Here is a 115,343-nt window from a genome sequence, read left to right on the forward strand (position 1 = left end):
TGTTTCAAACGATGAGCTACAACATCAAACTGTAACACACCGACTGCACCTAAAATTAATTGGTTACTGTTTAAGGGACGGAATACCTGAGTGGCTCCCTCTTCAGATAATTCAATCAACCCTTTTAATAAAGCTTTACTCTTTAATGGATCCTTCAAGCGCACCAATCGAAACAACTCGGGAGCAAAATTGGGTATCCCGGTAAATTTTAATTGCTCTCCTTGAGTAAAAGTATCTCCAATGCGAATTGTTCCATGATTATGTAATCCAATAATATCACCTGGTAAAGCAATTTCTGTGTGGGAACGATCACCAGCCATAAAGGTTAAGGCATTAGAAATTTGCACTTCTTTTCCAATTCGCAGATGATTCATTTTCATCCCTTTGCGGTAGGCTCCTGAACAAATACGTAAAAATGCAATCCGGTCTCTATGCTTCGGATCCATATTAGCCTGAATTTTGAACACAAACCCAGTAAAATTCTCTTCATCTGCGGATACAGTTCGCTCTTGAGCTGTCCGAGGTTGTGGTCCTGGAGCATAACGAACATAATCATCCAGTAACTCTTTAATACCAAAATTATTAATTGCCGAACCAAAATAAACTGGCGTCATTTTACCCGCTAAATAATCATCCAAATTGAACTCATGTGAAGCTCCCTTAACTAACTCAATTTCGTCGCGTAATTCCTGGGCACTATCCCCTAATAGTTCATCCAATTGTGGGTTATCCAATCCCTTAATTTGCATTGCATCTTGTTTTTGTGCGTTCTTACCGGGTTGATATAAATAAACTGTATCATCATACCGATGATAAATGCCTTTAAACCGCTTTCCCATACCCACTGGCCAGGTAACTGGCGCACATTGAATACCTAAAACGGACTCCACTTCATCAAGCAAATCAATAGGATCCCGCCCCTCGCGATCCAGTTTATTAATAAAGGTCATAATTGGAGTATCACGCAGACGACATACTTCCATTAATTTAACGGTACGTTCCTCTACCCCTTTAGCCACATCAATAACCATTAGTGCTGAGTCCACTGCGGTTAAGGTTCTGTAGGTATCTTCAGAAAAATCCTCATGCCCTGGAGTATCTAACAAATTCATGACATGCTGATTATGAACAAACTGCATCACCGAGGTTGTTATAGAAATTCCCCGTTCCTTTTCCATTTCCATCCAATCGGAAGTCGCATGTCGATCGGCTTTTCGTCCTTTAACAGTTCCTGCCAATTGAATTGCACCTCCGAACAAAAGTAATTTCTCGGTGACAGTGGTTTTACCGGCGTCAGGGTGAGAGATAATTGCGAAGGTTCGTCGTGTATTAAAATCCTGATAAAAATCGGACATGAAGCTCTCTAAATAAATATAAAGTTATCGTATGAGTGAATTTTAAGACATTCCCGAACAAATACAAGACGAAGGCCTTTTTTATCAGAGAAACGACTGATAAAAATGGGATTGAAATAGTCTTTGTCTCTCAAAAACGTTATCATTAAAATAAATTATAAATCATCCCTCTACACTGAATCCGCATCGTATAGGAGAAACTACACATCATGAAACGTTGCACTTGGGTTGGAATTAATAAGCCTCATTACGAACAGTATCATGATACAGAATGGGGAATTCCTGTACATCAAGATCAAAAGCACTTTGAAATGCTCTTACTTGAAGGAGCGCAAGCAGGGTTAAGTTGGGAAACCATTCTTAAACGTCGTGAGGCCTACCGCAAGGCATTCAAACAATTTGATCCCAATTCTGTGGCAAAAATGACCGATGATGAATTAAATAACCTGCTGACTGATTCAGGAATTATTCGTAATCGCCTCAAGGTATTCTCGGCGCGCAAGAATGCCTTAGCATTTCTTAAAATTGCACAGGAATTTGGATCTTTCGACAAGTACGTCTGGGGATTTGTGGGTGGAAAACCTAAAATAAATTATCCTAAAACACTACAAGAAGTTCCTGCGAGTACATCAGAATCAGATACTTTAGCTAAAGATTTGAAAAAAAGAGGGATGAGCTTTGTCGGATCAACGATCATGTACGCTTATATGCAAGCAGTAGGTATGGTCGATGATCATTTAGTGGATTGCTTTTGCAAGACTCGATCATCAAGTGCTTAATCCGGGTTCACAGCACTAAGCAGGCAACAACTCTTCATAAAAATGGTCATTCAGTTGTAGCCTAAGTGAAGACCAGCATTAACCCAAAATTTCAAACCTTGGCGGAGTAACTATTCATTAGAAGCCTCATCCCTACTATGAAACAGGTTCTTGCTTTTTAAGTTCTGTATAAAAATCCTGTGCCTTTTGTTCAATATATTTTTTACAACCTGTCCGATCAACAAAAGGATTATTTTTTCCTTTTTGCAGTAATGTATATTTATTCTTCAGATCAAACATTCCAGCATGGGATCCGAGAAAAATATCACAACGCAGTGATTCTAATACCTTTATGGAATGCTTATAATCCTGAGCTATATGAGGATAAGTTACATTATCAACCAATTTATAACCAGGATTAACGCCTATACTCCCTATAATAACAGCCTGATATTGCTTTCCATGATCCTTAAGTTTGACTGTCCAAGTGGTACAGCCTTTAGTATGTCCCGGTGTCCAATGAGCAGTTAAAACGGTTCCTCCTAATTCCACCCGCTCCCCGTCATGAAGTACCTTATCCACAGTACTCTGAGGAAAATGGGTACTGGAATCATTTGCATAATGAAAATCAGATTTACCACCAGATAGGATCGAAGAAACATCCTCGTCCATAACCATATATTTTGCTTTCGTTTGTTGCTTAATCAATTCACTGCCCGCAGCATGATCAAAATGAGCATGACTAATGAGCAGAATTTTCGTATCACTGAATTTAAAACCTAGTTTTTCTATACTGGCCTTAATCATGGGGACATTAGCCTCAAGATCACTATTGATCAAAATATTCCCCCTAGGAGTGACAATCAAGTAACTCGCAAGATCATCAGTGCCTACATAATACAAATTTCCAGCAATCTGGAATGGGGGAAAAGGATTTGGCATCGGATAGGCAAAGCTTGAATGGTTTAATACCATCGTCAATGCAGACAAACATAATACTTTTTTCATGACAAAATCCTAAGAAGACTCAGCAAATGGGCTAGTAAGATAATACTTCATCACGAAGAAATAGGATACAAATTGTTTAAATTACCCAAGGAAAATTAGTCTGTTCCTATCTCTCCCTGCTTGCGGAAAGATGTATACTTTTGGTGGTTCAACATGATGTTCTATTTTGAGTGTTTGAGGTAGTTTTCCTAATTATCTATTTTTTTATCGCTGCAACCCACATCCATATCGCGAAAATACCCGTAATCAATAATGCAATAATACTGCCGTAAATCCCTGTATTTTCATTTATTTCTTCGTAGTATTATTTTATACTTATAGATTAAACTAACTCTAAAAAGTTTAAATAAAATCCAATATATAGGTAACAGAGTATGATCATTCATAGTGAATTTAAGCCGCTTTGGTGGCTTACCAATAATCATGGACAAACTCTGTATCGAACATTAACTCAACGAACAAATACACCCGTTGACTCTCATGAACGACTGGAACTACCTGATGGTGATTTTATTGATTTGGCTTGGAAAACTAATGGATTAGGCAACGATACTCCATTGATAATTCTTCTTCATGGATTAGGTGGAAATATCAATTCGGCTTATGTTTCGACATTATTTGACGCATTCAATAAATCAGGTTATCGAGCAGTTTTAATGAATTTCCGGGGGGCAAGTGGTGAACCAAATCGTCTACCTCGCGTTTATTATGGAGGAGATACCGATGATTTGGCTTATTTTCTTAACATACTAAACCTCAGAGAACCCACAACCAAAAAGGCGGTAGTAGGTATTTCATTAGGCGGCAATATACTCCTCAAATGGTTAGGAGAAATCGGCTCTCAATCTTTGATTGATGCGGCTGTTGCAGTTTCTGTACCGTTTCAATTAGATAATGTGGTTCAAAAGATAAACCAAGGATTTTCTCGTGTATATCAAAAAAATCTGTTAGAAAAATTACGTATTGTTTTTCTACAGAAATTGGATGTCGTTAACTCCCAATTATCACTTTCCAAACAAAAATTGTATTCTATAAAAACCTTATATGAATTTGACGAACAAATAACTGCTCCATTACATGGATTTGTTAATGCCCAGGAATATTATCAAAAATCGAGTTCGAGACAATATTTAGCTCAAATCGCGACACCTACCCTAATTATTCATGCATTGGATGATCCGTTTATGACACCGGACGTTCTGCCCACTGTCGATGAATTATCCCCAGATATCCTTTTAGAATTAAGTCGGCATGGGGGACATGTAGGATTTATTGCTGAGAAAAAGCAATTTTGGTTGGAGCAGCGCATCCCTAATTTTTTAAAGGATTATTTGCTAACCTCCCAACGGACCGCAACTCTCCCAATTAGTTAATATCTTACTTACTTTAAAAATGGGATCTCGGTCAAAACACGGACGAAATAATAACATTGAGCTTAGATAGGCTTCCAAGTTATAGAACTTAGGAACCTCAATCGTACCATAAATAAATGTGCCGGCTTGGCGCTGCAACTGAGCTAGGCTAAATTTAAACGAGCCAAAAGATTTGAGCTCATTCCCATTACTATGGATTTTCGAAACGAAGAAAGTAAAACACCTCTGGTAGTGGGTAAACCTGATGATATCGGTCCTTTAGCTGTTTTCCTCTCTGCAAGCGGTTCAGACTTCATAACAGGTTCAATTATTCCCATTGATGGAGGATATTCGGTTTCCGATCGTGCAATTTGGTCTTAACCTATTCATTTTAACTTTCGGAACAGGCTTAGATTACTTTAAAAAAGAGACCAGTGTTTTTTTGAAGGAATTAAGCACTGCTAATTTTCCTATATTAACTATCTGTTGCGTTACTTTCCCAGTCAAATGTTTTCGTGCAACGCTCCAACCTATAAAAAATGCAGAAATGAGCATCATCCAGGTTGCTAAATGATAACGAGTAACCTCATTGTCTTTAAAATAGCTTTGATGTTCCCTCACCCTGCTTTTTTGGGATTGAAGTATATTATTCACCAAGTGAATTTGTGCCATTAGCTGCTTTCTCGAGTTTTTCATGTTCCACGCTCTTTTGCGAAAAATATTCTCTTGTCTTTGGAAAGCTCATGCTTTTTAAGTTAAAGGATAAGTACTTGAGTAATCCCAGTAATAATCCTCCATTGAGCAAAAGCACAAACAAAATAGAGATCAGGATACGATGTGAAATCAAAAGGACCCAATATCCTGAAACCCAGAACACCAGATACCCAATAAATACCATCGCTGTTAACCAAATTGTAATTAACCCAACGAACAGCATGCATATATTCAACAATAATGGAAAAACGCTTAACCCTGCTAGCTGCGCTTCAAGACGAAATAAGGAGTAAACCGTTTTAAAAACAGCTATTTTTGCAGTGATAAGTGCTTCTAAATGTTTTAATGCATCCATTATTTTTTCATTAATCGAGATAATAAAAAGCCTATTCCTCCAGCAATTAAAACAGAGGCTAGTGGGTTATGATGTATCTTCCTCACTAACTTATCAGAATACTCCTTTACATTCTCTTCAACTTCATTCACCTTGTGCACCCCTTCCTCATACAACTCATTTACTTTTCTTTTTCCTTCGTTTAATAATTGGCTGGCAGCTGCTTCAAGATGATCTTTAGGAGTATATCCTCTGTTTTCACCGGAATTGTTCATGTTTATACCCTCCTTAGTAACAACACTTCATAAAATGTAACGAAAATAATATATTAAATATAGTTAGTGGATGAAATAAATCAATAAATCTACCCCTATTTATTAAGACTTATTTTCTAAAGTTTTCAGAAAAGTATTTTTTATCAACATGTTAATTAATTGTTCATGAAAATATCATATTGACCGCATTTAAAAATAATGTACAATAAATCTCCATCAATAATAATGATAAGAATATGATTTCCTTAGACCTTCTCAAAGATTTAGAGCTATTAGAAGAAACTGCCAAAGTTTATATTCAGGGTAAAACACATTATCTGCTCGAACCGAAAACTTTTAATTTTTCGTTGCTTAAAAATGTCCAATGTTCAATTCAATCCTTACCTTTAGATAAAGACAAAATAGAAGTGATGGAGCGTTATCGAAATGTCTTTACACAACTCGCTAATTTTCATCCTAAATTAGTGTACTTGTACGATTTTAATACTGAAATCATGATGTATAAATACTTGTATCAGCAACTCGATTCGCTACAACAACAAGCATCAATATTGTACAAAAATTATTTTGAAGTGAATAAACCAACCTTTGATTGGCAAGGATTAATGGAACTCCACCACCAAATTTCTAAAGTGCAAAATACTTCAGATAGAATACAACTTATGCGGGCATTTGAAGACGGGGTTTTAACGACAATTTCACAGGTAAGGCCTAAGACCTATTCTGAACTAACGTTCCACCCTGAATTAGAAGAGACACAAAAAGATTCCTCCGCTCATCTTAAAACTCGATAGTGAATTATATAGAACTCATAAAAGAGTTCTATATTCCTGCTCCAGATACCACACCCCGCCAAAAAACACATCAAGATATAATAAATAAATTATCCGCTTGAGGATCATAATTAATAAACTATATTTTATTTAAGCAATATTGATTGACATGGAAATAAGGAGAGGAATATGTTGAATCTTGATAAAGAAACAATTGGTGATCTTCTTTATAAAACCCGACAATTTCAGGCCAAGGAGGATGTTAGCTTTCCGGAAGTCACCGATGAAATGGATTCGCTCTATGTATTAGCAGATTATCAAGACGATCCAGTTTATCAAGAAATTACAGAATTCGTTGATAATTTACGACCCGATCAACAGGCAACCCTAGTTGCATTAATGTATTTAGGTCGAGGAGATTACACTCAGGAGGAATGGGAGGATGCCTTAAATTTCGCCCAAGAGGAAGTAACCGATCATACTGGGGAATACTTATTATCGAGACCAATGGTCGCGGATGATATTGAACGAGGCTTAAACATCCTGGGTATTTCATATCAGGAATAGCGTGGCCAATTGATCTAGAACGTCTAGAGTAGTTGGAACTGTTCCCTAAAACGTTCATTTCAAATTTGAGTTTAGAAATAAGTATAAGAACATACGATTGACATTTAACAATCCTGAGCAATAATCATAATTTCACTGGGCTTTTTTTTGTATATTTATTAGGGATGATAAATGAGCTTTGATAAGCAATACCAACAAAAATTACATTCCCCAGATGATGCTGTCATGCTGATTCCCCCCACCGCAGTAATTTCTATGGGGATGCGTGTTGCTACTCCTCCAGCTCTTTGTCATGCTCTTGCTGCCCGTGCAAGAGCTGGTGATGTACAGGAAGTGAAAGTTTATTATCTTCGCTGTGGCCCTGTTGCTCTACAGACAATTTTTCAAGAAGATTTACTCCATATTATTAGGCCTTACACCTCAATGATGTCACAAGGAGAGGTTGAATTAGCGGAGCGTGGGTATAATTTAGGAAAGAAGTATATCAATTTTGTTCCCATAAGTTTTAGTCATTATCCAGATACCATTAAGTCCATCACCAAATTGGATGCTTTTATTGTCACCGTGGCTCCGATGGATAAATTTGGCTTTTTCAATTTAGGCCCTAATGGTGATTACGCAATTGAACTGGCACGTTATGCGGATAAATTAATTGTTGAAGTAAACGACAATATGCCCAGAACAGCAGGCTCCACTTTAATTCATGTGAATGAAGTCGATGCCATAGTTGAAAATACCGTTGACTTGCTCGAAGGCCCATCTAAACCTGCAAGTGAATTGGATCGTCAAATTGGTCAGCACATCACCAACCTAATCCCTGATGGTGCAACCATTCAGATGGGGATAGGAGGAGTGCCAAATGCAGTATGTGAACAACTCGCTCATCATAAAAATCTAGGGATTCATACAGAAGTAATGACCGATGGATTAATTGATCTCATCAAAAAAGGGGTGGTTACCAATTCACATAAAACATTACACCCTTATGTCAATGTGTTTACTTTTGCGATTGGCGATAAACAATTATATGAGTTTATTAATAATAATCCCTCCATGTTTTGTCTTCCAGTTTCCTATGTTAATGAACCCAGTGTGATTGCGAAAAACAAACTCATGACCTCCGTCAATGCTTTTATTGAAATTGATTTTAGTGGGCAAGTGAATGCAGAGTTCATTGGTCATCAATTTTCTGGTCCCGGTGGGCAATTGGATTTTATTCGTGGCGTTCATTATTCAGAAGGAGGAAAAACAATCATTGCCAGTAGCTCTACAGCCAGGAAGGAAACTTTATCCCGCATTGTGCCTCGACTTTCTTCAATTGCCACCGATACCCGACTTGATATTGATTATGTGGTTACTGAATACGGAGTCGCACAATTGAAAGGACGCTCCACTACAGAAAGAACCCATCAATTAATTAAAATTGCTCATCCAAAATTTCGCGAACAATTAGAGCTTCAAGCGAAACAACAAGGATTTATTTAAAATGGACTTATCATTTTGCCCTGCCCTGTTATTTACCCCGGGTAATAAACCAGAACTTTTTGCAAAAGCACTGACTTCAGGAGCAAATGGCTTTATATTGGAATTGGAAGATGGCGTTCCAGCTGACGAAAAAGACGCCGCTCGCAATCATGTCATTCAGTTTTTGCGAACCAAACATCCTGAGCTACCCATAATTGTTCGCATTAATCATATAACCACGGACGCAGGCTTGCCTGATTTAATCGCGTTCAAACAGGAACCTATTTATTACGATGCCGTTTTATATCCTAAAACAGAAAGTGCGGAAGAGTTAAACATTATTTATAAAGTACTTAATTTGGGAGCACGTAATATTAAACTTTTCGCATTAATTGAAACGGCCAAAGGATTGCTGAACTTAAATTCAATAGTTACTGATTCCCCAGTGAGCGGCCTGGTCTTTGGTGCAGCAGATTATGCCGTTGATGTAGGCTGTGGTATGAACTGGGATGTTCTATTATACGCGCGTCAGCAGCTCATACAGGCGGCCGCACTGACCCATATTCCCGCCCTTGATTCCCCTTTTTTCGATTTTACGAACGAAGAACAATTAATTTCCGAAGTAATACGAGTTAAGGAACTTGGTTTTAAAGGAAAACTAGCCATTCATCCCAATCAAATCACCCCCATAAAACAAAATTTTGCACCGCATGGAAACGAGATTGAACGCGCAAAAAAAATTGTTGCACTGTTCGAACAATCTGGAGGGAAAGCCTGTCAATATGAAGGTCAAATGATTGATGTCCCTATCTACAAACAGGCCCAAGAACTGCTCAAACTATCAGAACATTTAAAAAGGGAATGAATATGTCTCAGCAAAGTTATACATCTGTTGGAGCCAATCGGTTGCGCGAGGATTTTGGCTTTTATTTTGAAGATTTTGAAGTAGGACAAATTATTGAACACCGACCGGGTAGGACCATCACTCAAAATGATAACATTTGGTTCACCTTACTGACGATGAATACCGCTCAACTGCACTTTGATGCTCATTATGCTGAACAAACGGAATGGAAAAAACCTTTGGTGAATAGCACGTTTACACTTGCGATTATCACAGGGATGACAGTTAATACGATTTCTAAAAAAGTGGTAGCTAATTTGGAATGGGATAAGGTCAAATTACTAAAGCCAGTATTTGAAGGAGATACAATTTATGCAGAAAGTGAAATAAAAGCAAAACGTGAATCAAAATCAAGACCCAACCAAGGAATAGTTACAGTAGAAACAAGAGGAATTAATCAACATAAAGAACTATTTATGTCTTTTGAACGAACTGTCTTGGTCTATAAGAAAGGTAGAGCACCGGAGTATACAATTTGACTATTAACTTTTTGGGCAGAATTAATTTATGAATATCCAAACTATTGTTGAAGAACAGAGGGCTTTTGCTGCTGGCGGACAGGCTAAAGAGATTAATTTTCGTAAACAGCAACTTCAGAAATTAAAAACCATTCTTAAGCAAAATGAGCAACTCCTCTATGAAGCGCTTTATGCAGATATAAAAAAATCTAAATTTGAAACCTATTTAACTGAGCTTGCCATGATATATCATGAGCTTGATCAAGCAATTAAATGGGTACATAAATGGGCTAAGCCTAGACCCAAAAGAACAGAATTGATGGTTCAACCGGCAAAAAGTTTCATATTACCCGAACCTTATGGTACCACCCTAATTATTGGCGCCTGGAATTACCCTTATCAATTAACATTAATCCCATTAATCTCGGCTATGGCCGCAGGTAACACCAGCATTATCAAACCCAGTGAATTACCCCAAAATACCTCCTCCGCTTTGGCAAAAATAATAAATCAAAATTTTGATCGAGCTTATCTTTTTGTTGCTGAAGGCGGCGCTGAAATAACCCAAGAGCTTCTTAGTTTTCGTTTTGATAAACTCTTTTTTACTGGTAGTAGCACTGTAGGGAAAATTGTGGCTAAAGCGGCAGCGGAACATTTAACTCCTCTCACCCTAGAATTAGGTGGAAAAAGCCCTTGTTTTGTTTTTGCAGATGCAGATCTTAAAATCTCAGCCAAGCGAATTGTCTGGGGTAAATTCTTAAATGCTGGACAAACTTGTATCGCTCCTGATTATCTTTTAGTTGAACAATCAATTTATCAGCCGTTACTGGAAGAACTTAAAACCCAAATCACCGAAGTTATTGGTCCCAATCCTCTTGAAAGTGAAAGCTATGTACGGATTATCGACAAAAAAAATGTACAGCGTTTAAAAAAACTCATTGATCCCCAAAAAATATTCGTTGGCGGCCAAGTCATTGAAGCAGAAAAATATATTGAACCTACAATTCTGAAGGATGTACATTTTGCTGATGAAGTGATGAAAGAAGAAATTTTTGGGCCGATCTTACCTGTTATTCCTTTTACCGATCTGCAATCTGTTTTGCATGAAATAAAAATGCGTCCCCATCCATTATCACTTTATATTTTCGGAAAGAACTCCGATCTACAAACCCAAATTTTACGCGATGTTTCATTTGGAGGCGGTTGTATTAATGATGTGATTATGCATGTTTGTAACTCTCAGCTTCCTTTTGGTGGCGTTGGAGAAAGTGGCATGGGAAGTTACCATGGCGAAGCAGGCTTTAAAACGTTTAGTCATTTCAAAAGTATTTTGAAAAGACCTTTTTGGTTTGAGCTTCCTTTTAAATACAAACCCTATAACCAAGTGAAACTTAAGATAATTCGGGCACTTTTTGGATAAATAATGCCACGAATCTCTTGAGCAAAGGATTTGTATTGATAGAAAATCCATCCCTTGATTTGAAGTCATTACGATATGTTTTAGCAAAACCTTCTATGGAGTAGGTTTATCGAATAGTTTTTTTCCTTCAAGACGTTGGGCTCGTTTAGCAATTGCTTCTTGTAACTCCAGAAAAAAAGGAGACGGTCCTAGAAAATGGTTCGTTTCAGATTCATGTTTCTTTCCCCACGACGCATCTAATTCGGATTTAATATTTAACTGAAGGTCCAACATTGAATCTAAAGCATGAGTTTTTTGCTGGTAAGAGATTAAAAGTGTTTTACATACTTTCGCAAAACAAAGATTTTCTTGCAAAATTAATGCCGAAGTACTAAGAAAACCAATTATTCGCTCGTCTTTGTGATTTTTTTGATGCTGAACTACTAGAAATGAAAATTCTTTTAATAAAGCATAAATAAAGGAATAATCCCTATCTTCCTTCCCTTCTAACCTATATCCATCCACTAAATTTTGTAATAGTATAATGCATTCTTTACTAACTGGCATTCCTTGCTCCAAGTAAATATACACTTCTTAATTAAAAACTCTGATAGTTAATTTAGCAAGAAAAAAATAGTAATACTTTTATAATCCTTATCTTGTATGTGGCCGATATTGGATCTATAACTTTAAGAATGAAAAGAGAACAGCTTATGTCAGAAAAGAAAACTAAAGTTAAAACCAGTTATACCAAGGAGTCTCCTACTTTTCCCGTTGAAGCCAATTCTTCTATTCTTGCAAGTATATTTAAAGGATTACCAGGAAGTATTTATTGGAAAGATAAAAATGGAGTCTACTTGGGTTGTAATGACAACATGTTGGAAATGACTGGGATGAAGTCCATCATTGGGAAAACAGACTTCGAAATGCCATGGGCGGCTTCAGCAGAAACCATTCGTAATAATGATTTAAAAGTGATGTCACTTAATACTTCCTTAGAGTTGGAAGAAGCTGGAACCATAGCAAACGGACAACAAGTTGTGGTTTTAACCAGAAAAACTCCTCTCCGAGACGAAAAAGGTAATGTTATCGGTATTGTAGGGGTTTCCTTAAATATAACCAAACGTAAAAAACAGGAAGCCGATCTTCGTTCAAGCCAAGAAAAAACACAATCCACCTTGGAAAACATTCTTGCCCACATGCCAGGCCATGTTTATTGGAAAGACAAAAATGGAGTGTATTTAGGTTGCAACAACCGACAGGCTCAGAATTTAGGATTTCAATTTGGTTATGAAATTGTCGGAAAAACTGATTTTGATTTACCTTGGGGTGAGAATCAAGCGGAATTATTTCGCCAAAATGATCTTCATATCATGGAGACCGGTGAAACTGAAATCATTGAAGAAAAAGCCCAAATTGATGGGAAAAAAGCCATTGTCTTAAGTCATAAATCACCGATGCGCAATAAAAAAGGGGAAATTACAGGAGTTTTAGGTATTTCAATTAATATCACCGACAGGAAAAAAATTGAAGCGGAACTCAACATTGCTAAAGAGAAAGCTGAAGCAGCGAGTCTTGCAAAAACAGAGTTTCTCGAAAATATGCGTCACGACATACGTACCCCCCTTACTGGCATTGTGGGATTTGCAGATCTCATCAAATACGAAGCCCAAAGCTCTCGAATTAAAGAATATGCAGATAATCTAGTCGCATCAAGCCATGCGCTACTTGATTTTATGGACGATGTCCTTGAAGCAATTCATGTAAGTTCTGGCGAAGTCCCCAAAGTGAGGAAAAAATTTGTCCTACAAAAAGTAGCTCAGCACGTTATTGATCTTAACAAAGCCAAAGCATCTGCAAAGCACTTAGATTTATCGCTGGATTTTGATCCAAATATTCCTAATTATCTCATCGGGGATCCCGTTCGAATTCATAGAATTCTTCTGGAATTGATTGCTAATTCACTAAATTTTACCGACTCAGGTTTTGTAACGCTAACAGCTCAATTAGCAAAACAAGAAAACCGTGAGGTCGTCATTAAATTCATTGTTGAAGATAGCGGTATCGGCATTCCCAAGGACAAACAACAGGAAATTTTTCTACAATTTAAACGTTTAACGCCTTCCTACAAAGGAATTTATAAAGGGGCTGGTCTAGGGCTTGCTGTAATCAAACAATTTATTGATGAATTAGATGGAGAAATATACGTTGAAAGTACGGTTGCAAAAGGCACTTCATTTACTTGCGTCATTCCCTTAAAAACTGCACTTCTTGAGGATGAAACAGGTATCGATAAAGATTACATTGATACAACCATCCCAAGATTGGAGCAAAATATTACCCCCACCAATAAACATTCTGCTCCATTGCCAACCCCATTTAAACACCGTATCTTACTGGTTGAAGACAATACCATTGCACAAACCATTGCCAAAGAAATGCTCCATCAGTGTGATTGTCAGGTCGATGTAGCAGCTGATGGGCAATCGGCCTTACAGCTTTGGAAGAAAAATAAGTATGATTTAATTTTTATGGATATTGGTTTGCCCGACATGGATGGATATCAAGTAACTCATCATATTCGAGTACAAGAAATCGCTAAAAATCATCATACCCCCATCATTGCATTAACAGCTCATATCGGTGAAGAAAACAAACAGCGATGCATTGAATCAGGTATAAACGCTGTCCTCAGCAAACCACTCACCCAAAAGAATTGTTTTGATATTTTGAACTCATTTATTCCCTCTATAGAAAAAGCAAATTCTCCCGAACATGGTCTTTTTGATTTACCAACAAAAGAAGAACAATTTTTTCAGCTCGCTGATTTTCCCCTACTTGATGTTGAAGAAGGAATTAAAACTACTGGCACAGAAGCCACACTTTGCGGAATGCTTAACCTTATGTTAAGTCACTCTTTTGTTGAAGATGTGGTCTTGCTAAAAAGAGCACATGAGCAAGCTGACTGGGAAAAAATCCAAAAACTTGCTCATAAAATAAAAGGCGGGGTAGTATATGTGGGCGCCATTCGTTTAAAAATGGCCTGCCAATATTTCGAGTACTATTGGAAATCAGGTCAACGCACTTTATTAGAACAGTTATATCAGCAAATCCTGCGCGTCATTGAGGAAACAACCTCTGAAATTAGAAAATGGATAAAAACAAAAGCACCCTATTAATCAATCTAGCATAGGGGTAGTGCAGCGGAACTCGAATTGAAAGGTGAATAATCACTTAATCGCGGGTTCCCCTGCCAGAGTTAAACAATTTGGATGAACTTAAAAACTCCCAATTACCGACTCACTCTCTGAAACAACCTCGTGAACCAATTTCAGATTCTCTACAGGTGTTTTTACAGGATATTTTTTAAAGCGAAGTGCAACAGGCCTTAAGTAGTTTGGATAATAAGGTTTTATTAAATACTCATAAGTGGCAGCCATCGCCTTATTTCTGCCACTGGGATACACTTCGAAATCATAAGCTTTTTCAGTCCACAAACACATTACCGAACACTCCTCAATCAAATAATCAAGACAGAGATTAAAGGCTCGTTCATGGTCGACCTCTGCAGCAGAAAATCGGCTCAAGTACCGGGTTAAAAATTCATCGATATTAGCATTAATTGCATTATGAAATGATGCATTGGAATTATATTCCTTTTGCACACGGAGATGATGTTCAATATAATTTTGACTGTTATACCAATCATCCCAGCGCATAATTTCAAAAGGAATGGTTAATTCATTATAAGCCCTTTCATTTCGTTTCAACCAATCGTCCCCTTCTTTTACAGCTAACTGATATAACTCCTCAGGATCAGAATGATTCATAATACCAATTGTGTGACGTTGAACACTATCATCAACAAGAATGGTACATTGTTTAAAAGAGGCGTTAATTAATTTAATAACTGCTGCAAATTTTTCGCTCTCATGAATTGCTTGTCCAACGCTAATTGGCATAAGACAAGAAGATTGAGGAAATAGCTTTCGCTCTTCTGCTGGATTTTCTCTAAAGGAGGCCTTTACAATCCTGTTATCAATTAAGCTCATGCTTTTAAACCTCCTTTTGAATTGCTTATTACTACTTTCTGCATAAAAATAAACCATATTTTATTAGATAAAAATCATTTTGTCTATTAGTTAATCACTTGCCAGCATCAATTACATAATAATTACTTAATGTTAATATTGTATAATTTGTGTAATATATGTAAATATAAATCCTAACAGCGAGTATAAAATGTCTTATAGAATAGATAATTCTGGTGGTGGTAACTGCGGATTTTATGCTTTTGCTATAGGTTTAATCAATACCATTAAAAACGAGCACGCCATCCACCAAACAAGCGCAACATACAACAGATGGAAAGAAGAAGGTCTTAGTAACGTAAACTTGCAGGACATTCTGGATGTTGATTTAAATCAATTATATCACTCCCCTAGAAATTATAAAAATGCACTCTTGTTTGAATTACAAACGTCGTTAAGAAACATCGTCTTTAATATATATAAAAACGAGCTGATTAATAGGAAAAAAGGAGAGGACGTTTTACAAGATGGACGAGCAAGAATTGAAGCGACCCCCGTTTACGATAAATTTAGAGAATTGGTTCACTTTTATTTAGATAATCAGGATTCACTCGCTGAAATAAGTCAGTTTAATGAATTAGCTTTATCCCCTGAAGTTCTTTCCTTAGCAGAAAAAACCGCTCAAACATTACGTGTTAAACTTGAAAATCCATCTTCTGATAAACCCGATATGATCGAACTACAGCATCTTCGAGATGTAGTATTGCGGGATGTGCTTTCTGAAGATAAAGTAAATCCTGATTCTGTGATTCTAAAAGGAGTAGAAAAAATTAAGGAATCAGGAAGATGGGCCACACATGATGATTTAAAAGAAATAGCAGCGCATCTTGATGTGAACCTTCACGTGGTAGGTAAAGAAAATGGGGCCTCTAGACCTCTTCTACCTACTATTACCCTAAATAATGAAGATAATGCCCATTGGACCACCAGCGTTGAACAATTAACTCCCTCCACCGCTAAATCCTCTAAAGAAGGGTATGTGGAAAAAGAAGAATATGTGGAAAAATCACCTGTCTCCAAGAAAGATGAAAGACCTTTTTCAGAAAAAGAAGAACAAGTAATAAACGCAACTGTAAGTGCTCAAGGGGAACAAGATAAAGTTAACCTCTATCGAGAAAATATAACTCAACTTATTCAAACTGCATCCAGTTTAGGTTTGTTTTCTCAAGTTAAAAATAAAATTGATCTTGATAAAATTGATAAAGCAGAGGCTCTTAAAAACGAACAGGGTGAACAAGTAGAATCCGATGAGGCTTTTGCCGAACGTTTACAAGAAGCAGAGTTAAGACGAGTTTTGGGATAAGAATCCCAAAACTGTCACCATACAAAAAATCTCACCCACCCACTTGTCCTATTCTTCCATTTTAACTATTTTATAAAAATTACCTATTCATTAAGGTATATTATAATGAGCAGCATTCAACGTTTTATTAAAGCACAGCAAGGCCAAGGTAGGAATATTTCATTTCAGCAAGCGTACGCTGAACTTGAAGCCGGAAGGAAAAAAAGCCACTGGATATGGTATATCTTTCCCCAATTGAAACAGCTTGGCTTCAGTCCAATAGCACAACATTTTGGTATTTCTGATTTGAAAGAAGCCTGTGATTATTTACAAAATGAATTACTTTTTCGTAATTATCATGCAATTGCTCAGTTGGTAGAACAACAATTAAAAAAACAGATTCCAATTGTATTCCTGATGCAGGGAGAGATTGACACCCTGAAACTAGTCTCCAGTATCACCCTATTTCGAGAAGCGGCTTCTTTTCTGTCACGACAAGAAAATACCTCTCAGAACTTTGATGACCTAATAAGTTGTTGTGACCAGATTCTAAATGAAACCTCAAAACAAGGTTATATTGCCTGTAAGCGGACGCTTAGTTTTGTGCAGGATCAAAAAAACCACCATCATTAGGAGTTTTTACATTTGTGAAAACAAACCAAATTTAATGAAACGATTAGCGTGCTAGTTTTTTCCTAAAACAATTTTCAAACTTGAGAACGGTGAACTCTTTTTGTTGTATCTCCTTGCTCAATTTTACTGTGTTGTAATAAAGACACTATAATATGATTAAAAGGTTCTTCCAATTAGTTCAGGACCAATACTTTCTCATTTGGAGGTATAGAACTAAATGGAGGATTTCTTTAAATATTTAACATACTCTTTTATGGATGGCTTGATTTGATACCTTATATACAGCGTAGTTCTTACTTAAAATTACCTCCTAATTTTTATGAAGTGATTGAGCCCACACCCATTATAGATCCTTATTTAATCAAATTTAATCAAGAGTTAGCTTCTTATCTTTGTGCTCCCCATTCCCCTTCGTTTAGGGAATCAGACATAGTCCCTTTTTATGCCGGAAATGTGGTTCCTCCACATCTTGAAACTATTGCATTAGCCTACGCGGGACATCAGTTTGGATACTACGTTCCTCTTTTAGGTGATGGTCGTGCCGTATTACTTGGTGAAATACGCAGCCAAGATGGAACTCTATGGGATATTCAACTCAAAGGTTCTGGAAAAACAATGTTTTCGCGTACTGGTGATGGCAGAGCGCCACTTTCTGCTGTGTTAAGAGAATATCTAATCAGTGAGGCAATGCATGGCTTAAATATTCCAACCACTCGTTGCTTGGCTGCAATTGCAAGCAAAGAACAAATTTATCGACAAAACGGTCCAGTACCATTAGGTGTTTTAACCCGAGTAGCTTCAAGTAGCTTACGAGTGGGCTCTTTCGAATATGCTGCAGCTCAAAAAGACGATCAGTTACTTAGAGCTTTGGCTAACTATGCTCTTGAAAGACACTACCCTGAACTTTTACCCAGTGCGAACCCTTATCTTGAATTATTTAAAAAAGTTGTTGATCGACAAGCACATCTTATTGCGGAATGGATGGGAGTAGGCTTTATTCATGGAGTCATGAATACGGATAATATGACCATATCGGGAGAAACGATAGATTATGGTCCCTGTGCTTTCATGGACGAATTTGATTTTGGTACGGTATACAGTTCTATTGATGTTATGGGACGTTATGCTTATGGAAATCAAGCAGCCATCGCAAAATGGAATTTAGCACAATTGAGTCTGGCTTTACTTCCGCTATTTAAAGACGAGAGGGATCTGCAACCCATGCAAGAAGCGCTTCACTCATTTACAGAGCGGTTCTCTAAATATTGGAATAAAAAAGTAAGAGAGAAATTAGGACTCTTTGATGAGAATATTCAACCGGTTGAGCTTATCAAAACCTTCTTCGAATTATTACAACAACATAAACCAGATTTTACAAATATTTTTCGTCTCCTGAGTAAAGCCCTCGACTCTGAGCGCTCTCAACTCGATGTAATCAATGCATTAGGAAATCAACCCAGCAGCAAACAGTGGGTTTCTGATTGGGTGAATTGTATTAAACAACAAAAAATTGGGATCAACGAAATACAAAATAAAATGAACCGGGTAAATCCTGCTTATATTCCCAGAAACCATTTAGTTGAAAACGCAATTCGAGATTTCATTGAGCAAAACGACAACACCTCAATGGATAGTCTTTTAACGGTCTTAAAAAATCCTTATCATCAACAAAAAGACACAGAACATTTACAATGTTTGCCCTTGCCTCATGAGCGAGTCTACCAAACATTCTGTGGCACTTAGCTTAGCAGCACAGCGTAATCCCGGATTTAGCCATTCGACTTACCACAAAAACAGGGTTTTGTGCTGCCCGGGTTACACAAAAATAAAATTAAAGTATTTTTTGATAAAGAACTTCTTTTAATAAAGCGCCATCCTCATAAAATTCTGCTAATTTAGTGGAGGTTGTTGCTTCAAAACCTAAAGCATCATAGAATTTTCGTGCTTGAATATTGTCTTCAAATACCCAGAGCAATATTTTTTTGTATCCCTGATTTGCAAGTTCAGAAATTGCTGCGAGGCATAATTGGGTACCCAATCCTCTCCGCCAGTACTCAGGATTCAAATAAATTGCACTGATTTCTCCCATCGTATCATCAGCACTAAAATCACGAAAAGGACAAATACTCGCAAAACCAACAATTTGGTTATGAACTTCCATGACTAATACTTTAACTTCCTGTTCTATCAAATCATGCCACTGCTGAGTTCGCTCTTTTAGGGACAGATTTTGTAATATAATTTCGGGAATAAAATCTCGATACATTTTTTGCCAGGAACAGATATGAATTTGTGCTATAGCCTCGGCATCATCTAATGTCGCTGTTCGGATATTGGGCATTACATTTTTAGTCATAATAAAAACCTTAAAGACGCAATTAATTTCTATTTGCAGATAAATTATTCACGTTTTTTAAAATTCAACTTTAGATAATCTAATATGTAATATGCTATGTTAGAATGGAAAAATTGTCACTAAAAAGGATTTAGCTATGGATAAAATCAAAAAGAAAAAACAAATAATCATTGGGGCTTTTGCCTTATTTTTTTCGTCAATAGTCACTGCAGAAACAGTCACTAGCGATGTGGCTACCACAAATGGAGCTTCAGTAGGAAAAATCGTGTTTGAAGATGGCAAATATGGATTACTTATTACCCCTCAACTGACCGGACTTCCTGCGGGTATTCATGGTTTTCACATCCATCAACATCCTGATTGTGGTGACCACGCTAAAAATGCAGGTTCTCATTTGGACCCAATGAACACCCAAAAACATCTTGGTCCATTTAACCAAGGTCATTTAGGTGATTTACCGGTATTAATGGTTGATAGCAATGGAGTCGCTAATGTGCCAATGTTAGCACCTCGCTTAACTACCAAAGACATCAAAGGACACTCCATCATGGTTCACGCGGGCGGAGATAATTACAGCGATAATCCTCCTTTAGGAGGTGGTGGTGATCGTATTGCATGTGGAAAAATCCCTTCATAGCAAGAAAAGAGTTTATCCGGATTCAGATATAATCTCATCCGGATTTCCATATTTGTGAATTTTTTATTTAAAGTATTTTCTTTCTTATTATTAATTGGCATGATACGCCCCAAAATAATAATAAGGGAAATGTGATGTCTAGTTTTTTTTCAAAAATTGAATCAACCTGGCGAGGATACTCTAGCCTGAGAGCTAAATATGCTAATTTAATTCCTATACCGGAACCCTCCTATTTTCGTCCTATTCATGACATATCTACTTTTACTGACTTACTTGTCCGTCCTATTCACAGCCCACTTTGGTTAGGTGTGAATGCGTTATTGCTCTTTTTGAAAAGTTTTATTTATTTAGCCGCTACTGCATTATTACTAATACCTGCTTTATTATTAGCAGTTTTTGCACCCCGATCCCAAATAAGTGCGGGTGCTTGTTCCTCATTTAAAGCAAGCGCAGCACATACAATTGTAGATGCAACCATGGGTGTTATTGCAACATGCGCCGCACTCGCTTCTATTGTTTTTAATCCAATATATTTACTTACTCGATGTCTAAGCACTGTGGTTGAACACTTAAATGAAGTGACGGAATCCTGTTGTGGACTAACTATTGCGCGATTTAATTAATTAGTAAATTTAATTCAAAACATGAAGCGAAATCTGAGTCAAATTGAGTGCAGCTCCTTTTCGCTTCACCTATAGAATTATTAATCGGATCGACTGTATTTACCAATTAATTCAGTTTGTTCAATGATATGATTTTGCATGGCGGTCTCTATTTCTTTTTTTGTAGCATGTTCTCCCAGAGTCAATGAGGTATCTAGAGCATAGAGTTTGAAGGAATACCGATGAGTACCTTTTGGGGGACAAGGTCCACCATAGCCTGTTTTACCCCAACTATTTTGTGCACTTATTGCGTTCGAAGGTATACCAGTTTCCAATTTAAGCTCATGACAATCAGGAGGTACATTAAATAATATCCAGTGTACCCATAAACCCATTGGCGCGTCTGGATCATCCATGATTAAAACAAAAGATTGAGTATTTTTAGGTATATCGCTCCACACCAAGGGTGGTGAATGATCGGTACCATCACAAGTATATTCTCTGGGAATAAACTCATTATGAACAAATGCAGGGCTTTCAAGTATCATTACACACTCCTTGTAATGGAACATTTAATTGCAATTTAGACTATTTTTGAACAAAAATACAGGAGTGTGATAGGGAGTCATTAAACTAGATCGTTAATTTTCCTCTTAAAATCTGCCAAAACATGACGAAATCACCCATCAGGCTATATAAGGGATAATGAAATGTCGCGGGTTTATTTTTTTCATAAACAAAATGCCCAATCCAGGCAAATCCATAGCCAGCTATAAGCATCAAAATGAGCCAATAACCATGCCCAGTATAAAGAAAAAAAATAAAACTTAAACAAGCTAGAAGAGTGCCCAAAGCATGCAAGCGCCGACACATGAGTGTTTGATGCTCATTGAGATAAAATAAATAGAACTCATCAAAGTTTTTAAATTTCTTATACTTTTTCATACAAATTAAGAAAGTTCTGTTAATTTTTTAAATTATAGTTTAAAAGCGCATTTCAATGTTATTATTAAAATAAGGATGGTTTTTTATTAATCAACGTGGTGACTTATATAGAATGAATGAGATCAATGTAGAACAATTAAAAAATCTACTGGATGAAGCAACAAAAAGTATTAAATCCTCAGAACGTCTTCTTGATGAATTAAAGAATGCACCTATAGAAGAAGATTCTTCTATGGAAGATACAATTTGTTCCATCCAATTAGTTCTACAATATCGTTTAAGTAATCAAGATACTCTGGCTTTACTTTTAAGCATTGATCAAAACTTACTTTATCTCTTGGATATTCAGCCGCGAAATTCATCTAAAATGAATATGGATCGTCTAGCCTATGCTTTGGGAAATGAAGACTTAAAACAAGTCATTCATGTGCTTACGTCACTCGTTAATTCTCTACTAAGAATTACCCACCGTTATCAAAAAGATCACTTAAATTTTGAATTAAAAGCACATCAAGGTAGACACATCAAGCAAAACACATTCATTAAAGGAATGCAAAAACTGATTTTCCAACACGATCATTTTTTAAACTTGATGCGTAAACTAGCAGAAAATGTGACCCTCCTTTTAGAGTATCAATCCGTAGGACCACTTTTTGATCATATAGCCGCGCTCAGAGGTCCCATATCCCAATTTTATCAAGCCACATTACATGGTCTTGGGGTAGCGAAAGAGCTTTATGAAAAGATTAATAAGAACGAGTTGTTGAATCAAAAAGTGGAGATTCTCTTAAAACAAGCTGAAGAAGTGCTCAATATTATGCCTTCAATTTATAAACCGCACCCTCATTATACTTTGACCCCTCCAAGTAATACCTTGACTCAACCAAGCAGCACACTAACGCTACCAAGAGCACCATCGCCTGAGCAATTAGAACAGCGTGCCGCAGCCAAACGATTAAGACCTTTTTTCAATTAGAGATGAGGTCTCGTAGCCGAAAACGCAACGCTCACCTGAGAGCCCAGGTTCGCTCCGCTTCACCCAGGCTACAAGTTTACGTCGACATCGTCGCGTGAATGATTATAAATAACAACCAATGCCATCATAACCAATTACATGACATGACTTATAAGCGCTTTGCTCAAGTCGATAACGTACGGAACCATAATTGGCAATAATGGTGCCATTTTTAGTTTGCTCTACCTGAGGTTTTCGATAGTCCTCTGAACGCTCACAGGCAGCATGCTCTTGTATCCAAATTCCCCCTTTTGAAACAATACGCGCATTACTTGGGCTCAGTCTGTTATTTCCACAATTTTTAATGACCAAATGCTCTATTTTGGGGGCAGAAAAAATTAGATCATAACCAGCTGCCGCCGCTTTTACTGCGTTTTCAGCATCCAAAATGCCATGCCCACAAGGTTTTTTACCCACACAAGATTTATTCGCATCATTACTGACTCCAAAATCATGTGTTGTTGAATACAATAATTGTTCTACTTGTTCTGGACTAAGTACTTTCTCACTTGCAGCAAAAATTAATCCGGCAACTCCGGCAACATGAGGGGTTGCCATACTAGTACCTTGATAAAAATCGAAGCCCGAGCCATTATATCCACCTCCAGGGTTCACTGTGGATAAAATTCCTCCCCAAATGCCATAACGCTTGTCTCCTCCTGGAGCAGCTAAAGTAACACTTGGACCATAGTTTGAAAAATAGGATCTAAGGCCTTCAGGTCCTGTAGAAGCTACTTTAATGGTTCCATTACAAATCGCGGGTGCATTAAAATGCTCCCAAACGTTGTCATTTCCTGCTGCGACAGCCAATACCGCACCTTTTTTGCGTGCAAAAAAGACTGCTTCTTGTAATGCTTGATCACAATAGTCTATTTCATCTTTAGGACCTCTATCGACTCCAAAACTCATGTTCAATATCTTTGCTGGATGAATGTTTGGTGGTATTCCAGGGACGTCGCCACCTACAGCCCAATATATGGCATTAATGACGTAGCTTTCATAAAACATTCCATTAGCTGCAGGAATTTTTAAAGGAAGGATTTTTAAATCCTCACCCATCCCACTCATCACACTGCCATAACCAGCAATCGTCCCAGCAACATGAGTGCCATGGTACGAGCGGGTTTCATCAACCAAATTATTATTATTTCCTGCAAAATTCCAACCCCATAAATTACCTGAACTATCTTTTACTAGGTTATTTATTAAACTGTCATTTAAAGCAATTCCCGTATCTAAGACTGCAACTACTATGGGCTTTTTGGAAAGACCCGTGGTGTACGCCCAAGCACCATCTCTAAATCCAGGCTTTGACTCCAACATAATTCCTGCGGGTCGAGAAAATTCATCCCACTGACTTTCATGAGATAATATATCACCGGCACCTAAAATCTCAGGATCCGGAACCGGTTTAAAATAACTTACTCTATCTTTAACTGCATATAAAACTTGAGGATTGTTGCGCAAACGTTCTAAAACCAAGGACGTAGGATCTTCATTATCGTTTTGAACCAAAGTACTGTTTGTTGAGTCTAAAATTAGTAAAAAGGCCCCATTGGCCATAGGATTCAATTCTTTAACCGGTAATTGGGTTATCTGTTTTATTTGTGTTTTTAAAGATGAAACACTTGTCATTTGTTCTTTATATTTGATTATTACTCGCACTGTATCTTCACCCGAGGCGGCAAAAATACCTTGTGTAATAATTAAAAGACCTAAACCTAAAATCCCTGATTTAAACATGCAACAATCTCCTTATAAAAATACATCGAAATTCAGTATGCTATAAGAAAAAAAGCAAAACAAGATGAACCATATCCCAAAATTTTACGCTAATGTTCTTAATGTATTAAGCTTAAAATAGATTTTGAAATTCTTAATGCACTTTATATACTGCATTCATCCCTTCGTTTATTTTAAAAAATGTTTATGAACTTACGAAATCTATTTTATAACATGGCCATTCAATGCATACGAAAAGTGCAATCCTTACTTGGAATCATAACCATGGGGCCACGCGCTATTATTCTAAATCAGGAAAATCAAGTTCTGTTGGTAAAACACACTTATGAACCCTATTGGTTTCTTCCAGGTGGCGGGGTAAAAAAAGGTGAAACGGTAAAAGAAGCCTTAATACGGGAATTAAAAGAAGAGGTTGGAATAATCCCAACTGAAGAACCGAAATTATTTGGGATTTATTTTCATATCTACATGGGAGTCCATGACTATCCGATTGTTTTTATTATTAAATATTTTAATTCTATAAAAACTCATTCTTACGAAATTGAACAAATGGCTTGGTTCGATTACCATAATTTGCCTGAATTGGTGAGTCCGGGAACAAAGCGTAGACTGGATGAATATTTTGCTCAAAACGCTCAATCAGACAGATGGTGAATTGTTGCACACACTGTATGATTGAGAAAAATTAGACTCGCAGTCTGGGTAAAGGCGCAAGGCGTAGCCCCGGGAAGAAATTAAGAAAAACCCGGGGTCACTCTGCTACGCAGCCACAAATCAATAGCGATATTGCTCTGGCTTATAAGGACCATTGATTTCCACGCCTAAATAATCTGCTTGTTCTTTCGTGAGTGGGGTTAATTTTGCTCCGATTCTCTCCAAATGCAAGCGAGCTACTTTTTCATCCAATAACTTGGGAAGAACATAAACTTGTCGATCATATTGAGCAGCATTTTTAAATAATTCGATTTGCGCCAAAATTTGGTTGGAAAAAGATGCTGACATCACGAAACTTGGATGCCCTGTAGCACATCCTAGATTGACCAATCGTCCCTCAGCTAAAAGGATTAATCGCTTACCATCTGGGAATATAATGTGGTCCACTTGGGGCTTTATATTCTCCCATTGATATTTCTTTAAGCTATGCACATCGATTTCAGAATCAAAATGACCAATATTGCATAAAATAGCCTGATTTCGCATACGTTTCATGTGATCGTGAGTCACTACATGGTAATTACCCGTGGCGGTCACAACGATATCTACCTGTTCAGCAACATCATCCAGAGTTACTACCCGATATCCTTCCATTGCAGCTTGCAGCGCGCAAATGGGATCAATTTCTGCAATTAGAACATTTGCACCTTGACCTCGTAATGCTTGCGCACATCCCTTCCCTACATCTCCATAACCTAAAATTAAAGCGACCTTTCCAGCTATCATTACATCGGTCGCACGTTTTATTCCATCAAGCAAGGACTCACGACAACCGTACATATTATCAAATTTGGATTTAGTTACTGAATCATTCACATTAATCGCTGGGATTTTTAAATCACCCTTTCTAGCCATTTCATATAACCGTGCAACGCCTGTAGTTGTTTCTTCAGAAACCCCTTTAATTCCTGTTAATAGTTCTGGGAATTTTTGGTGAACCATTTGTGTCAAATCGCCACCATCATCAAGCAACAAATTAGGCGACCAATCATTGGGTCCAATGAGAGTTTGCTCCACGCACCACCAATATTCTTCTTCAGTTTCACCTTTCCAGGCAAATACTGGAATACCCTTTGCGGCAATAGCTGCAGCAGCATGGTCTTGGGTAGAAAATATATTACATGAAGACCAACGAACTTCGGCGCCTAACGCAATCAGCGTTTCGATCAGCACTGCAGTTTGTATTGTCATATGCAAACAACCTGCAACCCGAGCACCCTTTAATGGCTTGGTTGCAGCAAACTCTTCACGCAAAGCCATTAATCCTGGCATTTCAGTCTCGGCAATCGCAATTTCTTTGCGTCCCCACGAAGCCAGTGACATATCAGCTACTTTATAATCTTTCGTCATATTGCTCCCTGCCTCTACCTTATTGACTAGTTCCATTAGCTCTCCTTATAAAGCTTTGCTTAGCTCCGTCACCTTGTCCAAACGTTCCCAAGGAAAATTCTCACGCCCATAATGGCCATAAGTTGCGGTTTGCTTGTAGATAGGACGAAGCAAATCATGATATTCGATAATACCTTGTGGTGTTAAATCAAAATGAGAGTGAATTAATTCAATAATTTCATTATCTGATAAACGACCGGTACCGAATGTTTCAACAAAAATTGACGTGGGTTCTGCAACCCCAATCGCGTAAGAAATTTGTAGCTCACATTTATCAGCCAATCCAGCCGCTACAATATTTTTTGCCACATGCCGTGCTGCATAAGCGGCAGAACGATCCACTTTAGAGGGATCCTTACCTGAAAAACATCCTCCGCCATGTCGCGCCATACCACCATAAGTATCGACGATAATTTTACGACCAGTTAATCCACAGTCCCCTAACGGGCCACCAATAACAAAACGACCTGTTGGATTAATGAAATAACGTGTTTTATGAGTCAACCATTCGCTGGGTAATGTAGTTTTAATAATTTCTTCACGCACCGCTTCAACTAAATCATTATATCCAATTTCAGTTGCGTGCTGTGTTGAAAAAACAACGGTATCCACTTCAACGGGTATACCACTTTCATATTTTAGGGTTATTTGACATTTAGCATCGGGTCGCAACCAGGGTAATGCTCCTGATTTACGCAAATGAGCCTGTTTTTCCATCAAACGATGTGCATAAGCAATTGGAGCAGGCATGTACACATCGGTTTCACGGCTGGCATAACCAAACATTAAACCTTGATCTCCGGCACCCAGCATTTTTGTTTCTTTATTGTCTACGCCCTGTGCAATATCAGGGGATTGCTTACCTATGGCAGAAAGTACTGCACAAGACTCCCAATCAAAACCCATTTGTGAGCTGTTATAACCTATATCTTTAACGACTTGTCGCGTTACGGCTTCCACATCAACCCATGCTTTAGTAGTAATTTCACCACCAACTAACACCATACCTGTTTTAACGAAGACCTCGCAAGCAACACGGGCAGCAGGATCTTGGGTTAAAATAGCATCTAAAATTGCATCTGAAATCTGATCTGCTATTTTGTCAGGATGTCCTTCAGAAACTGATTCAGAAGTAAAAACGTGACTTTCATTCATTAGTTAATCCTCTAATTATATGTGTATATCCTATTTCATCAATCGTATAAATTCATTAAATATTATTTCTATATCGTGAGGTCCAGGGCTTGCTTCTGGGTGTCCCTGAAAGCCCAATGCTGGCTTTTCCTTATGTCTAATGCCTTGAAGGGTATTATCAAATAATGAACGGTGCGTGATGGAAAGACAGTCAGGTAAGCTCTCTTCATCCACTGCAAAACCATGGTTTTGACTGGTTATAAAAACACGTTTTTTCCCTTCCGTTTCAATGACAGGATGATTGGCGCCGTGGTGGCCAAATTTCATTTTTTTGGTTACTCCGCCACAAGCTAAAGCCAAAATTTGAAAACCCAGGCAAATCCCGAATAAAGGAATATTATGCTTTAAAAACTCTTGGGTGGCGCGGATTGCATAATCACATGCCTGTGGATCCCCAGGACCATTTGATAAAAATACACCATCAGGATTCATAGCCAAAACTTCTGCAGCGGAAGTTTTGGCTGGGACTAAAGTTAGATGACACCCTTTATCATGTAAAATACGCAAGATATTGTGCTTTACTCCAAAATCATAAGCAACTACATGAAATTTTTGGGGCTGAGAGTCTGTCCCCCACTCACCTTGACCTTCATGCCACCGTTCTATAGTTTTTCTTGAAACCTCTAGCGCCAAATCCACACCCTGCAATCCAGAGAAAGATTTTGCTTTCGCTAAAACCGCTTCAGGGTTCTCTACATCGGTACTGATGCAAGCTCCCACGGCACCGTGTTCTCGTAAACGCAAGGTCAAATCTCGAGTATCAATTCCAGCAATTGCAACCACACCATTTTTTTTGAGCCAATCTGTGAGCGATTGTTCCGCGCGATAATTACTATGAATTATTGAAGAATTCCGAAGAACCAAGCCTGCAGCCCAAACTTTATTTGACTCCATGTCTTCATGCGTACATCCAGTATTCCCCACATGTGCGGTAGTCAAAGTAATGATTTGCCGTGCATAAGAAGGGTCAGTGAGCATTTCCTGATAACCCGTCATAGATGTATTAAAAACCAACTCTCCGACACAATCGCCTGTTGCCCCTACCGAAATACCTTCATAAACAGTTCCATCGGCTAATACTAAAATTGCTGGTTGGTTCATCATGGTTCTACTCTATTAGTCTGGTTGTCAATGTGCCTCCAGTAGCCTGAGTGAAGCGAACCGTAACCCGGAAGTTTTCTACACCTAACCCGGGTTACAATGTCTCCTTTTGATATGGAGTCATAACGATTACAAATCCCTTAGTCATCAAGCTCAAAAAATGCACATTTAGATAAATGTGAGCATTGTAACTTACTTAGCTTAAAATTTCATGTCTTCAAAGAATTTTTTCACACCTGCAAACCAGGAATTTGAGCGTGGAGAGTGTTTTCCCTTGGCATTTTCCAGTGATTCTTGGAATTTAGTTAATAATTCTTTTTGTTCTCGTGATAAATTCACAGGAGTTTCTACAACTACTTTACATAATAAATCACCCTGCCCATGACCACGAACCGATTTCATTCCCTTACCTCTCAAACGAAACACTTTTCCGGTTTGCGTTTCTTCAGGGATCTTTAAAGTAACCCGACCTTCAAGGGTTGGTACTTCTATGGAACCACCCATTGCAGCGATTATAAAACTTATAGGTACCTCACAATGTAAATCATTTTCATGACGTTCAAATATAGTATGTTTTTTTACGTTGATTTGTACATATAGATCACCTGGGCCACCACCATGCGTTCCGGCCTCCCCTTCTCCACTTAATCGAACCCGATCACCATTATCTACACCAGCGGGAATTTTAACGGTTAGTTTTTTACTTTCACGGACCCGGCCTTGGCCATGACAATCTTGGCAAGGATCTGAAATAATTTTTCCTTCACCATGACAACTAGGGCAAGTTTGTTGAATAGAGAAAAAACCTTGTTGAATTCTAACTTGTCCTATTCCATTACAGGTTTCACACGTTTTAGGTTGGGTTCCTTTTTTAGCGCCACTACCGCTACAGGTAGAACACGCCCCATGTCTAGGAACGGTAATTTGCACTTCTTTACCCTGGGCAGCTTCTTCGAGTGTTAACTGCACATTAAATTGCAAATCAGCACCTCGTTGCCCACGAGATTGTCGTCCGGTACCTCGTCCGCCCGAAAAGATATTTTCAAAAATATCTTCAAAGACATCACCAAAACCTCCAAAACCCCCAAAACCTTGACCACCTCGCATGGAAGGATCAACGCCTGCATGTCCAAATTGATCATAGGCGGCCCGTTTTTGCGGATCTGAGAGAATACTGTAAGCGTATTGAATTTCTTTAAATTTTTCTTCTGCAGCAGAATCACCAGCATTGCGATCTGGGTGATACTTCATTGCCAACTTGCGATATGCTTTTTTAATTTCGGCATCACTTGCAGTTCGACTTACTTCTAAAAGTTCATAATAATCCCGCTGTTCCATAACTACTCACAATATTTAAAAATTAACAATAGGCAATTTGGCCTGAGTGCAGCAAAGCGAAACCTGGGATTAATAGATTCTTTTATATCCAGAAATCCCGGGTTTCGCTTTGCTGCACCCAGGCTAATTGCACCTAGGCTATTAAGTCAACGATACTATCAATTATTTCTTATCGTCTTTAACCTCTTCGAACTCAGCATCCACAACTCCTTCATCAGTTTTAGCTGACTCTTGAGTTTGCGCTTGCTCTTGCTGAGGAGCCTCAGCTTGTCCTGGTTGTCCTTCGGATGCCTTTTTAGCATAAACTCGTTCCGCCATTTTAGAAGAAGCATCGTTTAACACTTTTAATTTCTCTTCGATTTGTGCTTTGTCAGTGCCCTGAATCGCTTCTTTTAATTCAGCAATTGCTGTTTCTATACCTTTCTTCTCATCTTCAGCAAGTTCAGTAGCCAAATCTTTCATTGATTTTTCACAGCTATGAATCAAGCTGTCCGCCTGATTACGTAACTCTGCCATTTCCTTAAACTTCTTATCTTCTTCTGCGTGCGATTTGGCATCTTTTATCATTGCCTCGACTTCTTCGTCACTCAATCCACTAGATGCTTTAATAACGATGGATTGTGCCTTACCCGTAGCTTTATCTTTAGCGGAAACATTCAAAATACCGTTCGCATCGATATCAAAAGTGACTTCAATTTGTGGTACACCACGTGGAGCCGGAGGAATATCACCTAAATCGAATCGACCTAAAGATTTATTCGCTGAGGCTTGCTCTCTTTCACCTTGGAGTACATGCACAGTAACTGCTGTTTGATTATCATCCGCTGTAGAGAACACTTGATTGGCTTTAGTTGGAATTGTGGTATTTTTCTCAATGAGTTTTGTCATCACGCCACCCATAGTTTCAATACCTAAAGACAATGGAGTTACGTCAAGCAACAGAATATCTTTTACCTCACCAGATAAAACTGCGGCTTGAATAGCAGCACCTACAGCAACGGCTTCATCGGGGTTAACGTCTTTACGTGGTTCTTTACCAAAAAACTCTTCTACTGTTTTTTGTACTAAAGGCATACGTGTTTGACCACCAACTAAAATGACTTCGTTAATTTGTGATACAGTCAATCCAGCATCTTTCAATGCGATTTTGCAGGGCTCTACTGTTCGCTCGACCAGTTTTTCAACCAAAGACTCCAGTTTAGCCCGAGTTAATTTAATATTTAGATGTTTTGGTCCAGAAGCATCCGCTGTAATATAAGGCAGGTTAACATCTGTTTGTTGTGCTGAAGAAAGTTCAATTTTTGCTTTTTCAGCAGCATCTTTCAATCGTTGTAAGGCCAATGGATCACTGTGTAAATCAATACCTGTATCTTTTTTGAATTCAGAAGCCAGGTACTCAATCAATGCCAAGTCAAAGTCTTCACCACCCAAGAACGTATCGCCATTTGTTGCCAGCACTTCGAACTGATGTTCTCCATCCACTTCTGCAATTTCAATGATCGAGATATCAAACGTACCGCCACCCAAGTCATATACAGCAATGATTGAATCACCTCGTTTTTTATCCATACCATAAGCAAGAGCTGCAGCGGTAGGCTCGTTTATAATACGTTTTACTTCAAGACCCGCAATACGGCCTGCATCTTTAGTTGCCTGGCGTTGAGAATCATTGAAATAAGCAGGTACTGTAATCACCGCTTCTTTCACTTCTTCACCAAGGTAATCTTCTGCAGTCTTTTTCATTTTACGTAATACTTCAGCAGAAACTTGTGGTGGGGCTTTATCCTGAGTTTTAACACGGACCCAAGCATCTCCATTGTCTGCTTTAATAATCTTGTAAGGAACCATTTTGATATCTTTTTGAACAACTGCATCATCAAAACGACGACCGATCAATCGTTTAATTGCAAATAAAGTATTATCGGGATTAGTTACTGCCTGACGTTTTGCAGCTTGTCCAACCAATACCTCACCATCATCAGTAAAAGCGACAATCGAAGGCGTTGTGCGGTGACCTTCACTGTTTTCAATTACTTTAGGTTTATCACCTTCCATTACGGCAACACATGAGTTGGTGGTACCTAAGTCTATTCCAATAATTTTAGCCATTCTATTCTTGCTCCAAAGTAGTAGTTTTCTAATGCAATGATTCTTATATGGGGCATAACCTGCCTATTTCAACCCACAGAACTCACATTTTTATTTTTTTGACACGACCACACGAGCTGGTCTAATCACTCGTTCACTTAGTTTGTATCCTTTTTGGAATACTGCTAACACGGTATTGGGTTCAGCATCAGGTACCGCTTGCATCGACATCGCTTCATGAATCTGTGGGTCAAAAGGCATACCCATGGGATCAATTTGCTGAACTTCAAATTTTTTCAATACATCCAAAAACAGTTTCAGAGTTAATTCTAAGCCTTCGCGCATTGCTGTATCTTCTGCTTTATCAGCGAGTAACAAAGCTTGTTCTAGACTATCAATTACCGGTAATAAATCAGTAATTATCTTCTCAACACCATAGCGATGAGCATTACTTATTTCACGCTCTGCACGACGACGAACATTTTCCAACTCAGCTTGAGCACGAACTGCTTTCTCCCAATTTTCATGAGATTGCTGTTCCGCAAGAGTCAGCTTTTCACTCAACTCTATGTAACTTGGATGAGCTAAAGAGGGCTCTGAGTGTTCTATTTCTTCAGGTAAGTCGACAGCCTCTTCCGCGTTTTCAACGTGTTTTGATTCATGTTCTTCTTTAAATTGATGCCAATTTTTATCTTGTTTCTTACTCATGCAATCCTCTCCAACGGCTTAGCTATTTTGAAAACCAGAGATGGGGGCACCTAATAAGATTTCAAGGGTTGATTAAATTTTTATTCCAGCAAATTCATGCAAATCACTGCAATAAAATTAAAAAAGTATTTTCAACAACACCACTAAATTTACTAATAAATAACTAGGTACTAATAAAGTGTGCTGCTGATTAAGCCCTAATTCCGCCACCAAAAGCTTTTCAATAATGCATTGATTTTATTACTCTACCCCAAAGTGTAATTTAATAATTCATTAAGGTTAAATAATGTACAATTATAACATCAAGTATTGAATTTAATTTGGACTGAGTTCCAGCTGTATCAAGGAAACCAAAATGCCAAAAAATCATAAAAATTCCAAAAAAAAACCTGAGTATATTGCACAGGATCAAACGATTGTTTCATTAAAGTCTAAAGATGAACTCTTAACAAAACAAGAAAAAGAAGCACTTAATCAAATTTATAATGAATCCGTAATGAGGCTGGAACGAACTCTATACTTATTAACTCAACTCCAAGATTATTTAAATAACTGTGATCAAGGGATTAAACATCAGAAAAATATAAATATTAAACAGATGTTCATTGATGATAATGCCCCTCCTAAAGTTTTACATGCCTTAAGAATGTTAAAAAGACATTTTTATGTTCCCATTACTGGGGGGCATTCTATAAATAATATTCTTGATAACATCGAATCAATTAAAAACAACCTACTCAAAACTTATAAAGGATTAAACAGGCAATTAAACATCTCTCTTGAAATCATGGATCACAAGCCCTTGCAGCATGAAATCGCGGCACTCGAAGAAAAGACTTATGTGCTGGTAAGAGCAAATGCTCAATGGTATTTATTTTATTTTGAAAATACGAAAGATAACCCGGTAGAACACAATATTGATGAGCTAATTCCTCAAATTAACACGCAATCAACGGTTGAAGGCGCAAAGCTGAATTATCATTTATTACTTAGAGACTTAATGCTTTATCATGCCAAAAATGTGGAATCTAAGCCTAATAAGGTGTATATCAGCAATATCAGACAGTCTTTATTAAATAATCCTAAGAATACGGTCGTTGGATATGTTTTTGGTCATGAGGTAAAGAGTAATTTGGGAGAGGTATTGTTCGTAAGAGACTATTTTGGTCCAATCCATATTGATTATCGAATGCTTACAAATCATCCTGCCAAGGCTTTAGCAACATTGCTCCATGAGTCTTCACATCGATATGGTTTTGTCAATGATAGAGGATACTACCATGGAAAAAAACCAGTAAAAAACAGTACTGAAGAACGCCCTTATCCGGACGATTTTCGATTGTTACCCAGAACGACTCAAACAGAATGTTCTAGAGTTACAGCAAGGGCAATTAATAATGCAGATACCTACTCTTTTTTTGTATTAGATAATACTGACTCTCATGAGCTATATGACAGAGATAATTTACCAGATTGGTATGATACCAAAAAAGAAATTACTTTACCTGAAGAGAAAAAGCCCTTTTTTTCTAAGAGCTCTTTGATAAAATTCTCCATCTTTGCCGTAGGTACTCTCTTTTTGGGCGGCGTCGCGTACGCGAAACGAGATACAATAGGGTCTATGGTGAAGGATACAATGGAAAGTCTTAGTGATTTTACTCCGAACAAAAGTTAGTAATGACTTCAAGCACCTCATGGCAACTGAGGTTGTCAGGTGCTTTGCTCATTATAAGCAAGCATACCCCTTCTTCTATTTGCCCCCCTCAAAGCCCCCTAAAGTTTTTATGCATATAGAGAAGATGTATAAAAGCTTTATCATTTAAGGCCCGGTTCGCTTGCAGTATGTGTTCATTTATTCCATACTTAGACTCAAAAAAGTTACATAGGTTTTTTTATGCAAAAATGGTCGCCTACGTCTTGGCTCCAGTATTCGTATTTACAAGCTGCTACTTATTCTGACGAAGAACAGTTAAATAAAATTGTAAAACAACTGAGCCTTTTACCTCCGCTGGTTACCAGTAGTGAAGTAAAGAATCTAAAAAAAGAAATTGCACGTGCTGGACGTGGTGAAGCCTTTATCCTTCAAGGTGGCGACTGCGCTGAGTCATTTAATGATTGTCGTTCAGAAATTATTAGCAATAAATTAAAAATCATCCTCCAAATGAGTTTGATTTTATTACATGGCTTACGCAAGCCCATTATTCGTGTGGGTCGGATTGCTGGGCAGTATGCAAAACCCCGATCTTCCGATTATGAAACACTACAAGGTGTTACTTTACCAAGCTATCGAGGAGATCTGGTTAACTCCCCTGAATTTACCCAGGAAGCACGCGAACCCAATCCTAAACTATTATTACAAGCCTACAACTGCTCCGCAATCACTTTAAATTTCATTCGTAGTCTGCTCGACAGTGGTTTTGCGAGCCTTAATCATCCTCAGCAATGGGATTTGGGCTTTGTTGAACATTCCAAACAAAAAGATGAGTATCAAACTCTGGTTAAATCAATTGCTGATACCTTGGACTTTTTAGATACTATAGGTGGAATACAATCCAGTAATTTAGCTAAAGTAGATTTTTACACCTCTCATGAAGCATTGCATTTGCATTATGAACAAGCCTTGACTCGTCAAATGGAAGATGGCTTATGGTATAACCTCTCTACTCACCTACCCTGGATTGGTATGCGCACTGCACAAGCTGACAGTGCACATTTGGAGTTTTTACGAGGTGTCGAAAATCCCATCGGCATCAAAATTGGCCCCGGTGCTACTCCCGAATGGTTAGAAGAAGTATTGAATCGTGCAAATCCTCAGCGTGAAGAAGGACGACTTTTATTGTTCACTCGATTAGGAGCGCGGCACATAGATAAACTGCTTCCTCCGCTTATTGAAGCGGTGCGGAAAACAAAAATTCCAGTGACCTGGTCTTGTGATCCTATGCATGGAAATACAGAAACCACAGTGGATGGCATTAAGACTCGTCACTTCGATAACATTCTTTTAGAACTCAAACAAGCTTTGGAAATTCACCGCAATATGGGTAGTTATTTGGGTGGTGTTCATTTTGAACTTACTGGTGATAACGTTACGGAATGTATTGGTGGTGCTCGCGGATTATCCGCAGATGATCTGAAAAAAGCCTATCATAGTCTGGTTGATCCTCGACTCAACTATGAACAGTCAATAGAAATGGCCATTCAATTGAGTAGACAGTTTAGAAATGAATGACGTTAAACTCCCTCAAGTAATACATCAAGATCTAGAGATGAACGTTTGCCAAGGTCCTTCGCATGTTCTGAGAGAAAGGCGTCAGCAGCTTGGCGTCCTTCATCACGTAGCATAAGCAAAAAATCCCATTCAGCATTGAGTTTGGAGGAATAACCCAGCTCAAGCATAATATCGCTGCTTACTCGATGTATCCGCATACCTGCCCATTTTGCTCCTTCAGAATCGCCTGAATGGGCAAGCTGCCGCAGTAAAGCAATCATGCGAAGCTCCTTAAGTAATACCGCATTAAAAGAAACTTCATTCAAACGGTTAAGAATACTTCTCGCCGACTGGGGAATATCTGGCCGGCTGACAGGATTAATTTGCACTAAAATTGTATCCTTTGATTTACATTCACGAACCAGCGGTGTAATTGTGGGGTTCCCTGAGTATCCTCCATCCCAGTAGTGCTCTCCATTGATCTCCACCGCTTTAAACAGAGTGGGCAGGCATGCGGATGCAAGAAGAACATTGGGAGTGATTTCTTCATTGCGAAATACTCTTCCCCTGCCCGTACTCACATTGGTTGCAGTAATAAACAATTTGATTGGACTACTTGACAATTTTTTAAAATCAATAGTTTTCACTAAAATAGTGTGGAGTGGATTCATTCCGAACGGATCGAGATCATAGGGTGAAAACAATCGTGACAAGATATCCATGCTGATAAAAAAAGGGGAATAATCCAGCGACCACTGGCCCAATATAATATCAAGAGGACTGCGTTGTAAAGGACTAAAACGTGCCGCTTCCGAGACATTCCTCCAGAACAACTCGAGCATATCGCGTGCTCCCTCAGAACCACCTTTGGTGTAGCCATCAGCTAGGACTGCTGCATTCATAGCTCCAGCAGATGTTCCTGATATACCATCGATTCGCAGATTTCTTTCTTCTAATAAACGGTCCAACACGCCCCATGTAAAAGCTCCATGAGCACCCCCACCTTGTAGCGCTAAGTCAATAAGAACATCATGAGTAATTTTATGAGAGTGCGCCATGGTGTGTAGCATCCGTTTTATTGATTCGATAGAGAAGCATCCATACTGTTAACATAGAGGGTAAGTTACTAAAATTCAAATCCCAGAGAATTATAAAACTAAGTTTTGCCATAAGTTCAAACACTTAACTTGCTTTTTTCAAGTATCGTGCAAAAATCGGCGCCTAATTAATTCATTATGAAAAATAAGAGGCCGAATTGATAACTAATCAAGACTCAAATTTACAAGCTCAGTCCCCTACAACGCTTAACGAAGAACACCTATTAAAAATCGAAAATTTGTTACAAAAAATTGTAACAATTGGTAAAGAAAGCCACAGTGTTCATGAATGGCTCAACATGCAAGATAATTCTATGCGTGCCGGCTTTCAAGCGGCAGCGATCGCTGCGTTCATAGAAGATCAACTGTTTTTTTTAGAGCATTTAAATCAATATCTTGCTTTTCTAAAAAAATACATAGAATTTAACAAAGCCCAGGAAGAACTTTTTGATACAAAGGATGAGCTCCAGAAATTTCTAAAAGAAAAATATCAACCCCAAGCAGATAAAGCACTTCAACATGCATTTTCGACTCTTAATGAAATTTGGACAGAATGTATTAATGAACATGGTAGCTTACATCTAAATATATCATTATCTAGTGTTTGGAAAGCACATTCAGGATTTGAAAGTGCGGCAAAAGAAGGCAAGAAACTCATTGAGCAAATTTCCGCTGAACTGCAATTACTAAATCATTTAAAGGCAAAGAAGCGCTTAATCGACATGCCTAAAATCTACCTCGATTCCCTAAAGCATTCAGAAACAACTCCAAATAAATTAATGATAGATACGATAAACAATGCCAATCTGATTTTAACTAGAATTCTCCCTGGTCTCCTCGGAGATGAGGGGATTCAGCAAGCCAGGACTGGAGAGAAGGCGTTCAATAACGCTGTACTGAAATGGGAGAAGGTAAACTCGCTAACCCCTCCTGAGCCCTGGGGGCCAAGGCAAGCACTTTTAGCGAAGAAAATGCAAAATGTTGGTAAAATAATTTGTGATTGGACCGAAGAAAAGGCAGGCAAACAAAAAAAATCACAAGCCAGCAGTTCTGTTGATCCGCTATTATCGCCTCGATATCAAAATCATCCTAAAATATTAGAAGAATTTGAGGGTAACTCGTTATTAACCTCATCATTTGGTACTAAAGCCAACGAATCCTTGCCCAATAAATCAAAGAAAAGAAAATCATTAAATCTTAATTTTTTAGGTTCACCAAGACATCAGGATAAATCCAAACAATTAAAGGAGTATGAGAACACTTCCTCATCATCCCATGATCCCGACACAAAATCTGCTTCGCTGCAAATTCGTCCTTCCTTTTCTCTTTTTTCGCTGTTTTCTCATAAGTCGGAAAGCCCTTTCCCGTCTCAGGAAGAGTTAAAATGCGCGGATCAACTAAAAAAATTGACCCTGCCCCCTAACCAGTCCGATATAGTTTTATATCAACAACTTATTGAAAAAGTGCATGCTCTTAAAGACAAACGATATCAAAAACTAAAACAGGCAGTAGAAGAAGAATACTCTATTTCGTTCCATAAGGAGCCTAGTGTTCTGATGGATGTGTCAGAAGATTGTGTACCGTCGAGTTTAAGTCGATGTATGACACAATAAATTATATGTTTGCTTTATCCCAGTAATCTGCTGGGATGATTAATTTGAGAAACCTATGATTAGATACAAGACTTAATATTCATCTAATAAAATGATGGTAATATTTAACCCCATTTCAACCAATATGTGATCAATTACGTAGGGTTAAAACAGTACACGTTTTAAATTTTCATGAATTTTAGATAATGAAGAAGCTCTTTGATACAACAATAGTTGTCGCTTTATAGATACAATGTTTTTGTCATCAAACTAGCAATATAATTTGACAGTATGATAGAAAGTTAGGAACGTTTAAGACTATGACTTATTGTGATAATCAGTTTGGTATGAATATGTCAAAAATTTTTACAAGGAATAAAAGATGCACTTTTTTTTAAATAATTCTACACAGCTATCAGACGAAGCAACCTCTTCCAAAAGCTCTACCTTTTTACCGAAGGCTTTTCGCGCAGCATTGGAACATATGAAATCAGAAGAATTATTATCAAAATATTTGCAAAAGCAAGCTAAACTCCATCCGGAAGAATATCATGAAGCGATTCAAGCCTATGTGTTAGAAAAATTAACCGATCGGACGGGGCTAATGCGTCATGTAAGTTTTTTTGACCCTGATAATACTTCTACATTAAGCTTCCTTAATGTCGTACAGGGATTTAGGGATTTAGGATTTAGTGCCTTCTCTGCTTTTGGAATGACTTGCCTTGTCATGGGCGGAGGAGTCATGGGTACCCAAAAATTAAATCCTCCTGTTGAAGAAGTTCATAAATTGCAACATCCTCTATTTCATACTGCGGCATTTAATCAAAATCAATCTAAATTAAATCAAGCACATGATAAACTAGTAGAACGCTTAGTCGATCAAATTATGATGGGTCGCGATGAGATTGAGAAACAAGATATTTTAGCTTTTGCTGATGAAGTAGAAAAACGACATCCCGTAGCTGGCCCAAGCAAAATAGGCCAATCGATATTGAAACAACTTCAGATCTTAGCCTTCACTAATTTGCAAGATATATGTGGTGGTAAACTCACCAAGAAAGATTTAATGGATCTCTATCGAGGCACACTTTTTTATGCAATCGCCGAACCAGACACCGTTGCTCATAGAGTAATGGCCATGCGTTAAGAAATACAGTAGTGTAGCAACTCTTGAATTAAAATTTAAGATCGTTGCTACACATATTGATAGCTGCACCAAGCTATTACCCTTAGGATAGATAGGCTACGTAGTTTAGCTTAAATTCTGACTACTTATAGCCTGAGTTCACCGAAAACCCAAGCTACAATTGATCTCAATTTTGATGATAGTAAGGGCTAAACTCATGAACTGCATCAATCATCGCCGCAACATGTTCAGGTGGTACGTCAGGAGTAATACCATGTCCAAGATTAAACACATGTCCTGAACCTGCCCCAAAAGATGCCAATACTTTCTTTACCTCTTCCCGAATACATTGTTGCGAAGTCAACAACACACTGGGATCAAGATTGCCTTGTAATGAGACTTGGTTACCTACTCTCCGACGCGCCTCCCCCAAATCACAGGTCCAGTCAACTCCCAAAGCATCACAACGTGTAATGAGCATTTTTTCCAACCATTGCCCACCGCCTTTAGTAAACAAAATAACGGGGATATCAGGGTAATGTGTTTTAATTTGGTGCACGATATACTGCATATAGCTCAAGGAAAACTTTTGATAATTCTCGGGTGTTAAAATCCCCCCCCAGGTATCAAAAAGCATGATTGAATTTACACCAGCCTTGATTTGTTCAATCAGATAATTTGCTACGGAAACTGCTAACTTATGCAGCAACATATGGGCCGCTTCATTTTCGGTGTAAATCAAACGCAAAATACGTTTAAAGTCTCTGCTGCTTTTACCTTCAACCATGTAACACGCCAAAGTCCATGGACTGCCTGCAAAACCAATTAAAGGAAGCTCTTTTGGCATTTCTCGACGGATTAGCTGTACCGCATCCATAACATAAGCTAATGAATCGGTTTCTGGGATTTGTAAATTAACAATCGCCTGGAGGTCGTGCAAAGGTCGCTGAAAGCAAGGCCCTTCTCCTTCGGAAAAATACAACCCTAATCCCATTGCATCTGGAATGGTCAAAATATCAGAAAATAAAATAGCAGCATCTAAAGCATATCGACGTAAAGGTTGTAATGTAACCTCACACGCTAGCTCTGGATTTTTACACAGACTTAAAAAATCACCCGCAAGTTCTCTGGTCTTTCGATATTCAGGTAAATAACGCCCCGCTTGACGCATCATCCATACGGGAGTTCGTTCTACAGGTTGTCGTCTTAAAGCACGAAGAAACAAAGATTGATCCAGATCATACATCATATTATCCCAGCATCATCAAATACATTAATGCTAACATATTTATGCAATATCCACTCTCAGTAATACAAGAATTGTTTCTAATTGACTATGAAACAAGATTAGAAACATAATCTGCCTCTATTTTACGATTACAGGGTTTATTATGGGATCAATAAAAAGTTCTTCACAGTCGATAGGAGTAGGATACCCTAAAAACACAGGTAGATTAAAACTTGTGCAGGGAAACTCTACAAAATGTCCCCATAAAATAGCTTTAATGGGCGACTCCACTTTAGATAATGGATATTGGGTCAATAAAAGAAAACCTTATGATCAAAAAAACCAAACCGTAACGCATCAAACTGCAGTCGCTCTCGCCCAAAACGATTCGACAAACTCTTATGAAATAGGTAATTTTGCCGTTGATGGCGCGACCACACAAGATCTACTGACTTATTGTCCCTTAGATAAAGTATTACCCAAAGATAAAGATCATAATGGCTCTTATGTACATCAGCTAAATGCAGTTAAAGAATGGAAGGCTGAGGTTGCAGTCCTAAGCGTTGGGGGTAATAACTATCGAGAAGCTCTAGCAAATACCTTGTTGAAAGAAATGAATTACCCTCAACTCCTCTTAAGAGTTACGCCTGATCATGCAAAACCTGCTATTACCTTAGCATTTAATGAAGTAAAAGCTAAGATACTGAGTGATTATAAAAAAATTATTGATGAGTTAATTGAGAATAATCCTCAACTCAGTCGTATTGTTCTTTTATCCCAATATTATCCCTCGATTACCCAATTAACTCCTTATTTTATTTATACTGGATTTTCTCATTTAGCACGAGCAGAAGGAAAAGGCCGTCCTCCTTTTACTGTGGTGGAAGAAACCATGAATGAACTCTATCGAGAAATCCTTGCCTATGTAGCTACTAAAGAAAAAGAAATTGTTTTTGTGGATACGACTTCTTCGTTAAATCCTTTGGGTGGAAAGCATACGTTACAAATTGAACCTAATGAGCAAGGATCAGTGATTATGGGACGATTGATTGCTAGTGCAGTGGAATATAATTTTCCTGCCGAACAAGTGCACAACTCCATTACCAGAATTTACCTGGACGCTGATGAAAAGCAAATTCATTCACAAATTTTAAAGAAAGCGGATATAGAGCATTTCAGTGTCAAAAAAATTGGCCAATTTATTAGCGAAAGCCGTTATCGTCATTTAGGTCTATTATTTTCCCCCTCATCCAGCTTGGCTGAGCGTTTTGAAAGCGCTTATCATGCGATTACAGGCAAACAATTTGATGATGAATATACCGGTTTTCCTGCTTTAGGCTTATTAGACCTGACCTTATTGCCCGCCATCGCTACTTACTTATGGCGTGTTGCATTGAATGAAAACGTTCACACTTCGTTTCGCGTATTGGCAGGTAGTGTCGCTGGACCTATTTTATTAAGTAAAACGATTCTTGGCTTATCTTTGACCTTAGGACTTGCGCTACCCATACTAGGATACGATACAGCAGCAAGTCTTCTTTCGAATACATGCACTACGACTCCAAATGAAGAAGATGAGCATTCTGAAACTGAGTTAAAGGTATAGAAATAAGGGTAGAATTACCCTGAAAAAGAGTTCCCGGGTTACTTCATACAGCGAAACCCGGGATGAGACAATTTCAAGATCCAGGTTCATTAACTTAAACCCCTCTATACATACGGTTAACTATTTAGATAAAATCACGATAAAATTACTCTTGATAGGCAGAAAAAACGTTGGATACCTTAAATATCAAAGCTCTTAATGTAAGTACTAAAATTGGCGTTTACGCATGGGAACAACGTATTAATCAACAACTAAAGATTGATATTAGTATTGATATGGATTTCAGTGCATGCAGGGAAGATTTGACCAAGACTATAGATTATCAAGCAGTTTGTGAGAGTGTAACCCACTATGTTGAGTCAAAATCTTTTCAACTGATTGAAACCGTTGCTAATGAAGTTGCAGATTTAATCAAAAAGGAATTTCTCGTCACTCAAATTACTGTGGGAATTAGTAAACCTCATGCAATCAAGAATGCTGAAAACATTCAGGTAATAGTTCGTCGTTGAGTAATCCTAAAATGAACAATTAAACCTGAGTATATGCTAATGGAGTGCTTATCCACCACTGGTAACCATACCATTCAGACGTTCATTTTTTGCCAAAATCATTTGAGCCTTTTGCGCAAGTGCACGATTTGAATAGGGACCAACTACCACTCGGAACCAATTACCTTTTGTAGCATGACTAACAGGAATAATATATACACTAAAACCTTTAAGTATCAATGTTCCTTTCATTTGTTCTGCATCTCGGCGCGCTTTAAAAGAAGCTACTTGAACTAAATATTTTCCTTTATCTAAAGTAGCCGGTTTCGCTACCGGTATCGTGTTAGCAGCAACGGGTAATCTCGCAACATTTGGTTTTGTTGTTGCAGCTCCAGTGGGAACACTGACCGTTGTCTTAACCGCTGAATTAGCAGCAATTGGCGTGGTTGCGGCAGCAACGGTTGCTGCAGTAGCATTTGCAGCGGATTGGAGGGAAGCAGCAGAGTTAGCATTGGGTTGTGAATTTGGAACTTTTTCATTGGCCAATAACGTGTAAAACTCAAATTTTGGTTTAGGAGGAATCGCGGCATGTTGTGCCGCAGGTTGTTTAGTAGATTCCCTTTTTATTTCATTATGGGCTAAAACTTGGGAATTAACCCACTTGGTTACAGTTTCTATATCCAAAAAAGAAGCGGTTAAATACCCAAATAAAAAAGTCAACGTTATCACTAAAAACTGATGCGGTGCAGCACCACGCGACCGTGAAGAACGCCTATTTCCATATTCTTTTGCCATCACATACTCTCTGGAGCGGATACGCCCAATAATTCCAAACCATTTTTTAATATTTGACGTACTGCCTCTAACAGACAAAGGCGAGCACATCGTAATTGCTCTTGCTCACACAACAGCGGAACAGCATTATAATAGCTATGCAAGCCGTTGGCTACTTCGCGTAAATAATAGGCCACCTGGTGAGGTTCACAATGAGCAGCTGCTAATTCCACAATTTCTGGATATCGACTGATTAAAGAAATCAAATGAGTTTCATGAGATTGCTCCAATAAGTCAATATGTTTTAGACCAATTGCCTTGTCCCACAACAAACCTCGTTCCTTTAATTGTCTCAATACAGAACATATCCTTGCGTGTGCATACTGAATATAATAAATGGGGTTATCACTTGATTCTGATTTTGCCAAGTCCAAATCAAAATCCATATGTTGTTCTGACTTACGTGCTACATAAAAGAAACGTGCAGCATCGTTTCCTACCTCATTACGAAGTTCTCTTAAAGTAACAAAAGAACCACTTCGCGTAGACATTTGTACTCGCTCAGAACCACGATATAAAATGGCAAATTGCACGAGCAATACATCCAGTGCGCTTTCATCATGTCCCAATGCTTTAACCACAGCGCGCAATCGAGTGATATAGCCATGATGATCCGCACCAAAAATATCAATTACCCGATCATAACCCCTATCATATTTATTCCAATGATAGGCAACATCCGAAGCAAAATAAGTAGTATGGCCATTGGCACGTACCAGTACTCGATCTTTTTCGTCACCAAAATCAGTCGCTCTAAACCAAAGGGCCCCTTCTTTTTCAAAGGTATGACCACTATTCTTAAGAGCCTGAATCCCTTTTTGGATCGAACCATCTTCAAACAAGGACTGTTCTGAGAACCAGCTATCGTATTTCACACCAAAATCAGCTAGATCATCTTTGATATCATCAAGCACTGTATTTAATGCATGTTGATGAAATAGGGTAAAAACCTCGATGCTCAAAAGTTGTTTTGCACGCATGACTAAAGCATCGATATAAATTTCTTTGTCTCCGCCATGAGGTTCATCAAGAGGTAACCCTTCAACTACACTACTCCATGGATGTACATATTCTTTACCATGTTCTGCCCAAAATTCCTGAGCTATTTCGGAAACATACTGACCTTTATAAGCATTAGCAGGAATAACTACTGGTTCTCCAGCAAGTTCGAGATAACGTAACCATACACTGGCAGCAAGAATATTCATTTGCCTGCCAGCGTCATTCACATAATATTCTAAAGTTACATCATAGCCTGCAGCCTTTAGAACATTACCTAAAGTAGCTCCAAAGGCAGCACCACGTCCATGCCCTACATGTAAAGGGCCTGTTGGATTAGCAGAAACAAACTCGATCAAAACTTTTTGATTTTGACCAATAGTACTCCGCCCAAAAAGCTCGCCTTGTTCCAGTATTTCAGCAATAACTTGAGAGCGAGAACTACTGCGGATGAAGAAATTAATAAAGCCTGCCCCAGCGATTTCCACTTTGTCCACGGAAGGATCAGCCGGTATCGCTTGAACTAAAAGTTCGGCTATTTTACGCGGTGCCTGACGACACGGTTTAGCTAAAACCAAGGCCAAATTACTGGCATAATCACCATGAGCAGAATCTTTTGAGCGATCTACCTTAATATCAACATCCAAATCAGTAGGAACCTCGCCTGACTTTTGTAATGATATTAAAGCGTGTTTTAAAAGCTGCTCTACAGTATGTTTCATGCGACTTAGTTTTCCATCAAAAAATGATACTATTATGCGCTTTTTTGTACCATATGAAAAGGTTTTATATACCTTATGCAACACAATTTGCTCTCTTATTAAAAAACAGCAAATTGTTCCTATATGAACTATGAGTTACACTTAAATACTCACTCTTTTCAACATCATTAATACTGTGTTATCAAACTCGTGTGAATCATTAAACGGTATCGGACCAACACTTGCAGCAAAACTTGCAAAATGTGGTATCCATTCTGTTTGTGATTTACTGTTCCACTTACCTTATCGTTACCAAGATAGAACCCGAATAACACCCATCCAGGATTTACGCGCTAATGAGTGGAGCGTGATTGCAGGGCGAGTATGTAAAACGGAAATTAAAACCGGCAAACGTGCCATGCTGCATTGTTATGTGGAAGACAAAACCGGAATAATAAAACTGCAGTTTTTTCATTTTAATAAAACTCAAATCAATAATCTAAAGAACAGCACAATAATTCATGCCTTTGGAGAAGTTCGTGAGTTCAGCAATATCCTAACCATGACTCATCCGGAGTATCAGTTGCTCGATGATGAAAACGAATGTCAAGTGAATGAAACACTCACACCAATTTATCCAAGTACCCAAGGCTTAAGCCAATCAAGACTTAGACAGTTGGTCAATGTCGCCATAAATAGTTGCAAAAACGAGCTTCAACAATTGGAATGGATGAGTGAGACACAATTACAGGAAAATGGCTTTTTTCCTTTAGGAGAGGCAATTCAGCTTTTACACAATCCACCCCCAGATATCTCGGTGCAATCTCTAGAAGAAGGCCATCATCCAGCGCTAAAACGATTAATTTTTGATGAATTGTTAGCGCAGCGCCTAAGTCTGCAATTCGCCCGAGAAGCACGGAACATCTTACATGCTGTTGCCCTGCCTATAGACCAAAATTTGAATCAACGTTTTCTAGAGTCTCTCCCATTTACACTCACGAACGCGCAGCATAGAGTTGCCCAAGAGATTAGCCAGGATCTAACCCAAAATAAACCCATGTTACGCTTAGTACAAGGCGATGTGGGTGCAGGAAAAACCATCATTGCTGCCCTTGCAGCATTACAAGCTATTGCTAATGGACAACAAGTGGCTTTTATGGCTCCAACAGATCTTCTTAGCGAGCAACACGCGAATAATTTGATCCGTTGGCTAGAGCCTTTGGGAATAAAAATTTTAAGACTTAGTGGAAAAATGAAACTCAGTGAACGTCGTACAGCCTTTGCTGCGTTAGCTGATCATAGTTGTCAGCTAATTATTGGCACGCATGCGTTATTTCAAGAGGCAGTGCACTTTGCACGTTTAGGTCTAGTAATTATTGATGAACAACATCGATTTGGAGTGGAACAAAGATTGCTTTTGCAGCAAAAAGGGCAACAGGAACATCTCATTCCTCATCAATTATTAATGACAGCCACTCCTATTCCAAGAACACTTTCAATGACCCACTTTGCCCATTTGGATATTTCAATTATCGATGAATTACCCCCAGGACGTATGCCGATTTCTACCGCTGTATTAAGTCAGAACAAAAGAGAAGCAGTCATTGAACGATTAGAAGTAGCGATAGCCAGTGGTCGACAAATTTATTGGGTATGTACCCTTATTGAAGAATCTGAAAAATTACAATGTATGGCGGCAACTCAAACCGCCCACGCCTTACAAGAACAACTCCCTGGAGCACGGGTGGGCCTTGTACATGGGCGAATGAAAGCTTTAGAAAAAGAAGCAACCATGGCCGCATTTAAAGAGGGTGAAATTAATTTACTGGTTGCTACCACAGTAATTGAAGTTGGAGTAGATGTCCCAAATGCCAGTCTTATGATAATTGAAAATGCAGAACGTTTGGGTTTATCGCAACTGCATCAATTACGTGGCCGAGTAGGTAGAGGAAGTACCCAATCTCATTGTATTTTGCTTTACCAAGCACCCCTATCACAACAAGGTGCTGAGCGATTAAAAATAATGCGAGCAACTAATGATGGATTTATTATTGCGGAAAAAGATATGGAGCTAAGAGGAGCAGGTGAAGTCCTTGGAACTCGGCAAACTGGTTATCGACAATTTAAAATTGCGGATATCCAAAGGGATCGCAATGTACTTCCACTTTTGCCCACTATAGCAAAAACACTTTTAGAGGAGTCACCCCAAACTGCCCGCAACATTACCCAACGCTGGTTAGGAAATTTTGAGCAATTTTTGCAGGGGTAAAATATTTTTAGAAAAATATAAGTCAAGACTGTTTTTTATTTTTTTCTTTGTTAAGATAGCGGAGCTAATCCTCTTATTTTTCCAAAACACATATTTGTGGATAACTCTCTCACAATATGGTTTGATAAAAATCCAAATTCCCCGTATTTCCTCAAAAAATCCTTATCCCCTAAGACTTATTGCTTATTTGATTTTTCTAATGCCTGAAATCTTTTATCCACAAAATCTGTGGATAATGCTGTGAACATCATGTAAAACCCCATATAAAATCAGCTTGGTTTGCACTTGCTTCAGAACTTTCCAAAGTGCTCCTCGGTGCTTAGGTAAAAATCATCCTCATTTCTTTATCAAGTTTGAATAATGAATAAATTTTAATCAAATCCACGCATTTCTTAAAGTTAAAAATTTTTTAAAAAAAATACTCAAGTCAAGACTGTTTTTTATTTATTTCTTTGTTAAGATATCCAAGACAATTCTTCCACCCCACAAAACAAAACCTGTGGATAACTTACCTCTTCATTTCATTCGGTAAAAAGCGCTAACCTCTCCATATTTTTTGAAAACCCTTATTGGATAAGGCTTATTACTTATTTAGCTATTTTATTTTCTAAATTCATTTATCCACAAAATCTGTGGATAATCCTGTGTACATGATGTAAAACACCTTATAAAATCAGCTTCATTTGCAGTTGCTTCAGAACTCTCCAAAGTGCTCTCCGAAAAAAATTAGGTTTAAAACTCGATTTTTTTATTTTTTTCATTACCAAGAACAGAGGGATTTTAACCAATCTAAGGGCATTCCTTAAGGTCAAGATTTTTTAAAAAAAAATACTCAAGTCAAGACTGTTTTTTATTTTTTTCTTTGTTAAGATATCCAAGGAAAAATTCTTACCCCTAAAAACACATCTGTGGATAACATCTTTCTTCATAGCGCCAAATAAAAAACCAGACTTATTTCTCTCTTCAAGAAATTATTATTCTATAAGGCTTATTCAACATTGGTTCATTATTCCACTAAAAACCATTTATCCACAAAATCTGTGGATAATCCTGTGAATAGGATGCATAACATCATGTGAAATCAATTTATTTAGGTGCACCTCCCCTTACCCAGACTACTCCGGCTCACTTCATTGAGTATAAGTTTTAATATAAAAAAATTCATAACCATGTTTAAATAGACCAATAACAAATAATCAAAATTGAATCTTTAATTTGAATAAAAAAAAATCCCATTTCATTTTTAATTAGGTAACATTAACTTCAAAATACATATGGCTCATAACGATAGATATTTACAGGCAAAAAAAGTAACGCTTTTGGGAGCTATTTCAAATGCTCTACTTGGCCTCATTAAACTTATTGGGGGATATTTTTTTCACTCTCATGCACTGGTAGCAGATGGGGTTCATTCTTTGTCTGATCTCATAACAGACGCAATGGTTTTGTTTGCTTCCAAATATGGCAGTCTTGATGCGGATGCCAGTCATCCTTATGGCCATCAACGTATTGAAACAGCTGCGACTTTGTTGTTATCTCTCTTACTTATTTTCGCAGGTATTGGCATTGCATGGGATTCAATATATGACTTACTCCACTCCCATTTCATCACCCCCACCTGGTTTACCCTGCCAATAATTAGCATTTCAATCCTAAGCAATGAAATTTTGTTCCACTATACCCTGTATATAGGAAGATGCATTAATTCCAAATTAATTACAGCAAATGCCTGGCATCATCGCTCAGATGCAGCATCCTCGCTGGTTGTCTTAGTAGGCTTGGTTGGAAGTATTGCCGGTTTTAGTTATCTTGATGCCGTAGCAGCAATTATAGTCGGTCTTATGATTGTAAAAATGGGTTGGGATTATGCTTGGAATAGTGTAAAGGAACTAGTAGATACCGCAGTCAGTCCCGAGTTATTGGCACGCATTGAAGAAGTAATTCAAAATGTGGATGGAGTTGAAAAAATCCATCAATTAAGAACTCGATCTATGGGAGAAGATGTATTAATTGATGTACATATTTTAGTTTCACCTAAAATTTCCGTTTCTGAAGGACATTACATAGCCCAACACGTCCACCATGCACTTGCAGACCAAATAGAAAGCGTCAAAGATGTAATTGTGCATGTTGATCCCGAAGATGATGAGCAATGCTGTCCCTCTATGCATTTACCGAACAGAAAAGTATTGCACGAATTATTACTGAATGAAGTCCATGATTTCCCTCAAATTCAATTTTGGAATTTACATTATCTGGATGGCAAAATTGGGATAGATATAGTGTGCGATGATACTTTCAGCCAGTGGCAAGAATTACATAAGCGAATAATTCGGGCATTAAAACTGCAATCCGATATTGTAGAAGTTCGTTTATTTAGCTTGCATGAGGCCATGCATCCCCACTAAACTACGGGATTTAATTAAGTCTAGTTGTTTCTAGGTAAACTATGACCTGGGTGAAGCAGCGAAATCCGGGGTTTAAAAAACTTATTTAAGTCCATAAAATTCCCGAGTCTCACTTCAATTCACCTAAGGTGTAGTGCGACTGGATCACTATTTAAACTATAAAATTCTAGAATAAAGAATAGGATAAACAATGGTATCACCTACCAGCTTAAAGATTTTTTTTGCATGTTCCATTTTTATAGTCATATTAATTGCTGGCTGGTATCCGTTTAGAAAACGAATTAAAGACGATCAGCATATTGATTTTCCTGTGGGAGAAACTTTAGCTACTGGAGTTTTTTTAGGGGCTGGATTGTTGCATATGCTTCCCGATGCGAATTCATTATTTCAAAAAATGGGATATAACTACCCTTTTGCTTACATCATTACCGGTGCCGTATTTCTAATTTTTCTCTGGTTTGAACATTTGGGTAAAGAACTTTATCATCATCATAATACAAAACATCCTGCCTTTGCCCTCTTAGCCTGGGGGATGCTATCTGTTCATTCAATTATGTTGGGCGCAGCATTAGGGTTATCACATTATAACTCCATGATCATTATGATCTTTCTTGCAATAATTACCCATAAATGGGCAGAAAGTTTTGCTGTTGCAGTGCAATTGAATAAAAGTTCTATGAGTATGAATACTAGCCTTGTCTTTTTCATCTTATTCAGCTTGATGACTCCGCTGGGTATTTATTTAGGTTGGTACTTTGGTCATGGAGTAGAAACCGATTCCTTATTTGACCCAATTTTACTTGCTGCTTCAGCAGGGACATTTCTCTATCTAGGAACCTTACATGGCTTAGAACGCTGTGTTATGGTAGAGCGTTGTTGTAATCTTAAAGATTTCAGTTTCGTGATTATAGGCTTCTCACTTATGGCGTTGGTGGCGATTTATGTCTAAATTATTACAACAGAAACCGATTATCCTCGCCTCCAGCTCTCCAATAAGATTAAAATTGATGCAATCTCTTGGTATTGAATTTTCTGTGATTCCTTCTCACTGTGATGAAGATGCAATCAAAGTTTCCTGTCACTCAGAAAGCGCACTGGGTTTAGGGTATGCGCTTGCAGCAAGTAAAGCATTGGCTGTAAGCCAGCAATTCCCGGAACATTATGTTATTGGCGCAGACCAACTTTGTTTGATTGGTAAAACTCTGCTGAACAAACCGTTGGATCATCCTACTGCTATAGACCATTTGCGTTTATTAAGCGGCAAGGAACATCTGCAAATTTCCTGTCTTTGCATTGCAAAAAATAATGAACTCCTATGGCAACATCATGAAACAGCGCATTTAACAATGCATCATTTAAGTGAAAAAACAATTGAAGCTTATTTGCAAAGTGAAAAGCCTTATCATAGTTGTGGGGGCTATCAGTATGAAAGCCAAGGTAAATGGTTATTTAAAGAAGTCCAGGGCACTGAAGATACCATTTTAGGTTTACCTTTACTCCCTTTATCCAACGCACTAATGAAAGTGGGTGCAGTTAGTTTCTAATTATATTTTCCTGCATTTCGTTACATTCAGCCCAAACTTCATCCAAAAAAAATATAAAAATCATAAGCTTAACGAATTATTGTATTTATTAAGATCATTTTGTTATGATTCTTTATCACTTGCTATGGAATTGAGAATAATGGAAGGAAAAATTGAAAATCCTGTTACGCAGGCACCTGCATTAAGTTTGTTTGAATTTAAAATGCAATTCACAAACTATATGAAAGAGTGTGCAATTTTTAAAATAAATGCTGAGAGAAACATTGCCGAGTTAGAGTTAAGAAATGAATATGATGCTCTAATAGGTCTGTATGAAAAGATGATGGGGGTTGTGAAAAACCAAGTCATAGTTTATGAAGAGAAATTGCAAGCTGCTGAAGCCTACATACACAGCACGTGGGAATTGAATCCACGGATTACTAACGAAATTGTCAGGCAAAAAAAATATATAGAGAAGTTACAGTTACAATTGGTTCAAATCAAATCTTTAAAATTTTTATTTTCTTTGGATTCAAGTGGACTTATTGAGGAAGCATTAAAAAATACATCCTCAGCTTTACTCATTATTCAAACTCCGAAACTGATTGCACAAATCCCTAACCATCTATTACCCGATATGACGTGCCAAGACCCAGAGCTCATTAAGCCCCTAGCCCATGTTTTAGCGAGCCGTGAGTATACGTTTGAGCTATCTAATCTTTTTACACGACTCAAACAGCAGGCGCAAAATGAGGTTGATAACGCCTTTATTGTCGAAAAAGAAAATTCTGCGATCCGCGATTTATTAGTTAAAATTAATAAATATCTTGATAAAAAAATAGATCAAGCCCTAAACCAAAATTCGCCTCCATGGGCGCTCGGATATTTTGGCTCACGTCATAAAATAAATAGAAACGATAAAAAGGTACCTGTTCCACAAGGGATCTATGAATTAAAAACTCATTTAGAGCAACTCAACCAATTCTCTCCCAGTGAAATCTTGGCAAAGATGCAAAATACACTGCAGATCAAAAACCAAGACAAGCAGGATGAATCCTTGCTTCAACAATTTAAACGACTTATTAGCTATCTTTTGGGATACTGCCAATCACCAGAAACCTCAGCCGAATATGAATACTTGGATCAAGTCACAGCAGGAAAACTATCTATCTCTTGACAAATTAAGTACAGATCAAAACAATACTTCAATTGAAAAAGCAGACTTCACTGCATTCAGATTGAAAAAAATTTTAATCGTAATCAGGACTCAACATGCAAATTACTAAAATACAAGCCCGTGAAATTCTAGATTCTCGGGGTAACCCTACTGTTGAAGCAGATGTTATTTTAAAAAATGGAACCCAAGGAAGAGCTAGTGTTCCATCCGGAGCATCCACAGGAAGTCGCGAAGCCTGTGAACTCCGGGATCAGGACCCCAAACGCTATAATGGTAAGGGCGTGCAACACGCTGTAGCTTATGTTAATCATGAAATCAACCAAGCCTTACATCTTTTTTCCATTGAAGATCAAAATGCTTTGGATCATAAACTATGTCAGTTAGACGGTACAGAGAATAAATCACGTCTTGGAGCCAATGCCATTCTCGCAGTTTCTCTTGCAGCTGCAAGAGCGCGAGCAAATGAGCATAAGTTGCCTTTGTATGCTGCTTTAAACCAAGGTGAAAAAATGTGCATGCCCGTGCCTATGATGAATATCTTAAATGGTGGTGCGCATGCGGATAATAATGTTGATATTCAAGAATTCATGATTATGCCTGTGGGTGCTGCAGATTTCCCGACTGCCTTAAGAATGGGTACGGAAATTTTTCATGAATTAAAATCTGTTTTAAAAAAACAAGGTTTAAATACCGCTGTGGGAGATGAAGGAGGTTTCGCACCCAATATAAAATCGAACCGTCAAGCACTAGATCTACTTTGTGAAGCAATTGAAAAAGCAGGATTTAAATTAGGTGATGAGATCGTACTTGCTTTGGATGTCGCTGCCTCCGAACTATATGACCAGGGCATGTATCATATTACTTCTGAAAATCAAAAATTTACCTCCATGCAACTTATTGATTATTATGCTAATCTCGTTGCTAATTATCCTATAGTAAGTATTGAAGATGGCCTGGATGAAAAGGATTGGAGCGGATGGAGTCATTTGACCGCCCAATTGGGTGGAACAATTCAATTGGTAGGTGATGATGTATTTGTGACTAATCCAAAAATTTTACAAGAAGGTATCACTCAAAAAGTGGCCAACGCCATCCTCATTAAAGTAAACCAAATCGGAACCTTGAGTGAAACGCGACAAACCATTCAGTTAGCCCACCAAAATGGCTATCGTTGTGTGATGTCACATCGTTCAGGTGAAACCGAAGATACCTTTATTGCAGATCTTGCCGTTGCTACAGGATGTGGTCAAATTAAAACAGGATCCTTATGCCGCACCGATCGGGTTGCAAAATACAATCAACTGTTACGCATTAATGAAATTGCCGCATTACCTTATGCAGGAAAATCCATATTAAAAAGATAGATTTTTCCATTTTAACTTGTAGCCTGGGCGAAAGCCGTAACCCGGGCTAGCATTTCTTCTGGACCTCAGGTTCCGCTCCCGCGGCTTCAAAACACTAATCTTCCGAAAAATGAATATTTGTGTTGTATTTGGTGCGATTAAGACAAAAACTGCTTCGAAATACTTTAATATTTGCTTCATTAGCAAATACTTTGCGTGCAAACTCGTTATAGTGAGTCATATCCGCAACATGAATTATTAATAAATAATCAGTCTCTCCTGAAACAAAATAGCATTGTTTAACCTCTTCTTGTTCCGCCATCTTACGTTCAAAATGTGCCAACAAATCCTCTCTTTGCTTTTCTAAGGTAATGTTTGCAAAGACTATAAGCCCACGTCCTGCTTTAAAAGGATCGACCAAAGAAACGTCCTTTACAATGATGCCCTCATCACGTAATCGTTTCACACGACGAAAACATGGAGGAGCAGAAATTCCTACCTTTTCAGCAAGCGCCAGATTGGTAATTTGGTTATCTTTTTGCAGTAAATTTAAAATCTTGCGATCAATTTTATCCAAATGGACTTTTTCAACCTTATTTTCTGAAATTTTTTCCGCATTTTTTTTCATATATTACCCATAATCTAAAATTTCACATTATAAATTGAAATAAAATATCATGAAATAAAAAATTTATTTATTTTTATTTCGTGTTACATTTTAATTCCGATAAAAGATCTAAAAGGAAACAATTATGATAAGAAACGCGCAGATTGATGAAATTGATAACTTAAATAAACTCATTGAGAATTCTGCACGTCGGTTGAGCCAAGAAGACTATTCAGAAAAGGAAATTGAAGGAGCAATTCATTTTATTTTTGGAATAGATAAAGAGCTTATCCAAGATCAAACCTATTACGTCATAGAAGATGAAGGAACTGTAGTTGCCTGTGGTGGATGGAGTAAACGCAGTACCTTATTCGGTGGTGATCAATGTAACGCACGAGTAGAAGGTTTTTTAAACCCACAAACAGATTATGCCAAGATCAGGGCTTTCTTTGTGCATCCAAACTACGCTCGGCAAGGTTTGGGAACAATGCTTTTGGAATATTGTGAACGGCAAGCCTTGGTTCATGGATTCTCAAAAACGGAAATGATGGCAACCTTACCTGGCGTAAAACTATATCAGGTTTGTGGCTATCAAATTATTGGATCAGAATATTTTTCCCTCCCTGATGGAAACAAGTTTAAAATGGTAAAAATGATAAAACACTTATAATTAAACATTTTAAAAGGAGAGGTTGAGTGCGGTGAACTATACGAAGTATAGTGGTTTCGCTTCACTGTACTTATCCTCACTCTAATGCTAGTTATTTTTTTTTAGAATGATAATCTGGGATTTCTTTAGGATATCGGCCTTTTATTGTTTTAAAAAAATCAAGAATCATAGGGAAGTCTTTATCAATATTACCCGAGGGTTGGAACTTTTTATGAATTCGAAGTTCTTTTGTTGAATAATCTGGACCTACCATAACTATCGGCAACCCTGCTTGGCATGCGATATGGTAAAACCCCTCTTTCCAGCGGGTTACTGCACTACGCGTACCCTCAGGAGTAATCGCAAGCTTAAACTCATCACGGGAACGAAATATTTCTACTACTTCCTCTACAGTCTTATTTTTTTTAGAACGGTCTACCGGGGCTCCACCCAAGAACTTCAACAACACACCTAAAGGAAAAAAGAACAATTGATCTTTTGCCAAAAAGTTAATTTTAACACCCAAGGAAAAACGGGCAAACAACCCCACGGCAAAATCCCAATTACTGGTGTGAGGAGCAACGACGACCAAATACTTTTTATCTTCTGGTAATTCGCCGACAACTTTCCATCCAAATAGTTTTAAAATAAAACGACCGAATTTTTTCATAATCAAAATCAATAATTATTTCTTTTTAGTATATACAAATTATCATGTTGATACACCTCTATCTCACCTAGGAATCTAGCCCATTAATCCAACAATGATAAAAAACCAATAATCCACACCACGATGTAATTATTTATACTAAAATGATACATATAGGTGGAGCTATGGAGTGCCAAATGAAAAAACAAGATCCTGCACTTGAATTTTCCAACCCGCGTTTACTGGCAAGTGTTTATTATGGATTACTCTCTGTTGTCGGAACGATTCTCATCAATGCTTTTCTCACAACAATTGGTTATGTTGAGCTTGTACCTCTATTTAAAGCCATTATCCTGGGAATGATTGTAGCTTCTATCACTGGAGCTATATTTGGAGAACGAATCATCCATTGCCCTGAACCTTATAAACTCAAAACATTTATGTTAGGTTTTATCATGGTTCTACTTTCACTACCTTTCTTTGATCTGGGTATATTGCTTTTTATGGACACAACAGAAAACCAGGCATTGAGAGTGAATAATGTTAGCGATTTTCTATATGCGTATTGTGTGATCCTTGCTTACAGCTATATTCTTTTTGGATTCTTACTCGCCATTGCATCGGGATTAGCCTCAATCTATTTACGCGGCCGATTTGTCCAGCATGTTTTGTATACGGATAAGAGGGAAAGTCATCGCTTACCTCGATATGTAAAGGCAAGAAAAAAAACCAAATCTAAATCAGCACCGAAAACTCGTACTTTGCAGCGCAAAAAAACTTAAGTAAAATCTTCTTTTTACTTTGCTTGTCATCGCATTCTTGCCTGAGGGAAAGTTCAAACCTAACCAGGGATCCTATCTGAGATTCCTGGGGTTCACTTTCGTGCCACCTAGGCTTTAAAGCACCCTGAATATAATTGATTTTGGACTTTTATGCCTACATGTACTTTCACTGATAAAGAGCATCTTTTTCTTCGATTAGCTCAAAACAACACTGTTCTCACCCCAAATAATCGACTCAGTGAAGCGATACTTCAACAGTATTTCGCCCAATCTAAAAAACAAACTGTTAAAAAACCACGATGCATGCCTTATAGGGTTGCGCTCGTTAAGGTCTATGAACAGCTCAACTGTATCAATCCCAATAGTTCTCATCCCACTTTGTTGAACAACACTCAATGCCAGTATTTATGGCGAAAAATAATTCAGTCTGAATCTGATATAACCTATAGCGAGGGTCTGCTCGAGTCCATAATGAGTGCTTGGGAACGTTGCCAACTCTGGCAAATTAGCATGGAAGATCCGACTTTTTACTACACTACGCAAACCCAACAATTTCAAAAGTGGTGGCAATTATTTGATAAGCAATTAAAAGAACTCCATTTAATTACTGAATATCACTTAATCCCTTATTTACTCAATGCTAATAGTTCTTTTTTTTCCCAAGATATGGTTTGGGTATGTTTTGATGATTTTACTCCTCAGCAAATACTTCTGCAGGAACATCTTGATAAAAAGGGATTTAGGCAATACCAATATGATTTGGAAGAAAAATTATCCACTACTGCAGTATTTGCGGCGAAAGACAGCAAAGAAGAATATCAACAGCTTATGTCCTGGCTTCATTTAAAAATACAAGAAGGAAACCAACGCATCGGAGTCGTGGTACCCAATCTAGAGCGAGAATCTCCTTCACTACAAAGAATGTTGACGCACCATTTTGAACCTACATCCTTTAACATCTCTTTAGGACAATCTCTAAGCGATTTCCCTTTAGTCGCCCATGCTTTATGCTGGCTTAGATTGGATGCCCATCTAAGTTCACATCAAGCAAACTTGCTTCTTCAATCACCTTATTTAGGTGGCTCTAAAGAAGAATTCATCGCACGCTCTGAGTACTTACAAGAGGGTGGATTATTAGCAAATCATTCGCTCCCTTTAAGTAGTTTGATAAAGGACCTGCATCGAAGCTCCCCACATCTTGCTGATTTATTAGACAATCTTACTCCTTATCCTCCTGAAGCTCCGGTTGAGGAATGGATAAACCTATTTCAAAAACGTCTAAATACTTTGGGATTTCCAGGTGAATATACCCTTAGCTCGGAAAATTATCAGTGTTTAAATCGTTTTATTGCTGTTTTTGATGAACTGAGACAATTTGCTTTACTCAAATCAAGTTTCACACAATCAGAGGCGTTAGAGGCAGTACGGCATCTCACGGACAACACCATTTTTCAGGCACAAAAAACCAATGCCCCCATTCAAATTTCTGGTCTTCTGGAGGCTTCTGGGTGTGAGTTTGATAGTTTATGGATCATGGGATTAACCGATCAATGTTTGCCTCAAAAAGTTCAATTATCCGCATTTATTCCACCGCCGTTACAACGTCAATTATGCATGCCTCATAGCTTGCCTGCTCGTGAATTACAGTTTGCTCATCAGATCGTGCAACGATTACAAAGAAGTGCCGACTCTATAGTATTTAGCTATGCTCAGTTAGAGGCGGATACCCCCAATTTACCTTGTTCATTAATTACTCATTTCCCTAAATTTGAACCTCTATCAAAATCTTCTGAGATAAAATTATCTGAATTAATAACTCTAGAAGACCACTTTAACATCCCTGTATTACCCGAAGAGAAAATTCATGGAGGGACAGCAATTCTATCAAATCAAGCCAAATGTCCTTTTAAAGCATTTGCTGAACACCGCCTGCGTGCTAAAACCTTTTTACAAACAAGAGATGGTTTAGACCATAAAGAACGCGGCCAAATCATTCATAAGGTAATGGAGCTGTTATGGCAAAAATTGGAGAGCCAATTTAAACTGAGTCATTTGAGCGACGAGCTGTTGGAACAGCAGATTGATGAAGCCATTCGCGGGGCTTTAGCCTTATTAAATAACCAGTATGGTGACTCCACGAATCAAATCAGGGAGATAGAATACACCCGTTTAAAACGTTTGGTCCACGCCTGCCTTGAATGGGAAAAAAAGCGTGCTCCTTTTACAGTCGCAGCTCTTGAACAATCTTATGAAATTAATTTAGCTGGCATTGATTTTCAAGTGCGTGTTGATCGCTTAGATCAAATTGAGGACAAGAAATGGGTTATTGACTATAAAAGCACTCTACCAATCAGTAAACCCTGGAATGAAGAACGACCTAAAGAATCACAATTATTGGTGTATGCATTGCTTGATGAGCAAATTAATACGCTGTTGCTCTTACAATTGAAAACAGGGAAAATTAGCTGCTATGGTTTTAGCGAAGAACAACAAAGTATAAGCGGAATAACCTCTTTAAAGAAAGATGAAACATGGACGGAATATAGGAATATCTGGCAAAAACAACTCACTGATTTAGCACAAGAATTTCAAGAAGGTCACTGCGCGCCGCAACCCTCTCATTTAACTATTTGTCAACAATGTGATTTTCAGAGTTTATGTCGTTTTCAAGTAGAAGAATAAATATTCAATTTTGACTTCGACATAAAAATAATCTTATTTTGATGTCGCAGTTTTGTTAATTATGTTATAAGACTTTTTAACCCATTCAAACACAATTGAAGTGGTTTTAATCCCCATGGTTTCCCTATTATTAATAATAACAACGAGATGAATCATGCCTTTTAATCATACGAAATTAGAACGACGTTTAAAAGCTTGTAACAAAAAATTACGCGCTCTGTTTGCTGATGTTGAAGATGTAAAATTACAACACCAAGTAAATGCAGTAAACGATTATTATAACCTTTCTTATACCAGAGCAACTTCTGCGCAAAGGGTTGAAGAAATTGCTGCCAGCTATGAATCATTTGTAGATAGCTTAACCAATGTAAAGAATGGAAAACTGAATCCCAAAGAAGCAGCAGAACAAGTTGGAAGTGCTTGTGAGGCCAGAAAAATTGGTGTTTTATTACATAATCTTGCTAAAGCATGCGAATTTATGTTTTATGCAGCAACAGCTTTTTCGCTGTATGCAGGTATTTTCGGTATCGCTCTACCCGTACTCATTGTCCAACCAGTTTTAGGTGTTGCCGTCGGAATAACCATTGTAGGAGCAATGTTGGGAGCAATATACAAAGCCGGTAATTGCCTCACAGAATTTAGATCATTAAGTCGTCATGATACTGAATACACGCATGAGATAAGTTTGGTTTCATTCTTTAAACCAAAGCATCAAGAAAAAGCACTTTACCCCACTGAAAAGGAGGAGTTAGATACTTCTTGTTGTTTTAGTGCAGTATCCAACTAAATTCCGTCGTTTATATTCTATAGAGTAGCCTGGGGGTAATGCAAAATGAAGTTTCGCTTTTTGCTGACCCAGGCTAAATTTTTTATAACACTTGCTACAATTGCGAAATTTAACCAGATGTTTAATAATGATAAAATCACGGGACAAAGGAGTGAACATGTCACTCAAATTAGCTAACGTACGAATTCTATATAGTAGTTTACTTGCATGTTTACTGACTAGCTGCTTTCATCCTCCGTATAATAATTTCAAGCCAGTGCACCCCATGCCGAGGAGAGTTGCTACTGGAGCTGTTGTAGGGACTGCAGTGGGCGCAGCTACAACAGGAACTGTAGCCGGCGCCTTAGTAGGTACTGTAGCCGGAGGCACGCTGGGCGCTGCCGTAGGACTTTACAAAGCCAGTAGAGGCAGCATTATTAAAGAATTAAATAAAGAAAATATCGAGTATGTACAATATGGGGATACGATTACCTTAATTGTCCCTGTTGATAAATATTTTATGTTTGGAAGTCCTCGCCTCAATGAGATTTGTTATCCAGGTTTGGAAAACATTATTAGATTATTAAAATTTTATCCAAACAGTCCTGTTTATGTTGCAGGATTCACGGACAATGTAGGTACACGTCACCATAAAAAACTACTATCCCAAGCTCAAGCTGAAACCATGCTTACCTTTTTATGGGCTAATAACATTCCTGCCCAACTTCTTAAAGCAGAGGGTTATGGGGATAAAAATGATGTAGGTGACAATAAATTAATACATGGTAGTGCATTTAATCGTCGCATTGAAATTCAGTGGTTCAATAATTACGGTACTAAGACTTGTGCAACATGTCCAATTCCAGTACCATCGCCCGTAGTATATTCAATGAAGTAAAGGCGAATAATGCAGTCAAGATTTATTGGTGGAATTCTTTTAATTGTTGGTACCTCTATAGGCGGAGGAATGCTCGCCTTACCCGTTGCCAATGCAGCAACGGGTTTTTGGCAGTCTTCGATTGTCCTGTTCCTTTGCTGGATATTTATGACCTTAGGAGCATTTTTCATTCTTGAAGCAAACCTTTATTTACCTCGCGGGAAACATATGGTTTCCATGGCACAAGCCACTTTGGGTAATTATGGCTTGCTTGCTGCCTGGATAAGCTATCTTTTCTTACTCTATACCCTACTCTCAGCATATATTTCAGGGGGAGCTGATGTATTAAACAGTCTTCTTTTTAAAATAGGATTGCACCTTGCTGATTGGCAAGCAAGTTTGTTGTTCACCCTTCTTTTTGGACTAGTTGTTTACGGTGGAATTCGTTATGTGGACTATGTCAACCGCGGCTTGATGTTTGGTAAATTGGCTGTTTATTTCTTGCTAGTATTATTTATTGCACCACATATTGAATTAGAACATTTACGTCATGGGAACATCCAATATATTGGAGGTGCCATTATGATTTTAATTACCTCTTTCGGATTTGCCATCATTGTTCCCAACCTAAGAGATTATTTTGATGATGATGTAAAACAATTGAAAAAAGTTATTTTTATTGGTTCGTTAATTCCTCTCTTTTGTTATTTGGCTTGGGATGCTGTAATTATAGGCGCACTTCCCTCTGAAGGAAGTCAAAATCTTGAGAGTTTAATGCATAATCCACACACTACCAGTGCTTTAGCAAGCCTACTCTCGAATAAAGTACAAAATACCATGATCAGTGCTTTATTTAATTTCTTCACATCTATTTGTATGCTAACTGCATTCCTAGGCGTATCCCTTTGCTTGTACAGTTTTCTTGCAGATGGATTAAAGTTACGTGAGCGAGGAAATCATGGCATCGGGTTATTTTTACTCACATTTGCCCCTCCATTACTTATCGTTGTTTATTATCCTGGCGCGTATATTCATGCATTAAGTTACGCCGGTATCTTTTGTATCATTCTCCTACTACTTTTACCTGCATTAATGTGTTATTTTGGCAGAAAAAGTCATCGTTCTGTTTTTATCGTTCCAGGGGGTAAATGGACCCAGGGTGCTGTAATTGTTGTTTCTATCGGATTATTGATACACGAACTTTTGAATTTACTGTAAATAATCAGAATAGATCCTCATCACTCAGGATTTTAGCATGACAGGGATTATGTGATACATTGACTAAAATTGAATAACAAAGTATCATATTGAATTATTTTTAAACAATTTTGGATTATATCTCATGATCAATTCAAAACTAGTAGGTGGAATATTACTTATAGTAGGAACTTCTATAGGTGGTGGGATGCTTGCCCTACCTGTTTCTACAGCAGAAGTGGGATTTAGCAATTCAATTTTTTTCCTATTTTTTTGCTGGTTGATCATGACAGCAGGCGCATTATTAATCTTGGAAGTCAATTTAAGACTTCCAGCAGGAAGCAATATGATTTCCATGGCTAAATCTACATTGGGTTTACCCGGTCAAATCATCGCATGGATCACCTATCTATTTTTGCTTTACACTCTACTCTCAGCTTATATTTCAGGGGGTAGTGATGTATTCAATAGTTTATTACATAAGCTGAATATCGACTTACCTAATAGTGTCACTGCAATTCTGTTTACACTTTTATTTAGTTTAATCGTTTATAAAGGTATTCGCTCAGTAGACTATGTCAATCGCGGTTTAATGTTTGGTAAGCTGGGTATTTATGTTTTATTAATCGCGATAATTAGCCCCCATGCATCAACTTTAGGTTTAACGGATGGTTCGGCACGTGCCTTCACTGGCACTTTAATGATCTTAATTACTTCCTTTGGTTACGCCTCAATAATACCCAGTTTACGCGACTATTTTGGGGACGATATACGAAGCCTAAAACGTGTCATCTTATTAGGTTCACTTATTCCTCTTGCCTGTTATATTGTTTGGGATGCAGTCATTATGGGGGTTGTTTCTCGTGAAGGAGAAAATGGCTTACTGGCGCTAATGAATTCAGAACATGCGACAAGCGGGTTAACCGAAGCTTTAAGCCAATCGGTGCAAAATCAATGGATAAGTGGATTCTTTGGCTTTTTTACTTCCATCTGTATGCTTACTGCATTTTTAGGAGTTTCATTGGGGTTATTTGACTTTTTGGCAGATGGATTAAAACTGAAAAAATCCGGTAACCAAGGAAAATATACTTTAGCTTTAACATTCCTTCCTCCTCTGGCAGTAGTCTTATTAAATCCAGGTATCTATCTACACGCTCTAAGTTATGCGGGTATTTGTTGCGTTATTTTATTATTGTTATTGCCTGCAATCATGGCATGGCGCGGACGCAAATCTTGCTTAGTTACCACAGAAACTCATTTAGTACCCGGGGGTAATTCCAGTTTAGCTTTAATTGGTTTCATTGCAATGGGTTTACTTATCATTGCGATTATGAGCTAAATGACATATGCGTAAATTGTTTTCCTTACTTGATCAAGGCAATAAATTATAGGAAAAAAATACAACCTAAATTCTAGAGCCTCCTTATTTCCCAAGTCAACGCGTTAAATACGGCAATAAAAAGGAATTAATCTATGAAATTCGGATATACCATTATTTATGTTAATGATGTAAAAGCTTCTCTGGCCTTTTTTTCTGAGGCGTTTAATATTAAAACACGTTTCTTTCATGAGGCCGGCTATGGTGAACTCGAAACTGGGCAAACAACTCTAGCTTTTGCATCGCATAATTTAGGAGCCTACAATCTTCCAAATGGCTATATAGCAGCTGATTCATCCAGCCAACCTTTGGGCATGGAAATTGTTTTAGTTACTGACTCAGTTCCGCTCGCACATGAGCATGCTGTCGCAGCGGGCGCTAAAACAATTCAAGAACCCATGCAAAAACCCTGGGGACAACTTGTGTCTTATCTTCGTTGTCCAGATGGAACTTTAGTTGAGTTATGCTCACCATTGTCTTAAAGTCATCGTTGAATGAATTTCATAGAGTCGCATCGAGGAAACTTCCTTGCACAGTCCTGTTTCGCAGTACTACACTTGGCATGCTTTTCTATTCTTTTTACTAAGTTAACGTTAAGGGTCTATAATTGAAATGAATATCTCATTCATGAAAAATGCAAGGAGGTTATCATGTTAGGTTGGGCCCTCACATTTTTTATTATCGCAATCATTGCAGGACTCTTTGGATTCGGAGGCATTGCAGTTGCAGCAGCAGGAATTGCGAAAATATTATTCTTTTTGTTTCTGGTTATCTTTGTCGTATTCCTGGTGATGGGGTTACTTGCTCGTCGACCTCCTCCATAATAACTCATAGTTAACCCGGGTAACGCGAACCGAAGCCCGGGGATTTCCCAACCTGGTCAGAAGCTGCTTTCAATTAATTAAAAAGTTTAATTTGAATTTCTTGCGTGGAACTTTTCCAAGCTCTTTTCATGATTTCCGTATTAAAAGAAATCCCAAAATCCCCATTTCTGTTAAGAGCTATGATTCCCATTTCTCCATTTAACTTTTTATTTCGTTCATGAATTACGTAATCACATGCCTCTTGTAATGACATATTAAACTCCATCATCATGGATATGGTATGCCCCACCATCTTTCTAATTAAATATTCACCTTCGCCAGTTCCTGAGACTGCGCAGGTGCTATTGTTGGCATAACATCCTGCGCCAATTACACAACTATCACCAATTCGCCCTGGAAGACAATTGCTAACTCCACCGGTTGATGTTCCAGCTGCAAGATTGGCTTGCCGATCTAAAGCCACAGCACCTACAGTTCCTTTCATTTTCTTTTTATGAATTTCTTCCCTTGTTTCTGTTTGTTTAAGCTTCTGGTAAATCTCATACTGATGTGGGGTGATAAAAAAAGACTCCTCTTCAAGTTCCATACCATATTTATTAGCTAATTCTAAAGCACCATACCCAGAAAGAAAGACATGCCGGGTATTCTCCATCACTATTCGAGCAAGGCGAATCGGATTTTTTACCGTACGAACCATTGACACTGCACCAGCGTCAAGATCATAACCATTCATAATGGAAGCATCCATCTCTACTTCGCCTAGACAGTTTAATGCGGATCCTCTTCCTGCATTAAACAGGGGGTTATCTTCAAGAAAAGCAACCGCCTCTTCAACTGCATCTAAAGCAGAGCCATTTTTTTCAAGCACTGCATAACCCGTTTCCGTTGCTTTAGCTAAACCCTCTGCAAATTCCTTTTGATGTTCTTGCAAAAAAGCATAATTTTCACTAGCACCACCATGTACTGCGATTGCAATTTTGTTCATAAGGCTTATTCCGTCACTTTGATTGTTTACTTACAGGGATTGCAGGATTTGCCAGCGTGCGATCAGCAATTGAAAATTGGCATCCTTTAACCAGAAGATGGACTATCAGATTTTCAACAAATACGGGCTCTCCTTCTTCAACCTCTGTAATATTCGTTTGATCAATATTTCTTCCATCAATGATAACCACCATGCCTGAACCATAACATTCAGCATTGGATCCATTTCGAATTACCAGGGCAGTATCTTCGCCTAGACCAATACCTAATTGTTCTGGGTTCATAATAATGGCATGCGCAAGACGACTAAATCGTCCTCTTTTGATAAAATGAGTATCAATAACACAAGACTGTAAAATTCCTAAACCTGAAGAAGTGAGTAAATTTCGATATCTTAAAGCCTCTGATAATCCCCCACCAGTAATCATAACGGTTCCCATCACCATTGCCCCGGCACTGGTACCAGCAATTATAAACTCACTGTCCTTCAGATATCTTTCTTTAAGAATATCGACAATAGGGGTTCCACCTAATATCGTGGACAAACGAAACTGGTCCCCTCCCGTAAAAAAAATAGCGCCAGCATCTTTTGCTCTTTTTAAATATTCATCTTGGCGTGCTTCACTTCTTTTTTTTATAGGAAGAAATCCTATATTGTTATAACCCATGTTCTGAAAAACTTTTTGATAGATTTTTTTTACCTCATCCTGAATTTCAGAACCAGTGGTAATAATTTCAATCTTCTTATTCGAGGGCGGCAATAATTCATTGAGGATTTCATACCGAGTAAATTCTTTTTTTTGCTCTAATATATCTAAAGGCTCCTCATCACCCTTGTCCTCCGCTCCTCCAATGATCAATAACTTAGCTTTGGGTGTCATTATAAACCTCGTTCACCAGCATCGCCTGTTTTTCCTTTTTCTTGAGGAAATTAGTTGTTTCAAATACGTCCTCAACGGCGCAAAAAATAAACGTATTTGGCTCAGCTATTGCCATCATATGCTCAATTGCCTCAATCTCATCTGAAATAATATTTAATGAGGGTTTGAAATCAGAACGAAGTATGCCTGCAACAAGAAGACGATTCATTTCATGATGTGTTCTTCCTCTTCCGTCCTTATCATGACGAATGACAATCTCATCAAACATAGAAGCGATTTGATAACCTAATTGTTCAATATCTTCATCGCGTCGATCGCCCACCACTCCGATGATTCCTATTTTTTTAGCACAGTGCAGTGAATGAAGATAATTTTTTAATTCGCAAAATGCTCCTTCGTTATGAGCGTAATCGACCATCACTTGGCAATGAGGAAATTTAAACAGATTCATTCTACCTGGAAGATTTTCAACAGTAGGATAGAAAATTTGGAGCGCTTCTTTTATTTTTTCTATCGAAAAATGACTTACCACTCCAGCTAATGTGGCTGCTAATATATTCATGATCATAGCGGTAGCATTGCCTTGAAAACTAAGAGGTATTGATTTTATATCTGCTAAAACTGTCCGCTCCGATCCCCTTTGTATTACGATACTTCCTTGAGCCATGTACGCGGCCAACCCACCTAAATTACAATGTCTCCTAATTCTTGGATTTTCAAACATACTAAATAAGGCAATGTTGCATGTTAAATCATTCCTTATCTCATAGGTTAAATCGTCATCCGCATTTAAAATTGCATAACCTGTATCTTTTGTACTCCGTGCAACAACGGCTTTCACCTCCGCCAATTCTTCAAGAGTATGGATGTCATTTAATCCCAAATGATCCCCGGTGATATTAGTAATCACACTAATATCTGACTCATCAAATCCCAAGCCGGAACGTAAAATCCCGCCTCGCGCACATTCTAAGACTGCGTAATCTACTTCTGGATCATACAAAACTACTTGTGCGCTTGTAGGTCCACTACAATCCCCGCTAAAGATGAGCTTATTATTAATATAAATCCCATCCGTAGTAGTATGTCCTGTGTAATGATTCGCACAACGAGCAAGATGAGCAATGAGGCGCACAACAGATGTTTTTCCGTTAGTTCCTGTAACTGCAACTATTGGGATTCGTGAAGTCAAATTAGACGGATAAAGCATATTTATAATAGGTTCTGCAACATTGCGTGGCGTACCCTCATTAGGGGATAAATGCATTCTCAAACCTGGTCCCGCATTTACTTCAATAATCGCTCCATTATTTTCATTGATAGGAGAACAGATGTCCTTTGCGATTACATCGATTCCACAAATATCCAAATTCATAAGTCTCGCAACACGTTCTGCAAGAAAAATATTAAAAGGATGAACGATATCCGTAACATCTTTAGCTGTGCCGCCTGAACTTAAATTGGCAGTTTCTTTTAGATCTAAAATATGGTCCTTAGGTAAAATGCTTTCTAAAGTTAGATTATTTTGTTTTAAAATAGAGAAAGTAGTTTCATCAATCTTAATTGTGGTCAGTACATTTTCATGAGATTCACCCCGATTAGGATCTTCATTCGCTTGTTGAATTAATTGGCGAATTGTAAGTCTTCCGTCCCCTTTAACTTGAGCGGGGGTACGTTTTGCAACCGCAACTACTTTATAGTTGACTACTAAAAATCGATAATCCTCTCCAACAGTAAATCGCTCAATTATCAATTCATTAGAGATTTTTTTCGCGAGCTCATAACCGAAAATTGCTTTACTGAGATCAGTAATATTCGTAGTTACACCTTTTCCATGATTTCCGTTGTGGGGCTTTATTACTAATGGGAATCCTAAATATTCTATTGCATCGTGTAGTTCGTCTTCAGAACTAATAATTAATCCTTTTGGCGTAGGGATTAGATTTGAATTAAGAATTTGCTTTGTAAGTTCTTTATCAGAAGCAATATCGACACCAATAGAACTCGTTTTAGAAGACACTGAAGCCCAAATTTTTTTTTGGTTTCGACCATATCCCAGTGTAATTAACGAAGTATTCTCATGACGTTTCCAAGGTATTTTGCGTTTCGTCGCTTCTTCTATCAGCGCCCTAGTACTAGGACCCAAGCCTTTTTGTTTAAAAATTTCTTTTAAATGATTAATTGCCTCATCAAGGGGGTATTCTTTACCTTCAGCTAGGGAATGAATGAAATTGACTGCAACCTGTCCCGCATACAAGCCCGCTTCTTCAATTTGGTATGCATATATGACATGATAAACACCATACTCATTAGTTCCATAAGTTCTGCCAAAACCACAGTCCATTCCTGCAAGGCACTGTAACTCCAAGGCAATATGTTCAATCACATGACCCAACCAAGTGCCTTCTTCTATACGTTTTAGAAATCCACCTTCAACGCCTAAAGAACAACGATGCTTGTCTAAACTAGGTAGATTTTGTATCAATCGCTCTTTAAACCCAATTAACCGATTTGTGGGAAGTTCTTCATATTTCCCTAAGTCAAGTTTGATAACTATGAGTTCTTTTCTGTAGTTCGACCAATAATTCGGACCTTTCAAAACTTGGGTTTTTAAAATGTTCATTAGCATTCCTTTGGCATATAATGAATTACTGAAAACTCTTTTTAGCATAGGAAGAATTATTTAATTCTTCAAATCAATTTAAAAAATAATTGATTTGTAAATCAAGGTGAACTAAGGAATACACTTAATTATTTGAAAAACAATAATTTTTAAGAGAAATTACCCGCATTCTTGTAAAGAATGCAGGTAAATTGGATTATTTTTTGATGTCGCATGTGATTTGTGTACAGTCTCTACAATGCTTTTGTGCAAAAGAAAATGATTTAGCAGCAGAACCGGCATGCTCTGACATTCTCTTATCAGCATCTTGATCTGCTTTTTTGTCACTAGAGCTTGCATTGGTAGTACAAACCCAATTTGAACTCATTGAAGTTTTAGTTTTAGAATCCGAACTCGTTGCTTCATCATTTGCAAATGAAGCTACAGAGAAACAAACGAGCGTACTAAATAAGAGTCCTGATAAAATTTTCATTGTCTATCTCCAGTATAAAAACCTGATATAGTAGTTTTAAATTCAGCTGCAGAAAAATTGGGCCAATGGTCTTTATCAAAACCTGGGGCTTTCTTCAAACGCTCTTTATCCACATTTAGAACAAAGCAGTCTTCTTTGTTATTGTATAAAAATAAATTCCAGGGCACTGCAAAAAACTTGTTTCCAAAGCCTAAAAAGCCTCCAAAATCTAATACCAGATAATTCACTTTTCCGGATTCTTTATCTATAACAACTTCGGCTATTTCACCTAGGTCTTCATGGGCAGAATTCATAACTTTAGCCCCAGTAATCTCTCCGGATTTTACAATTCCTCTGTTCTCCATTTTAAAACTCCTTTTAAATTCCTAACTAACTATTAATGATGAATTTTGTTTTGGAAGTCTTTCACTGCTTTTTTAGCTTCTTCTTCACTATAACCATAATGTTTTCTTAATTTTCCAAAAATTTCTTCTTGGTTGCCTTCAATTTGTTTAAGGTCATCATCAGTGAGTTTGCCCCAAAATTGCTTCATTTGACCTTTAATTTCCATCCATTTACCTTGAAAAATATTCTGGTTCATTTTGTTCTCCTTTATAATTTTTGCTAATAAAAATCTTCTTTATTGCAAACTAAAGGCTAGTAAAGAATTATAAAAAACGCAAAAAAACAAATTTACCAATTTAAGAAACCCGGGTTCTATTAATGCCCATCCTAGGATTACTAAGGGTATATTTGGAAGATCATTAAGGTTTATATTATGATTTCCATTACAGTTACAGGATGTCCTTTGAAGGTGTCTTTACCTATAATGTTCCATCCTAATGATTGGTAATAGCTTGGGATTGTTCGATCAAAAGCAAAGAGATAAAGTACTTCATATCCCATTTTTTTTGCTTGTTCTTTAGTAACATCAATAAGTCGTTGACCTAGTCCTTGTCTTTGATACTCGGGTTTTACAGTTAAAGAGCCTAACCATGGCATTAAATCTGGGCGTATCCCATCATTTTCACGTAAACTGCACATGCCCACTGCTTTTTCCTCATCAAATGCCACAAAGGTCATTGGCAAGGTTTCATTATTTGCATGGTCAAGAAAACGCTGTTCAACAACGTGGAGGGGCACACCAGGTAACCAAATTTTTCCAAGTCCTTCTTGCCACATTAGAGCAAGTTCAGGGATCGCATTAAGATTATTTTGCAGAAGTTCAATTCTTATCATGTTAATACTCATTAATTTTGCAGTACTTAGTTAATCACAGAAATTAGGATACCTCTTGTATTTCTCTTTTACCACGGGTATCCCAAGTAATTAAAAGGAACAGATAAATAGTTAGAAAAAAGGTCGAGAAACTAGTCAAAGGATACGTCTAAGCGAAGTTACAACTCCTGAATCCTCATCTATACTAAAAATAGTTTGTGGATCGAGCAAAGGAATAATAATGAATACTCGTTCAGGTAGTGGACGCGGCGATTTTCATACTCTGTACCAAGGTCATTCTGTAGATGATCTCATCATTGAATATATGGAAGAAAATAACATTCCTGGAATGTCTTTAGCCATTGTACAAGCGCCTTATATTACTCGGGTGATTGGCTATGGGCTTGCGAATACAGAAAAAAAGCTTCTTGTGTCCCCTCATACTCTCTTTCCTGTTGGACAATTAACGCATGCTTTTACTGCGGTAGCTATAATGCAATTACTCGAAGAAGGAAAACTACAGTTAGAGGATCCGATTTCAGCTTCTATATCATCCTTACCTCAAGAATGGCAAGCTGTTACCATTGGACAATTATTAACTCACAGTTCAGGCATTCCTGATTATTCAGAATGTGAAGGTTTTTCATATCATAAAGATTATCACCCTGAAGAGATTTTTAATTTAATTAAGGATCCAAATTTATTATTTACTTCAGGCACCAAAATGAAACCCAGTGCCTCAAATTATTATTTACTAGGAATTATTATTGAAAACCTCAGTGGCATGAGTTATGAAGCTTATGTTACCAAAAATCAGATTGAGCGCGTTGGTTTGAAATGCACATCGTTTATCAAAAATACCTCTTCCATAGCCAATGAAGTGAATAATGGGACAACCCCTTTTAAACATAGTGAGTTTTTACATAACCCCTCTTATATAGATCCAATAGAGGCCGCTGTAGGTTATACAGCAGATAATAAGGCGGCTCCAGAGCTTACTTGGACAACTACTTTTGCGCATAGTGGGATCATGGCTTCCGCAGAAAATATCAGCAGATGGGATATCGGTCTGGCGGGAAGTATTTTAATTAAAGAAGCAGAACATAGGGATTTCCTCTATCAGTGTATTACTTTAAATAATAATATAGTGATTCCCGGAAATGCGAGCTGGTTATTCCCGGGCCATCCTGGCTTAATGGAAATAAAAGGCAACGTTCCTGGTTTTTCAGCTTTTTTAAGTCGTTTTACCGCACCGGATGAGCTTTTATGTGTCACTCTTTTAGCCAACAAAGAGAATTTATTTGATTTAGATATCTTAGCCCGTAAAATTGCAGCCGCATTTAATATTAAACTGGCAGCTCCAGAAGGGTCAGGTTCACAAACACTGCAAAGCCCCTATTCAGTATCTCAAACTATAGAACGAATCACTGACATGATTACCCAAAAAGGGGGAAAAATATTTGCCCATATTGATCACAGTAGTGAAGCTCAAAGGGTGAATCAAACACTACCACCTACTGAGGTACTGATCATAGGTAACCCTGAGAAAGGAACAGCATTGATGCAAGAGAATGCAGCCGTTGCGCTTGATTTACCCTTGCGAATCATGGTTACAGAAGATAAACGGGGACAGGTTTGGTTAAGTTTCACTGATCCTATTCAATTAGGTAAAAAATATCATTTACAAGATCAACAATTAAAACAAATCGCATCTACGTTACTCATACTTTGTGAAAAAGCCGTATCAGCACAAAGCATTCCTTAATTTAATTTATTGACTGAATGAGTTAATAAATCATGGAGAGTAAATCGAGTTGAGGACGAAGTATAATGTTTATTGAAATTGATTTAAAATAAAAAATAAGGATTTTGTAGCCTTTAATTTTAACTGGATTAACCAATGAAGTTCTCAACACTATTAAGGCTGATACGATTTTGGCCGCCATTTTGGGGTGCTGGAATTAGTGTAAAAAGTTTTCATTCTGATGGTAGTCAGATTGTCGTCCAGATGAAAATGCGTTTTTGGAACAAGAATTATGTGGGAACGCATTATGGTGGCTCCATGTATTCTATGACTGATCCTTTTTATATGTTGATGTTAATGCATTTATTAGGGAAGGGGTATGTAGTTTGGGATAAATCAGCGTCAATTCGTTATAAAATACCTGCTAAAGGCACCCTTTATGCACAATTTAAACTCTCTCCACAACAGGTTGAAAACATTCGGCATGAAGTCAATGAAGCGAAAAAAATTGATTCAGAATTTATCATTCCTATAACTGATAAAGAAGGAAAAATTGTTGCTGAAGTAAAAAAAACTCTTTCCATTATTAAAAAATAAAGATCAGATAATTTATTGATTATTTCAGTCATGATCTCAGGGAAACAGAACGGTTTATAAGGAAAGAATTATCAACTTCCAAAGGTAAAGGTATACACTTTAACTCCAGGCTCGCTAGTAATAATTTGTAAATATCCATTAGTGAATTTTTTTTGCGAAATTAACTCATAAAGGGAGTATTTATCGACAACGATCGTACGTTCTTGTAATTTTTTTCCTGAGGATGGGTCAGTGACTATGACCTTAACCGTGATAGGATTTACGGTATTATTTCCCATAACTGCATAGACTTTCCGGGCATTAAAGTGAATTTTTAACGCAGCGTTTGCTTCTGAAGATATAATGTTTTGGGCGTTAACTTCCCATAGCCCATCCAAACTCCATGCATTAGATGATAATTTATCGGAAAAATGATATTGGCTGGTTTTATCTTTTATGAGTTCTGGACTGTACTCAGGATCAGCTTTTGCATACCCTAAATAGGTTTCTGGTGTTTGGGTAAGGTTAAAAGAAATACCTTTTAAAGATTTTAAAGTGCTGAGATCTTTTACCCCCAATAAAAAGCGGATGTTATTCTCCATAACATCATATTCACCTTCACCAAAATGTCGGTACACCACATAGCCCTTTTCGTTAATTAAATAATGCGCAGGCCAGTAGTGATTTTGATAATTCCTCCAGGTTACAAATTGATTATCAAGTGCTACCGGATAGAGTATTCCATATCGCTTCACCGCCGCTTTGACATTATCTAAGTTTTTTTCAAAATCAAATTCCGGCGTATGGATACCAATAATTACTAAACCTTTATCATGATAACGATTATACCAATCTTTGATGTAAGGTATGGTGCGCAAACAATTGATACATGAATAGGTCCAGAAATCGATTAAAACTACTTTTCCGTGCAAATCATTTAAGCGTAAAGGAGGCGAATTTATCCAGGCACTAATCCCTTGGATGGGTGGCGCTGGGTAAGTAAACCATAAGCCATTGATGAGGGAATTTGACGTTTTAATTCCTGTTTGTGGAGTCACTGAAGATGAAACGCTCCCTCCTTCAAAGTAAACCATATACACCACACTCGCAATAATTACCCCTCCTAAGAATTTACGAAAAAGAGTGGCTCGTGTTTTAAAAAAGGTGAATGTATTAATTAATTTTTTCCCATATAGTGAAATAATAAACATAGGAATTGCAGCTCCAAGAGCAAACGCAATCAACGTAAAGAAACTAATAATTGTCGTGTCCTGTAAAGCTGTTTGCACAATAATGGCAGCCAGAATTGGACCTGCACAAGGAGTCCAAATAATTGCAATGATCCCGCCTAAAAAAAGTCCATTCCAAAATCCACCCTCGGGTTTATTAGCAACCGAAAAAAAGCTACCTATACGGGTAAGCCCTTGTGTTATTTTCCCAAATAGTTCAGTTAAATAATTAGAAATCATGATAATGCCTAAAAGAAACAAAATGGCATAACCAATCTCTCGAACTAAATTAAAATCAATATCTAAATAACGCACTAATTGATGAGAAAAGAACACTAATAAAGAAAAAAATAAAGTAAAACCAACAATAATCCCCATAGGTCTTTTTTTGGATCCGGAGAGTGAACCCGCTAAAAAAATTGGGAGAATCGGCAAGATACAAGGAGAAATTATTAAACAAAATCCTTCTATAAACCCTAAAATAATATTAATAAAATTTGTTTCCATTTAATTTCCGGAATGCACATTTATTTGATCAATATTAGTGCGATCATTTGTTGTTAGCAGAAATCCATGGCTGCATTGTTAATTGGTGAAAAACACTCGTTACAAACGGACATGAGCCCCACTTTCCTGTAATCGCTTGGCCACTACCAATTGAATATTATCTCGTGCTCGCGCAGGAAAATATTGATAAACTCCCAAAAAATCCTTTGCATTGATCGTAAGAAACTGACAAGCTGTTAGGGTACTAATACGCGCCGTTCTTCGAATATTACGTAAAATTGCAATTTCCCCGAACACATCGCCTGGACCCAAAGTATTAATACGTTTCCACCCCATAGATTGGGTTTTTATAGAAACTTGAACAGTACCTCGAATAATAATATATAGCTTATCCCCTATTTCACCTTGCTCTATGACGAGTTCTTCGGGTCCATAGTTAGCAATAACACATTTATCAGCAAGCATTTTTTGCTCAATAAAACCGATACCTGTAAAAATAGTGGCTCGAGAAAGAATAGGTATAATTTCTGCTTGCGATAGACTATTACTAGGTTCCATATACTTTCTCCCTATTCAAGATATTCTCCTAGAAACTCGGTGCCTTTTTATCATAGTATAGTTGTCTTTTCTAAAAATTTTTTAGAATCAGAATAGTCTCGTAGTTGGTCGCAAAACAATTGTCCTAAAAATAATAATACACTGATTAAATCGGCCACTCCCCCTGGACTAATTCCTAACTTGGAAAAAAGTTGATGTAATTCCAATGCCTTTTTATGACGAGTCTGCACACATTGAATTGCTAATAATTCTGAGGCCTTCTCTTTTGCATAATCTAAACCTAACTTACCCTTCCTATGAAGAATGTTGGTATCATCCACATGCAGTAGAAGCTTTGAATAAGCAAATAAACAGATTGTATCCAACGATTGAGTCTCAATAAAAAGTGAAATAAAGGTTGGTAGTAATTGAAATATCAGATCATAACCCTGCATCGCCATTTGCTTCGCATCAATCACCTTATATTTCTGACGTACTAATGCCCCGTGGCTTTCGGGATGTTCAAGATGGTCTGCCAAATATTTTGGCCAATCTTTTAGTATTTGCTGATGAACCTCCGAAGGAGTGAATTGTTTCTTTTCTTGCGCCAACCTCATCACTGAAATACAGAATATACCCAAAGCAAAAATCGCCCCCCGATGGGTGTTGATTCCCCCCGTTTTTTCCAGCATGCGCTGTTCCGCCTTAATAGCCACTTGCTTTAATTCAGCAAAAGAATTTTTAATTAATCCCTTTTTTGTAAGTTGATAGAAGTAATGCCGTAAGGTAAATAGGCTACGGTAAAAGGTCTCCCCATTCATGTCATGATGGGCACCAGGATCCACAAAACTGACTAACCCAGGTTTTGGATAGGCCTTAACTTCAAAATATAGGGCTCGCACCGCCAGTTTGGCAAGTGAGCGTTCACAACATAGGATAGTATTCATAAAGTTCAATTCTTGATAATAATCTAACCCTGTGCAGACTCTTACACAACATCTTTTTTGCAGATAAATTGAGTAACTCTCTGATGGGAATATCACCAAAACCAGGAAAACGTACCTCTCCATCAATCGTTCGATTAAATTTGTGGGTTAATGCGTCAATTAACTCGCGGAGGGCAACTAGAGAATATCCTTGGTAATTGAGGAGTATATCTAGGTCTGAATCCGGACTAACAAAAGAATCTTCGGTTAAATATTGAAATAAAAATGAGCCGTACACCGCGATATCAGAAATTAAATACAATTCAAGAATACGATATAACTCCGTGATTCCATAATAGCGGGAAAAAAAATTATCCATCTTGATGAGTTGGGGAAGTGGACTTTGTTGGCGCACAAATGATGGATTAACTCGTAAACCAACTCGATGTTTTTTATTAGCCAACAAAAGAGTTACCCCAAGACTGACGGTTTCTTGAGGAACTAATTGTTTGGTATAAATACAAGGCAAACCTTTTACCAGCCAAAGCCTAACCTGTTCTTCAATCATTTGTTTCTCTTCATGAAATGAAGCAATAGTAAAATCAGCATTAGGTTGAAGATAAATTAAATGATGTCGTTTTGGATTCATAAATGATTGGCTACTTTATTGATAATCGAATAAGCAAGCTTCCTGCCTCCCCGGTTGTACCCCAAGAGTGCTCGATCATCCTTATTACTATTTTTTTGGATAACTCCTTCAATTTTTGCAGCAAGTTCAGATGGATTTACGATCTCATGCACTCCCCCAAGTTCGTAAAAATTTTGCACACCAGGTGCAAAAACAGGTAGGGTCTTACTAAGCTCCTCAAGTGTACTCAATTCTATTTTGGTTACCTTGGCAATGCCCTCCAGCCACATCACAGCCAAGTGGGCATCAGGCAAGGCTAAAATGGTATCTGCCATTAAGCCATAGGCAATAAAAGCGCCGCCTAATGCTTGATTATACACAAGTGATATCAAAGTATTTCCTTGGCGACGTAAACACTCCAGACATTCAAGCAAATGGCCAAAATATTGTTGCATCCCCAACCATTCATCCCGCATAGTTAATTCTTGCCCCGCAACATCGACTAAAAGTAAAACAGGAGCTTTAGATTGACTCTCGAGAATATCGATTAGGTGCTGAGCCATAATTAACGCTTGTTCTACACCCAGGAAAGTTGATTCTTTTACACCAAGAAGATGAATCGGTTCATTATTTAGTATCCCCTGACCGTAAACAACAGATTGATTCTCTGTTAAGTTGATTTCCTGAGAAAATATCTGTTTGAGAAGATCTTTTAATGCAATCATTTTTTTCTTATTCCTTCTGCATGAATCGTACAGCGGAAAACCTCGTCATCCCGAGCGCAGCGAGGGATGATGGGCTACGATTTTATACTTTTTGCTGCATTTAAAAATTCCTCTTCATTCATATCAAAAAGAGTTGCAGCATACTTTGGGGCAACTTTATTAAGGTAAGCTCCTTCTTCCTGGTATCCCTGCGTTTCCTGGACACGTTTTTTTAACAAGTTATGCTTTTGTTTTATAGAGTTAAGATCCAAAGGAGTACACTTATCAAGACCTGCAATCAGTTCAGAACGTATTGCGACCACATTTGAGCCCACATAACTTTGAGCAATATCCTGCAAATAACGGGTTTTACCTCCATATACACGCCATACCAACGCCCTATCTTGGGAATTGAACGCTTTAATTCCAGCGACCGCTTGAATAACCTCAGGGCCAGAGACTCCAATGCGTCCTACTTCATTAATTACAAGATAATCCAAACATGCAGAAATAATTCCCATACCCCCAAAAGCACCATTTCTTCCACAAACAACACCTATAGTGGTTATCCCATGATGGCGTGCTTCGAACAAAGCGCGAATTATTTCTGAAATTGCTAGCTCCCCTGCATTTGCTTCATGCAACCGCACACCCCCGCTATCAATAAGGAGGATCACTGCTTTAGCTTGGGTTGTAATTGCAGCTTTGAATAAACCAGTAAGTTTTGCCCCATGAATTTCCCCAACGGCCCCCCCATGAAATCTTTTTGCTGGGCAGCAACAACTACTTTATTTTTTTTCAACAATGCCGAACCGATGACAATACCGTCATCGGCTTGTCCTGGCAAATTTAAAGCAGCTAAATGAGGACTGTATTGCTTTTCATCAGTGAGCCATTCAGTAAAGGATCCCTCATCCAAAATAACCTGAATTCGCTCACGGGCATCAAGCTCTTCATAATTAGTACCTATTTTGCAATTACCCTGAAATTCAGCCAATGCCTGACTTAAACGTAATAAAACAACTGCGGGAGTCGCTCCGTTATCATTAAGAGTAAACTGCAAACCAATGGGTTGATATTGATTGACAAAATCCCCGATGACCATTTTCCACACAGGCTTGTAATGTTCCACTGCTGTCTGAATCGTAAATAGTATTTCAGAACTCGGACTTTCCTCAATAATGACTTCTAGATTACCCGAGCCAACAACGCCACAAATCGTTTTTTTGCCTCGCAAACGTTCTCCAGAAAGTGCAAACCGAAATTCCATCATTTCCATATTATTGTCCTACCAATTTCTAAATTTTACAGGCGGCTCATATAGCCCCTTGGAACAGTCAACAAGATCACGAATCGATTTCGCTGACAATAAATCTCGAGTAGCCTCGGACCTTTTAATTCCTAAATCTTCAGGACGCTTAATGACCCCTCGCTGACGCAATTCATCCACTTTTTTCCTATCCCGCAACATTCCAATCTCAGTATATCCTGCGATGCCACGAATTGCCTGTTCTCGTTCTTCAAGATCTCGACACATAAGGAGATTAGCAATCCCCTCTTCGGTTACTATATGACTAACATCATCTCCATAAATCATCACGGCGGGCAAATCAGCATTCATTGATTTTTGCAAGGCCCAGGCATCCAGCTTTTCTACAAAGGTGGGCTGCGTAGAACTCTGGAATGTTTCTACCATTTGAATTACCAATTTTCTTCCTCGAGGCATTTTTGTTCCCAAAGCGTCACTGCGCTCTTGCCCTGCTTTTAACCAAGCATAGGAGGAGTGACGCCGGCCAGGAGCATCACAACCCATATTTGGAGCCCCTCCAAAACCTGCAATGCGACCTTCAACCGCTGTAGAGCTGTTTCCCTCAAGGTCCATTTGCAATGTTGCGCCGATAAACACATCACAGGCATAATGTCCGGCTAACTGACCTAACATTCGATTCGAACGCAAACATCCTTCTTTACCTGTAAAAAAGATATCGGGGCGAGCAGCCGCATAGCGATTCATACCTACTTCGCCCCCAAACGGGTAAATGGTTTTTACAAATCCTGCTTCAATAGCGGGTATCAAGGTAGGTAAAGGATTTACAACCCAATGCTGGCATATTTTTCCTTTTAGCCCTAGTGATGCCGCATAGGTAGGCAAAAGTAATTCAATGGCACAGGTATTGAAACCCACTCCATGATTTAATCGATTCACTTGATAAGGTGCATATATCCCTTTGATCACCATCATCGCCATTAATATTTTCACTTCATCTATTTGTGCAGGATCCCGGGTAAAAAGTGGTTCAATGTAAGAGGGTTCTGGACCTTGAACAATAACATCAACCCAATCTCCAGGAATATCGACTCGCGGTAATTGTTGCACCACTTCATTGACTTGAACAATTACTATGCCGTTTTTAAAGTTAGTAGCTTCGATAAGTGCGGGCGTTTCTTCTGTATTTGCTCCGGTAAATAAATTGCCCTGTTTATCTGCTTTATCAGCCATCAACATACAAACATTGGGGGTTAAATCAGTAACCAACCTACCAAATAACTCATTATAAGTATGAATATTTCCTATTTTGATTTTTTTATTTTTTACCATATCCGCAAGACGAATTGATTGAGGTCCTGAATAAGCAAAATCAATTCGTTCTGCTATTCCTTTTTCAAAAATATCGAGATGCTCGGCCAAGGCAATAGCGGATTGGATCATATGTAAATGATTTATTTTGGAAGGATTCAATTGAGTCAATGCCGCAGCCAAAAAATTAGCCTGCTTTTGGTTATCTCCTTCGATACATACCCGATCACCTGAGTGAATGAGCTGGGACAATACGTTGATTAGGTCGCATGCTGCAACAAATTTAGTGTCCTTCAGGTACGGTTTAACTTTGGACAGACGTTTTAAATACTCTTTTTTATTCTGCTCCCACATATTGCGTCCTATCATTTTTATGTAAAAAAAAGAGAAGTTATATTGGAATAATCCCCAATACCGTTTTGCTTTTTCAGCCTACCATTATGATGCATCTTTTAGTGCAATTTGAGTCGTGGTTTTATTCTGCGACTTAATACATTTGATAGAGTGAGTAAGAACACTCGCCACCAACCATATAAAGAAATTTGATGTTGCTTGTATAGAGATAGATAGAATAAACGGGCTAGCTTACCCTCTATCATCAGACTATTAGTAATTTTACCCATCAAATTTCCCACTACATGGTGGCTCATGGTAACTAAAGAACCATGATCCTGATAATGATAAACAGGAAGGGGTTTCCCCTCTAAATATTTATCGAAGTTTTTATACAAAAATTGTGCTTGCTGATGTGCTGCTTGTGCGCGTGGTGGCACAGTTTTATCCGAGAGAGTTTGTGGACAACTGGCGCAATCACCTAAAACAAAAATAGAATCATCCAGGGTTGTTTGTAAGGTTTGTTTCACTAACAATTGATTGATGTGGTTTACTTCCAAACCGTCCAACTGCCTTAAAAAATCTGGAGCTTTAATACCAGCAGTCCAGACAATAAGATCTGCAGGAATAAATTGTCCTGATTTGGTATGCAAACCTTTTTCTGTAACCTCATTAACTTGTTCGTTAACACAGATTTTTACACCCATATTAGTTAACTCAGTAAACACTTTTTCTGAAAGCTGTTCTGGAAGTGCTGTCAATAATCTGCTTGCTGCTTCAATTAGCGTAAAAGAAATAATTTCGGGCTGAATGCCAATGCCATAATTTATAATCTCATGGACTGAACTGTTTAATTCGGCTATTAATTCAATCCCAGTAGCACCTCCCCCGACAACGACAAGATTAAATATTCCCTGTTCTGACTGCTGAGAAAGACGCATGAAGTGATTTAATAATTCACGATGAAAATAAACTGCTTGCGGAATATTATCTAAAAACAAACAATGTTCACGTACACCAGAAATACCAAAATCATTAGCAACACTCCCCACTGCGATGACTAATATATCGTATGAAAGTGCTCGTTTTGGAAGTACTTCTCGGTCATGACTGTAAAAAGGAGATAAATAAATTTCTTTTTTACTTCGGTCTAAACCTTCGAGTGCCCCTAAAACAAAATGAAAATGATGTGTTGCAGCATAAGCAAGATAATCAATTTCATCTTCATTGGTAAACAAGCTTCCAGCAGCTACCTCATGTAGTAAAGGTTTCCAAATATGTGTTGCAGAACAATCCACTAGAGTTATGGTGGCTTTACCCTCTTTTCCATATTTATTACCAAACAGTGCAGCCAGCTCCATTCCTCCTGCACCACCGCCGACAATAATAATGTTTGGTACATGGTTTTTATTTAGCATAAATTTTTTCCGCAGAATAAATTGTTATTATAGTAGGATCTGCTGTTAATTCCTTCTTCAACATCAAGCACCGATGCCCAAGAATATGGGGGTTCACGTCCTGCTATATAGTTTCATATTAATGAGGCGTATAGGATAAGTAAATAAGAGTAAGTGATCTAAAAAAATTAGTATCGTCATTGGGAGCCTATTAATTTTTTAGGATGCTCCATTTATATTGACTAGTTGTATCAGAAGGCAGCTGAAACAGGGAAATAATACTAAAATTTTAGACCAAGATCGCTGATTTTGCTTATAATGATAACAACATTAACACCCTGGTAGTAAGCTGCTAGTAATATGAAATTTATCTCATGACGTTGATAGTTACATATAACCAAGCGAGTAACCAAAGACATTTTTAACCAATGTACTTCCATTGGTCTTAATTGTTGTGGTTGTTTTCTAGGGTGACTTAAATATTATAAAAAAAATCAGAAACAGCGTCGTTATAGAACTTCAGTGCCGTTTCTAGTTTCTGGTCTCCGACCAAGAGTTAGAAAATGTTAAGTCGCTAACTTTAGTCGAAAGATTTGACCTTTAAATTCAATCGCATCTCCTGCAACCATCTTTTTTTTTCTGTTTTTCTATTATGCCGTTTACTAAGACATTGCCCGTAGCTATCATATCTTGAGCTTCTGCTCCATTTGAGGCGATACCTTCAAATTTAAGAGTTTTAAGAAGTTGAACAGGTTTTTTATTAATGATAACATCCGTCATACTATTTATTACTCCAGTAATTTTTAATTGTCGCAATTTTAGTTCTTGCCCATGCGGTTTTGCGGAAGAATTTAAGACTTGAACGGTTTAATAATTTTACTTCTCCATGATGATTCTTTTTATTTCCATTTTTGAAAACATAATTTCCCAAAAAACCACCTATACAAACACCATCAACATGATTACAATTTAACCCAATTGAATAATTTAAATCCATTTTTTAAATTAAATGCTTCAATAGGTTTATAGGAATGTTCCTGAAAAGGATTTTGAAAATTTTTGAATATATTTTTACATTAGGTATACAAAATGACCCCTTTATTTCCAAATGATAATGAGTATGTACATATTAGGCAACAGCAAGTAGGTGATTGTTATTTACTGGCTCATTTGGATTGCTACCTCAATGAAGTAGCGGGAGGTCGTTCGCATATCAAGCAAATGTTCACCGAAAATAGTGATGGTAGTGTTACAGTCCGTTTCCCAAGAAATCATTACAGTAAGTTTCTTGTATGGACCGATATTACTGCGAAATATCACTACACCCAGGACAGGACCACAGGACATGATGTTTTTACAATACCCAAGGAGGAGTTGCAGCGAATTGATAGAAACCAAATTGGATTCAATAAATATGGAGTACAGTCTAACTCACTTGCTGTAAAGATAATTGAGCATCTGAGTTCTTATTATTTTATCGGCTCACTTGGCACTGCGCCTAATATTAGTGCTATGGCTCATAACTTTAATAATCGATATGAAAGAACGAATGCCGCAGCTGGTTTTGTGAGTCATCTACTAGGAACCCAAGCTTACCCTGCTCCAGTTGAATACATAAAAACAATGAATGAATCAATTTCCCCCTATACACCATCAACTGTTGTCGATATGAAGTATGGTTCGCCCGATGCTTCTGGGGAAATACATTCTGTTCATACTCTTAGGGTCCATCGGCTTGAAGTTGTACACGAAAAACCAGGTCCAATCGTATATTTTCATTTGGTCAATCCTTGGGATAACAGTAAAACTGAAGTATTTAGTGAGGAAGAACTAAGAAAAAGAGAAGCCCGATTCTTTGTGTTGAATCTCGATGAGCCTAGAGAAACTTTAAATAAAACATTACTTCAATGTACAAAATATACGCGTAGATACATCGATGCACGAGTTAATTTATTAAAAGCGCTCCTATCCTTCCAAGCAACAGAAGGGGGAAGGCGTTTTCTTACAATGCAATGCTTAGAAGCTTGTGTTCAACTTCACTCTCAAATCCCATATTTCGATTTACTTCTTAATTCGTCTAAGCCTTCTGCAGAAGACGCGCAAGAACAACTTATAATAATCAGACAAATGATCATGGCTTATGGGAATAAAAAAGAATTTTTTCGATTGTTGTGCATGAGTCTCCCTGATGCCGGCTTTATTCAGTTGCTTTTGAACTACGAACAACCACCTCAAAATGAAATTAATGAAGTTCTTGCCGAAATTAGAAATGATAAAAGCCATCCGCTCCACACAGCGGTTATTTCCGGAATAATCCAGAATAGAGAATATCGTCAGGCAGAGCAGCTAATTCTTGCTTATGTACAGCAAATTGAAGATTTTCTAGAAAAAAATAGCGGATCTAACGAAGAAGAGGTTGAATACCACCGAAGGGCTCAGATCGCACATGTGGAGGCTATCTCCTTAGATCCTCGCTTAAAAGAAGCAGAAAAATACCTAGGTTTTCCTACCGGACATCCCAAAGTGAATGAAGCTTACAACAAAAAGATTAAAGCTATAAATGCGGCTGCAACAAAAAGACTAAATACGCTAAATGAGCTCTTCGTCATAAATCATCAAGAAGAAGAAATCGATGAATTTTTGATAAAAAATGTTAAGCAAGAAATCGAACAAATTAAAAACATCGAAGATATTCAAGATTCTGAAGAATTTTTTGCAGGTCTTTTCCAGGCAAAAGGTGATACGAAAACAAATGACCAGAATCATCTTAGACATGAATTACTTCAAAAAGCACAACACCATTTGAGTTTCTTTTTAAAACTTTTGGCATGCGATCTCAATGAATTTGATCCTTCGAAGTTGGGTCATCTTATTTATCAACATCGCAAGCAAATTGATTTTAAGGAACTTCACAGCATCCTCGCCATAAATTATCTTTCCCTAGAATCTCTGGCAATAGCATCTGTCGAAAATGCTTTACTGTTTTTGAAAAGCAGAGTTTATTTAGAGTTCACCGCCATCGAGTTAGCTCATATTTATTATGCGCACCGGCACGATCGTTTGTTTATTGATGCTTTAAATCAAGCCCGCGATTCTGGCTTTACTCCACCTCCAGCCCAAGTTCCTGGAATCCATCGTATCTTATTGGAAGCTGAAAAACATGAGAAAAAAGAATGTATGGATATTATTTCAAAGAGTGCCACCCTCAAAGTGATTCTACAGGCTGAAAAAGAAGCAATTAAAAAGCATCTGAAAGATAAATTCCAGATTAAAAACAAAAACAATTTTTCCCAGCTGCGAATTTTTAATTTAGGCTCACAACAAGAGAAGCTTCGAAATGGGTTTGAGGAGCTTAAATCAAAAGCGCCAACAGATTTCGATGCCGCTTTAGAGCTACTAAAAAATCACAATTTAAGAAATTTAGAGCTCAATGATTTATGTAACATAATATATAACCATCGTAATCGTCTTTCTCCAGACTTAATTCAAGAAGTTCTTCGTAAGAATAGCCTCTCCTTAAAAGATTTACCTTTATCTTCTGTAGAAAACAGTTTGATGCTATTAAAAAGTAGATTGGTGATGATGTTTTCGATAAGTGATTTAATTACCATCTATAGTAAATTTAGTGAGTATTTTTTATTTCAAGATTCTTTAAAGGAAAGCCGAAAAGCAAATTTACCTAGCCCCCCATCAAATTATCTCCCCAGTATCAATTACTTACTGGAATTAGTTAGTAAAGAGGCCGATTTAGAAAAATCCAAATCCTTGCATCTTAAAATATTTGATAATCCAACCCTTGTGAAAATATATCATAAAGAAAGGGAATGTCTTCGAGAAAAAGAGGTTCTAGAGCTGGAAACTTCCGTTTACTCATCATTGAGAATTTAAGGTTGGAATTTTCATTATGCTTTTAGGTGGTCATGAAAAATCTTGATCAGCGTTGTCCCAGGGGATCAGACCTTGGAATTGTGAATATTTCCTTGACATGTTTTTAATCTATTCCACTGCCATAAGTTTAGATTATTCTTAAAACCCTCATGGAAATTTATCATTGGGTAAAACTATTAATCAATGCGGTTATTATCCAATAAATGAGGATTAGAACAAAAAAAATAAGAGAAATTATAGGGAGTAAGATAGTAAAAATACGTATTAAAGTAGCCTGCGTGCTATTTTTGGCTTGATTTGCAGAGCCCCAAAATGCCCTGATCAACCAAATATAAAAACCAATGCCATAAATCGCAGAGATATAGATCCAGATGCTTTGTTTTGAGAATGATGTAATGGCCATTGCTAAAAAGAGATAAAAGCCAGTCTAGGCTATCACAATAGCTACGTCATCAAACCATCCAAAATGTTTCCCAAACAGTATTTGCGTGAAGGTAAGCCGCCCTCTCCATCCTTGCCTGATGTATTCCGACATGGCTAATCTTCCTATGTGGATATAACATATAACAATAAATTCTCTTACATATGTTAAAAGTGTATAGCAAAATCTAAAATTAAAGAGCTAAACTTCTTGAAAAGACAGGTGCAGCCAACTAGTAGCATTAAGAAAGGTATCGAGGCCTTAAATCTTGAGCGCCAAGTGGAAATTGATTATGAAAAAACACAACGGAAAGCAAGTTGGCAAATAATATTGCTATTATTTCCATAATTATCTCTTTAATTTCACTCGGAGTTAGTATTATCATTGAATCATATCATTTATTTATTAGTATGTTATATATATTTTCACAAGCAATCACACCAATACTCAAGCCAGAAGATTTCTAGTTTTTTTACGTTAAGTACCAGATTGTCCAACTAAAAGATCACTTCACTTATTCATAGTCCAACTTACATTCATGTAATGGTATGATTTTTGTTCTTTTTATCCATTTATGTCCTAGCCAAAGTATGAGAAAAAGGGGCAGGCTTAGGTAAGAAATTAGTAACCCATACCAGTCTATAGGCGTTGTGGTCAGCGCAGCGTAATTTTGGCCGCCAATCACAATAATGCAGATACTAAAAGCAAACACGGGTCCAAACGGGTAGCCTTTTGCCAGGTAAGGAAGTTTTGCCGGATCCTTTCCTTGACGTAAGTACGCTTTACGAAAACGATAATGGCTAACTGCTATTCCCATCCAAGCAATAAACCCTGAAAGACTTGTTGCATTGAGTAACCAAAAATAAACTGTTCCATTACCAAAAACGGACGATAAAAATGCCAGCATTGCAACCGAACTGGTTAATGTTAAAGCATACACAGGGATTCCTCTGCGGTTCACCAAAGAAAAAATTCGAGGAACATGACCTTCCTTGGCAAGATACCAAAGCATTCTGCTCCCCACATACATACTCGAATTGGCTGTTGAAATAATGGCAACAAGAATTACAGCGTTCATAAGCATCGCGGCAAATGTTTTATTAAACTGTTGGAATACTAAGGTAAAGGGGCTCATCACTACATCAGAACTGACTAATTGTGATGCGGTATAAGGAACTAAAAGGCTAATAACAAATAAGGATAAAATGAAAAATATGAGAATCCGCCAAAAAACCATTTTGATTGCCTTAGGAATTGTCTTCTGAGGATGGGAACTCTCTCCTGCAGCTACACCAATTAATTCAGTGCCTTGAAAAGAAAAACCTGCAGCCACAAAAGCCCCCAGAACACCAATCCATCCCCCATGAAAGGGAGCATCACCAATACGCCAATTTTGAAAACCACCTGCTTTATAATCTGCAAATCCAAGAACTAGAAAAAATCCCGTCACAATAAAGAGAATCACCACGGAAATTTTGATAAAAGAAAGCCAGTATTCCACCTCGCCAAATGCTTTAGTCGATATCGCATTAAAACCAATAATCAAAAAGAGAAAAATGGAGCACCAAATAAATGATGGGCTTTCAGGAAACCAGAAATGCATAATTAATGCGGAAGCTGAAATTTCTGAGGCAATATAAATGGCACAGCTATACCAATAATTCCAACCCAGGGCATATCCTAAAGAAGGATCTAAAAAGCGAGCAGCATAAACATAAAATGAACCACTGGTCGGCATAAATGCCGCCATTTCCCCAAGACCACCCATTAGAAAATAGACCATAATTCCCATAATCAAGTAGGCCAGTAGCGTCCCTCCCGGGCCCGCTATAGATAAAGCACTTCCACTTGCTAAGAAAATTCCAGTTCCAATAGAACCACCTAGGGTTATCATTCCCAATATACGCGCATTGAGCTTTCGTTGCAGCGAAGGCTCCTGTGCTAAATCGTGCATCAATCAATCCTTGAATCGAAGAAGAGTAAGGCCCTCCCACTATCATTATTATCTCTACGTCCCACAAGGTATTTGCGGGATCTAGAAATTTGTACCCGGCGGATAAATCCGGCCCTTAGACAGAAGAGTTTATTTTCTTAGAGCAGGGTCACCTAATAATTGACCCCATCCATTTATCTATTAATCATTAAGAAATTCACAAAGTAATCGATGAAAATGATGAGTCCCTTGTTCTTTGGTAGGAGAAAATCGCCCAGTTTCATAAAAACGAGAACGAATTCCTTGTTGGACTGATTCCACAACTGCCTCATCCTCACGCTCTACTTTATCCAAGTCACCGCCTGCTCCTTTACCTAATTTGGTTTCATCAAGCACATAGGTAAGAAATGAAACTTTAGTTAATGCCGGTCCTAATGGTTTCACTACATTCACAGAGCATCCCCAGGGATAAAAATTAAGCATTGTATTTGGAAAAATCCAGTAATAATAAGCAGCGACTTGTTTGCCATAATCTTGTGAGTCTTTAGGTAAATCAAAATGTTCCTCACCATGGCTCGCAAGCGCCAATTGCAAATTACCATAACGATAAAGCTCTGTAGTATAGGTAGTACAATCAATTACTTTTCTTAATGAATGATGAACAAAAGGGATGTGCAAGGCTTCAAGATAGTTTTCGCAATACAATGCCCAGTGTGCCTTAACCACATAATTACGGGAACGATGAATATCCAGACGCATTCTTTCGATGGGCAGCCAGGAAAGACGTTCCCTTATATCTGCAAATACTTCCCTAAAGGGAACTAATGGTGCGAGTGAAGCAAAAAGAAATAGCTTTTCCAAGCAATCAAAAGGGATTTTTGCCAAATTGTCCTTTGACGTTGGAAAATCACACGTTTTTTCAAATTCAGGCATATGGAGAAACTCCCCACAAAGATTGAATCGACGTCCATGATAGGAGCATTTAATTTTCTCTGCCGAACAGGGAGCTTCAATCAAAATTTTTCCTCTATGGGTGCACACATTGCTAAGGCAATGAAAACGGTCTTGTTCCTCACGGACAAATAATAAGGGCTCATCGAGCAATCCAGGCAATAAAGTAAAAGGCACCAGCTGCCCTTCTAATCGCAAACTATCTGTGCTGGTGCAAAACTGCCAAGTCCTCGCAAAGATTTTTTCTTTGGCTTGTTCGAAACAATCAACTGACGTATAAAAACGTGAGGGTAATGTAGAAGCTTTTGCTATATCGGGATCGACGTAGAAATTATTCATGATCAACTTCCTTATTAATAGTTCCTATCCTGCCTATCGGGCAGGCATTTTTGGCGATATTAAATCACCAAATACCCTCGTTATCCATATGTTTATGATTAGACCGAATCACTACTGACAAAAACTGTCAGTACGCTCGTTTAAACTAAATCTCCATTCAATTAAAAGGAGACTTTAATGTATCTTGATCCTAATTTAATAATTTTTTATGTTGATAATCCTCAGGTGAGCGAGCAATTTTATGAGCGTTTATTCAACTCTCAGCCTATTCAATCATCACCTACTTTTGTCATGTTCTTATTAAAATCAGGTATGCGGCTCGGCTTATGGTCAAAACACACCGTTGAGCCGCCTGCAGCAGCAAATGGTGGGGGTAGTGAGCTTTCGTTGCAAGTCCAAAATGACTCTTTAGTTGACGAACTTCACACGCTCTGGCAAAAAGAAAACATTCAAATTGCCCAAGCACCAACAATGATGGATTTTGGCTATACCTTTGTCGCGTTGGATCCCGATAACCATCGCCTTCGTATTTTCTCATTAAAACTCGAGAATAGTGTCTCTTGATCCGCTCTAAGCCTAGATTCTCGTAATTGTTTCCGCCTACATACTGCGCTCAGGCGCAGTATCCAATCTTGATTAAAGAATTCAGAATACATGAAGCCTATTACCTCGACATACGTATAAGCGCGGTAAATACGGGAGTTATAAAAAAATTTATTCTTTTTAGAACGATCAATAGAAGCGAAACCCAGAATCGTACTCCTACATCAACCTTCTGAGTTTCACTTTAGATTTCCTATGAATAGTCTGAATTACTCTTCTACTGTAATATCAATTTTTTTCTCAACTGCCATTTCCTTTTTTGGAATCGATATTTCCAGAACCCCATGTCTGTATTTAGCACTTATTTTTGCGTCATCTACTGTTTGCGGCAAGCTAAAGCGGCGATAAAATTGACCTTGTGAGCGCTCCATTCGTGTGTACTCATTTTTGTTTTCAGTTTTCTCAAAATGGCGTACTCCACGAAGTGTTAAAATATTATGCTCTAATGATATCTGGATGTTATCCTTATCCACACCTGGTACATCCGCTAGAACTAAAAAGCGCTCCTTCTCTTCTTTAATATCGACAGGTGGGGTCCATGTACTCGTATCTACTATAGAAGAGTCTTGTTGCCCTTTGAAAAAACTATCCAAAATCGAACCGATTTCATTGTATACAGGAAAATAATCACGTCTTACAATACTCATAACCCTCTCCTAATGTTGTTTTACATATCTAGGAACATAGAGTCGATTTGTTAAAATTCAAGGCTACAAATACGATTATTTACATCAGTTTTCTAAGGAAAATAAATTTTTTAAAAAAAGTATATGCGTTTTTAAGATTAAGTTATTATCACTGAAGGACGATTTCTAATTAAAAACGGAGTATATCAATGCAATACCTAACAAAAATCTTGGCCTTAACTTTTGGTTTGACATGGGCTATCACAAGCATGGCAAGCACACCTGCTGCAGAAGTACCTATTTTAGGAAAAACAATAACTCAAGCCAAACAACAAAACATGACACCCAAACAGGCATTACAACGTTTGAAAGATGGAAACCAACGATTTTTAAACAATACCCCCATTCCCAGAGATTATTTAAAACAAGCACACCAATCTTCTTACGGACAATATCCGTTTGCAGTTGTTCTTAATTGTATGGATTCTCGCAGTGTTCCGGAGTTATTTTTTGACCAAGGCTTAGCTGATTTATTTACCTTGCGCGTTGCAGGAAATGTACTCAATGATGATATTCTAGGCAGCATGGAATTTGCAACTAAAGTAGTGGGTTCTCGACTCATCGTTGTTTTAGCACATACTTCATGTGGTGCTGTAAGCGGTGCATGCAGTGGTGTAGAACTCGGCCATTTGACTGATGTGATAAATAAAATTAAACCTGTGGTACAAATGAGCATGGAAGAGCAAGGAACAAAAAATTGCTCGGATCCCAAATTAATTGATGCTATGGCTAAAGCCAATGCCCTTAGAATCGTCAGAGAGATGCAAGAACGAAGTCCCATTCTTAAAGATTTAATTACTAAAAAACAAGTAGGGATTGTAGCAGGATTACATGATATCAAAACCGGAAAAGTACAATTTTTCGAAGAAGAACGTTCTGTACCCAATTAAAGTTATGTTGCCTGGGTGAAGTTTCGTTGCGCCCAGGCTAACTTCAATCCCTTAGGAAGTCTTTTTTAACGTATCCATCAAGATCGTTTCAAGTTGTTCCTGGTTTACTGCAGTACATACACGGACAATATTCCCCTTTTTATCCACTTTAGTAGTACCTGATTGATCTTCCGGGTTTAATACAACGCTCAATTTTTTATTTATTGACTTAACAATTGAACTATCATGCGCTACTACTGCTGAAAGCACATCCCAAAAATACCACTTATGGTCAAATATCTCAGCTTCATTACGATGAAAAAGCTCATAAAAAAATTTATTACCCAAACTATTTTGATTTTGTTTTAATTTCAGATAAAACTCTTTAGTTACCGGAACTTGATTAGTTACATCCAGACCAATCAAAGTAATAGGAATTCCTGAACGAAATACTTTGTCGGCAGCATGAGGGTCAACGTAAATATTCCATTCTGCAGTGTTATTTCGAATTGAATGATCTAACTCAATCAGATTCCCCGTACTATCTACGGCACCACCCATAACATAAATCCTTTTAATTTTATTCTTTATCCTGGGCATTTGAGTCACTAACTCCCCCAGATTTGTTAGGGGGCCAATAGCTAAAATCTCAACTGGATCTTTTGAATTCTTTAAAGTAGATTTCAACAATTGCATTGCACTTTGTGAGTTGGATACTTCAACTATGGGCAACAAATTTGCAGCACCAGCTAAATCATCTGCTTGTTTACGAAGCCAATTAGGAAATTGATGGGTACCAGCCATGGGTGTATCGCGCCCGCAAGCTAATGGAATGTTTTCATGATGCGTCAATGCTAATAATCCAGCAACATTCCGCAATCCTGCTGGGCAATGTGATTCTCCAGTACCTACCACGGTAATTGCCTTAATTTCGATATCTTTTTGTGCTAACAAATAGAACATCGCTAATTCATCGTCGATTCCTACATCCGTATCAATAATAAAAGGTCTATCAGCATGTGCTAGAGAAAATAATAAAGAGAAAATAAAAACCACCGTTTGTTTTGCAAAATTCATAATCCATCTCCCGATTCCACATATAATTTTTTAATAGTTAATACTGCAACGAAACAAAAAATGGCACTCAAAGTTAGGTAAAAACTGGGAGCAAGATTACTATTTAATGACTGGATTAAATAAGTCGTAATAAACGGGGTTAACCCTCCAAAAAAAGCGAATGCCAGATTATAGGAAATAGCAATCCCAGTATAACGAATCGGCACCGGGAATAACTCAACAAGTATGCTGGGATAAACCATAATAGAGCTACTTAATATAGCAAAAATAAATAAGCTTACTATAAGTAACAAAGTGGTCTGTTGGGATAAAGTAACGAATAAAATATAACTTAACAAAATAAACCCAACCGATCCGATTAAAAGAATCACTTTACGGCCCAACCGATCACCACACCAACAAAAAAACACCAGCAGCAAGGAATAAAAACCTAAATTAATTGTATTGAGTAAGGTTGCTTGTTGTGTGGGATAAGCAAGAACCGTTGAGAGGTAGGTAGGCATATAGAGGAATAATAAATTGATCATTACAGAACCTAGACAGGTTAAACCAATTCCTTGCAAAATATTGCGCCAGTAAAGGGTCATTGCCTCAACAAAAGGAACTCGTGTATTTTCTGATGAATTTTTAAATGCAAGAAATAAGGGACTTTCAGACAATTGTTTGCGAATATAGAAACTGAACACACCGAGCAATCCACCGAAAACAAATGGAATCCGCCAACCATAGCTTAATAATTGAGCATTTGAGAGCTGGTTGGTTAAAATTAAACTAATCACCGCGCCCAGTAAAATACCTAAATTTAGGCAAGCGAAAATAATGCCACAAGCCAGAGCTCTGAAACGAGGATTAACATGCTCGCAAGTGAAGGTTAATGCTCCAGGAATTTCCCCACCAATTGATAGTCCTTGCAATAAACGAAGCACAATTAAAAAAACACTCGCAGAAATCCCTATCTGTTGATAAGTGGGTAAAAATCCAATAAGCACCGTGGGAAGAGCCATCAAGAGCACTGAAAAAATGAACGTCTTTTTGCGACCGTATTTATCTCCAAAATGACTAAAGACAAGACCACCTAACGGACGAATTAAATATCCAATGGCAAAAACCGCATAAACACTCATCAATGAAGCAAATTTGTCTGTTTCTGGAAAAAAAATCTGACTAATGATTGGTGCGAAAATAACATAAATGACAAAATCATAAAATTCCAACGCCCCACCTAAAGAAGCAAGAAAAATAATTTTCCGTTCATTAGACTTTAATTTCGACTTATGCATTTGCAGATCCTTGTCACATAAAATTTCTGTAAAATACCATAACTTTACCTCGCTCACATGAATTTTTTAAACCAACTCTCATCTCCTTACGTTTAAATATTTTCTTCAATAGTTCTTTTTTCTGAATTTTAGTAACATCAATAAAATCGATCATTGTTTCAGTCCAAGATGAAAAAACATATTATTTCTGAACAAGTTATTCGGCGCGTAGAATCAGCCGTAACTCAAGAACATATAGAAGCGTACAAAAAAGATGGGGCTGTTTGTATTCGTCAAATTCTTACCCCCATAGAAATAGAATTACTCTGTAATGGTATCGAACTCAATCTGAACTCACCAAGCCCACGGGTCAAAATTGCGAGTAAAAGTGAGGATCCAGGACGATTTATTGAAGATTTTTGTACCTGGCAAACCAATTCTTATTACCAACAATTCATCTTTGAATCGCCGGTTAGCCTTATTGCAGCCAAACTTATGGAAAGTAAAAAATCACGACTCTACCATGATCATCTTTTAGTTAAAGAGCCTAGCACGCAACAACGAACACCATGGCATCAAGATCAGCCGTATTACAATATTGAAGGAACCCAAAATTGCAGTTTATGGATCCCTGTTGATCCAGTATCTCGTATTTCTACCTTAGAGTTTATTGCAGGCTCTCATTTAGGACCGTGGTTTATGCCTCGATCCTTTATGGATAGCCAAGCAAAATGGTTTCCAGAAGGAAGCCTCGCAGAGCTTCCTGATATTGACTCAAAACGTGAAGACTACCCTATTATCGGGTGGGAAATAACTCCAGGTGATGTAGTTTGCTTTCATATGCTTACTCTTCATGCTGCAGGCGGAGTAGGTTCTCAGAAACGTCGAGTTTTCTCAGTACGTTTTCTCGGTGATGATGCGATCCATGCACCACGAAAATGGGCTACTTCCCCTGATTTTCCGGGGTTAAGCGAGCAACTTCCAGAAGGCGCACATATGGACCATCCTTTATTTCCTGTCGTTTGGGAGTACTAATCGAGATAGACTCTTTAACTCAGTATGAATTACAGGTCTCGTCTTAGAGTTTTATTTAGTTATTACCTTAAAAAGAAACAACAACCAAATTTTTACAATAAAAATTCTGTTTTTTTTCTTAAAAATAAGCAATACTTCTTTCTGAATAAATCGTGGTAAAACCTATGGTTAAAATAAGGCCTTTTCTTAAATGGGCGGGGAGTAAATACAACTGTTTGGAAAAGATTATTCCCTTTCTTCCTCCAGGTAAACGCTTAATTGAGCCTTTTGCCGGCTCGGGCGTCGTTTTTATGAATACAAATTATTCATCCTATTTGTTAGCTGAAAGTAATTTTGATTTAATTTATCTTTTCACAACCTTGCAGCAACAAGGGGATGCGTTCATTAAACAATGCGAAACCTATTTCAGCCCAGAATTCAACCATAAAGAAAAATATTATCAAATAAGATCTGATTTTAATGCCTCTCTTCATTCTGCGCAAAAATCTGCACTTTTTCTTTACCTAAACCGACACGGTTATAATGGATTATGCCGCTATAATTCGAAAGGAATCTATAACGTTCCTTTTGGGCTTTACAGCAAACCCTATTTTCCACGCAAAGAAATGCAGCTCTTTCACTCAAAAAGCCAACAAACAGAATTCATCCATAATGATTTCAGAAAAACTTTTGAATATGCAGAACGAGGGGATGTAATTTATTGCGACCCTCCTTATGTACTTCTTTCAGAGAAATCACATCACTTACCCTATACTAAAAAGCTGTTTACAACCGAAGATCAAATCGAATTGACAGAATTAGCTAAAGAAACAGCGGCTCGGGGAATTCCAGTTATACTTTCCAATCACGATACTGAATTTACTCGTTACCACTACAGAAAAGCCGAAATTAAAAGTTTTCCCGTGTCACGTTTTATTAATTGCCAAGGGTCACTACGGCGTCCAGTAAACGAGTTAATTGCAATATTTAATTAATTTGAAAGCTGAGGAGTAGGTGAAGCGAAACTCGGGATCAGTAACCTTATTAAACCTGGGTTTCGCTTCGCTTCACCCAGGCTTCAGGATTAATTAATTTGATGATCTTTATGATCTTTGATAAAGAATGCAAGAATAGTAACCAGTAATAATGAAAGGGGTAATATAGATAAAGCCACCTGGTAATCTACCACTGTATAAATATGCTCTCCCTCCACAATGCCACTATCACCAAAAGTATCCAGTAATTTACCAACTAAAGGTTGGAAAATAACCCCACCAAGTGTAACGATCATATTGGTGGCTGCAAAGACCGTACCTGATAATTGAGCCCCACTGCATTCCTTAGCCATAATAAATACAATAATTTCCGTGGCACTAAAGACACCATACAAGAACAATAAGACATTTAAACTTAAATAGGATAACCCAGGCAGATAGAGTACAAGACTTATACAAATCAACGCCAAAATTGCACCTAACACTAAAGGTAACAAACGTCTTCCAGTACGATCCGATAAATAACCCGCTATAGGAGCACCCACCGCCCAACCTAAGAAGACTGCAGAGACCGTCCTGGCAGCCTCAACTTTAGTCAAATGGTGCGCTTGTTCCAAGTACGTTTTTCCCCATAACTCACCGAATACAGATAAAGAGGTATACAAACAAGCTCCAACAAAACCGATAACCCAAACTTCTGGAGCCATTAATACTTTAAGAACATTTCTGAAAAATTCAGGTAAAGGATGTTTATTGGGGTGATGTCCTTCGGGACCATCACGTACCACGAGAAACATCAGCACACTCAAACCCGAGCCTACAATGGCAATAAAGAACAACACATGTTCCCAACCAATGCTCTGAGACCACTCGGTAATCTTCACTTCACCATACACAAGACCTAACATCCCTAAAGTAGTCATCAAGCCTGCAACTAAAGAAAAATAACGTCGGGGCAACCAATGTAATGCCAGAGAGAGAACTCCCACAAATGCAAATGAAGAACCAAATCCTACGAGAAAGCGACCTGCCCCAACCAAAAACATAGAAGAGGTCAAGGTAAACATCCAGGAACCAACGGTACAACAGATGCAGGCAAAAGTTAGAAGCCGTCTAGGACCAAATCGATCCATGAGCATTCCTACAGGCATTTGCATCGGCGAGTAAGCGAAATAATATAAAGCAGATATTTGACCAAAAGTAGTCGCTGAAATATGCCCCAACGCAATACTTAACTCAGTCTGCAAAACACCTGGAATTATGCGTAAGATAAACTCATAGCAATAAAAAATTGCCCCAACGAAGCAGATAAACATGCCAAAGAGCATTTGTTTTCTTGATACAGTATTATTTAGGTGCATGTGCGTGAGTTTCCCTTAAAAAGAAAGTTAATAAAGCAGCAATAAACATACTAAGAGGTATGAAAGCCAGCGCAATGCGATAATCAGTCACGTTATAAAGCTTATTTACGTTTTCAACAACCAACGCTGAAGAAAGTGAGGTTCCACTGCGAACGGAATAGCTGAAATCCAATAAATGTCCTACTAAAGGTTGTAATAACATTCCCCCAAGCATGACAATCATGTTTGTAAATGCCATAGCTGTACCTGCAGCCTCTCCAGGACTCAATTCCCTTCCCACCGCAAATACAATCGCTTGCGCACTATAAAATAAGCCTAAGAAAAACATGAGTATTTGTACATTAGTTTCAGTTAAACCAGGGAAGTACAGAATGACTAGCATAAGAACAGTAGCGATACTTGCACCTAGAAACATAGGCAACTTTCTACGCCCTATGCGGTCAGAAAAATAACCCATTAGTGGGGCGCCTATGGTAAAGCCCAAAAAGAGCAATGAGTTTGCTAAACCAGCGGCATGCGCAGATAAGCCGTGTGCATGTCTTAAATAGGGAATGCCCCATAACTCAGCAAAAACAGTTGTCGGCAAATAAACCATACAACCGTACAATCCATTAATCCATATTTGTTTATTGCTCAATATTATATTTAAATCAATTAAGCCGATTTTAAAATTAGAAACAGTACCACTTTGTCTATACCGACCTTTTTTATCATGGATGCCTAACCATAAAACAAAAGTTAATACGATCCCAAAAAATGCCGTCATATTTAGGGTTTTAATCCATCCCAATTTAGTGACGAAAAGCTCTAAAAAATTATCCCCCAGCATGGCACCGACTGTTCCTAATGCTGAGGTAATTCCAGAGACCATAGCGAGTTTATTCTCAGGCAACCAAATTGTAGCAAGTTTTAATACTCCCACAAAGGCAAAAGCAGAGCCTAATCCTACTAAAAATCGTCCTGAAGCTGCAACCCAAAACGAGGTTGTACCTGTGAATAAAAATGTTCCAACGACGCAAATGAAACAGGCTACAGTTAACAATCTTCGAGGACCATAGCGATCCATCATAATCCCTACAGGTAATTGCATAGGGACATATGCATAATAATATATAGATGAAATGTGCCCAAAACCTGTTGCAGACAAATTAAAATGCTCACGTAGAGCAGTTTCCATGACACTAGGTGCTATTCGAAGCAAATATTCGTAACTGTAAAATACCGCTCCAAGACCACAAATAAGCCATCCAATTAATGCGTAATTTCTCCGGTTTTCAGAAAGCAAAGTAATCTCCTTAACTATTTGTTAGGCAAGAACAAGCACTGTTTCAAAATTCAACAGTGAAATTCATACCTACAATTCACCTATTTTTATCCCGAGCGCAAACAGGAACATCTCACATGGCATACTGCTACACCTTGAGATCCCTCATGCATTCGGGATGCTACTTTTATTCTAAATTACAACTTACTTGATTCGCGCCGCTTGCTATTGCAGCTTCAGCCACAGCAGCAGGGACTCGTTCTCTTAAACGAGGGTCAATAGGCTTGGGAATGATGTAGTTAGGGCCAAAATCCCAATGCGTAACACCTGGGTAATTATCCTTCACTACCTGGGGAACAGGCTCATGCACCAGTTGACGGATAGCTTCAACTGCCGCAATTTGCATCGATTGATTAATACACTTGGCACGTACATCCAACGCACCACGAAAAATATAGGGAAAACACAACACATTATTGACTTGGTTAGGATAGTCACTACGTCCAGTAGCAATAACCAAATCATTACGTACTTGAAATGCTAATTCAGGTCTGATTTCAGGGTCAGGGTTAGATAAAGCAAAAATAACAGGCTTAGGTGCCATCAATTTTAATAGATCTGCGTCCAACAAATTCGGTTTGGCAACTCCAATAAATACATCTGCATCTACCAGTGCATCAGCTAGAGTCCGGCATTCAGTCGTACGTGCAAAAGCAAATTTATAAGCATTTAGATCGGCACGACCTGAATGGATAACTCCCTTAGTATCCAAAAGTAACATATTCTCTTTATGGGCGCCCATTGCAACAAGCAATCGCATCGAAGCAATTCCCGCAGCTCCTGCACCAATACATACAATTTTGGCATCGGATAATTTTTTTTGCTGCAATTCAAGGGCATTTAGCAAAGCTGCGGCAACCACTATAGCAGTACCATGCTGGTCATCATGAAATACAGGAATATTCAATTGCTCAATTAACGCCTGCTCAATCTCAAAACATTCCGGAGCTTTAAGATCTTCTAGGTTAATTCCTCCGAAAGTGGGGGCAATACGTTTGGCTGTGGAGATAAATGCTTGAGAATCATGAGCATCAATTTCGATGTCAAATACATCAATACCTGCAAAACGCTTAAATAAAACAGCTTTACCTTCCATAACTGGTTTACTCGCAAGAGGTCCAAGATCCCCCAAACCCAGCACCGCAGTACCATTAGTCATTACCGCAACTAAATTTCCCTTATTAGTGTAACGATAAGCATCTTCGGGGTTTTCTGCTATTGCAATCACCGGGGCAGCAACACCCGGTGTATAAGCTAGAGACAAATCACTCTGAGAGTCAGTTGATTTGGTAATATGAACACCAAGTTTTCCGGGAGTTGGAAACTCATGATAATCCAATGCGCACTGCTTTAAAACGTCATTATCCAAAGTACTCACTCTCTTACACAGAAATAAAACTTAAGTAAGGTCAAAAAATCCTACCAACCATTATTCAATTTATTGTACAACCATTGTGCTACAGGCACACAAACATCTGACTATGAACCCTTACTAAAATATAAGAGAAACAGCCAATGGATGATAAGATGGAGACAATAATTGGACGTCAAGAACCTGCGACACCGAAATTAGCATTGCAGGAACAATCTGTCAATAAGATATACTTCGAATGAAGTATATTCAAATAAGGCGCAAATAACGCGCGCCTTATTTCGTTTCTTCTTTAGCAGCTTGAGTAGAACGCTGGCTATAACGATCACGGAACTTCTGAACACGACCACCAGTATCTACTAATTTTTGTTTACCAGTATAAAAGGGATGACATTGTGAGCATACTTCAATGTTCAAATCTTTACATAAAGTTGAACGAGTTTCAAATTCCTCACCGCAACTGCATATTACTTTAACTTTTTTATATTCTGGATGAATTGATGCCTTCATAATACGACTCTCTATAGTTTAAATAAGTATCGCCACCTGAACCCAACGCCAGGCACCATACTCTGTACAAATGACGCAAAACAATAGCAGAAAAACTGTTGTAAAGCAATTTTTATCAAAAGGAAACCGCGGTTATACCCTCTTGGTCTATTAAATGAAACAATGATCTTAATATTTCAACATCATTGAAACAAAATAGGCACGATTGGTCTACGCTTATAAAAACGAATTAATTTAACAGGAGTTAAAATGAAAAAACTGGAACTCTATAAGCTTGAAACACCAAATGACCTCGATATAAGGGATCGTCGCAAAATTGCTGAGGCGGTTAATCCTCTTTTGGCTGATACATTTGCCTTATTTGTTAAAACCAAAAATTTCCATTGGCATATGACAGGACCTCATTATCGGGATTATCATCTTTTATTAGATGAGCAAAGTGAACAAATTTTTGCGATGATTGATGTTTTAGCCGAACGGGTACGCAAATTAGGAGAACGGACAATTCACTCTATTGGAGAGATTAAACAATTACAAACGCTTCGAGATACCAATGAAACCCTTTCTGCAGAGGATATGCTGCAAAATCTACTGGAAGATAATAAAGGGTTCTTAAAAAATTTACGAAAAGTTCATGAGGTATGTAGCAAAAAAAATGATTTCGCTACAACGAGTATCTTGGAAGTTTATATTGATGAAACAGAACGACGAATTTGGTTTCTATTTGAAACCTTGCAAAATAAGTAATGAAATTCTAATGTGCCTGGGTGAAGGCGAAGCCGGAACCCGGGTTCATAAACTCATCTACCCTACCCGATTTCTACTCCGCTACATTTAACTCACAATAAGATCTAGCTCAACCCATACAGGTGCGTGATCGGAAGGCCTTTCTGATTTACGTGGCTCCTTATCAATCACTGCTTGCCTACATAACCCATTAAGTGTTTTACTCAATAAAATATGATCAATACGTAAGCCTCGGTTACGTCTAAATGCCCCCGCACGATAATCCCACCAACTGAATATTTGTTCCTCCTGCATAAAATTTCTAAAACTGTCATGTAAGCCAAGTTGTAATAATTGCATAAAGGCTTCTCGTTCAGCAGGACTAACCAATACAGATCCAATCCATTCAGCAGGATCATGGACATCTCGATCTTCAGGAGCGATATTAAAATCTCCAACTACAGCTAAATTGGGGAAAAGACTCATTTGCTGCTGAATAAAAGCAGTAACTTTTTGCAACCAATTTAATTTGTATTGATATTTATCTGAAGTTAATTCAGACCCATTAGGAACATACAAATTGATCAAGCGAATACCTGCGATCGTAACCACCAAAATACGTCGTTGTGGATCAATGAAATCAGGGATATCCATGAGAACATCAGAAAAAGGATACCGACTTATTACAGCAACGCCGTTGTATGTCTTCTGTCCTGAAAATACAACATGATAGCCTTTTTCTATAAATGGGGTTATAGGGAAATTCTCATCAAGCAATTTTGTTTCTTGGAGCGCAAGAACATCCACACGCGAAGAATCAAACCATTCCAAAACTTGATCCAACCGTATCTTCAAAGAATTCACATTCCAGCTTGCTAATTTAAGCACACCAATCTCCTTTATATTCAATTAACAAAGGAGCGTGATCTGATAAGCGGGGTTCACGAAAAATTCGACTGTCGACTACATGTTCTGTTAACCCAGGAGTAACCACTTGATAATCTATTCTCCACCCAACATTTTTGTCCCATGCACGTCCTCTAAAAGACCACCAAGTATATTGCTCTTCTTGTTGATTATGCACACGAAATGCATCAACAAAACCCATGGCTCCAAACAATTTATCCATCCAAGCCCGTTCTTCAGGTAAAAATCCAGAATTTTTCTGATTGCCTCGCCAGTTTTTTAAATCGATTTGTTTATGGGCAATATTATAATCACCACACACAATCAACTCCCGTCCCTCATTTTTTAATCGAATCAAATGCTCAGCAAATTGTTCGAGAAAACCATACTTGACCGTTTGACGCTCCTCACCACTAGTTCCAGAAGGTAAATAAAGCGAGACAATACTAAATTTTGGATAATCAAATTGAATGTAGCGACCTTCATTATCGCAATAATCAAAACCCATACCTCTTACGATACGATTCGGTTTGTGCCGTGCATAAATTGCCACTCCACTATACCCTTTCTTTTGTGCTGAATAATAATCACAGAAATAATCGCGTGGATAATATAATTCCTCCGGAATTAATTGTTCTGGCTGTGCCTTCGTTTCTTGTATACAAACAAAATCAGCATCTTGCATCGCAAGCCACTCATAAAATCCATTACGCGCTGCTGAACGTATCCCATTGGCATTAAAACTAATTACTTTCATTTTTTTCACTCAATTTATTTATTGCAGCCCGGACAAATCAAGAACGCCCAAATGCTATCATAAAAACTCTTTACTACGCTTTTAATTACCCCAATTAATGCTCATTATTTTTGCACAATTTAAGAGCAGCTCGTGCCAAACGTTCACCTAAATGGCGGGCTAGATTAATTTCATCCTGACTCAGAGGTCGATCATTTGCAACGCCAGAAACATGCGTCGCACCGTAGGGTGTTCCACCACTCACTGTATCATTCAAAGAGGACTCCGAATAAGGCACGCCCAATAAAATCATCCCTTGATGCAATAAAGGTAACATCATACTTAATAATGTAGTTTCCTGGCCTCCATGCATACTTGCAGAAGAAGAGAAAACGCAAGCTGGTTTATCTACTAAATCACCTGCCAGCCACAAAGAGGAAGTACTGTCCAGAAAATATTTCAAAGGAGCAGCCATATTTCCAAAACGGGTCGGGCTACCTAAAGCTAGTCCATGACACTGACGCAAATCATCTAAAGTTACATAAGGCGCCCCCTCATCTGGAATCGTCTTATCAACTGCTTCACAGGTAGTAGAAACAGGGGGAACCGTTCTTAAACGTGCTTCAATCCCCCCAACACGTTCTACACCACGCGCAAGATATTGTGCTAATTGCGCTACCGAACCGGTGCGCGAATAATATAAAACTAAAACATAAGGATTAGACATCAAACAACTCCATTACCTTAAATTGAGGAAGCAGTTGGGTTTGGACAAATAGTACAGAACCTATCGGGTTTTTACTGATCATAACGGCTCAACTGCTTTTTCCAGGTTAAAATTTAAAATCATACTTTAATTGCGCTTCCAATTTCATTTCAATAAACTTTATTAGCTGATACAAAGCTCCTCCTTTTCTAGGTTTTAAGGTTTTCAAATCAGAGACAATATCATCAGCTGAATCATAATAATTATTAACTGCCATATTCGCGATTATTTTACTTACTGCACGAACGTGATGTCTATTCCAATATCCTGCAATCATACGTCCAATGAAGGAACCGAATAAACAATTTTCTTTAGTATAATCGATAAGCAATGCTTTGATTCTTCTATGATTTGAATTTCCCTTACTTTTATCCCAAATATTGGTATAAGCCTTGGAATCTAAAGGAAATTTGTGAGAATTAAAAAATGAATATGCTCTTACACCAATACAGGAAGAATGAGATTCATCATTTTCGGAAGAATCATCGGTGCCTTCTTCTAACTCAAGATCTTCACTTCTTATTGTAGCAATAGAACTCGGTTGATGTGACATTTTTTTCTCCTCCGTGAGAACAGCCGTTTTATAGAACTTGCAGTTTCTCTTTAATCACATACCAAAATTACAATTGAATCAAGTCCTGCGAAAATTAAAAAAGGTATAGCATTGAAGATTTGAAGGGGGGTTGATAGGTCATCAGAGAACTAGCGAAACCCGTGAAGGGACAATAGATTTATTGCATAATACGGGTTCGCTATGTGAGTCTCAGACTGCTCTATTATAGAATATAACGGGCTAAATCATCGTCGGCTACCAGCTGTCCGAGATTTTTTTCAACATATGCTTTATCCACATGAACAGATTCACCTGCTTTATCTGTAGCTTCAAACGAAACGACTTCTAATAACCGTTCCATCACGGTATAGAGCCTACGCGCGCCAATATTTTCTGTACGCTCGTTTACTTGCCAAGCTACTTCGGCAATCCTTCTAATTCCTGACTCATCAAAAGTTAGTGTCAATCCTTCAGTAGCCATTAAAGCACTGTATTGCAGTGTTAGTGATGCAGTAGGTTCTGTGAGAATACGCACGAAATCTTCAACAGAAAGGGCAGATAATTCAACTCGGATAGGCAATCTTCCTTGTAATTCAGCAATCAAATCAGACGGCTTAGCAACATGGAATGCCCCAGATGCAATAAATAAAATATGATCCGAACGAATCATACCGTATTTTGTGGTCACCGAAGTTCCTTCAACTAAGGGTAATAAATCTCTTTGTACGCCTTCACGAGAAACATCCCCGCCCCCTGCATTCTCAGTTCGTCGTGCTACTTTATCCAACTCATCGATAAAGACAATCCCATTTTGTTCCACATTTTCTATGGCATGAGTCTTAATATCATCCTCATTAATGAGCTTAGCCGCCTCTTCTTCACGTAAAATCTGCATCGCCTTACCTATAGTCATTTTACGTGTTTTTGTACGGTGAGTGCCCACTTGTTGAAACATGGATTGTAATTGGCTTGTCATTTCTTCCATGCCTGGAGGAGCCATAATTTCAATGCCAATAGGTGTTGCTGAAATTTCTATTTCAATTTCATTCTCATTAAGAATCCCTTCACGCAATTGCTTACGAAAGACTTGTCTGGCTGTACTGTCTTTTTCACTAGGTGTTAAACTGCCGCGGGCGGGCGGAAGCAATACATCCAGAATACGCTCTTCAGCCGCATCTTCAGCCAAGTGCTCTACTTTTTTCATCGCAAATTCACGCTCTTGTTTTACCGCGATATCTGCCAAATCACGCAAAATAGAATCTACATCGCGTCCAACATACCCCACCTCGGTAAATTTTGTTGCTTCGACTTTGATGAAAGGAGCACGTGCTAATTTAGCTAAACGTCGAGCAATTTCCGTTTTACCCACACCAGTGGGCCCAATCATAAGAATATTTTTAGGCATGATTTCATTGCGCAAAGCGGTATCTTTAATATTCATACGTCGCCAACGATTACGTAATGCAATTGCTACTGCCCTTTTCGCATCATCCTGGCCAATAATATATTTATCCAATTCCTGGACAATTTCACGAGGAGTCATCACTTCTCGAATAACCTCACGAGGAGTCATCTTGCTGTTATTTGTCGCCATTATTTAATTCTTCTATAGTTAAATTGTTATTGGTATAAATACAGATATCGCCAGCAATGTTTAATGCTTTACGCACTATCTCTACAGCAGATAATTTTGTATTTTCCATCAATGCGCGTGCAGCTGCTTGCGCAAAAGGACCGCCTGAACCAATTGCAATTAAGCTTTGCTCTGGTTCGATTACGTCGCCATTACCTGTGATAATGAGGGAAGATTTGACGTCCGCAACAGCAAGAACTGCTTCGAGTCGGCGCAATATTCTGTCTGTTCGCCAATCTTTAGCGAGCTCAACTGCGGCACGGACCAAATGACCTTGATGCATTTCCAACTTGCTCTCAAAACGTTCAAAAAGAGTAAACGCATCTGCAGTACCGCCAGCAAAACCAGCAATTACTTGATCTTTATAGAGGCGTCGCACTTTACGCGCATTCCCCTTCATCACGGTATTACCTAGAGTTACCTGGCCATCTCCACCGATAACCACTTGATTTCCGCGTCGTACTGAAAGTATGGTTGTCCCACGAAATTGTTCCAAAATAAAATCCTCAAATCAAATCGGAACCCTATACATGGGGATGATAAACAAAAAAACAAGGGGTCACAAAATGAATAAATTATTACTATTCATGCCGTGACATCAGAATGTAACCTGGGGTGTAACCCAGGGAAATTCCGAATTTATGGTTTTGGATTTCTACTATGACGTTCACCCCGTCACAATAATTTAAGTGGGCGCAGGCCGTAAACAACTTTTTTGGCCTACGATTCAGATTAAAAAAGATACTCCATGTGATAAATTCTCTAATCCAAGATGTTGTGCGATACTTTGGCCTACATCAGCAAAGGTATCGCGACGTCCAATGAAACGGCTTTTAATGTTAGGGCCATATGCTAATACAGGAATATGCTCTCTTGTGTGATCAGATCCAGGAAAAGTAGGATCACACCCATGATCGGCTGCAATAACAACTAGATCATCGGGCTTTAATAAAGCATCGAGCTCTGGAAGACGTGCATCAAACGCTTCAAGTGCATGAGCATAACCCGTTACATCACGACGATGGCCAAATGAGGAATCAAAGTCTACAAAATTAGTAAAAACTAAACTACCCTCCGGAGCAGTCTTCATTGCAGCCAAAGTAGCATCGAACAAGGCCATGTTGTCATCAGCCTTAATCACTTGGGTTACTCCCTGATGAGCATAAATATCTGCAATTTTTCCTAGGGCAATTACTTCGCGACCGGATTCTTTCATGTAATCAAGTAGGGTTTTTTCGGGAGGTAACGTTGCATAATCTTTACGATGTGGAGTTCGTTTGAATGCTCCTGGTTGACCAATAAAAGGTCGGGCAATTACCCGTCCAATCTGATATTCATCGACCAAAGTACGTGCAATTTCACAGATATCATACAACCGCTGTAATCCAAAATGTTCTTCATGGGCGGCAATTTGAAATACACTGTCTGCGGAAGTATAAACTATAGGCTTTCCTGTTCTGATGTGTTCTTCACCCAACTCATCAAGAATTGTAGTTCCTGACGCATGTTTCTCACCAAGAACCCCTGGTAACCCAGTTCGTTGAATAAAGGTATCAATTAATTTTTTAGGAAAGCAAAATGGTTGTTCGGGAAAATAACCCCATTCGAACGTCACTGGGACCCCTGCTAACTCCCAATGTCCGCTTGGAGTATCCTTCCCTAAGCTCTGTTCTACTGCATAACCATAATGGCCTACAGGTTCAGAAAAATTAGACAATTCAACAAAACGCAATCCACAACTTGCTAGAGTTGCATGGTAAAGTCCTAGTTTGGCCAAATTAGGCAAAGTTAAAGGGCCTTGGCGAAGCCCCTCTCGATTGCACTCATCACGTTCACATGCTTCATGAATATGAACAAATGTATTAGCGCCCGCATCCCCATAACGATGGGCATCTAAACTTGCCCCAATGCCAAAAGAATCCATCAGTAATATACAAACTCTCCCTGTCATCTTAGACCTCAGTATGTTGGCAGCGTGTTTCTTTTAACCCCATCAACATGAGGAAAGCAATTAATAGTCCTACGGGTAAAATAATTGCAGCATATTGATATGCATCAAGTAGATAAACAGGGGTTCCGTTCACCATCTGCATATCCCCATGATTCGTTAATAAATAACTGAACATATTTTGATACACAATATAACCGCCTTGTGTCAATATTGAAATGACACTTACAGCAGTTGCGGTCATTGCAGGAGAACTACTCTCTGCCACTAATGCGTAACTAATCACTTGCGCTGAAGTAAAGAAACCCAGCAAGAAAAACAAAAATGCCATCATGCTATAAGAGACAGGGAGGTAGAGTACTGCGAGCAAAGTTAATAAGGAGGCAATTACCCCAATTCTCATTGGCATAATTCGTAAACCCATTTTATCAGATATCCAACCGACTAAAGGGGAACCTACAATCGACCCCAAAAATAACATTCCATTTACTACCGAGGCTTGCGAAGAACTAATGTCCAGCCGTTGCACTAAATATAAAGTCCCCATCATGGCACCGAATACGGCAATAGCCATATTCATTAGACTGGCATAAAATGCAGCCCGCAAATATTGAGTATTCAAATAAGCCTTTTTAGCGGCTGAGAAAACATTAATTGGTTTAACAACTTGCCTTATTGCTTTTTGCGGTCTTTCTTTTATCCAAAAAAACATAACAATCAGCATAGCAAAACCAAGAATTCCTACATCTTGTACTGCCTGACGCCATCCAACCAAAATAACGAGCTTGGTTAACGGATATTGTGCCAACATACCTCCAGCCATTGCCATCGTGACTATTGCTCCAGTCACCAAAGCCATACGCTTGGGTGGAAACCAATGAGATGCTAAACGTACAGGCCCTAAGAAACAGAACGCACTACCTATGCCTGTGATAAATCGACAAAATAAGGCCATATAAAAAGAATGAGAATAAGCCAATAGAAACGTACTCACCACACATAAAAACATTGCGATTAATAAAGTATTTTTAATGGAGAAGCGATCGAGAGCCATCCCCGCGACAAAAAGAAACAATACATTAGAAAGATAGTAAATGCTTGAGAGCCATGCCATTTTATCTGCTTGTATCTGATAATCCTGCATGATATTTGCAGCGATGGATGCAAACATATTCCCCTGAATAAACTCATAAAAAAAGAATAAGGTCGCAGCAAAACACACCATCCAGGGTAATAATGACGATTTTATCTCATTATATCCTTGAAACTCATCCACAACTTGCATCTTTACTCCTCAGCTTTATCGCTTGCAATATGTTTCACGGGTTATTAATACGGCAATTAAAGCCGCAACCGTAGTTATTGGGAACATCCACATGGCGTATTGAAAATCAGCCACCGAATAAGTTATTACTGCCGACCCAGCATGATGGGCGATTAACCAACCATAGAGTACTTGGCCTACACCACCTCCCCCATGATAATTACTGAGGCAATACCTGTAGCAGCCCCGGTGTTTTCAGCAGAATTACTTTCAGCCACTAAAGGATAAGAAATCACTTGTGTACTGGTAAAAAAGCCTAAGGCAAAAAAGATAATACTTAGAGCAAATTGCGATAAAACGATATCTAAGAATAAGGGAACTACAGTGATAAGGGTTGCAATAGCTCCACAGACCATTAAAGGTTTCCGACGCCCTTGAGAATCAGACAACCATCCTGCTAATGGGCAACCAATAACACTTCCCATAAAAATCAAACTGACAACATTGCTGGCAACCATTTCGGGTAAATGATGAACTACTTGCAAGTAACTCGCGCCCCATAAAGCGCATAAAACCATAATGGGTAAATTAAGAAAAGAGGTGTAAAAACCTGCTAACCAATTTTGTGAATTAGATAATGCGTTTATAAATCCCGAAATGACTTGTCCCTGATTGGTACGAATTTTCAGGGGTGACTCGGCGGGTTTATCACTTACCATATAGTAAATCCACAGCAGCAATCCTGCACCAACTGCCCCATCAATTAACAAAGCTTTGCGCCATCCAAATAATTCATAAAGATACGCAAAAGGAGTATGAGCCATCATACCGCCAACAAAAGCCATAGTGACCAAAGACCCGATAACAAGAGCTTGTCTTCTAGGTGGAAACCAATGCGATACCAAGACTACGCAGGATAAAAAACAAAATGCATTACCTATTCCGGAAAGAAAATGACAAAATGAAGCCAAGATAAATGAGTGTGTTAATGCAAAACCTACAGTACCAAGAACACAAATAAACATCGCGCTTAAAATAACTGTACGTGTAGAAAAACGATCCAGAATAATTCCCGCTGGGAGAAGAAATAGAATATCTGCCCACAAATAAGCACTGGACATCCAACTTAATTGAGTTGCATCAATATGAAAATCATCCCGTAAAGGTTGATTGATTACATCAAAAATGTTGAGTTGAAAAAATTCATATAAAAAAAAGAGTCCTGCGGAAAGACACACAACCCAGGCCATTAAATCACCACGTGGCACAAAAGCTCTCGAATCCACTGCAACAGATTGCGACACAGTTACTCCTTATGGCTTAAAAATTGCGCCCGATTATACCAAAACTCTAAATAAATTGGTATCTTTATTGAACAAATTTGGAGTGACTACGTGGCTTAAGATATCCCCTTGTTCAAGGTAATAATATTTCCAGTATTCAGCTTCCGCTGTTTTTATGTTTCGACAAGGTATCCGTGCTGAACGGGGTATACGCATCAATAAAAAACGTTTATCACCCGCATACACACGCTGAATTAGAATCATTTTGGAAAACAACTCAGGTGAAACATCGGGCGTATAATAGGGTTTAATTACTAAATAATTTTCTCGTCCATTGTCCAGCAATCGGCAAAGTTCTTTATTATTCAGAGCAGATTTCACTCGACCTCCTGAGTAAAATTGAGCGGAAAATTCAGTTTTGAAACTCCAATAAATTAGATAGCTTCCAGCTTCAGGATGTTGCTTTAACCAGGAAGCAACTACCAATTTTTCCGTTTTGGATATTGCTTCTGGCATTGCATTAAATAAAAAAGTCGCCCCCAGAAAGAGTACTCCGACCAGTACAGAGAGACCTGTAATAAGCTGTCTAGCTCTGGTGATGGCACCAACGCGATCCCAATATGTAACAAAAAACACTGAAAAAGCAGGAAGGCTTGGAAAAATATAGGTGTAAATAATGTTTCGAGAAAAAGTAAAAAAGAGTATTGGAACGACGGTGCATAGAAAAAAATAACTCAACCAACCATCGTTATCGACAAATACTTTGCGTGCATTATGTTTGTATTTAATAAACCATGCAGCGCCAAGCACACACCAAGGTAAAGTACCAATGACAGCATATACCCAAATCATTCCCCAAGCTTGCTGGTGGGCAAAACCATACTTATCACCGACCCATCCTGGTTTTAAAAATCGATTGAAATTCTCGCCAATAATAAAATAATTTAAAAATCCCGGCGTTCTTATTTCTGCCCAAATGTACCAAGGAAGAGCGATAGCAAGCATGAGTAATATGCCCTTTATCCAAGGCAAGCGCTTCCATAAATTACGCCACTGCTTTCGTAATAAAACCCAAAAAAATATGGGCATGCCTGATAAAACAATCGCAACAGGGCCTTTTGCTAACAAACCTAACCCCAGACCTACAAAAAAAATATAAGACCAAAGTTTGCTGTCATCCACCACCGCTCGCCAAAACGCGATTTCGACCAAAGTAATGCAAAGAACTAAAGATGGATCAGTCATTACAGTTCCTGCATCAAGGAAAAAATACAATGTCCCCGCAAGTATTATTGTTGTGACCATAGCAATTACATGACCACTATGCCTTTTAACCACATACCAAATAAGCCATATCGTAATCAAAGATAACAATAGACCGGGCAAACGAACCGCAAACTCATTAACCCCAAAAAGTTTCATCGAAAAAGCAGATAACCAAGTAGACAACGGCGGCTTCGCCCAAAAAGGAACGCCATAATCATGGAGAGGCGTGACCCAATTCCCGGTTTCCAACATCTTGCGTGCAATTTCTGCATAACGTGCTTCGGAAACATCATTCAAAGGAATAAAACATATAGAAATTATTCGACAGACCAGAAGAAAGACTAATGCAAATTGGGCATTATAAAAAAATTGGTGTTGCAACTGTTTTTCGTTTTCAATATTCAAAACAGATCCTCATTAAAAATCTTCTCTCTTGCATGTAGGCAAAATCTATAAATCTGAAGTTTCGCTCGCTTTATCAAGTTACATTGATTAAGCATTCAATAAAAAATGACAGAAATATTACCCTTTATTTTAATTAATACAATTTTTTTATGTTCATTAATAAAAAACATCCTCATTTTAATTGTAATTAGCGATATAAGGTAATGAATTTTATATGTTTTTAGTAAAAGACTGAAATTGTATAATGAAAATACATGACGAGCGGTTTACTTTAGTTTACACTGAGGCCTTGTAAGAAGATCTTACATATATCCATTGGACATTTGGAGACTAACATGACGTTTGTATTAAAGGAACTAAGTGAATTAAGAAAACATTTTGATGATACCGTTGATATTTTCTTAAAACGTGAAAATAAAGGAAAAATTGAAGACCTTAATAGCAACCCTCAAAGAAAATATGAACTACAATACCTTTCTGCAATACTTTCTCAAATCGAAGAACAAGCACAACCCTTTCTAGATACCATAAAAGAATACGAAAAGAAGAAATCAGTAGAAAAAGAAAAGTTCTCTCCAACTACAGAAGACATCCAAAAAAAAGACAAAGCTCTTGAGAATGTAACAAATCTAACAAATGCTTTTTATGGCGCAATGTTAACGACAATCCAAGACATCGAAAACAACCGTAGAAGTATTGACTCACCCGGTTTACTGAGTGCTTGCCTTAAGGATGCAGTTGGAATTAGTGAGGAAGCCAAAGCAGAAGACAAGCCTGACATATATCAAGTTTCTAAATTCTATACCGCAATAAACGGGTTCCTAAATCAGGTTTTTCAAGGGCATGATTCGCGTAATGGATTTACAAAAAACCATATGTTAACAGCTATCCCAACCGAAAGCTTAGACAAATTCATTCAAACATCCTATGAACTTGAAAAAGACGCCCAAAAAGCAATCGTTGCTTCTTTTACTAATGATGCGGAAACAAATGCTGAAATCAGTAGATACAAAGCAATTAAAAAATCGCCTGCCTCTGCAACCGATCGATTTGCTGGTTGGGATAAACTCAATAAAGCTCTTGATGAATTAATCAAAGATGAACTTGCGGACAAAAATGTTTCTAAGATTGAAAAGTTAAAATCATCAGAGCGAATTGCTCAACTTCGCTTTCTGAACGCAATAAGAGAAACATTAAAACATTCAGAAATTAATGAATCTGAAAAAGTAGCTATTTTAGCTGGATCCATGCATCTAGTTCATAAACAAATCCTAAAAGAATATTCCTCTTCATACCTTACGAGCCCAGAACAATCCATTATCTTCAATGGATTAAGTAAAATTCTTGGTGTAGATGAAGTAAAACCCCGAGATGTTGAGACCTTGGTTACCTCTGCAACTCAATTTATGCAATTTATGACAGTAGCTCCGAAAAATAATGGTAAGAAGGCAATTCGTAGCAGCCATATGTTTTCAGCAATTGCAGACTTTAATCTTAAAGGAGCGTTTAATTTACTCATCGATATGATCTTTGAGTGCCGCATGGCCTCCTTGAAAATTGCCGTCGAGGAATTTAAAAAAGAAACCAAAAAAGAAATCAAAAAAGAACCTAAAGAATCTAAAGGATATTTAGGCAGTTTCTCTTCTGCATTCAATAAAACATTCTTTGGAAGTAAAGCCATAGAGGAAGAGGACAGTGATGAGGAACTAGAACATACACCCGCTACGGTAGGTCAGAACAAAAACGGTTAGTGTTTAATCTTCACGCTTTTTAACCTACTCTTTAGGATAAGATGACTAATTTGGTCATCTTATCTATATTTTTGTAAACAACCCGTCTCTAATAAGCCATTTAGGCTAATTTTTTGTTACAATGTCGGTTTCCCTACTTGTTTGTACCTTGCATCTAATGAAAATTAAATTATTTATTAAAGAAATATCATTTATTCTGTTGGTTTTAATAGCGAGTCAGAGTACCAGTTTTGCATTTGGTCATCGCATTGCTACGGACTCCGCTAATAATGTGAGTATCTTAGATTCCGAGGATCAATCACAAGAAAATTACGATATAAAAAAAGAGTCCCCTAAAAAATCTTTTTCCCCCAAAAAAATAGTCTCCATCACCATCGATGATTTACCTTTTGTTGGCGAATATCGAAATTTTCATTTAAACATGATGATTGAAACCATGACTAAAGAGCAAATTCCTGCTACTGGATTTATTATTGCCAGTGAAGTACGTAAAAATAATTGGGAAATACTGCATAAATTCCGCGATGCTGGGTTTGGTTTAGGTAATCATACCCTCACGCATGCTAATTTAAATAAAATGGATACCCAAGAATACATTGAGGAAATTCGAGGTGCGGACAAGATATTACATCCTGTTTTAACGAAACCTAAATATTTTCGTTATCCTTACTTGGCGATGAGCTCTGGACAAAAAAAAGAAGAAATACTCTGTTATCTTGCCCGAAAGAATTACCAAGTTGCCCCAATTACTATTGATTCCAAAGATTTTGTTTTTAATCAACGCTTGTTATCAGTTCCTGAAGTGAATCGACGCACCTATTTAGATGAGTTGAAGCCTTTTTATCTTGATTTTATTTGGCAACAAACACTTCGTGCTGAGGAACACAATGAATTTCATCAAAATACCGAGCAAGCACAAATTTTATTAATTCATGCAAATTTACTTAATGCTTATGTTTTGCCTGATATTATAAATTTGTA

General features: G+C 38.0%; 106 protein-coding genes and 1 pseudogene (2 of these 107 cut by a window edge). 48 read left to right on the top strand and 59 right to left on the bottom strand.

The window, feature by feature from the left end:
• Positions 1–1,355: the 5' portion of a peptide chain release factor 3 gene (locus HBNCFIEN_RS11700; RefSeq protein ID WP_182391258.1), read on the bottom strand. It extends 226 nt beyond the left edge of the window; the window shows 1,355 of its 1,581 coding nt (coding positions 1–1,355); it begins with the start codon at positions 1,353–1,355; its stop codon lies off the left edge, out of view.
• Positions 1,356–1,564: 209 nt separating this feature from the next.
• Here HBNCFIEN_RS11700 and HBNCFIEN_RS11705 point away from each other — a divergent pair, with 209 nt between their 5' ends.
• A complete protein-coding gene (locus HBNCFIEN_RS11705) occupies positions 1,565–2,134 on the top strand; it encodes a DNA-3-methyladenine glycosylase I (protein WP_182391259.1) in 570 nt (189 codons plus the stop codon).
• Positions 2,135–2,269: 135 nt separating this feature from the next.
• Here HBNCFIEN_RS11705 and blaFEZ read toward each other — a convergent pair whose 3' ends face one another.
• Complete coding sequence (gene blaFEZ, locus HBNCFIEN_RS11710; RefSeq protein WP_182391260.1) at positions 2,270–3,121, bottom strand: FEZ family subclass B3 metallo-beta-lactamase; 852 nt, start codon at positions 3,119–3,121, stop codon at positions 2,270–2,272.
• Positions 3,122–3,495: 374 nt separating this feature from the next.
• Between blaFEZ and HBNCFIEN_RS11715 the strand changes: the two genes are divergently transcribed.
• Entirely contained in the window at positions 3,496–4,494 is a 999-nt protein-coding gene (locus tag HBNCFIEN_RS11715) for a hydrolase (protein WP_182391261.1), read from the top strand.
• Positions 4,495–4,686: 192 nt separating this feature from the next.
• Positions 4,687–4,854: an SDR family oxidoreductase gene (locus HBNCFIEN_RS11720; RefSeq protein WP_182391262.1), complete on the top strand. Its 168-nt coding sequence runs from the start codon at positions 4,687–4,689 to the stop codon at positions 4,852–4,854.
• 33 nt (positions 4,855–4,887) lie between these two features.
• Here the strand turns inward: HBNCFIEN_RS11720 and HBNCFIEN_RS11725 are convergent, their stop codons facing one another.
• From HBNCFIEN_RS11725 to HBNCFIEN_RS11735, 3 genes are read right to left on the bottom strand one after another with little or no spacing between them, the layout of a single operon-like run.
• On the bottom strand, positions 4,888–5,145 hold the full coding sequence (locus tag HBNCFIEN_RS11725) for a hypothetical protein (protein WP_255464203.1): 258 nt from the start codon (positions 5,143–5,145) through the stop codon (positions 4,888–4,890).
• On the bottom strand, positions 5,120–5,542 hold the full coding sequence (locus tag HBNCFIEN_RS11730) for a hypothetical protein (protein ID WP_182391264.1): 423 nt from the start codon (positions 5,540–5,542) through the stop codon (positions 5,120–5,122). The genes HBNCFIEN_RS11725 and HBNCFIEN_RS11730 overlap by 26 nt, the downstream gene beginning before the upstream one ends.
• Complete coding sequence (locus tag HBNCFIEN_RS11735; RefSeq protein ID WP_182391265.1) at positions 5,542–5,796, bottom strand: YqjD family protein; 255 nt, start codon at positions 5,794–5,796, stop codon at positions 5,542–5,544. Before HBNCFIEN_RS11735 ends, HBNCFIEN_RS11730 begins: the two co-directional genes overlap by 1 nt.
• Before the next feature lie 236 nt (positions 5,797–6,032).
• On the opposite strand from HBNCFIEN_RS11735, the gene HBNCFIEN_RS11740 reads away from it, so the two are divergent.
• From HBNCFIEN_RS11740 to HBNCFIEN_RS11765, 6 genes are all read left to right on the top strand, one after another.
• Entirely contained in the window at positions 6,033–6,590 is a 558-nt protein-coding gene (locus tag HBNCFIEN_RS11740) for a hypothetical protein (protein WP_182391266.1), read from the top strand.
• 168 nt (positions 6,591–6,758) lie between these two features.
• On the top strand, positions 6,759–7,136 hold the full coding sequence (locus HBNCFIEN_RS11745) for a DUF3775 domain-containing protein (RefSeq protein WP_182391267.1): 378 nt from the start codon (positions 6,759–6,761) through the stop codon (positions 7,134–7,136).
• A gap of 171 nt (positions 7,137–7,307) precedes the next feature.
• Positions 7,308–8,621: an acetyl-CoA hydrolase/transferase family protein gene (locus HBNCFIEN_RS11750; RefSeq protein WP_182391268.1), complete on the top strand. Its 1,314-nt coding sequence runs from the start codon at positions 7,308–7,310 to the stop codon at positions 8,619–8,621.
• 1 nt (position 8,622) lies between these two features.
• Positions 8,623–9,465, top strand: coding sequence for a CoA ester lyase (locus tag HBNCFIEN_RS11755; RefSeq protein WP_182391269.1), 843 nt, complete (start codon positions 8,623–8,625; stop codon positions 9,463–9,465).
• 2 nt (positions 9,466–9,467) lie between these two features.
• A complete protein-coding gene (locus tag HBNCFIEN_RS11760; RefSeq protein ID WP_220470996.1) occupies positions 9,468–9,983 on the top strand; it encodes a MaoC/PaaZ C-terminal domain-containing protein in 516 nt (171 codons plus the stop codon).
• Positions 9,984–10,011: 28 nt separating this feature from the next.
• Positions 10,012–11,382 (top strand): aldehyde dehydrogenase, encoded by a 1,371-nt coding sequence (locus HBNCFIEN_RS11765; protein ID WP_182391271.1) that lies wholly within the window; start codon positions 10,012–10,014, stop codon positions 11,380–11,382.
• Between the two features lie 93 nt (positions 11,383–11,475).
• Here the strand turns inward: HBNCFIEN_RS11765 and HBNCFIEN_RS11770 are convergent, their stop codons facing one another.
• Positions 11,476–11,928, bottom strand: coding sequence for a hypothetical protein (locus HBNCFIEN_RS11770; protein WP_182391272.1), 453 nt, complete (start codon positions 11,926–11,928; stop codon positions 11,476–11,478).
• 146 nt (positions 11,929–12,074) lie between these two features.
• On the opposite strand from HBNCFIEN_RS11770, the gene HBNCFIEN_RS11775 reads away from it, so the two are divergent.
• Positions 12,075–14,540 (top strand): PAS domain-containing sensor histidine kinase, encoded by a 2,466-nt coding sequence (locus HBNCFIEN_RS11775; protein ID WP_182391273.1) that lies wholly within the window; start codon positions 12,075–12,077, stop codon positions 14,538–14,540.
• A gap of 99 nt (positions 14,541–14,639) precedes the next feature.
• Here HBNCFIEN_RS11775 and HBNCFIEN_RS11780 read toward each other — a convergent pair whose 3' ends face one another.
• Positions 14,640–15,413 (bottom strand): tRNA-dependent cyclodipeptide synthase, encoded by a 774-nt coding sequence (locus HBNCFIEN_RS11780; RefSeq protein ID WP_182391274.1) that lies wholly within the window; start codon positions 15,411–15,413, stop codon positions 14,640–14,642.
• A 190-nt stretch (positions 15,414–15,603) separates the two neighbouring features.
• Here HBNCFIEN_RS11780 and HBNCFIEN_RS11785 point away from each other — a divergent pair, with 190 nt between their 5' ends.
• The 3 genes from HBNCFIEN_RS11785 to HBNCFIEN_RS11795 all read left to right on the top strand — a co-directional run bounded on the left by HBNCFIEN_RS11785 (position 15,604) and on the right by HBNCFIEN_RS11795 (position 19,110).
• Positions 15,604–16,755 carry a hypothetical protein gene (locus HBNCFIEN_RS11785; RefSeq protein ID WP_182391275.1) on the top strand — a complete coding sequence of 384 codons (1,152 nt, stop codon included), beginning with the start codon at positions 15,604–15,606 and terminating at the stop codon, positions 16,753–16,755.
• Positions 16,756–16,860: 105 nt separating this feature from the next.
• Positions 16,861–17,367, top strand: a complete 507-nt coding sequence (locus HBNCFIEN_RS11790; RefSeq protein ID WP_182391276.1) for a DUF1810 family protein — start codon at positions 16,861–16,863, stop codon at positions 17,365–17,367.
• 267 nt (positions 17,368–17,634) lie between these two features.
• Positions 17,635–19,110: a YdiU family protein gene (locus HBNCFIEN_RS11795; RefSeq protein ID WP_255464204.1), complete on the top strand. Its 1,476-nt coding sequence runs from the start codon at positions 17,635–17,637 to the stop codon at positions 19,108–19,110.
• Between the two features lie 88 nt (positions 19,111–19,198).
• On the opposite strand, the gene HBNCFIEN_RS11800 is transcribed toward HBNCFIEN_RS11795, so the two are convergent.
• The gene (locus tag HBNCFIEN_RS11800) at positions 19,199–19,723 is read right to left on the bottom strand and encodes a GNAT family N-acetyltransferase (RefSeq protein WP_182391277.1); all 525 of its coding nucleotides are present in this window, start codon (positions 19,721–19,723) and stop codon (positions 19,199–19,201) included.
• Positions 19,724–19,859: 136 nt separating this feature from the next.
• On the opposite strand from HBNCFIEN_RS11800, the gene HBNCFIEN_RS11805 reads away from it, so the two are divergent.
• The gene (locus tag HBNCFIEN_RS11805) at positions 19,860–20,360 is read left to right on the top strand and encodes a superoxide dismutase family protein (RefSeq protein WP_182391278.1); all 501 of its coding nucleotides are present in this window, start codon (positions 19,860–19,862) and stop codon (positions 20,358–20,360) included.
• A 134-nt stretch (positions 20,361–20,494) separates the two neighbouring features.
• The gene (locus tag HBNCFIEN_RS11810) at positions 20,495–20,983 is read left to right on the top strand and encodes a hypothetical protein (protein WP_182391279.1); all 489 of its coding nucleotides are present in this window, start codon (positions 20,495–20,497) and stop codon (positions 20,981–20,983) included.
• Between the two features lie 80 nt (positions 20,984–21,063).
• Here HBNCFIEN_RS11810 and HBNCFIEN_RS11815 read toward each other — a convergent pair whose 3' ends face one another.
• Both HBNCFIEN_RS11815 and HBNCFIEN_RS11820 read right to left on the bottom strand, forming a co-directional pair.
• Positions 21,064–21,510 carry a YbhB/YbcL family Raf kinase inhibitor-like protein gene (locus HBNCFIEN_RS11815; RefSeq protein WP_182391280.1) on the bottom strand — a complete coding sequence of 149 codons (447 nt, stop codon included), beginning with the start codon at positions 21,508–21,510 and terminating at the stop codon, positions 21,064–21,066.
• An 85-nt stretch (positions 21,511–21,595) separates the two neighbouring features.
• A complete protein-coding gene (locus HBNCFIEN_RS11820; RefSeq protein ID WP_182391281.1) occupies positions 21,596–21,907 on the bottom strand; it encodes a DUF962 domain-containing protein in 312 nt (103 codons plus the stop codon).
• A 112-nt stretch (positions 21,908–22,019) separates the two neighbouring features.
• On the opposite strand from HBNCFIEN_RS11820, the gene HBNCFIEN_RS11825 reads away from it, so the two are divergent.
• Positions 22,020–22,883: a hypothetical protein gene (locus tag HBNCFIEN_RS11825; protein ID WP_182391282.1), complete on the top strand. Its 864-nt coding sequence runs from the start codon at positions 22,020–22,022 to the stop codon at positions 22,881–22,883.
• A gap of 102 nt (positions 22,884–22,985) precedes the next feature.
• On the opposite strand, the gene HBNCFIEN_RS11830 is transcribed toward HBNCFIEN_RS11825, so the two are convergent.
• Positions 22,986–24,665, bottom strand: a complete 1,680-nt coding sequence (locus HBNCFIEN_RS11830; RefSeq protein ID WP_182391283.1) for a S8 family serine peptidase — start codon at positions 24,663–24,665, stop codon at positions 22,986–22,988.
• 264 nt (positions 24,666–24,929) lie between these two features.
• Between HBNCFIEN_RS11830 and HBNCFIEN_RS11835 the strand changes: the two genes are divergently transcribed.
• Complete coding sequence (locus HBNCFIEN_RS11835) at positions 24,930–25,319, top strand: NUDIX domain-containing protein (protein WP_255464205.1); 390 nt, start codon at positions 24,930–24,932, stop codon at positions 25,317–25,319.
• A 120-nt stretch (positions 25,320–25,439) separates the two neighbouring features.
• On the opposite strand, the gene ahcY is transcribed toward HBNCFIEN_RS11835, so the two are convergent.
• From ahcY to grpE, 6 genes are all read right to left on the bottom strand, one after another.
• Positions 25,440–26,765, bottom strand: coding sequence for an adenosylhomocysteinase (gene ahcY / locus HBNCFIEN_RS11840; RefSeq protein WP_182391285.1), 1,326 nt, complete (start codon positions 26,763–26,765; stop codon positions 25,440–25,442).
• A 9-nt stretch (positions 26,766–26,774) separates the two neighbouring features.
• Positions 26,775–27,923: a methionine adenosyltransferase gene (gene metK, locus HBNCFIEN_RS11845; RefSeq protein ID WP_182391286.1), complete on the bottom strand. Its 1,149-nt coding sequence runs from the start codon at positions 27,921–27,923 to the stop codon at positions 26,775–26,777.
• Positions 27,924–27,953: 30 nt separating this feature from the next.
• Entirely contained in the window at positions 27,954–29,066 is a 1,113-nt protein-coding gene (carA, locus tag HBNCFIEN_RS11850; RefSeq protein ID WP_182391287.1) for a glutamine-hydrolyzing carbamoyl-phosphate synthase small subunit, read from the bottom strand.
• 198 nt (positions 29,067–29,264) lie between these two features.
• On the bottom strand, positions 29,265–30,401 hold the full coding sequence (gene dnaJ / locus HBNCFIEN_RS11855) for a molecular chaperone DnaJ (RefSeq protein ID WP_182391288.1): 1,137 nt from the start codon (positions 30,399–30,401) through the stop codon (positions 29,265–29,267).
• A 162-nt stretch (positions 30,402–30,563) separates the two neighbouring features.
• On the bottom strand, positions 30,564–32,510 hold the full coding sequence (gene dnaK / locus HBNCFIEN_RS11860; RefSeq protein ID WP_182391289.1) for a molecular chaperone DnaK: 1,947 nt from the start codon (positions 32,508–32,510) through the stop codon (positions 30,564–30,566).
• Positions 32,511–32,600: 90 nt separating this feature from the next.
• On the bottom strand, positions 32,601–33,197 hold the full coding sequence (grpE, locus tag HBNCFIEN_RS11865; protein WP_182391290.1) for a nucleotide exchange factor GrpE: 597 nt from the start codon (positions 33,195–33,197) through the stop codon (positions 32,601–32,603).
• A gap of 355 nt (positions 33,198–33,552) precedes the next feature.
• Between grpE and HBNCFIEN_RS11870 the strand changes: the two genes are divergently transcribed.
• Together HBNCFIEN_RS11870 and HBNCFIEN_RS11875 are read left to right on the top strand one after the other, a co-directional pair.
• Complete coding sequence (locus HBNCFIEN_RS11870; protein ID WP_182391291.1) at positions 33,553–34,872, top strand: hypothetical protein; 1,320 nt, start codon at positions 33,553–33,555, stop codon at positions 34,870–34,872.
• A 219-nt stretch (positions 34,873–35,091) separates the two neighbouring features.
• Positions 35,092–36,426 carry a 3-deoxy-7-phosphoheptulonate synthase class II gene (locus HBNCFIEN_RS11875; RefSeq protein ID WP_182391292.1) on the top strand — a complete coding sequence of 445 codons (1,335 nt, stop codon included), beginning with the start codon at positions 35,092–35,094 and terminating at the stop codon, positions 36,424–36,426.
• Positions 36,427–36,428: 2 nt separating this feature from the next.
• On the opposite strand, the gene HBNCFIEN_RS11880 is transcribed toward HBNCFIEN_RS11875, so the two are convergent.
• Positions 36,429–37,463, bottom strand: a complete 1,035-nt coding sequence (locus tag HBNCFIEN_RS11880) for a patatin-like phospholipase family protein (RefSeq protein WP_182391293.1) — start codon at positions 37,461–37,463, stop codon at positions 36,429–36,431.
• 197 nt (positions 37,464–37,660) lie between these two features.
• On the opposite strand from HBNCFIEN_RS11880, the gene HBNCFIEN_RS11885 reads away from it, so the two are divergent.
• Both HBNCFIEN_RS11885 and HBNCFIEN_RS11890 read left to right on the top strand, forming a co-directional pair.
• The gene (locus tag HBNCFIEN_RS11885) at positions 37,661–39,115 is read left to right on the top strand and encodes a hypothetical protein (protein ID WP_182391294.1); all 1,455 of its coding nucleotides are present in this window, start codon (positions 37,661–37,663) and stop codon (positions 39,113–39,115) included.
• A gap of 361 nt (positions 39,116–39,476) precedes the next feature.
• Positions 39,477–40,241, top strand: a complete 765-nt coding sequence (locus tag HBNCFIEN_RS11890; protein ID WP_182391295.1) for a caleosin family protein — start codon at positions 39,477–39,479, stop codon at positions 40,239–40,241.
• Between the two features lie 166 nt (positions 40,242–40,407).
• Here the strand turns inward: HBNCFIEN_RS11890 and hemE are convergent, their stop codons facing one another.
• The gene (gene hemE / locus HBNCFIEN_RS11895; protein ID WP_182393694.1) at positions 40,408–41,466 is read right to left on the bottom strand and encodes a uroporphyrinogen decarboxylase; all 1,059 of its coding nucleotides are present in this window, start codon (positions 41,464–41,466) and stop codon (positions 40,408–40,410) included.
• Between the two features lie 145 nt (positions 41,467–41,611).
• Between hemE and HBNCFIEN_RS11900 the strand changes: the two genes are divergently transcribed.
• Together HBNCFIEN_RS11900 and folB are read left to right on the top strand one after the other, a co-directional pair.
• On the top strand, positions 41,612–43,054 hold the full coding sequence (locus HBNCFIEN_RS11900) for an SGNH/GDSL hydrolase family protein (RefSeq protein ID WP_182391296.1): 1,443 nt from the start codon (positions 41,612–41,614) through the stop codon (positions 43,052–43,054).
• 170 nt (positions 43,055–43,224) lie between these two features.
• Entirely contained in the window at positions 43,225–43,563 is a 339-nt protein-coding gene (gene folB, locus HBNCFIEN_RS11905) for a dihydroneopterin aldolase (RefSeq protein WP_182391297.1), read from the top strand.
• A gap of 48 nt (positions 43,564–43,611) precedes the next feature.
• On the opposite strand, the gene HBNCFIEN_RS11910 is transcribed toward folB, so the two are convergent.
• Together HBNCFIEN_RS11910 and argS are read right to left on the bottom strand one after the other, a co-directional pair.
• Entirely contained in the window at positions 43,612–44,337 is a 726-nt protein-coding gene (locus HBNCFIEN_RS11910; protein ID WP_182391298.1) for an SPOR domain-containing protein, read from the bottom strand.
• A complete protein-coding gene (gene argS, locus HBNCFIEN_RS11915; RefSeq protein ID WP_182391299.1) occupies positions 44,337–46,097 on the bottom strand; it encodes an arginine--tRNA ligase in 1,761 nt (586 codons plus the stop codon). The genes HBNCFIEN_RS11910 and argS overlap by 1 nt, the downstream gene beginning before the upstream one ends.
• Positions 46,098–46,272: 175 nt before the next feature.
• Between argS and recG the strand changes: the two genes are divergently transcribed.
• The 6 genes from recG to eno all read left to right on the top strand — a co-directional run bounded on the left by recG (position 46,273) and on the right by eno (position 54,817).
• Positions 46,273–48,345, top strand: coding sequence for an ATP-dependent DNA helicase RecG (gene recG, locus HBNCFIEN_RS11920; protein WP_182391300.1), 2,073 nt, complete (start codon positions 46,273–46,275; stop codon positions 48,343–48,345).
• Positions 48,346–49,619: 1,274 nt separating this feature from the next.
• On the top strand, positions 49,620–50,753 hold the full coding sequence (locus HBNCFIEN_RS11925; RefSeq protein ID WP_182391301.1) for a cation diffusion facilitator family transporter: 1,134 nt from the start codon (positions 49,620–49,622) through the stop codon (positions 50,751–50,753).
• Between the two features lie 190 nt (positions 50,754–50,943).
• Positions 50,944–51,702, top strand: a complete 759-nt coding sequence (locus HBNCFIEN_RS11930) for a ZIP family metal transporter (protein WP_182391302.1) — start codon at positions 50,944–50,946, stop codon at positions 51,700–51,702.
• Positions 51,695–52,297 carry a nucleoside triphosphate pyrophosphatase gene (locus tag HBNCFIEN_RS11935; protein ID WP_182391303.1) on the top strand — a complete coding sequence of 201 codons (603 nt, stop codon included), beginning with the start codon at positions 51,695–51,697 and terminating at the stop codon, positions 52,295–52,297. The genes HBNCFIEN_RS11930 and HBNCFIEN_RS11935 overlap by 8 nt, the downstream gene beginning before the upstream one ends.
• A 139-nt stretch (positions 52,298–52,436) precedes the next feature.
• Positions 52,437–53,453, top strand: a complete 1,017-nt coding sequence (locus tag HBNCFIEN_RS11940; RefSeq protein ID WP_182391304.1) for a hypothetical protein — start codon at positions 52,437–52,439, stop codon at positions 53,451–53,453.
• Positions 53,454–53,548: 95 nt separating this feature from the next.
• Positions 53,549–54,817, top strand: a complete 1,269-nt coding sequence (eno, locus tag HBNCFIEN_RS11945; RefSeq protein ID WP_182391305.1) for a phosphopyruvate hydratase — start codon at positions 53,549–53,551, stop codon at positions 54,815–54,817.
• Positions 54,818–54,911: 94 nt separating this feature from the next.
• Here the strand turns inward: eno and HBNCFIEN_RS11950 are convergent, their stop codons facing one another.
• Positions 54,912–55,424, bottom strand: a complete 513-nt coding sequence (locus HBNCFIEN_RS11950; RefSeq protein WP_182391306.1) for an Lrp/AsnC family transcriptional regulator — start codon at positions 55,422–55,424, stop codon at positions 54,912–54,914.
• Between the two features lie 124 nt (positions 55,425–55,548).
• Between HBNCFIEN_RS11950 and HBNCFIEN_RS11955 the strand changes: the two genes are divergently transcribed.
• Positions 55,549–56,073 carry a GNAT family N-acetyltransferase gene (locus tag HBNCFIEN_RS11955; RefSeq protein ID WP_182391307.1) on the top strand — a complete coding sequence of 175 codons (525 nt, stop codon included), beginning with the start codon at positions 55,549–55,551 and terminating at the stop codon, positions 56,071–56,073.
• A 91-nt stretch (positions 56,074–56,164) separates the two neighbouring features.
• Here the strand turns inward: HBNCFIEN_RS11955 and HBNCFIEN_RS11960 are convergent, their stop codons facing one another.
• Positions 56,165–56,722: a lysophospholipid acyltransferase family protein gene (locus HBNCFIEN_RS11960; protein WP_182391308.1), complete on the bottom strand. Its 558-nt coding sequence runs from the start codon at positions 56,720–56,722 to the stop codon at positions 56,165–56,167.
• Between the two features lie 176 nt (positions 56,723–56,898).
• Between HBNCFIEN_RS11960 and HBNCFIEN_RS11965 the strand changes: the two genes are divergently transcribed.
• The 8 genes from HBNCFIEN_RS11965 (at position 56,899) to HBNCFIEN_RS12000 (ending at position 65,207) form a co-directional block, all read left to right on the top strand.
• Positions 56,899–57,483, top strand: coding sequence for a hypothetical protein (locus tag HBNCFIEN_RS11965; RefSeq protein ID WP_182391309.1), 585 nt, complete (start codon positions 56,899–56,901; stop codon positions 57,481–57,483).
• A gap of 150 nt (positions 57,484–57,633) precedes the next feature.
• Positions 57,634–60,165, top strand: coding sequence for a PD-(D/E)XK nuclease family protein (locus HBNCFIEN_RS11970; protein ID WP_182391310.1), 2,532 nt, complete (start codon positions 57,634–57,636; stop codon positions 60,163–60,165).
• A 154-nt stretch (positions 60,166–60,319) separates the two neighbouring features.
• On the top strand, positions 60,320–60,952 hold the full coding sequence (locus HBNCFIEN_RS11975; protein WP_182391311.1) for a DUF5638 domain-containing protein: 633 nt from the start codon (positions 60,320–60,322) through the stop codon (positions 60,950–60,952).
• A 157-nt stretch (positions 60,953–61,109) separates the two neighbouring features.
• Complete coding sequence (cmpA, locus tag HBNCFIEN_RS11980; protein ID WP_182391312.1) at positions 61,110–61,829, top strand: C-OmpA-like family protein CmpA; 720 nt, start codon at positions 61,110–61,112, stop codon at positions 61,827–61,829.
• A 9-nt stretch (positions 61,830–61,838) separates the two neighbouring features.
• Entirely contained in the window at positions 61,839–63,026 is a 1,188-nt protein-coding gene (locus HBNCFIEN_RS11985) for an amino acid permease (protein ID WP_182391313.1), read from the top strand.
• Between the two features lie 124 nt (positions 63,027–63,150).
• Positions 63,151–64,344 (top strand): amino acid permease, encoded by a 1,194-nt coding sequence (locus HBNCFIEN_RS11990; protein ID WP_182391314.1) that lies wholly within the window; start codon positions 63,151–63,153, stop codon positions 64,342–64,344.
• A 134-nt stretch (positions 64,345–64,478) separates the two neighbouring features.
• Complete coding sequence (locus HBNCFIEN_RS11995) at positions 64,479–64,865, top strand: VOC family protein (RefSeq protein ID WP_182391315.1); 387 nt, start codon at positions 64,479–64,481, stop codon at positions 64,863–64,865.
• Positions 64,866–65,033: 168 nt separating this feature from the next.
• On the top strand, positions 65,034–65,207 hold the full coding sequence (locus HBNCFIEN_RS12000) for a DUF1328 domain-containing protein (protein ID WP_182391316.1): 174 nt from the start codon (positions 65,034–65,036) through the stop codon (positions 65,205–65,207).
• A gap of 73 nt (positions 65,208–65,280) precedes the next feature.
• On the opposite strand, the gene HBNCFIEN_RS12005 is transcribed toward HBNCFIEN_RS12000, so the two are convergent.
• The 7 genes from HBNCFIEN_RS12005 to HBNCFIEN_RS12035 form a co-directional block, all read right to left on the bottom strand.
• Entirely contained in the window at positions 65,281–66,192 is a 912-nt protein-coding gene (locus HBNCFIEN_RS12005) for an isoaspartyl peptidase/L-asparaginase family protein (protein WP_182391317.1), read from the bottom strand.
• 13 nt (positions 66,193–66,205) lie between these two features.
• Positions 66,206–67,072 carry a cyanophycinase gene (locus HBNCFIEN_RS12010; RefSeq protein WP_182391318.1) on the bottom strand — a complete coding sequence of 289 codons (867 nt, stop codon included), beginning with the start codon at positions 67,070–67,072 and terminating at the stop codon, positions 66,206–66,208.
• Positions 67,056–69,695 (bottom strand): cyanophycin synthetase, encoded by a 2,640-nt coding sequence (cphA, locus tag HBNCFIEN_RS12015; protein WP_182391319.1) that lies wholly within the window; start codon positions 69,693–69,695, stop codon positions 67,056–67,058. The genes HBNCFIEN_RS12010 and cphA overlap by 17 nt, the downstream gene beginning before the upstream one ends.
• Positions 69,696–69,891: 196 nt before the next feature.
• Entirely contained in the window at positions 69,892–70,167 is a 276-nt protein-coding gene (locus tag HBNCFIEN_RS12020; RefSeq protein ID WP_182391320.1) for a hypothetical protein, read from the bottom strand.
• Positions 70,164–70,511, bottom strand: coding sequence for a PRC-barrel domain-containing protein (locus tag HBNCFIEN_RS12025; RefSeq protein ID WP_182391321.1), 348 nt, complete (start codon positions 70,509–70,511; stop codon positions 70,164–70,166). The genes HBNCFIEN_RS12020 and HBNCFIEN_RS12025 overlap by 4 nt, the downstream gene beginning before the upstream one ends.
• A 32-nt stretch (positions 70,512–70,543) precedes the next feature.
• The gene (locus HBNCFIEN_RS12030; RefSeq protein ID WP_182391322.1) at positions 70,544–70,747 is read right to left on the bottom strand and encodes a CsbD family protein; all 204 of its coding nucleotides are present in this window, start codon (positions 70,745–70,747) and stop codon (positions 70,544–70,546) included.
• Positions 70,748–70,917: 170 nt separating this feature from the next.
• Positions 70,918–71,385 (bottom strand): GNAT family N-acetyltransferase, encoded by a 468-nt coding sequence (locus HBNCFIEN_RS12035; protein ID WP_182391323.1) that lies wholly within the window; start codon positions 71,383–71,385, stop codon positions 70,918–70,920.
• A 220-nt stretch (positions 71,386–71,605) separates the two neighbouring features.
• Between HBNCFIEN_RS12035 and HBNCFIEN_RS12040 the strand changes: the two genes are divergently transcribed.
• Together HBNCFIEN_RS12040 and HBNCFIEN_RS12045 are read left to right on the top strand one after the other, a co-directional pair.
• A complete protein-coding gene (locus HBNCFIEN_RS12040; RefSeq protein WP_182391324.1) occupies positions 71,606–73,129 on the top strand; it encodes a serine hydrolase in 1,524 nt (507 codons plus the stop codon).
• 135 nt (positions 73,130–73,264) lie between these two features.
• Positions 73,265–73,705 (top strand): DUF4442 domain-containing protein, encoded by a 441-nt coding sequence (locus HBNCFIEN_RS12045; RefSeq protein WP_182391325.1) that lies wholly within the window; start codon positions 73,265–73,267, stop codon positions 73,703–73,705.
• A gap of 71 nt (positions 73,706–73,776) precedes the next feature.
• Here HBNCFIEN_RS12045 and HBNCFIEN_RS12050 read toward each other — a convergent pair whose 3' ends face one another.
• The 10 genes from HBNCFIEN_RS12050 to HBNCFIEN_RS12090 all read right to left on the bottom strand — a co-directional run bounded on the left by HBNCFIEN_RS12050 (position 73,777) and on the right by HBNCFIEN_RS12090 (position 83,339).
• A complete protein-coding gene (locus tag HBNCFIEN_RS12050; protein ID WP_182391326.1) occupies positions 73,777–75,420 on the bottom strand; it encodes a cytochrome c biogenesis protein DipZ in 1,644 nt (547 codons plus the stop codon).
• Positions 75,421–75,519: 99 nt separating this feature from the next.
• Positions 75,520–75,978, bottom strand: coding sequence for a cyclic nucleotide-binding domain-containing protein (locus HBNCFIEN_RS12055; protein ID WP_182391327.1), 459 nt, complete (start codon positions 75,976–75,978; stop codon positions 75,520–75,522).
• Between the two features lie 50 nt (positions 75,979–76,028).
• Positions 76,029–76,904, bottom strand: a complete 876-nt coding sequence (locus HBNCFIEN_RS12060) for a triphosphoribosyl-dephospho-CoA synthase (protein WP_182391328.1) — start codon at positions 76,902–76,904, stop codon at positions 76,029–76,031.
• Positions 76,882–77,532, bottom strand: a complete 651-nt coding sequence (locus HBNCFIEN_RS12065) for a phosphoribosyl-dephospho-CoA transferase MdcG domain-containing protein (protein ID WP_182391329.1) — start codon at positions 77,530–77,532, stop codon at positions 76,882–76,884. The genes HBNCFIEN_RS12060 and HBNCFIEN_RS12065 overlap by 23 nt, the downstream gene beginning before the upstream one ends.
• A complete protein-coding gene (locus HBNCFIEN_RS12070; protein ID WP_182391330.1) occupies positions 77,529–78,236 on the bottom strand; it encodes a biotin-independent malonate decarboxylase subunit gamma in 708 nt (235 codons plus the stop codon). The genes HBNCFIEN_RS12065 and HBNCFIEN_RS12070 overlap by 4 nt, the downstream gene beginning before the upstream one ends.
• A gap of 74 nt (positions 78,237–78,310) precedes the next feature.
• Entirely contained in the window at positions 78,311–78,952 is a 642-nt protein-coding gene (locus HBNCFIEN_RS17740) for a hypothetical protein (RefSeq protein ID WP_255464416.1), read from the bottom strand.
• Entirely contained in the window at positions 78,889–79,494 is a 606-nt protein-coding gene (mdcC, locus tag HBNCFIEN_RS17745) for a malonate decarboxylase acyl carrier protein (protein ID WP_255464207.1), read from the bottom strand. Before mdcC ends, HBNCFIEN_RS17740 begins: the two co-directional genes overlap by 64 nt.
• Before the next feature lie 9 nt (positions 79,495–79,503).
• Positions 79,504–81,147 carry a malonate decarboxylase subunit alpha gene (mdcA, locus tag HBNCFIEN_RS12080; RefSeq protein ID WP_182391331.1) on the bottom strand — a complete coding sequence of 548 codons (1,644 nt, stop codon included), beginning with the start codon at positions 81,145–81,147 and terminating at the stop codon, positions 79,504–79,506.
• A gap of 98 nt (positions 81,148–81,245) precedes the next feature.
• Complete coding sequence (locus HBNCFIEN_RS12085; protein ID WP_182391332.1) at positions 81,246–82,544, bottom strand: NAD(P)/FAD-dependent oxidoreductase; 1,299 nt, start codon at positions 82,542–82,544, stop codon at positions 81,246–81,248.
• Between the two features lie 585 nt (positions 82,545–83,129).
• Positions 83,130–83,339: an RNA-binding S4 domain-containing protein gene (locus HBNCFIEN_RS12090; RefSeq protein WP_255464208.1), complete on the bottom strand. Its 210-nt coding sequence runs from the start codon at positions 83,337–83,339 to the stop codon at positions 83,130–83,132.
• Positions 83,340–83,612: 273 nt separating this feature from the next.
• On the opposite strand from HBNCFIEN_RS12090, the gene HBNCFIEN_RS12100 reads away from it, so the two are divergent.
• Positions 83,613–86,411, top strand: a complete 2,799-nt coding sequence (locus HBNCFIEN_RS12100; protein WP_182391334.1) for a hypothetical protein — start codon at positions 83,613–83,615, stop codon at positions 86,409–86,411.
• A gap of 935 nt (positions 86,412–87,346) precedes the next feature.
• Here the strand turns inward: HBNCFIEN_RS12100 and HBNCFIEN_RS12105 are convergent.
• Together HBNCFIEN_RS12105 and HBNCFIEN_RS12110 are read right to left on the bottom strand one after the other, a co-directional pair.
• Positions 87,347–88,786 (bottom strand): amino acid permease, encoded by a 1,440-nt coding sequence (locus tag HBNCFIEN_RS12105; protein WP_182391335.1) that lies wholly within the window; start codon positions 88,784–88,786, stop codon positions 87,347–87,349.
• Positions 88,787–88,966: 180 nt separating this feature from the next.
• Positions 88,967–90,055 (bottom strand): SRPBCC family protein, encoded by a 1,089-nt coding sequence (locus tag HBNCFIEN_RS12110; protein ID WP_182391336.1) that lies wholly within the window; start codon positions 90,053–90,055, stop codon positions 88,967–88,969.
• A gap of 177 nt (positions 90,056–90,232) precedes the next feature.
• On the opposite strand from HBNCFIEN_RS12110, the gene HBNCFIEN_RS12115 reads away from it, so the two are divergent.
• Positions 90,233–90,619, top strand: a complete 387-nt coding sequence (locus HBNCFIEN_RS12115; RefSeq protein WP_182391337.1) for a VOC family protein — start codon at positions 90,233–90,235, stop codon at positions 90,617–90,619.
• A gap of 248 nt (positions 90,620–90,867) precedes the next feature.
• On the opposite strand, the gene HBNCFIEN_RS12120 is transcribed toward HBNCFIEN_RS12115, so the two are convergent.
• Complete coding sequence (locus tag HBNCFIEN_RS12120) at positions 90,868–91,305, bottom strand: Hsp20/alpha crystallin family protein (RefSeq protein WP_182391338.1); 438 nt, start codon at positions 91,303–91,305, stop codon at positions 90,868–90,870.
• Between the two features lie 248 nt (positions 91,306–91,553).
• Between HBNCFIEN_RS12120 and HBNCFIEN_RS12125 the strand changes: the two genes are divergently transcribed.
• The gene (locus HBNCFIEN_RS12125) at positions 91,554–92,234 is read left to right on the top strand and encodes a carbonic anhydrase family protein (RefSeq protein ID WP_255464417.1); all 681 of its coding nucleotides are present in this window, start codon (positions 91,554–91,556) and stop codon (positions 92,232–92,234) included.
• Between the two features lie 51 nt (positions 92,235–92,285).
• Here the strand turns inward: HBNCFIEN_RS12125 and HBNCFIEN_RS12130 are convergent, their stop codons facing one another.
• Complete coding sequence (locus HBNCFIEN_RS12130; protein WP_182391340.1) at positions 92,286–93,290, bottom strand: nucleoside hydrolase; 1,005 nt, start codon at positions 93,288–93,290, stop codon at positions 92,286–92,288.
• Entirely contained in the window at positions 93,287–94,570 is a 1,284-nt protein-coding gene (locus HBNCFIEN_RS12135; protein ID WP_182391341.1) for an MFS transporter, read from the bottom strand. Before HBNCFIEN_RS12135 ends, HBNCFIEN_RS12130 begins: the two co-directional genes overlap by 4 nt.
• A gap of 168 nt (positions 94,571–94,738) precedes the next feature.
• Here HBNCFIEN_RS12135 and HBNCFIEN_RS12140 point away from each other — a divergent pair, with 168 nt between their 5' ends.
• Both HBNCFIEN_RS12140 and HBNCFIEN_RS12145 read left to right on the top strand, forming a co-directional pair.
• Positions 94,739–95,584, top strand: a complete 846-nt coding sequence (locus HBNCFIEN_RS12140; protein WP_182391342.1) for a phytanoyl-CoA dioxygenase family protein — start codon at positions 94,739–94,741, stop codon at positions 95,582–95,584.
• A 164-nt stretch (positions 95,585–95,748) separates the two neighbouring features.
• Entirely contained in the window at positions 95,749–96,558 is an 810-nt protein-coding gene (locus HBNCFIEN_RS12145; RefSeq protein ID WP_182391343.1) for a Dam family site-specific DNA-(adenine-N6)-methyltransferase, read from the top strand.
• Positions 96,559–96,647: 89 nt separating this feature from the next.
• Here the strand turns inward: HBNCFIEN_RS12145 and HBNCFIEN_RS12150 are convergent, their stop codons facing one another.
• The 4 genes from HBNCFIEN_RS12150 to rpmE all read right to left on the bottom strand — a co-directional run bounded on the left by HBNCFIEN_RS12150 (position 96,648) and on the right by rpmE (position 101,125).
• Complete coding sequence (locus tag HBNCFIEN_RS12150; protein ID WP_182391344.1) at positions 96,648–97,919, bottom strand: MFS transporter; 1,272 nt, start codon at positions 97,917–97,919, stop codon at positions 96,648–96,650.
• Entirely contained in the window at positions 97,906–99,204 is a 1,299-nt protein-coding gene (locus HBNCFIEN_RS12155; RefSeq protein WP_182391345.1) for an MFS transporter, read from the bottom strand. The genes HBNCFIEN_RS12150 and HBNCFIEN_RS12155 overlap by 14 nt, the downstream gene beginning before the upstream one ends.
• A 166-nt stretch (positions 99,205–99,370) precedes the next feature.
• Positions 99,371–100,612, bottom strand: a complete 1,242-nt coding sequence (locus HBNCFIEN_RS12160; protein ID WP_182391346.1) for a malic enzyme-like NAD(P)-binding protein — start codon at positions 100,610–100,612, stop codon at positions 99,371–99,373.
• Positions 100,613–100,891: 279 nt separating this feature from the next.
• A complete protein-coding gene (gene rpmE, locus HBNCFIEN_RS12165; protein WP_182391347.1) occupies positions 100,892–101,125 on the bottom strand; it encodes a 50S ribosomal protein L31 in 234 nt (77 codons plus the stop codon).
• Between the two features lie 249 nt (positions 101,126–101,374).
• On the opposite strand from rpmE, the gene HBNCFIEN_RS12170 reads away from it, so the two are divergent.
• Positions 101,375–101,872: a Dps family protein gene (locus tag HBNCFIEN_RS12170; RefSeq protein WP_182391348.1), complete on the top strand. Its 498-nt coding sequence runs from the start codon at positions 101,375–101,377 to the stop codon at positions 101,870–101,872.
• Positions 101,873–101,959: 87 nt separating this feature from the next.
• Here the strand turns inward: HBNCFIEN_RS12170 and xth are convergent, their stop codons facing one another.
• From xth to HBNCFIEN_RS12220, 10 genes and pseudogenes are all read right to left on the bottom strand, one after another.
• Entirely contained in the window at positions 101,960–102,739 is a 780-nt protein-coding gene (xth, locus tag HBNCFIEN_RS12175; RefSeq protein ID WP_182391349.1) for an exodeoxyribonuclease III, read from the bottom strand.
• The gene (locus HBNCFIEN_RS12180; protein ID WP_182391350.1) at positions 102,732–103,514 is read right to left on the bottom strand and encodes an exodeoxyribonuclease III; all 783 of its coding nucleotides are present in this window, start codon (positions 103,512–103,514) and stop codon (positions 102,732–102,734) included. Before HBNCFIEN_RS12180 ends, xth begins: the two co-directional genes overlap by 8 nt.
• Positions 103,515–103,608: 94 nt before the next feature.
• Entirely contained in the window at positions 103,609–104,220 is a 612-nt protein-coding gene (gene wrbA, locus HBNCFIEN_RS12185) for an NAD(P)H:quinone oxidoreductase (protein ID WP_182391351.1), read from the bottom strand.
• Between the two features lie 106 nt (positions 104,221–104,326).
• Positions 104,327–104,812: a DUF5617 domain-containing protein gene (locus tag HBNCFIEN_RS12190; protein WP_182391352.1), complete on the bottom strand. Its 486-nt coding sequence runs from the start codon at positions 104,810–104,812 to the stop codon at positions 104,327–104,329.
• Between the two features lie 223 nt (positions 104,813–105,035).
• Positions 105,036–106,406, bottom strand: a complete 1,371-nt coding sequence (hslU, locus tag HBNCFIEN_RS12195; RefSeq protein WP_182391353.1) for an ATP-dependent protease ATPase subunit HslU — start codon at positions 106,404–106,406, stop codon at positions 105,036–105,038.
• Complete coding sequence (gene hslV, locus HBNCFIEN_RS12200; RefSeq protein WP_182391354.1) at positions 106,393–106,941, bottom strand: ATP-dependent protease subunit HslV; 549 nt, start codon at positions 106,939–106,941, stop codon at positions 106,393–106,395. The genes hslU and hslV overlap by 14 nt, the downstream gene beginning before the upstream one ends.
• A 231-nt stretch (positions 106,942–107,172) precedes the next feature.
• The gene (locus tag HBNCFIEN_RS12205) at positions 107,173–108,396 is read right to left on the bottom strand and encodes a phosphopentomutase (protein WP_182391355.1); all 1,224 of its coding nucleotides are present in this window, start codon (positions 108,394–108,396) and stop codon (positions 107,173–107,175) included.
• A 1-nt stretch (position 108,397) separates the two neighbouring features.
• Positions 108,398–109,678, bottom strand: a complete 1,281-nt coding sequence (locus HBNCFIEN_RS12210; RefSeq protein WP_182391356.1) for an MFS transporter — start codon at positions 109,676–109,678, stop codon at positions 108,398–108,400.
• A 15-nt stretch (positions 109,679–109,693) separates the two neighbouring features.
• Positions 109,694–110,961 (bottom strand): annotated as a pseudogene (locus tag HBNCFIEN_RS12215) (MFS transporter).
• Positions 110,962–110,994: 33 nt separating this feature from the next.
• Entirely contained in the window at positions 110,995–112,611 is a 1,617-nt protein-coding gene (locus tag HBNCFIEN_RS12220) for a glycosyltransferase family 39 protein (RefSeq protein ID WP_182391357.1), read from the bottom strand.
• Between the two features lie 335 nt (positions 112,612–112,946).
• Here HBNCFIEN_RS12220 and HBNCFIEN_RS12225 point away from each other — a divergent pair, with 335 nt between their 5' ends.
• Complete coding sequence (locus HBNCFIEN_RS12225) at positions 112,947–114,362, top strand: hypothetical protein (RefSeq protein ID WP_182391358.1); 1,416 nt, start codon at positions 112,947–112,949, stop codon at positions 114,360–114,362.
• Between the two features lie 157 nt (positions 114,363–114,519).
• A protein-coding gene (locus HBNCFIEN_RS12230) for a polysaccharide deacetylase family protein (RefSeq protein ID WP_255464209.1) crosses the window boundary here: on the top strand, positions 114,520–115,343 show its 5' portion. 163 nt of this gene lie beyond the right edge of the window; the window shows 824 of its 987 coding nt (coding positions 1–824); its start codon is at positions 114,520–114,522; its stop codon lies off the right edge, out of view.

The organism is Legionella sp. PC997 (genome assembly GCF_014109825.1).
In the GTDB taxonomy this organism is placed as follows: domain Bacteria; phylum Pseudomonadota; class Gammaproteobacteria; order Legionellales; family Legionellaceae; genus Legionella.

Excerpts from the sequence above, each read along its gene's own strand:
- HBNCFIEN_RS12060 (WP_182391328.1), bottom strand. The coding sequence starts at position 76,904 with ATGAATACTATCCTATGTTGTGAACGCTCACTTGCCAAACTGGCGGTG.
- HBNCFIEN_RS12010 (WP_182391318.1), bottom strand. The coding sequence starts at position 67,072 with ATGACACCCAAAGCTAAGTTATTGATCATTGGAGGAGCGGAGGACAAG.
- HBNCFIEN_RS11960 (WP_182391308.1), bottom strand. The coding sequence starts at position 56,722 with ATGAAAAAATTCGGTCGTTTTATTTTAAAACTATTTGGATGGAAAGTT.
- hemE (WP_182393694.1), bottom strand. The coding sequence starts at position 41,466 with ATGTATGATCTGGATCAATCTTTGTTTCTTCGTGCTTTAAGACGACAA.
- HBNCFIEN_RS12035 (WP_182391323.1), bottom strand. The coding sequence starts at position 71,385 with ATGATAAGAATTGAACTTCTGCAAAATAATCTTAATGCGATCCCTGAA.
- HBNCFIEN_RS12085 (WP_182391332.1), bottom strand. The coding sequence starts at position 82,544 with ATGCTAAATAAAAACCATGTACCAAACATTATTATTGTCGGCGGTGGT.
- hslU (WP_182391353.1), bottom strand. The coding sequence starts at position 106,406 with ATGGCGACAAATAACAGCAAGATGACTCCTCGTGAGGTTATTCGAGAA.
- HBNCFIEN_RS11990 (WP_182391314.1), top strand. The coding sequence starts at position 63,151 with ATGATCAATTCAAAACTAGTAGGTGGAATATTACTTATAGTAGGAACT.
- HBNCFIEN_RS11790 (WP_182391276.1), top strand. The coding sequence starts at position 16,861 with ATGAGCAGCATTCAACGTTTTATTAAAGCACAGCAAGGCCAAGGTAGG.
- metK (WP_182391286.1), bottom strand. The coding sequence starts at position 27,923 with ATGAATGAAAGTCACGTTTTTACTTCTGAATCAGTTTCTGAAGGACAT.
- HBNCFIEN_RS12045 (WP_182391325.1), top strand. The coding sequence starts at position 73,265 with ATGAAGTTCTCAACACTATTAAGGCTGATACGATTTTGGCCGCCATTT.
- HBNCFIEN_RS11750 (WP_182391268.1), top strand. The coding sequence starts at position 7,308 with ATGAGCTTTGATAAGCAATACCAACAAAAATTACATTCCCCAGATGAT.
- HBNCFIEN_RS12170 (WP_182391348.1), top strand. The coding sequence starts at position 101,375 with ATGAAAAAACTGGAACTCTATAAGCTTGAAACACCAAATGACCTCGAT.
- HBNCFIEN_RS11965 (WP_182391309.1), top strand. The coding sequence starts at position 56,899 with ATGAAAAAACAAGATCCTGCACTTGAATTTTCCAACCCGCGTTTACTG.
- HBNCFIEN_RS11970 (WP_182391310.1), top strand. The coding sequence starts at position 57,634 with ATGCCTACATGTACTTTCACTGATAAAGAGCATCTTTTTCTTCGATTA.
- HBNCFIEN_RS11935 (WP_182391303.1), top strand. The coding sequence starts at position 51,695 with ATGTCTAAATTATTACAACAGAAACCGATTATCCTCGCCTCCAGCTCT.
- HBNCFIEN_RS12025 (WP_182391321.1), bottom strand. The coding sequence starts at position 70,511 with ATGGAGAACAGAGGAATTGTAAAATCCGGAGAGATTACTGGGGCTAAA.
- HBNCFIEN_RS11720 (WP_182391262.1), top strand. The coding sequence starts at position 4,687 with ATGGATTTTCGAAACGAAGAAAGTAAAACACCTCTGGTAGTGGGTAAA.
- HBNCFIEN_RS11715 (WP_182391261.1), top strand. The coding sequence starts at position 3,496 with ATGATCATTCATAGTGAATTTAAGCCGCTTTGGTGGCTTACCAATAAT.
- HBNCFIEN_RS11770 (WP_182391272.1), bottom strand. The coding sequence starts at position 11,928 with ATGCCAGTTAGTAAAGAATGCATTATACTATTACAAAATTTAGTGGAT.
- HBNCFIEN_RS12055 (WP_182391327.1), bottom strand. The coding sequence starts at position 75,978 with ATGGAACCTAGTAATAGTCTATCGCAAGCAGAAATTATACCTATTCTT.
- HBNCFIEN_RS11820 (WP_182391281.1), bottom strand. The coding sequence starts at position 21,907 with ATGAAAAAGTATAAGAAATTTAAAAACTTTGATGAGTTCTATTTATTT.
- HBNCFIEN_RS12115 (WP_182391337.1), top strand. The coding sequence starts at position 90,233 with ATGTATCTTGATCCTAATTTAATAATTTTTTATGTTGATAATCCTCAG.
- ahcY (WP_182391285.1), bottom strand. The coding sequence starts at position 26,765 with ATGGAACTAGTCAATAAGGTAGAGGCAGGGAGCAATATGACGAAAGAT.
- carA (WP_182391287.1), bottom strand. The coding sequence starts at position 29,066 with ATGATGAACCAACCAGCAATTTTAGTATTAGCCGATGGAACTGTTTAT.
- HBNCFIEN_RS11910 (WP_182391298.1), bottom strand. The coding sequence starts at position 44,337 with ATGGCAAAAGAATATGGAAATAGGCGTTCTTCACGGTCGCGTGGTGCT.
- HBNCFIEN_RS12140 (WP_182391342.1), top strand. The coding sequence starts at position 94,739 with ATGAAAAAACATATTATTTCTGAACAAGTTATTCGGCGCGTAGAATCA.
- HBNCFIEN_RS12210 (WP_182391356.1), bottom strand. The coding sequence starts at position 109,678 with ATGCAAGTTGTGGATGAGTTTCAAGGATATAATGAGATAAAATCGTCA.
- HBNCFIEN_RS11800 (WP_182391277.1), bottom strand. The coding sequence starts at position 19,723 with ATGACTAAAAATGTAATGCCCAATATCCGAACAGCGACATTAGATGAT.
- HBNCFIEN_RS12120 (WP_182391338.1), bottom strand. The coding sequence starts at position 91,305 with ATGAGTATTGTAAGACGTGATTATTTTCCTGTATACAATGAAATCGGT.
- rpmE (WP_182391347.1), bottom strand. The coding sequence starts at position 101,125 with ATGAAGGCATCAATTCATCCAGAATATAAAAAAGTTAAAGTAATATGC.
- HBNCFIEN_RS11705 (WP_182391259.1), top strand. The coding sequence starts at position 1,565 with ATGAAACGTTGCACTTGGGTTGGAATTAATAAGCCTCATTACGAACAG.
- HBNCFIEN_RS11940 (WP_182391304.1), top strand. The coding sequence starts at position 52,437 with ATGGAAGGAAAAATTGAAAATCCTGTTACGCAGGCACCTGCATTAAGT.
- HBNCFIEN_RS12050 (WP_182391326.1), bottom strand. The coding sequence starts at position 75,420 with ATGGAAACAAATTTTATTAATATTATTTTAGGGTTTATAGAAGGATTT.
- HBNCFIEN_RS11730 (WP_182391264.1), bottom strand. The coding sequence starts at position 5,542 with ATGGATGCATTAAAACATTTAGAAGCACTTATCACTGCAAAAATAGCT.
- HBNCFIEN_RS11975 (WP_182391311.1), top strand. The coding sequence starts at position 60,320 with ATGCCTTTTAATCATACGAAATTAGAACGACGTTTAAAAGCTTGTAAC.
- HBNCFIEN_RS11870 (WP_182391291.1), top strand. The coding sequence starts at position 33,553 with ATGCCAAAAAATCATAAAAATTCCAAAAAAAAACCTGAGTATATTGCA.
- HBNCFIEN_RS12225 (WP_182391358.1), top strand. The coding sequence starts at position 112,947 with ATGACGTTTGTATTAAAGGAACTAAGTGAATTAAGAAAACATTTTGAT.
- HBNCFIEN_RS12065 (WP_182391329.1), bottom strand. The coding sequence starts at position 77,532 with ATGAATCCAAAACGACATCATTTAATTTATCTTCAACCTAATGCTGAT.
- wrbA (WP_182391351.1), bottom strand. The coding sequence starts at position 104,220 with ATGTCTAATCCTTATGTTTTAGTTTTATATTATTCGCGCACCGGTTCG.
- HBNCFIEN_RS12205 (WP_182391355.1), bottom strand. The coding sequence starts at position 108,396 with ATGACAGGGAGAGTTTGTATATTACTGATGGATTCTTTTGGCATTGGG.
- cphA (WP_182391319.1), bottom strand. The coding sequence starts at position 69,695 with ATGAACATTTTAAAAACCCAAGTTTTGAAAGGTCCGAATTATTGGTCG.
- mdcC (WP_255464207.1), bottom strand. The coding sequence starts at position 79,494 with ATGGAAATGATGGAATTTCGGTTTGCACTTTCTGGAGAACGTTTGCGA.
- HBNCFIEN_RS11765 (WP_182391271.1), top strand. The coding sequence starts at position 10,012 with ATGAATATCCAAACTATTGTTGAAGAACAGAGGGCTTTTGCTGCTGGC.
- dnaJ (WP_182391288.1), bottom strand. The coding sequence starts at position 30,401 with ATGGAACAGCGGGATTATTATGAACTTTTAGAAGTAAGTCGAACTGCA.
- HBNCFIEN_RS12040 (WP_182391324.1), top strand. The coding sequence starts at position 71,606 with ATGAATACTCGTTCAGGTAGTGGACGCGGCGATTTTCATACTCTGTAC.
- HBNCFIEN_RS11775 (WP_182391273.1), top strand. The coding sequence starts at position 12,075 with ATGTCAGAAAAGAAAACTAAAGTTAAAACCAGTTATACCAAGGAGTCT.
- HBNCFIEN_RS12125 (WP_255464417.1), top strand. The coding sequence starts at position 91,554 with ATGGCAAGCACACCTGCTGCAGAAGTACCTATTTTAGGAAAAACAATA.
- HBNCFIEN_RS11735 (WP_182391265.1), bottom strand. The coding sequence starts at position 5,796 with ATGAACAATTCCGGTGAAAACAGAGGATATACTCCTAAAGATCATCTT.
- HBNCFIEN_RS11995 (WP_182391315.1), top strand. The coding sequence starts at position 64,479 with ATGAAATTCGGATATACCATTATTTATGTTAATGATGTAAAAGCTTCT.
- HBNCFIEN_RS11805 (WP_182391278.1), top strand. The coding sequence starts at position 19,860 with ATGGATAAAATCAAAAAGAAAAAACAAATAATCATTGGGGCTTTTGCC.
- HBNCFIEN_RS12105 (WP_182391335.1), bottom strand. The coding sequence starts at position 88,786 with ATGCACGATTTAGCACAGGAGCCTTCGCTGCAACGAAAGCTCAATGCG.
- HBNCFIEN_RS11900 (WP_182391296.1), top strand. The coding sequence starts at position 41,612 with ATGGGATCAATAAAAAGTTCTTCACAGTCGATAGGAGTAGGATACCCT.
- mdcA (WP_182391331.1), bottom strand. The coding sequence starts at position 81,147 with ATGTGGGAGCAGAATAAAAAAGAGTATTTAAAACGTCTGTCCAAAGTT.
- HBNCFIEN_RS11835 (WP_255464205.1), top strand. The coding sequence starts at position 24,930 with ATGGGGCCACGCGCTATTATTCTAAATCAGGAAAATCAAGTTCTGTTG.
- HBNCFIEN_RS11815 (WP_182391280.1), bottom strand. The coding sequence starts at position 21,510 with ATGATACTTGAAAGCCCTGCATTTGTTCATAATGAGTTTATTCCCAGA.
- dnaK (WP_182391289.1), bottom strand. The coding sequence starts at position 32,510 with ATGGCTAAAATTATTGGAATAGACTTAGGTACCACCAACTCATGTGTT.
- HBNCFIEN_RS11930 (WP_182391302.1), top strand. The coding sequence starts at position 50,944 with ATGGTATCACCTACCAGCTTAAAGATTTTTTTTGCATGTTCCATTTTT.
- HBNCFIEN_RS12145 (WP_182391343.1), top strand. The coding sequence starts at position 95,749 with ATGGTTAAAATAAGGCCTTTTCTTAAATGGGCGGGGAGTAAATACAAC.
- HBNCFIEN_RS12020 (WP_182391320.1), bottom strand. The coding sequence starts at position 70,167 with ATGAAAATTTTATCAGGACTCTTATTTAGTACGCTCGTTTGTTTCTCT.
- HBNCFIEN_RS11950 (WP_182391306.1), bottom strand. The coding sequence starts at position 55,424 with ATGAAAAAAAATGCGGAAAAAATTTCAGAAAATAAGGTTGAAAAAGTC.
- HBNCFIEN_RS11925 (WP_182391301.1), top strand. The coding sequence starts at position 49,620 with ATGGCTCATAACGATAGATATTTACAGGCAAAAAAAGTAACGCTTTTG.
- HBNCFIEN_RS11810 (WP_182391279.1), top strand. The coding sequence starts at position 20,495 with ATGTCTAGTTTTTTTTCAAAAATTGAATCAACCTGGCGAGGATACTCT.
- HBNCFIEN_RS11875 (WP_182391292.1), top strand. The coding sequence starts at position 35,092 with ATGCAAAAATGGTCGCCTACGTCTTGGCTCCAGTATTCGTATTTACAA.
- HBNCFIEN_RS12030 (WP_182391322.1), bottom strand. The coding sequence starts at position 70,747 with ATGAACCAGAATATTTTTCAAGGTAAATGGATGGAAATTAAAGGTCAA.
- HBNCFIEN_RS12070 (WP_182391330.1), bottom strand. The coding sequence starts at position 78,236 with ATGATTGCATTAAAAGATCTTCTCAAACAGATATTTTCTCAGGAAATC.
- HBNCFIEN_RS11955 (WP_182391307.1), top strand. The coding sequence starts at position 55,549 with ATGATAAGAAACGCGCAGATTGATGAAATTGATAACTTAAATAAACTC.
- HBNCFIEN_RS11755 (WP_182391269.1), top strand. The coding sequence starts at position 8,623 with ATGGACTTATCATTTTGCCCTGCCCTGTTATTTACCCCGGGTAATAAA.
- HBNCFIEN_RS12000 (WP_182391316.1), top strand. The coding sequence starts at position 65,034 with ATGTTAGGTTGGGCCCTCACATTTTTTATTATCGCAATCATTGCAGGA.
- HBNCFIEN_RS11830 (WP_182391283.1), bottom strand. The coding sequence starts at position 24,665 with ATGTTTAAATCAGGGATTTTAGGTTTAGGTCTTTTAATTATTACACAA.
- HBNCFIEN_RS12100 (WP_182391334.1), top strand. The coding sequence starts at position 83,613 with ATGACCCCTTTATTTCCAAATGATAATGAGTATGTACATATTAGGCAA.
- HBNCFIEN_RS11725 (WP_255464203.1), bottom strand. The coding sequence starts at position 5,145 with ATGGCACAAATTCACTTGGTGAATAATATACTTCAATCCCAAAAAAGC.
- HBNCFIEN_RS12130 (WP_182391340.1), bottom strand. The coding sequence starts at position 93,290 with ATGAATTTTGCAAAACAAACGGTGGTTTTTATTTTCTCTTTATTATTT.
- cmpA (WP_182391312.1), top strand. The coding sequence starts at position 61,110 with ATGTCACTCAAATTAGCTAACGTACGAATTCTATATAGTAGTTTACTT.
- HBNCFIEN_RS11740 (WP_182391266.1), top strand. The coding sequence starts at position 6,033 with ATGATTTCCTTAGACCTTCTCAAAGATTTAGAGCTATTAGAAGAAACT.
- HBNCFIEN_RS11745 (WP_182391267.1), top strand. The coding sequence starts at position 6,759 with ATGTTGAATCTTGATAAAGAAACAATTGGTGATCTTCTTTATAAAACC.
- argS (WP_182391299.1), bottom strand. The coding sequence starts at position 46,097 with ATGAAACATACTGTAGAGCAGCTTTTAAAACACGCTTTAATATCATTA.
- HBNCFIEN_RS11880 (WP_182391293.1), bottom strand. The coding sequence starts at position 37,463 with ATGGCGCACTCTCATAAAATTACTCATGATGTTCTTATTGACTTAGCG.
- HBNCFIEN_RS11985 (WP_182391313.1), top strand. The coding sequence starts at position 61,839 with ATGCAGTCAAGATTTATTGGTGGAATTCTTTTAATTGTTGGTACCTCT.
- HBNCFIEN_RS11760 (WP_220470996.1), top strand. The coding sequence starts at position 9,468 with ATGTCTCAGCAAAGTTATACATCTGTTGGAGCCAATCGGTTGCGCGAG.
- HBNCFIEN_RS11825 (WP_182391282.1), top strand. The coding sequence starts at position 22,020 with ATGAATGAGATCAATGTAGAACAATTAAAAAATCTACTGGATGAAGCA.
- HBNCFIEN_RS11780 (WP_182391274.1), bottom strand. The coding sequence starts at position 15,413 with ATGAGCTTAATTGATAACAGGATTGTAAAGGCCTCCTTTAGAGAAAAT.
- HBNCFIEN_RS11785 (WP_182391275.1), top strand. The coding sequence starts at position 15,604 with ATGTCTTATAGAATAGATAATTCTGGTGGTGGTAACTGCGGATTTTAT.
- eno (WP_182391305.1), top strand. The coding sequence starts at position 53,549 with ATGCAAATTACTAAAATACAAGCCCGTGAAATTCTAGATTCTCGGGGT.
- HBNCFIEN_RS12190 (WP_182391352.1), bottom strand. The coding sequence starts at position 104,812 with ATGTCACATCAACCGAGTTCTATTGCTACAATAAGAAGTGAAGATCTT.
- HBNCFIEN_RS12135 (WP_182391341.1), bottom strand. The coding sequence starts at position 94,570 with ATGCATAAGTCGAAATTAAAGTCTAATGAACGGAAAATTATTTTTCTT.
- HBNCFIEN_RS12150 (WP_182391344.1), bottom strand. The coding sequence starts at position 97,919 with ATGCACCTAAATAATACTGTATCAAGAAAACAAATGCTCTTTGGCATG.
- HBNCFIEN_RS11890 (WP_182391295.1), top strand. The coding sequence starts at position 39,477 with ATGCACTTTTTTTTAAATAATTCTACACAGCTATCAGACGAAGCAACC.
- HBNCFIEN_RS12180 (WP_182391350.1), bottom strand. The coding sequence starts at position 103,514 with ATGAAAGTAATTAGTTTTAATGCCAATGGGATACGTTCAGCAGCGCGT.
- HBNCFIEN_RS12110 (WP_182391336.1), bottom strand. The coding sequence starts at position 90,055 with ATGAATAATTTCTACGTCGATCCCGATATAGCAAAAGCTTCTACATTA.
- blaFEZ (WP_182391260.1), bottom strand. The coding sequence starts at position 3,121 with ATGAAAAAAGTATTATGTTTGTCTGCATTGACGATGGTATTAAACCAT.
- HBNCFIEN_RS12005 (WP_182391317.1), bottom strand. The coding sequence starts at position 66,192 with ATGAACAAAATTGCAATCGCAGTACATGGTGGTGCTAGTGAAAATTAT.
- grpE (WP_182391290.1), bottom strand. The coding sequence starts at position 33,197 with ATGAGTAAGAAACAAGATAAAAATTGGCATCAATTTAAAGAAGAACAT.